Annotated in this window: 103 protein-coding genes and 1 pseudogene (2 of these 104 running past the window's edge); 65 read left to right on the top strand and 39 right to left on the bottom strand. The window is 65.2% G+C overall.

The features are described 5' to 3' along the window. The 5 genes from ACVIHF_RS25825 to ACVIHF_RS25805 all read right to left on the bottom strand — a co-directional run. Positions 1-178, bottom strand: partial view of a hypothetical protein gene (locus tag ACVIHF_RS25825; protein ID WP_092090232.1) — the 5' portion only. 23 nt of this gene lie to the left of the window's left edge; only the first 178 of its 201 coding nucleotides appear in the window; the start codon lies at positions 176-178; its stop codon lies off the left edge, out of view. Between the two features lie 385 nt (positions 179-563). Next, positions 564-2,696 carry a flagellar biosynthesis protein FlhA gene (gene flhA / locus ACVIHF_RS25820; RefSeq protein ID WP_050383751.1) on the bottom strand — a complete coding sequence of 711 codons (2,133 nt, stop codon included), beginning with the start codon at positions 2,694-2,696 and terminating at the stop codon, positions 564-566. Between the two features lie 409 nt (positions 2,697-3,105). Then, positions 3,106-3,402 carry a hypothetical protein gene (locus tag ACVIHF_RS25815; protein ID WP_028341258.1) on the bottom strand — a complete coding sequence of 99 codons (297 nt, stop codon included), beginning with the start codon at positions 3,400-3,402 and terminating at the stop codon, positions 3,106-3,108. A gap of 657 nt (positions 3,403-4,059) precedes the next feature. Continuing rightward, positions 4,060-4,833, bottom strand: coding sequence for a DUF2182 domain-containing protein (locus ACVIHF_RS25810; RefSeq protein WP_310881912.1), 774 nt, complete (start codon positions 4,831-4,833; stop codon positions 4,060-4,062). A 44-nt stretch (positions 4,834-4,877) separates the two neighbouring features. Beyond that, positions 4,878-5,507 (bottom strand): DUF1326 domain-containing protein, encoded by a 630-nt coding sequence (locus ACVIHF_RS25805; RefSeq protein WP_057015186.1) that lies wholly within the window; start codon positions 5,505-5,507, stop codon positions 4,878-4,880. Between the two features lie 266 nt (positions 5,508-5,773). On the opposite strand from ACVIHF_RS25805, the gene ACVIHF_RS25800 reads away from it, so the two are divergent. Both ACVIHF_RS25800 and ACVIHF_RS25795 read left to right on the top strand, forming a co-directional pair. Further along, the gene (locus ACVIHF_RS25800) at positions 5,774-6,241 is read left to right on the top strand and encodes a hypothetical protein (RefSeq protein ID WP_233475444.1); all 468 of its coding nucleotides are present in this window, start codon (positions 5,774-5,776) and stop codon (positions 6,239-6,241) included. Between the two features lie 212 nt (positions 6,242-6,453). Continuing rightward, complete coding sequence (locus ACVIHF_RS25795) at positions 6,454-7,611, top strand: MFS transporter (protein ID WP_375162585.1); 1,158 nt, start codon at positions 6,454-6,456, stop codon at positions 7,609-7,611. 7 nt (positions 7,612-7,618) lie between these two features. Here the strand turns inward: ACVIHF_RS25795 and ACVIHF_RS25790 are convergent, their stop codons facing one another. Beyond that, a complete protein-coding gene (locus ACVIHF_RS25790; RefSeq protein WP_225160594.1) occupies positions 7,619-8,023 on the bottom strand; it encodes a DUF4864 domain-containing protein in 405 nt (134 codons plus the stop codon). A 118-nt stretch (positions 8,024-8,141) separates the two neighbouring features. After that, positions 8,142-8,573 carry a hypothetical protein gene (locus ACVIHF_RS25785; RefSeq protein ID WP_057015184.1) on the bottom strand — a complete coding sequence of 144 codons (432 nt, stop codon included), beginning with the start codon at positions 8,571-8,573 and terminating at the stop codon, positions 8,142-8,144. A 139-nt stretch (positions 8,574-8,712) separates the two neighbouring features. Here ACVIHF_RS25785 and ACVIHF_RS25780 point away from each other — a divergent pair, with 139 nt between their 5' ends. Next, the gene (locus tag ACVIHF_RS25780) at positions 8,713-9,465 is read left to right on the top strand and encodes a Crp/Fnr family transcriptional regulator (RefSeq protein WP_057015183.1); all 753 of its coding nucleotides are present in this window, start codon (positions 8,713-8,715) and stop codon (positions 9,463-9,465) included. Between the two features lie 301 nt (positions 9,466-9,766). On the opposite strand, the gene ACVIHF_RS25775 is transcribed toward ACVIHF_RS25780, so the two are convergent. Then, positions 9,767-11,302 carry a lysozyme inhibitor LprI family protein gene (locus ACVIHF_RS25775; RefSeq protein ID WP_456792737.1) on the bottom strand — a complete coding sequence of 512 codons (1,536 nt, stop codon included), beginning with the start codon at positions 11,300-11,302 and terminating at the stop codon, positions 9,767-9,769. Positions 11,303-11,369: 67 nt separating this feature from the next. Beyond that, on the bottom strand, positions 11,370-11,918 hold the full coding sequence (locus ACVIHF_RS25770) for a cupin domain-containing protein (protein WP_018273259.1): 549 nt from the start codon (positions 11,916-11,918) through the stop codon (positions 11,370-11,372). Positions 11,919-12,078: 160 nt separating this feature from the next. Here ACVIHF_RS25770 and ACVIHF_RS25765 point away from each other — a divergent pair, with 160 nt between their 5' ends. Together ACVIHF_RS25765 and ACVIHF_RS25760 are read left to right on the top strand one after the other, a co-directional pair. Beyond that, positions 12,079-13,407: an aspartate aminotransferase family protein gene (locus ACVIHF_RS25765; RefSeq protein ID WP_035631725.1), complete on the top strand. Its 1,329-nt coding sequence runs from the start codon at positions 12,079-12,081 to the stop codon at positions 13,405-13,407. A gap of 106 nt (positions 13,408-13,513) precedes the next feature. Continuing rightward, a complete protein-coding gene (locus ACVIHF_RS25760) occupies positions 13,514-14,779 on the top strand; it encodes a D-amino acid dehydrogenase (RefSeq protein ID WP_456792736.1) in 1,266 nt (421 codons plus the stop codon). A 261-nt stretch (positions 14,780-15,040) separates the two neighbouring features. Here the strand turns inward: ACVIHF_RS25760 and ACVIHF_RS25755 are convergent. Both ACVIHF_RS25755 and ACVIHF_RS25750 read right to left on the bottom strand, forming a co-directional pair. Next, positions 15,041-18,174, bottom strand: a pseudogene (locus ACVIHF_RS25755) (multidrug efflux RND transporter permease subunit). 384 nt (positions 18,175-18,558) lie between these two features. After that, on the bottom strand, positions 18,559-18,762 hold the full coding sequence (locus ACVIHF_RS25750; protein WP_016844551.1) for a hypothetical protein: 204 nt from the start codon (positions 18,760-18,762) through the stop codon (positions 18,559-18,561). Positions 18,763-18,908: 146 nt separating this feature from the next. On the opposite strand from ACVIHF_RS25750, the gene ACVIHF_RS25745 reads away from it, so the two are divergent. The 4 genes from ACVIHF_RS25745 to ACVIHF_RS25730 all read left to right on the top strand — a co-directional run bounded on the left by ACVIHF_RS25745 (position 18,909) and on the right by ACVIHF_RS25730 (position 20,956). Next, a complete protein-coding gene (locus ACVIHF_RS25745) occupies positions 18,909-19,262 on the top strand; it encodes a hypothetical protein (protein WP_456792735.1) in 354 nt (117 codons plus the stop codon). 329 nt (positions 19,263-19,591) lie between these two features. Beyond that, positions 19,592-20,080 carry a hypothetical protein gene (locus ACVIHF_RS25740; protein WP_456792734.1) on the top strand — a complete coding sequence of 163 codons (489 nt, stop codon included), beginning with the start codon at positions 19,592-19,594 and terminating at the stop codon, positions 20,078-20,080. Positions 20,081-20,115: 35 nt separating this feature from the next. After that, entirely contained in the window at positions 20,116-20,304 is a 189-nt protein-coding gene (locus tag ACVIHF_RS25735) for a hypothetical protein (RefSeq protein WP_253607316.1), read from the top strand. Positions 20,305-20,356: 52 nt separating this feature from the next. Then, entirely contained in the window at positions 20,357-20,956 is a 600-nt protein-coding gene (locus ACVIHF_RS25730) for a hypothetical protein (RefSeq protein WP_456792733.1), read from the top strand. Between the two features lie 119 nt (positions 20,957-21,075). Here the strand turns inward: ACVIHF_RS25730 and ACVIHF_RS25725 are convergent, their stop codons facing one another. Then, positions 21,076-21,708 (bottom strand): TetR/AcrR family transcriptional regulator, encoded by a 633-nt coding sequence (locus tag ACVIHF_RS25725; RefSeq protein ID WP_253607318.1) that lies wholly within the window; start codon positions 21,706-21,708, stop codon positions 21,076-21,078. 152 nt (positions 21,709-21,860) lie between these two features. Here ACVIHF_RS25725 and ACVIHF_RS25720 point away from each other — a divergent pair, with 152 nt between their 5' ends. The 3 genes from ACVIHF_RS25720 to ACVIHF_RS25710 are packed head-to-tail and all read left to right on the top strand — an operon-like array spanning position 21,861 to position 25,672. Then, the gene (locus tag ACVIHF_RS25720) at positions 21,861-22,358 is read left to right on the top strand and encodes a (2Fe-2S)-binding protein (RefSeq protein WP_456792732.1); all 498 of its coding nucleotides are present in this window, start codon (positions 21,861-21,863) and stop codon (positions 22,356-22,358) included. Then, positions 22,355-23,401, top strand: coding sequence for an FAD binding domain-containing protein (locus ACVIHF_RS25715; protein ID WP_456792731.1), 1,047 nt, complete (start codon positions 22,355-22,357; stop codon positions 23,399-23,401). Before ACVIHF_RS25720 ends, ACVIHF_RS25715 begins: the two co-directional genes overlap by 4 nt. A 3-nt stretch (positions 23,402-23,404) precedes the next feature. After that, a complete protein-coding gene (locus ACVIHF_RS25710; RefSeq protein WP_456792730.1) occupies positions 23,405-25,672 on the top strand; it encodes a xanthine dehydrogenase family protein molybdopterin-binding subunit in 2,268 nt (755 codons plus the stop codon). A gap of 199 nt (positions 25,673-25,871) precedes the next feature. On the opposite strand, the gene ACVIHF_RS25705 is transcribed toward ACVIHF_RS25710, so the two are convergent. Next, on the bottom strand, positions 25,872-26,543 hold the full coding sequence (locus ACVIHF_RS25705) for a cupin domain-containing protein (RefSeq protein ID WP_456792729.1): 672 nt from the start codon (positions 26,541-26,543) through the stop codon (positions 25,872-25,874). A 182-nt stretch (positions 26,544-26,725) separates the two neighbouring features. On the opposite strand from ACVIHF_RS25705, the gene ACVIHF_RS25700 reads away from it, so the two are divergent. From ACVIHF_RS25700 to ACVIHF_RS25670, 7 genes are all read left to right on the top strand, one after another. After that, positions 26,726-27,493 carry an ABC transporter substrate-binding protein gene (locus tag ACVIHF_RS25700; RefSeq protein WP_456792728.1) on the top strand — a complete coding sequence of 256 codons (768 nt, stop codon included), beginning with the start codon at positions 26,726-26,728 and terminating at the stop codon, positions 27,491-27,493. A 179-nt stretch (positions 27,494-27,672) separates the two neighbouring features. Further along, a complete protein-coding gene (locus ACVIHF_RS25695) occupies positions 27,673-28,326 on the top strand; it encodes an amino acid ABC transporter permease (RefSeq protein WP_229191948.1) in 654 nt (217 codons plus the stop codon). Further along, positions 28,323-29,054 carry an amino acid ABC transporter ATP-binding protein gene (locus ACVIHF_RS25690; RefSeq protein WP_456792727.1) on the top strand — a complete coding sequence of 244 codons (732 nt, stop codon included), beginning with the start codon at positions 28,323-28,325 and terminating at the stop codon, positions 29,052-29,054. Before ACVIHF_RS25695 ends, ACVIHF_RS25690 begins: the two co-directional genes overlap by 4 nt. A gap of 14 nt (positions 29,055-29,068) precedes the next feature. Continuing rightward, positions 29,069-30,361, top strand: a complete 1,293-nt coding sequence (locus tag ACVIHF_RS25685; RefSeq protein WP_456792726.1) for an NAD(P)/FAD-dependent oxidoreductase — start codon at positions 29,069-29,071, stop codon at positions 30,359-30,361. An 80-nt stretch (positions 30,362-30,441) separates the two neighbouring features. After that, positions 30,442-33,669 carry an adenylate/guanylate cyclase domain-containing protein gene (locus tag ACVIHF_RS25680; RefSeq protein WP_456792725.1) on the top strand — a complete coding sequence of 1,076 codons (3,228 nt, stop codon included), beginning with the start codon at positions 30,442-30,444 and terminating at the stop codon, positions 33,667-33,669. Positions 33,670-33,716: 47 nt separating this feature from the next. Then, positions 33,717-34,211 carry a hypothetical protein gene (locus ACVIHF_RS25675; RefSeq protein ID WP_456792724.1) on the top strand — a complete coding sequence of 165 codons (495 nt, stop codon included), beginning with the start codon at positions 33,717-33,719 and terminating at the stop codon, positions 34,209-34,211. Between the two features lie 7 nt (positions 34,212-34,218). Beyond that, positions 34,219-34,914 (top strand): class I SAM-dependent methyltransferase, encoded by a 696-nt coding sequence (locus ACVIHF_RS25670; protein WP_456792723.1) that lies wholly within the window; start codon positions 34,219-34,221, stop codon positions 34,912-34,914. A gap of 12 nt (positions 34,915-34,926) precedes the next feature. Here the strand turns inward: ACVIHF_RS25670 and ACVIHF_RS25665 are convergent, their stop codons facing one another. Both ACVIHF_RS25665 and ACVIHF_RS25660 read right to left on the bottom strand, forming a co-directional pair. After that, complete coding sequence (locus tag ACVIHF_RS25665) at positions 34,927-35,298, bottom strand: PaaI family thioesterase (RefSeq protein WP_168856329.1); 372 nt, start codon at positions 35,296-35,298, stop codon at positions 34,927-34,929. A 157-nt stretch (positions 35,299-35,455) separates the two neighbouring features. Then, on the bottom strand, positions 35,456-37,045 hold the full coding sequence (locus ACVIHF_RS25660; protein ID WP_456792722.1) for a gamma-glutamyltransferase: 1,590 nt from the start codon (positions 37,043-37,045) through the stop codon (positions 35,456-35,458). Positions 37,046-37,149: 104 nt separating this feature from the next. On the opposite strand from ACVIHF_RS25660, the gene ACVIHF_RS25655 reads away from it, so the two are divergent. Both ACVIHF_RS25655 and ACVIHF_RS25650 read left to right on the top strand, forming a co-directional pair. Beyond that, positions 37,150-37,923 (top strand): enoyl-CoA hydratase-related protein, encoded by a 774-nt coding sequence (locus ACVIHF_RS25655; RefSeq protein WP_026193208.1) that lies wholly within the window; start codon positions 37,150-37,152, stop codon positions 37,921-37,923. Positions 37,924-38,081: 158 nt separating this feature from the next. After that, positions 38,082-39,245: an IS4 family transposase gene (locus tag ACVIHF_RS25650; protein WP_253605569.1), complete on the top strand. Its 1,164-nt coding sequence runs from the start codon at positions 38,082-38,084 to the stop codon at positions 39,243-39,245. A gap of 219 nt (positions 39,246-39,464) precedes the next feature. Here the strand turns inward: ACVIHF_RS25650 and ACVIHF_RS25645 are convergent, their stop codons facing one another. Then, positions 39,465-40,478, bottom strand: coding sequence for a zinc-dependent alcohol dehydrogenase family protein (locus tag ACVIHF_RS25645; protein WP_456792721.1), 1,014 nt, complete (start codon positions 40,476-40,478; stop codon positions 39,465-39,467). 202 nt (positions 40,479-40,680) lie between these two features. Here ACVIHF_RS25645 and ACVIHF_RS25640 point away from each other — a divergent pair, with 202 nt between their 5' ends. Then, positions 40,681-41,550, top strand: coding sequence for a DUF2066 domain-containing protein (locus ACVIHF_RS25640; protein ID WP_456792720.1), 870 nt, complete (start codon positions 40,681-40,683; stop codon positions 41,548-41,550). Positions 41,551-41,577: 27 nt separating this feature from the next. On the opposite strand, the gene ACVIHF_RS25635 is transcribed toward ACVIHF_RS25640, so the two are convergent. Beyond that, positions 41,578-42,531, bottom strand: a complete 954-nt coding sequence (locus tag ACVIHF_RS25635; RefSeq protein WP_253607332.1) for a helix-turn-helix domain-containing protein — start codon at positions 42,529-42,531, stop codon at positions 41,578-41,580. Between the two features lie 738 nt (positions 42,532-43,269). Here ACVIHF_RS25635 and ACVIHF_RS25630 point away from each other — a divergent pair. The 17 genes from ACVIHF_RS25630 (at position 43,270) to ACVIHF_RS25550 (ending at position 63,123) form a co-directional block, all read left to right on the top strand. Then, the gene (locus ACVIHF_RS25630; protein ID WP_456792719.1) at positions 43,270-43,521 is read left to right on the top strand and encodes a hypothetical protein; all 252 of its coding nucleotides are present in this window, start codon (positions 43,270-43,272) and stop codon (positions 43,519-43,521) included. Positions 43,522-43,542: 21 nt separating this feature from the next. Continuing rightward, positions 43,543-44,568 carry a formylglycine-generating enzyme family protein gene (locus tag ACVIHF_RS25625; RefSeq protein ID WP_456792718.1) on the top strand — a complete coding sequence of 342 codons (1,026 nt, stop codon included), beginning with the start codon at positions 43,543-43,545 and terminating at the stop codon, positions 44,566-44,568. Then, positions 44,565-46,208 (top strand): arylsulfatase, encoded by a 1,644-nt coding sequence (locus ACVIHF_RS25620; protein ID WP_310881890.1) that lies wholly within the window; start codon positions 44,565-44,567, stop codon positions 46,206-46,208. The genes ACVIHF_RS25625 and ACVIHF_RS25620 overlap by 4 nt, the downstream gene beginning before the upstream one ends. 296 nt (positions 46,209-46,504) lie before the next feature. After that, the gene (locus ACVIHF_RS25615; protein ID WP_456792717.1) at positions 46,505-48,811 is read left to right on the top strand and encodes a fused MFS/spermidine synthase; all 2,307 of its coding nucleotides are present in this window, start codon (positions 46,505-46,507) and stop codon (positions 48,809-48,811) included. Between the two features lie 4 nt (positions 48,812-48,815). Further along, the gene (locus ACVIHF_RS25610; protein WP_456792716.1) at positions 48,816-49,850 is read left to right on the top strand and encodes an AAA family ATPase; all 1,035 of its coding nucleotides are present in this window, start codon (positions 48,816-48,818) and stop codon (positions 49,848-49,850) included. Between the two features lie 8 nt (positions 49,851-49,858). Further along, on the top strand, positions 49,859-50,845 hold the full coding sequence (locus ACVIHF_RS25605; RefSeq protein ID WP_253607338.1) for a DUF58 domain-containing protein: 987 nt from the start codon (positions 49,859-49,861) through the stop codon (positions 50,843-50,845). Then, on the top strand, positions 50,838-51,329 hold the full coding sequence (locus tag ACVIHF_RS25600) for a DUF4381 domain-containing protein (RefSeq protein WP_456792715.1): 492 nt from the start codon (positions 50,838-50,840) through the stop codon (positions 51,327-51,329). Before ACVIHF_RS25605 ends, ACVIHF_RS25600 begins: the two co-directional genes overlap by 8 nt. Beyond that, positions 51,322-52,320, top strand: coding sequence for a vWA domain-containing protein (locus tag ACVIHF_RS25595; protein WP_456792714.1), 999 nt, complete (start codon positions 51,322-51,324; stop codon positions 52,318-52,320). The genes ACVIHF_RS25600 and ACVIHF_RS25595 overlap by 8 nt, the downstream gene beginning before the upstream one ends. Next, on the top strand, positions 52,313-53,833 hold the full coding sequence (locus ACVIHF_RS25590; protein ID WP_456792713.1) for a VWA domain-containing protein: 1,521 nt from the start codon (positions 52,313-52,315) through the stop codon (positions 53,831-53,833). The genes ACVIHF_RS25595 and ACVIHF_RS25590 overlap by 8 nt, the downstream gene beginning before the upstream one ends. Next, positions 53,830-55,224, top strand: coding sequence for a BatD family protein (locus tag ACVIHF_RS25585; protein ID WP_456792712.1), 1,395 nt, complete (start codon positions 53,830-53,832; stop codon positions 55,222-55,224). The genes ACVIHF_RS25590 and ACVIHF_RS25585 overlap by 4 nt, the downstream gene beginning before the upstream one ends. Next, entirely contained in the window at positions 55,221-56,273 is a 1,053-nt protein-coding gene (locus ACVIHF_RS25580; RefSeq protein ID WP_456792711.1) for an HAD family hydrolase, read from the top strand. The genes ACVIHF_RS25585 and ACVIHF_RS25580 overlap by 4 nt, the downstream gene beginning before the upstream one ends. Beyond that, positions 56,270-56,512, top strand: a complete 243-nt coding sequence (locus ACVIHF_RS25575; protein ID WP_456792710.1) for a DUF3302 domain-containing protein — start codon at positions 56,270-56,272, stop codon at positions 56,510-56,512. The genes ACVIHF_RS25580 and ACVIHF_RS25575 overlap by 4 nt, the downstream gene beginning before the upstream one ends. Further along, on the top strand, positions 56,512-57,453 hold the full coding sequence (locus ACVIHF_RS25570; RefSeq protein WP_456792709.1) for an HlyD family secretion protein: 942 nt from the start codon (positions 56,512-56,514) through the stop codon (positions 57,451-57,453). The genes ACVIHF_RS25575 and ACVIHF_RS25570 overlap by 1 nt, the downstream gene beginning before the upstream one ends. A 15-nt stretch (positions 57,454-57,468) precedes the next feature. Then, positions 57,469-58,905 (top strand): DUF1254 domain-containing protein, encoded by a 1,437-nt coding sequence (locus ACVIHF_RS25565; RefSeq protein ID WP_456792708.1) that lies wholly within the window; start codon positions 57,469-57,471, stop codon positions 58,903-58,905. Beyond that, positions 58,902-59,924 (top strand): DUF1254 domain-containing protein, encoded by a 1,023-nt coding sequence (locus ACVIHF_RS25560; RefSeq protein WP_456792707.1) that lies wholly within the window; start codon positions 58,902-58,904, stop codon positions 59,922-59,924. Before ACVIHF_RS25565 ends, ACVIHF_RS25560 begins: the two co-directional genes overlap by 4 nt. Positions 59,925-59,973: 49 nt before the next feature. Further along, positions 59,974-60,999 (top strand): SphA family protein, encoded by a 1,026-nt coding sequence (locus tag ACVIHF_RS25555; protein WP_375167061.1) that lies wholly within the window; start codon positions 59,974-59,976, stop codon positions 60,997-60,999. Between the two features lie 21 nt (positions 61,000-61,020). Then, positions 61,021-63,123: an adenylate/guanylate cyclase domain-containing protein gene (locus ACVIHF_RS25550; protein ID WP_456792706.1), complete on the top strand. Its 2,103-nt coding sequence runs from the start codon at positions 61,021-61,023 to the stop codon at positions 63,121-63,123. Between the two features lie 128 nt (positions 63,124-63,251). Here the strand turns inward: ACVIHF_RS25550 and ACVIHF_RS25545 are convergent, their stop codons facing one another. The 7 genes from ACVIHF_RS25545 to ACVIHF_RS25515 all read right to left on the bottom strand — a co-directional run bounded on the left by ACVIHF_RS25545 (position 63,252) and on the right by ACVIHF_RS25515 (position 68,963). Continuing rightward, positions 63,252-63,533 carry a hypothetical protein gene (locus tag ACVIHF_RS25545; RefSeq protein ID WP_057021052.1) on the bottom strand — a complete coding sequence of 94 codons (282 nt, stop codon included), beginning with the start codon at positions 63,531-63,533 and terminating at the stop codon, positions 63,252-63,254. Positions 63,534-63,627: 94 nt separating this feature from the next. After that, complete coding sequence (locus ACVIHF_RS25540) at positions 63,628-64,140, bottom strand: MarR family winged helix-turn-helix transcriptional regulator (protein WP_076823768.1); 513 nt, start codon at positions 64,138-64,140, stop codon at positions 63,628-63,630. 77 nt (positions 64,141-64,217) lie between these two features. After that, entirely contained in the window at positions 64,218-65,531 is a 1,314-nt protein-coding gene (locus ACVIHF_RS25535) for an MFS transporter (RefSeq protein ID WP_310881874.1), read from the bottom strand. A gap of 37 nt (positions 65,532-65,568) precedes the next feature. Beyond that, entirely contained in the window at positions 65,569-65,895 is a 327-nt protein-coding gene (locus tag ACVIHF_RS25530; RefSeq protein ID WP_310881873.1) for a non-heme iron oxygenase ferredoxin subunit, read from the bottom strand. A gap of 8 nt (positions 65,896-65,903) precedes the next feature. Further along, on the bottom strand, positions 65,904-66,419 hold the full coding sequence (locus ACVIHF_RS25525) for an aromatic-ring-hydroxylating dioxygenase subunit beta (protein WP_310881872.1): 516 nt from the start codon (positions 66,417-66,419) through the stop codon (positions 65,904-65,906). Beyond that, positions 66,419-67,792, bottom strand: a complete 1,374-nt coding sequence (locus tag ACVIHF_RS25520) for an aromatic ring-hydroxylating oxygenase subunit alpha (RefSeq protein WP_310881871.1) — start codon at positions 67,790-67,792, stop codon at positions 66,419-66,421. Before ACVIHF_RS25520 ends, ACVIHF_RS25525 begins: the two co-directional genes overlap by 1 nt. 274 nt (positions 67,793-68,066) lie before the next feature. Next, positions 68,067-68,963, bottom strand: a complete 897-nt coding sequence (locus tag ACVIHF_RS25515) for a LysR family transcriptional regulator (RefSeq protein WP_310881870.1) — start codon at positions 68,961-68,963, stop codon at positions 68,067-68,069. A 108-nt stretch (positions 68,964-69,071) separates the two neighbouring features. On the opposite strand from ACVIHF_RS25515, the gene ACVIHF_RS25510 reads away from it, so the two are divergent. The 5 genes from ACVIHF_RS25510 (at position 69,072) to ilvA (ending at position 76,063) form a co-directional block, all read left to right on the top strand. Continuing rightward, positions 69,072-70,691: an FAD-dependent monooxygenase gene (locus ACVIHF_RS25510; protein WP_310881869.1), complete on the top strand. Its 1,620-nt coding sequence runs from the start codon at positions 69,072-69,074 to the stop codon at positions 70,689-70,691. A gap of 11 nt (positions 70,692-70,702) precedes the next feature. After that, on the top strand, positions 70,703-71,494 hold the full coding sequence (locus ACVIHF_RS25505) for an alpha/beta fold hydrolase (protein WP_310881868.1): 792 nt from the start codon (positions 70,703-70,705) through the stop codon (positions 71,492-71,494). Between the two features lie 18 nt (positions 71,495-71,512). Further along, positions 71,513-72,931: an MFS transporter gene (locus ACVIHF_RS25500; RefSeq protein ID WP_310881867.1), complete on the top strand. Its 1,419-nt coding sequence runs from the start codon at positions 71,513-71,515 to the stop codon at positions 72,929-72,931. 18 nt (positions 72,932-72,949) lie between these two features. Then, positions 72,950-74,140: a M24 family metallopeptidase gene (locus ACVIHF_RS25495; RefSeq protein WP_456792705.1), complete on the top strand. Its 1,191-nt coding sequence runs from the start codon at positions 72,950-72,952 to the stop codon at positions 74,138-74,140. 375 nt (positions 74,141-74,515) lie between these two features. Then, positions 74,516-76,063 carry a threonine ammonia-lyase, biosynthetic gene (gene ilvA / locus ACVIHF_RS25490; RefSeq protein WP_310881865.1) on the top strand — a complete coding sequence of 516 codons (1,548 nt, stop codon included), beginning with the start codon at positions 74,516-74,518 and terminating at the stop codon, positions 76,061-76,063. A gap of 28 nt (positions 76,064-76,091) precedes the next feature. On the opposite strand, the gene ACVIHF_RS25485 is transcribed toward ilvA, so the two are convergent. From ACVIHF_RS25485 to ACVIHF_RS25475, 3 genes are read right to left on the bottom strand one after another with little or no spacing between them, the layout of a single operon-like run. Beyond that, entirely contained in the window at positions 76,092-77,120 is a 1,029-nt protein-coding gene (locus ACVIHF_RS25485; RefSeq protein ID WP_456792704.1) for a class II aldolase/adducin family protein, read from the bottom strand. Between the two features lie 11 nt (positions 77,121-77,131). Then, the gene (locus tag ACVIHF_RS25480; protein WP_456792703.1) at positions 77,132-78,001 is read right to left on the bottom strand and encodes a TIGR01459 family HAD-type hydrolase; all 870 of its coding nucleotides are present in this window, start codon (positions 77,999-78,001) and stop codon (positions 77,132-77,134) included. Beyond that, a complete protein-coding gene (locus ACVIHF_RS25475) occupies positions 77,998-79,278 on the bottom strand; it encodes an FGGY-family carbohydrate kinase (protein WP_456792702.1) in 1,281 nt (426 codons plus the stop codon). The genes ACVIHF_RS25480 and ACVIHF_RS25475 overlap by 4 nt, the downstream gene beginning before the upstream one ends. A 134-nt stretch (positions 79,279-79,412) precedes the next feature. Here ACVIHF_RS25475 and ACVIHF_RS25470 point away from each other — a divergent pair, with 134 nt between their 5' ends. The 10 genes from ACVIHF_RS25470 to ACVIHF_RS25425 all read left to right on the top strand — a co-directional run bounded on the left by ACVIHF_RS25470 (position 79,413) and on the right by ACVIHF_RS25425 (position 90,919). Then, the gene (locus tag ACVIHF_RS25470; protein WP_310881861.1) at positions 79,413-80,429 is read left to right on the top strand and encodes a sugar-binding transcriptional regulator; all 1,017 of its coding nucleotides are present in this window, start codon (positions 79,413-79,415) and stop codon (positions 80,427-80,429) included. Positions 80,430-80,457: 28 nt separating this feature from the next. Further along, positions 80,458-81,897: an extracellular solute-binding protein gene (locus ACVIHF_RS25465; RefSeq protein WP_016846935.1), complete on the top strand. Its 1,440-nt coding sequence runs from the start codon at positions 80,458-80,460 to the stop codon at positions 81,895-81,897. A gap of 117 nt (positions 81,898-82,014) precedes the next feature. Next, complete coding sequence (locus ACVIHF_RS25460; RefSeq protein ID WP_210262648.1) at positions 82,015-82,944, top strand: carbohydrate ABC transporter permease; 930 nt, start codon at positions 82,015-82,017, stop codon at positions 82,942-82,944. 14 nt (positions 82,945-82,958) lie between these two features. Next, positions 82,959-83,816: a carbohydrate ABC transporter permease gene (locus ACVIHF_RS25455; protein WP_018273209.1), complete on the top strand. Its 858-nt coding sequence runs from the start codon at positions 82,959-82,961 to the stop codon at positions 83,814-83,816. A 4-nt stretch (positions 83,817-83,820) separates the two neighbouring features. Beyond that, positions 83,821-84,924: an ABC transporter ATP-binding protein gene (locus tag ACVIHF_RS25450; protein ID WP_310881860.1), complete on the top strand. Its 1,104-nt coding sequence runs from the start codon at positions 83,821-83,823 to the stop codon at positions 84,922-84,924. Positions 84,925-84,936: 12 nt separating this feature from the next. Next, the gene (locus ACVIHF_RS25445; protein WP_375166746.1) at positions 84,937-86,052 is read left to right on the top strand and encodes an ABC transporter ATP-binding protein; all 1,116 of its coding nucleotides are present in this window, start codon (positions 84,937-84,939) and stop codon (positions 86,050-86,052) included. A 2-nt stretch (positions 86,053-86,054) separates the two neighbouring features. Continuing rightward, on the top strand, positions 86,055-87,635 hold the full coding sequence (locus ACVIHF_RS25440) for an FGGY family carbohydrate kinase (protein WP_456792701.1): 1,581 nt from the start codon (positions 86,055-86,057) through the stop codon (positions 87,633-87,635). Beyond that, on the top strand, positions 87,628-88,668 hold the full coding sequence (locus ACVIHF_RS25435) for a 2-hydroxyacid dehydrogenase (RefSeq protein WP_456792700.1): 1,041 nt from the start codon (positions 87,628-87,630) through the stop codon (positions 88,666-88,668). The genes ACVIHF_RS25440 and ACVIHF_RS25435 overlap by 8 nt, the downstream gene beginning before the upstream one ends. A gap of 17 nt (positions 88,669-88,685) precedes the next feature. Further along, positions 88,686-89,414, top strand: coding sequence for a class II aldolase/adducin family protein (locus ACVIHF_RS25430; RefSeq protein WP_172647311.1), 729 nt, complete (start codon positions 88,686-88,688; stop codon positions 89,412-89,414). Then, positions 89,411-90,919, top strand: coding sequence for a glycerol-3-phosphate dehydrogenase (locus ACVIHF_RS25425; protein ID WP_456792699.1), 1,509 nt, complete (start codon positions 89,411-89,413; stop codon positions 90,917-90,919). The genes ACVIHF_RS25430 and ACVIHF_RS25425 overlap by 4 nt, the downstream gene beginning before the upstream one ends. 23 nt (positions 90,920-90,942) lie before the next feature. Here the strand turns inward: ACVIHF_RS25425 and ACVIHF_RS25420 are convergent, their stop codons facing one another. Genes ACVIHF_RS25420 through ACVIHF_RS25410 form a run of 3 tightly spaced genes read right to left on the bottom strand, consistent with a single transcriptional unit; the run spans position 90,943 to position 93,521 of the window. Next, positions 90,943-91,938, bottom strand: a complete 996-nt coding sequence (locus ACVIHF_RS25420; protein WP_028335663.1) for an ABC transporter substrate-binding protein — start codon at positions 91,936-91,938, stop codon at positions 90,943-90,945. Positions 91,939-91,959: 21 nt separating this feature from the next. Then, entirely contained in the window at positions 91,960-92,769 is an 810-nt protein-coding gene (locus tag ACVIHF_RS25415; protein WP_456792698.1) for an ABC transporter ATP-binding protein, read from the bottom strand. After that, positions 92,766-93,521: an ABC transporter permease gene (locus ACVIHF_RS25410; protein WP_225163506.1), complete on the bottom strand. Its 756-nt coding sequence runs from the start codon at positions 93,519-93,521 to the stop codon at positions 92,766-92,768. Before ACVIHF_RS25410 ends, ACVIHF_RS25415 begins: the two co-directional genes overlap by 4 nt. Before the next feature lie 122 nt (positions 93,522-93,643). On the opposite strand from ACVIHF_RS25410, the gene ACVIHF_RS25405 reads away from it, so the two are divergent. The 3 genes from ACVIHF_RS25405 to ACVIHF_RS25395 are packed head-to-tail and all read left to right on the top strand — an operon-like array spanning position 93,644 to position 97,117. Beyond that, complete coding sequence (locus ACVIHF_RS25405) at positions 93,644-94,771, top strand: mandelate racemase/muconate lactonizing enzyme family protein (RefSeq protein ID WP_456779500.1); 1,128 nt, start codon at positions 93,644-93,646, stop codon at positions 94,769-94,771. Then, positions 94,771-96,366: a GMC family oxidoreductase gene (locus tag ACVIHF_RS25400; protein ID WP_456779501.1), complete on the top strand. Its 1,596-nt coding sequence runs from the start codon at positions 94,771-94,773 to the stop codon at positions 96,364-96,366. Before ACVIHF_RS25405 ends, ACVIHF_RS25400 begins: the two co-directional genes overlap by 1 nt. 28 nt (positions 96,367-96,394) lie before the next feature. Further along, the gene (locus ACVIHF_RS25395; RefSeq protein ID WP_028335658.1) at positions 96,395-97,117 is read left to right on the top strand and encodes a GntR family transcriptional regulator; all 723 of its coding nucleotides are present in this window, start codon (positions 96,395-96,397) and stop codon (positions 97,115-97,117) included. 10 nt (positions 97,118-97,127) lie between these two features. Here the strand turns inward: ACVIHF_RS25395 and ACVIHF_RS25390 are convergent, their stop codons facing one another. The 4 genes from ACVIHF_RS25390 to ACVIHF_RS25375 are packed head-to-tail and all read right to left on the bottom strand — an operon-like array spanning position 97,128 to position 100,961. Next, complete coding sequence (locus tag ACVIHF_RS25390; protein WP_456779502.1) at positions 97,128-98,918, bottom strand: chloride channel protein; 1,791 nt, start codon at positions 98,916-98,918, stop codon at positions 97,128-97,130. Between the two features lies 1 nt (position 98,919). Then, positions 98,920-99,180 (bottom strand): SUMF1/EgtB/PvdO family nonheme iron enzyme, encoded by a 261-nt coding sequence (locus tag ACVIHF_RS25385; protein WP_253607371.1) that lies wholly within the window; start codon positions 99,178-99,180, stop codon positions 98,920-98,922. Next, on the bottom strand, positions 99,177-99,911 hold the full coding sequence (locus ACVIHF_RS25380) for an SDR family NAD(P)-dependent oxidoreductase (RefSeq protein ID WP_456779503.1): 735 nt from the start codon (positions 99,909-99,911) through the stop codon (positions 99,177-99,179). Before ACVIHF_RS25380 ends, ACVIHF_RS25385 begins: the two co-directional genes overlap by 4 nt. Positions 99,912-99,926: 15 nt before the next feature. After that, positions 99,927-100,961 (bottom strand): LacI family DNA-binding transcriptional regulator, encoded by a 1,035-nt coding sequence (locus ACVIHF_RS25375; protein WP_456779504.1) that lies wholly within the window; start codon positions 100,959-100,961, stop codon positions 99,927-99,929. 182 nt (positions 100,962-101,143) lie between these two features. Between ACVIHF_RS25375 and ACVIHF_RS25370 the strand changes: the two genes are divergently transcribed. The 7 genes from ACVIHF_RS25370 to ACVIHF_RS25340 are packed head-to-tail and all read left to right on the top strand — an operon-like array spanning position 101,144 to position 108,305. Continuing rightward, entirely contained in the window at positions 101,144-102,445 is a 1,302-nt protein-coding gene (locus ACVIHF_RS25370; RefSeq protein ID WP_198400206.1) for an ABC transporter substrate-binding protein, read from the top strand. 58 nt (positions 102,446-102,503) lie between these two features. Continuing rightward, entirely contained in the window at positions 102,504-103,391 is an 888-nt protein-coding gene (locus ACVIHF_RS25365; protein WP_456779505.1) for a carbohydrate ABC transporter permease, read from the top strand. A 4-nt stretch (positions 103,392-103,395) separates the two neighbouring features. Next, a complete protein-coding gene (locus tag ACVIHF_RS25360) occupies positions 103,396-104,223 on the top strand; it encodes a carbohydrate ABC transporter permease (RefSeq protein WP_028335651.1) in 828 nt (275 codons plus the stop codon). A 7-nt stretch (positions 104,224-104,230) separates the two neighbouring features. Then, positions 104,231-105,235 carry a zinc-dependent alcohol dehydrogenase family protein gene (locus ACVIHF_RS25355; RefSeq protein WP_253607375.1) on the top strand — a complete coding sequence of 335 codons (1,005 nt, stop codon included), beginning with the start codon at positions 104,231-104,233 and terminating at the stop codon, positions 105,233-105,235. Positions 105,236-105,241: 6 nt separating this feature from the next. Further along, positions 105,242-106,315 (top strand): ABC transporter ATP-binding protein, encoded by a 1,074-nt coding sequence (locus tag ACVIHF_RS25350; protein WP_456779506.1) that lies wholly within the window; start codon positions 105,242-105,244, stop codon positions 106,313-106,315. Further along, positions 106,312-107,271, top strand: a complete 960-nt coding sequence (locus ACVIHF_RS25345) for a sugar kinase (RefSeq protein ID WP_456792697.1) — start codon at positions 106,312-106,314, stop codon at positions 107,269-107,271. The genes ACVIHF_RS25350 and ACVIHF_RS25345 overlap by 4 nt, the downstream gene beginning before the upstream one ends. Continuing rightward, entirely contained in the window at positions 107,268-108,305 is a 1,038-nt protein-coding gene (locus ACVIHF_RS25340) for a tagatose 1,6-diphosphate aldolase (RefSeq protein ID WP_456779507.1), read from the top strand. Before ACVIHF_RS25345 ends, ACVIHF_RS25340 begins: the two co-directional genes overlap by 4 nt. A gap of 131 nt (positions 108,306-108,436) precedes the next feature. Here ACVIHF_RS25340 and ACVIHF_RS25335 read toward each other — a convergent pair whose 3' ends face one another. The 5 genes from ACVIHF_RS25335 to ACVIHF_RS25315 form a co-directional block, all read right to left on the bottom strand. After that, positions 108,437-109,786, bottom strand: coding sequence for an IS701 family transposase (locus ACVIHF_RS25335; RefSeq protein WP_253605578.1), 1,350 nt, complete (start codon positions 109,784-109,786; stop codon positions 108,437-108,439). A 74-nt stretch (positions 109,787-109,860) separates the two neighbouring features. Beyond that, positions 109,861-110,367, bottom strand: coding sequence for a DoxX family protein (locus ACVIHF_RS25330; protein WP_456792696.1), 507 nt, complete (start codon positions 110,365-110,367; stop codon positions 109,861-109,863). Next, a complete protein-coding gene (locus ACVIHF_RS25325; protein WP_456792695.1) occupies positions 110,367-111,149 on the bottom strand; it encodes an HvfC/BufC N-terminal domain-containing protein in 783 nt (260 codons plus the stop codon). The genes ACVIHF_RS25330 and ACVIHF_RS25325 overlap by 1 nt, the downstream gene beginning before the upstream one ends. Further along, the gene (bufB, locus tag ACVIHF_RS25320) at positions 111,136-112,047 is read right to left on the bottom strand and encodes an MNIO family bufferin maturase (RefSeq protein WP_456792694.1); all 912 of its coding nucleotides are present in this window, start codon (positions 112,045-112,047) and stop codon (positions 111,136-111,138) included. Before bufB ends, ACVIHF_RS25325 begins: the two co-directional genes overlap by 14 nt. Positions 112,048-112,097: 50 nt before the next feature. After that, a complete protein-coding gene (locus tag ACVIHF_RS25315; RefSeq protein WP_038377692.1) occupies positions 112,098-112,397 on the bottom strand; it encodes a BufA1 family periplasmic bufferin-type metallophore in 300 nt (99 codons plus the stop codon). 390 nt (positions 112,398-112,787) lie between these two features. Here ACVIHF_RS25315 and ACVIHF_RS25310 point away from each other — a divergent pair, with 390 nt between their 5' ends. Further along, a protein-coding gene (locus tag ACVIHF_RS25310; RefSeq protein ID WP_456792693.1) for an adenylate/guanylate cyclase domain-containing protein crosses the window boundary here: on the top strand, positions 112,788-113,662 show its start. Its footprint extends 1,171 nt past the window's final position; the window shows 875 of its 2,046 coding nt (coding positions 1-875); it begins with the start codon at positions 112,788-112,790; its stop codon lies beyond the right edge, outside the window.

Raw genomic sequence — 113,662 nt, 5'->3', positions numbered from 1 at the left:
TGCTGGTGATCGCGACGGGCTTGCCGGCCTTCATGACCCGCGCCGTCTGCGTGTATCCCTCATCCGACGAATTATGTGCCGCGATGCCGAAGCCCGCGACCAGGATACCGGCGAACAACGCCACAACCACAATCTTCAGGTGCGTCATACGATCGGCGCTGTAGATCGAGTGGTTCATGGAAGTCTCCTGCCGCCTTCCTGCTCTCAGTAAATCTGTCGGTTCGGTCTGTTGTCCGGTTCAACGTCTCGTGCCCCGCTAACGTAGGATTTGCCGATTCCGTTCCCTAGAGGCCATCACAAGGCCGTGATGAGACGTGATCGGGCGCGATCAGAAATGACCCTTTGGTAATCCGAGACGCATTAAAGCTATTTAATATCAGTGTCTTGGGATTATGCTGGGATGCTGCATCCCAGATAGGGCCGTTCCGGCCTGTTCTGCATAAATCAGTTGCCTGTGGCGAGAAAGCACAGACGAAAACGCAAGTGATTTGCGGCCCCTAGCTCGTTTTCGCGCGAAGTGGACGCCCGGCTCGCGTGCAGAAAACGCTTCCGAACAAGTGACTCTAAACGCTGCCGACCGTCTTCAGCCGGGCCCTGGGATGGATCTCGGCTTGCGACAGGACGGTGGTCTGCGAGCGGAACCGTTCCACCAGTGAGCGAACGAACGGCCGGATCGCGGCCGACGTCACCAGGACCGGCGCCTCGCCCTCGCGCGCCGCCTGCTCGAAGGCGTTGCGCACGGCGGTCATGAACTCCGACAGTTTCGAGGGCTGCATCGCCAGGCTGCGGTCGTCGCCGGTGCCTACGATCGATTCCGCAAACGCCTGCTCCCAGCGCGCCGACAACGCGATCAGCGGCAAATAGCCGTTCGGCGAGGTGTTTTGCGCGCAGATCTGGCGGGCCAGCCGGGCACGGACGTGCTCGACCATGGTGGCCGGATTGCGCGAGAACGCCAGCGCGTCGGCGATGCCTTCGAGGATGGTCGAGAGATCGCGGATCGAGATGCGCTCGGCGAGCAGCAATTGCAGCACGCGCTGGATGCCCGACACCGTGACCTGGCCCGGCACGATGTCCTTGATCAGCTCGCCTTGCTCCTTCGGCAGGTCCTTCAAGAGCTTCTGCACCTCGCCGTAGGACAACAGGTCCGCCATGTTGGTCTTGAGCAGCTCGGTCAGATGCGTCGACAGCACGGTCGCGGCGTCGACCACGGTGTAGCCCTTCAGCGCGGCCTCTTCCTTCAGGCCGGCGTCGACCCAGGTCGCCGGCAGGCCGAAGGTAGGCTCGATGGTGTGGATGCCGGGCAGTTGCACCTGGTTGCCGGCGGGGTCCATGACCATGAACTGGCTCGGCCAGATCTTGCCGGTGCCGGCGTCGACTTCCTTGATCTTGATGACGTAGCTGTTGGCTTCGAGCTGGACGTTGTCGAGGATGCGCACCGCCGGCATCACGAAACCCATCTCTATGGCCAGCGAGCGGCGCAGCGCCTTGATCTGCTCGGTCAGGCGGTCGGTGCCGTCGGGGCCGTTGACCAGCGGCAGCAGCGCGTAGCCGAGCTCGATCTTGAGGTCGTCGATCTTCAGCGCGGCGGCGATCGGCTCCTCCGCGGCCGCAGCGGCGGCGGCCGCGGCTGCAGCAGGGGCGGCGGCTGCTGCCGTTTCGGCCGCCTTCGCAGCCCGCTTCTGCTTGCGAGCGTTCCAGGCCAGCACCGCGGCGCCGGAGCCCAGCGCCAGGAACGGCAGCGTCGGAATGCCCGGCAGCAGCGCCAGCACCAGCATCACGCCGGCCGACATGCCGAGCGCCTGCGGATAGCCGGAGAGCTGGCGCATCAGCGCCTTGTCGGCGGCGCCGGTGATGCCGGCCTTGGAGACCAGGAGGCCGGCGGCGGTCGAGACGATCAGCGCGGGCACCTGGGTGACGAGGCCGTCGCCGACCGTCAGCACGGTGTAGGTGCGGGCGGCTTCGCTGAAGGAGAGGCCCTGCTGGGCGACGCCGATGATAATGCCGCCGACGATGTTGATGCCGACGATCAAAAGACCGGCGATGGCATCGCCGCGGACGAATTTCGAGGCACCGTCCATGGCGCCGAAGAAGCCGCTCTCGTCTTCCAGCGCCTTGCGGCGCTCCTTGGCGGCCTTCTCGTCGATCAGGCCGGCGGAGAGATCGGCGTCGATCGCCATCTGCTTGCCGGGCATCGAATCCAGCTGGAAGCGTGCCGCGACTTCGGCGATGCGGCCCGAACCCTTGGTGATGACCACGAAGTTCACGATCACCAGGATCGCGAACACGATGATGCCGATCACGAAGTTGCCGCCCATCACGAAGTTGCCGAACGCCTCGATGACGTGGCCGGCGGCCGCCGTGCCCTCATGGCCGTGGCTCAGGATCAGCCGGGTCGAGGCCATGTTCAGCGACAGCCGCAGCATGGTCGAGATCAGCAGGATGGTCGGAAACGACGAGAATTCCAGCGGCGCCTGGATGAACAGCGAGGTCATCAGGATCAGGATCGAGACCGTGATCGAGACCGCCAGGAAAAGGTCGAGCACGATCGAGGGCAGCGGCAGGATCAGCACCACCAGGATGGTGAGGACGCCGATCGCCAGCGCGATATCGCCGCGCTTCAGGATGTCGCCGATCTCGCCGAGGCTCGGCAATCCGCTCTTGCCTGCCGTGCCCTGACCCGCCGTGACGTCGACCATGGTAGCCGCTCTCCCCCGCGACTGGCGGCTGCGGCCGCCAAGCGTCTGCGCGACGGCCGCAGGGCCGCCGTTCCGAAAGTGAGGCACCGCGCTGGCGTTCACGGGGATCTCCGCCCGTTAGACGCGTTCGACGACACTCGACTTCACTCGGCAATTCTTGCCGGGTGTATGGTTAGCAAAGGGTTAATAAGGGCTTTCGCGCGACCGCACGGGTCGTCGCAGGCGCCGGCAGGGGGATTCGCGGCCGGAAGCAGGGGTGAGAGGGCCTCGTGGTCAAGATGCGCCGCCCTCACCATGAGGGTCCAGACCAGGATTTTGCCCCGCAACAACGCGTCATCCTGATGAGGAGCCCGCCAAAGGCGGGCGTCTCGAAGGATGGCCACGGATGAGGCCGCAGGCCTTGCGGCCTCTATCTGAGCGCACCGAGCACGACGCCCGATGCGGCGATGATGCCGAGCGTGATGACGCTGGCGCGCCACAAGAACTGCTGCCGGGCGGCGCGCCGGTCATGAAAGGCCAGCCAGTCGTGGACAAAGCCCGCGGGGATGTCGAACACCACCGCCGACTTGTTGCGACGGTGCGTTTCATGCTCGCAGTACATCGTCCGGACTGTCGGCACGCCCAGCCGCTCGAGCTCGCAGTGCCACTCCCAGGCATGCTTGCCGTTGGTCCAGCGATTTTCAAAGGGGATCACGTGTGATTCCATGACGAGCCTCCTGGCCCACCCTTGAACCTCACGCGACAAGTCTAGCCGATTTCATGGGCTGGCGCGAGATTGACGCCGCACCGGGGCTCGTGCCCGTGCGGCGCGATGGCGGTAACTCGTCCGGGCGCCATGGAGCGTCCCCGGCGGCCCTGCGCCGGGTCCGCCCGGCGGTGCAGGGGCCCGCTTTAGGCGGGCTCAGTCCAACTGCGCCAATGCGTCGGTTGAACATGGACGTGGTCATTTGAACCAACGACCCAGTCGGCGCCGTCCTTGTGGCAGGGGACCACGAGCGCATGGACCATTCCATCATAGTCCAGGACACAGACTTCGAGATCCCGGTCTGCTGGCGCAGTTGAAACGGGTAGCCATTCTGCGGGCAAGGTATGCATGATGTACCCTCCGATGAAATGCATGCGGTTCTCTCGGCGCGACGGCCGGGGCGTGGGGCATCTGGCTTGACGCCAGCACGCGAGCGTCTGTCGCTCGTCAGTTCCGTCACAAGCAGCGCTGCCGGCCTGCGACGCACAATCCACCGTCCGAACGATCTTGGCACGGATGACGAATGGCAAGTGTGAACCAGCTCGCACTGCTTTCAATCTTCTTCGACAGGATGATCGCCGTCGCGCGATCGATATTCCTACACGTCCGGACACTTTCTCAAGTCGTATGCACGAGCACGATCAGTCCCGCCACAATCAACGCGGCGCCGGCGGCATAGCTGAGGCGGTGGCCGACCGGGAGCAGCTTCTCGCAGGCGACGTAGACCGTGATGCCGACGATCCAGAGCAGGTTCATCACGCCGCCGACGAACAGCAATGCCATCAGGAACCAGCAGCAGCCGAGGCAGTAAAGGCCGTGCCGCAGCCCCATGCGCAGCGCACCGGCCGTGCCCGGTCGCCAGTGCCGGCTCAGGAACAGCACCGGGCTCTGGCAGTAGCGCAGGCAGGCTCGCTTGAGCGGCGTGAACTGGTAGAGCCCGGCCAGCAGCAGGACGCCGCTGGCGAGCGTCGCGCTGGTAGCAGCCATCGCCATCGACAAGAGTCCGGCGAGGTCGAGTTGCCATTGCGCCAGCGTCGCGGCGAGGCTGAAGCCGGCCCAGATCACGAGATAGCCGCACAGGAAGATCCAGGCCTCAGCGAGGGGAGAGGGCGTTGCCGATTGCTTGCGCTTCAGGGCGGCGAACAGCAACACCATCGGCGCGGCGCTCGAGATCATCATGGCGACCATCATCGTCAACCACATGACGAACACCAGCACGGCATAGGAAGGCGTCCATGGCGTCGGATCCATCGGCATATCAGCCATGCTCATGTCGATGCCGGCGCCGGCCAGGAGATAGGCCCAGGCCAGCGCCATCACCGCGGCGATGCCGCCTGCAAAGATCAGGCGGTCATGCCGCAGGACGTTTTCGAGCGCCGATGTCTCGCTCATGGTGGGATCCCAGCAGCCGAACGGCCGAACCGCGCCCGGCTGTGTCAGGCCGCGACGCCGTCCGGCGTCTGCACGACGTTGGCGAGCGAGCTGTGCGAGCCCTTGGTCTCGTACTTGATCGCCCCGGTCGAGCGGATGTTGGAGGAGGCCACCTCGGCCCCCCTATGCTCGAACCCCTCCGGCATCACGACCTGGATGCGATGCGGCGTGCCGGTGACAGGATTCTTGATCGGCTCGACCTCGGTCTCCAGCACGCCCTTGGCGACGAGCTTGGCGACGCGCCCGTTCTTGTCGAAGGAGAACTCGATCGGCACGAACACCGGATCATGGATCTTGGTCACGATCAGGCTGAAGATCTGGAACAGCGTGCCTTCGGCCGAATTCTTGCCGGACAGGATGTTGAACAGCGCTTCGCGCTGTTCCGCCGTGGCGCGCTCGTCGATGATCGGCTGCATCTGCCCGTTGCCCTCGTGAAGCGCGCCGGGAAAGTCGACGGTTGCCGCGAACACCAGGCCGTCGAGCTTGGTGCTGCCGAAATGCCCCTTGGTGATCCGCATGCCGACCATGCCTTTGCAGGAACCATGCGTCGGCAGCGCATTGAAATCGCAGGGGCAGCCAAATGCACAATTGCAGTTCTTGATCCATTCGCCTTCGAGACGCCAGTCAGAAGCCATGGCAAACCTCCATATGACTGTCGGTGATCAATGCAGGCGCTTCAGAATGCCTTCCGCTTCAAAAAAAACCGGATCAGTTCAAGTAGGCCGGGATCATAGCAGCAACCGGTCCGGCGGTACAGGAAGCGCTGACGCCCGATCGTCCAAACATCGCCGCGGCGGCGCACGGAGGCGCCGATCGGGGAGGGAGGACGGACCGGGATTGAACGTCCCAGCCTCGACGTCAGACGAAATACCGAGCAAGTCGCTTCGTGTCGGGGGATTCCATGACAAGCCAAGGAGACCGTGCGGCGGCAACGACCGGCAAACCCTGGATTGGTGGTTTCGGGGCTGTCGCGGCTGTCACCCTTTCCGTCGCGACGGGTGCTGCCGCAAAGCCTCCGGGCCAGGACGCCGCCATGATGCGCATGCTGGCGTGCGACGGCGAAGGCGTCAGGATGGAGGTCTATCTACCGCTATCGGTTGCATTGGCAGGCCAAGGCCTGCGCGCCGGCCAGACGGTGATCGGCTACTACGCGCTCGACCTGACCGAGGCCAACAAGGGCAAGCCGCTTGAGCCGGTTCGCGTCACGATGAGCGCGGACAAGAAGACGGTGACCGTCGACCAGTACACAAGGGGACTGCCGCCGACACAGATTCCGGTGGGCGGGGGCACGGTCGATTTCGATCAGCGGTTTGCGAAACGCGCCAAATGCGGCCCGTTCCAGTCGCAGGACCCGAACTTCGGGAATTGATGCGACGCTAGCCGCGCGCGAATCCGCCGCGGAGCGTGCCGTTTCAAGGGGCGGCGTCCCCTTGCTGGCGCATGCCTAATCTCTCGGCAATGTGGCTTGACCCGGAGGCAAATGCCGACGAAGTTCCGCCTGCCGTGGTAATTTCTTCTGAATTTTCCCCTGAAGTCGCTACGTTCATTCCCGACTCGCGCCGGGCATGGCTGCGGCTTGTCGTGGCCGTGGTGATCGGCTCGCTCGGCAGCGTCGGCATGTGGTCGGTCGTGGTGGCGCTGCCCGTGGTGCAGACGGACTTCGGCGCGACCCGCGGAACGGCCTCGCTCGCCTTCACCATGGTGATGCTCGGCTTCGGCCTTGGCCAGGTCGTGACCGGCAAGATCAGCGACCGCTACGGCATCGTCGCGGCGATCGGCGCCGGGATCGGCATCCTCGGCCTCGGCTATGTCGGCGCCGGCTACGCGCCGTCGATCTGGGCCTTCATCCTGCTGCATTTTGCCATCGGCCTGTCGTCGGCGGCGACCTTCGGCCCGTTGATGGCGGAGGCGTCGCACTGGTTCGAGCGCTACCGCGGCCTCGCGGTCGCGATCGCCGCGAGCGGCAATTACGTCGGCGGTACGGTGTGGCCGCCGCTGGTCAATTTCGGCATGCAGAGTGTCGGCTGGCGCACCACCCATATTGCAATCGGCATCTTCACCGCGATCGCGATGTTGCTGGCACTCATGGTGCTGCGCGTGTTGATGGGCGCGGCGACCAGGCGCAGCCATGGCAACGCGGCACCACCCCGGGTCGACCTCAAGCTTTCCACCAACGCGCTGACCGCGATACTGTCGCTCGCGTCGATTTCCTGCTGCGTGGCGATGTCGATGCCGCAGGTCCATATCGTCGCCTATTGCGGCGATCTCGGCTACGGCGTGGCGCGCGGCGCCGAGATGCTGTCGCTGATGCTCGGCTTCGGCATCATCAGCCGGATCGGCTCCGGCTTCCTCGCCGACCGGATCGGCGGCATCCGCACCCTGCTGATCGGCTCGATCGCGCAAGGCGCGGCGCTGTTGTTCTATCTGTTCTTCGACAGCCTGACCTCGCTCTACATCATCTCGGCGATGTTCGGCCTGTTCCAGGGCGGCATCGTGCCGAGCTACGCGATCATCGTGCGCGAGGCGATGCCGGCGTCGGAGGCCGCGACGCGGATCGGCATCGTGATCTTCGCCTCGGTGTTCGGCATGTCCTTTGGCGGCTGGATTTCGGGCGTGATCTTCGACGCCACCGGCTCCTATGCCGCCGCCTTCGCCAACGGCCTCGCCTGGAACCTGCTCAATGTCAGCATCATCCTGCTGCTCATGATGCGCTCGCGGCAGCGGGTGGCGCTGGCGTAATTCTCGATCACACCGCCTGGCCGGCCTTGAGTAATGAGCAGCCGGTGATCTTCAGGCTGCCGTCGGCCTGCCGCTCCAGCGTGTAGAGCGCCTCCCACGCTTCGCCATTGGCGTCGACGATATGGACGCGCTGTGCGATCCGGTCGCCGTCGCTGCGCGCCTCGCCGAACTCGAAGCTCCTGTGCCGATAGACCGGCGCGTATTGGTTCTGCACCATCGACATGAAGATGTCGGCTTGCGGAAAGATCTGCCGGATCGCCGGCGCGGCATGCGAATAGGCCGCCGCGGCGTCGTCGCGGCCGAACGCCTGCTCCTGCGCGCGGATCACGGCCTGCGCGGCGCCGACGTCGTCGGCCGCTGCGGGAGCGAGCGAGCCGAGCAGAATAGCGACGAACATCAGGATGATGCGCATGCGGTGGCACCGTCGACAGTCGACCTTCCAGCCGCCGCAAGGCTACTCCCGCACGACCACGGCGGCAACGGAGCAGGCGCATTCGGCGGCTGGCTCCGAACGGCCACGCAGCGCGATGTCAGTTGACGCGCCGATGGTGCCGCAGCGCCTCGGCAGTCGGGCATCCGGCGTGCCGCGCATGACGCGTTGCGAATGGCTGCTCGATGGTGACGATCTGGCAACCGTATTGCGCCGAAACCTCGGCGATGACGTTCGACACCGCATCGTCGATCCGCGAGCCGGGCAGATGCGCGACGATCAGATCGCCGATGCTGAGCCGCTTGCGGACGCGCAGGTCGTTGTCGATGCGGTAACTGAACAGGGCATGGATCACGCCGCGGCGATCGCGAATCGCGATCAGCCCGGTCTCGGGCGAGCTGCCGCGGCAGCGCCGGCGCACGAACCGCAGCCATTGATCCGTGGTAATACTGGCATCATGCATGAACACCAGCGGATAGGCCACGATCGCATGCTGATGGTCGATCGGAAGTGCCTGGAATTGCTCGTTCATCGCCGGATTCCCCGATGATGGCGAAACTGCTGGGGAAAGCGCGGCGCAGCATTGATCTGCATCAATGCCGCCGGCGGTTGATCCAGATCAAATCGGGGTTGATAGTGTCAAGCACCCAACCAAGCGGACACCCGAAGCCATGAGCATTGCCGAGCCACTGCAGGATTCGTGTGCAGGCGCGACGCGTTCCGACTGCAGGCACGGCCGCGCCACGAATGGCTGCGAGGACTGCAAGGTCAGGCTGTTCAGCGTCTGCGCTGCGCTGGAGCCGTCCGAGCTCGAGGAGCTCGACCGGATCAGCCAGGCAAAGCAGGTTCCGGCGCGAACGACGCTGTTCGAGCAGAGTGCGCTGGCGGGCAGCGTGTTCAATGTCACCGACGGGGTCGTGCGGCTCTACAAATCATTGCCCGACGGCCGCCGCCAGATCGTGGGTTTCGCGCTGCCGGGCGACTTCCTCGGACTTGCGCTGCAGGACCGCTACGGCGTCACCGCGGAGGCGGTCAACGACGTCGCGGTTTGCCGTTTCGTGCGATCGGCGTTCCTCGCCTATGTCGACGGCAAGCCGCATCTGCTGCGCCGCCTACATGAGTTCGCGGGGCACGAGTTGAGCCTGGCGCAGGACCAGATGTTGCTGCTCGGACGGCGCAGTGCCGAGGAAAAGATCGCTGCATTCTTGCTCCACATGCAGACGCGATACGCCCGGATCGGAAGCGTGTCTGTCACCGTGCCGCTGCCGATGAGCCGGCAGGACATCGCCGACTATCTCGGTCTCACCATCGAGACGGTGAGCCGCACGCTGACCCGCCTTGCGCGCGAGAAGGTGGTGTTGATCGTGCCCGATGGCGTGCGGCTGCTCGACCTCGAACGGCTCAAGCTGAGCGGCGCGAGCTGACGCTGCGGCGTCGGCTTTTGATCCAGCACAAGGCGATGCGCGCGCAGGCGCGCTAGGTCTCTCCATCACATGCAGGAGACGACCCATGCCTCTCGACACCATCCTCGTCATGATCGCGGTCACCGCGATGTTCGCCACCATTGCCGCCGTTATTGCTTGGGGCGACCGGCAGACGCGCGATCTGTGATACTGTCGCGTGATCAGAGCCATTCCGGTCCGATTGAATCGGAACGGGTCTCTGGATTGTTGTCTTGACGCGTTTTCGTCACGCGAACCGGTATCCACTTCGCCTGAAGACGCTCTATCTGATCGAGCCCTTGAAATTGTCGATGTCCGGCGAGGGGCGGGCGGGAAACAGCCGCGCGGTCGAGGAATTGTCGAGCCGGCGCTTGCATTTCGCTTCGTCGGCGTCCTTGTTCTCGGTGGTGCCGTCCTTGTTCGAGTAGCGCTTCTTCGCGAACAGATCGTCCTGCCGGTTGACGATCAGCATGGCATGGTCGCGCTCGAGCGTGTCCGCGTTCTTGCGCTGCTCGTCGGAGCGGAACGTGCCGCCGACGATCTTGCCCGTCATCTCGTAGTCGCAGCCGGCCTTCCAGTCGCCCTGGTCCCACTTCCATCCCGTCGCCTTCACGGCGCCGCTGCTCTCGGTGGTGATCTTGATGACGGCGTTATGGGCGAGCCAGATGCCGGCAAGCCCGCTGCGCTTGTCGTCAAAGCCTTCGAGCAGCGCCAGGCGTTCGCGCTGCAATCCGTCGACGTGGTCGCGGGCATCGACGGTGAAGTGAACCTGGGAGCTCTGCTTGTTCCAGGCCGGGTGCAGGAATTCGGGATATTGCTGCGTCTGGCTCTTCACCCAGCTGCGCTGGTCGTCGATCAGCGCGCGCCGCGTCGCCTCGTCGAGGTGCGGCTGCAATGCCTTCCAGGCGCGGTTCAGCCGCCGGTCGTTGTCGGCCAGATCAGGGTCGGCGCAGATTTCCTCGTCGGTCGCCGTCTCCGGCCTGGTGCAGTCGAAGGTCGGGACGACGAAGGCGGTGTCCGCCCGGTCGGATGCCGTATCCTTGCCGGCGGCAAAATAGCTGCCGGTGACCTGCCACATCGACGAGCAGTCGGCGACGCCGTTCCATTCCTCGTCATCGATGCTGCCGACGATCCGCAAGGTCTCGCCCTGGCGGCGGAGTTTGACTGACGGCGGCCTGGCGGGAGCGGCCGCAGCGTCGGCTTTCGGCTTGTCGGCCGCTGTGTCCGTATTGATCACCACGGTGCCGGCGAGCCAGCCATTCCCCGAAGGCTTCAGGTCGACGGTGAGCTTGCAGCTTCGCTTGCGGTCGCCGCCATAGTCGCCGCGCAGATCGGCGGCGAGGCGATAGGTGCCGCCGTCGGCCGGCGTCAGCGTGATGTTGCCGAAAGCATTGACCCAGTTGCCGGCGATGCCGGGACGGCCGGATGCCATTCCCTCAAGCGCGGCGGCGCGGCGCCGCAGGGCTTGCGCAAAGCTCTCCTTCAATTCGTCCGCGTCGCTATCGGCCAGCACCTCGGCGGCGTCGATGATCATCTCGTTGAACCAGGCCTGGTCGCGCTTCAAGAGCGGCTTGACGTTCGCCGGCATCCTGCCGAGCGCCGCGTCGAACACCCTGTCGATCTGCGTCACCAGCCTGTCGGTGCCGGCCTTCCTGCAGTCCGCGGTCTTGATCGTGCTGTCGCCGCTATCGCCGCACAGCCTGATCGCGGTCGGCGCGCTGCTCGATGCCCGCAGATCGTCGTCCATCGCAACGGACGGGCCGGACGCAAGGACCGCGATGGCCGCGGCGGCGGCCGCAAGCCGTGGAGAGCAAGGCATCGACGTCACCCGCACGGCCGCGCCATGCGGCCCCTGCGGCTTGGGTCGCCCGCCGCGCGCGCCGGGTTCAAAACGTCGGCGGCGTACAGGCCGAGATCACCTCGCACGGCTTGGCGCCGATGCAGCGGAAGCGGTGCGGGCGGCGGCTTTCGAAGTAATAGGCGTCGCCGGCGTTGAGCACCCGCCGCTCGTCGTCGACCGTGACCTCGAGCCGGCCCGAGACCACGATGCCGCCTTCCTCGCCCTCATGCACCAGCGGCACCCGGCCGGTGTCGCTGCCGGGCTCGTAGCGCTCCTTCAGGATCTGCAACGCCCGGCCGAACAGACTGTCGCCGATTTGCAGGTAGGAGATCGGCTTCTTGCCGATCTCGGTCAGTTCGTCGGCGCGATAGAACGCCTTGCGCGGCCGCTCCGGCTCGATCGCGAAGAATTCGGCGAGCCCCATCGGGATCCCGTCGAGGATGCGCTTGAGGGCGCCGACCGACGGGTTCATCTGGTTGGATTCGATCAGCGAAATCGTCGAATTGGTCACGCCGGAGCGCTTGGCGAGCTCGCGCTGCGACAGCTTGTGCCGCGCGCGGATGAATCGAAGCCGACCGCCGATGTCGACGCTCATGGCAGTCCCCTTGGCAAATTCCTGTTGCAGATGTTGCGGATCGAACAAATCTTGGCAGACCGCCTCAACAAGATCAATGGCTTGCGCTGCGGCAGAAAAGGACTTGTTGAGTGCCTGGAAGAGTGGTCCGACTAGCATCAGTCAGCAATGGAGCGCCGCCGTGACCGTTCATCAGATTCCGAACACCATCAAGACCGACTCGTTCTGGATGCCGTTCACGGCCAACCGGCAGTTCAAGAAGGCACCGCGGCTGTTCTCGTCCGCCAAGGGCATGTACTACACCTCGGTCGACGGCCGGCAGGTGATCGACGGCTCAGCCGGCCTGTGGTGCGTCAACGCCGGCCACGGCCGCCCGCAGATCGCGGCCGCGGTCGAGCGGCAGCTCTCGACGCTGGACTTCGCGCCCTCGTTCAACATGGGCCACCCGCTGGCGTTCGATTTTGCCGAGCGGCTTGCCGAGATCGCTCCGAAGGGGCTGGATCGCGTCTTCTTCACCAATTCGGGCTCTGAATCGGTCGATACCGCGCTGAAGATCGCGCTCGCCTATCACCGCGCCGCCGGCCAGCCGAGCCGCACCCGTTTGATCGGCCGCGAGCGCGGCTATCACGGCGTCGGCTTCGGCGGCATGTCGGTCGGCGGCATGGTCGCCAACCGCCGCCAGTTCGCGACCCATCTGCCCGGCGTCGACCACATCCGTCATACCCACGATCTCGCCCGCAACGCCTTCGCCAAGGACCAGCCGGAGCACGGCGCCGAGCTCGCCGACGACGTCGAGCGGATGGTGGCGCTGCATGGCGCCGACACCATCGCGGCGGTGATCGTCGAGCCGGTGCCGGGCTCGACCGCAGTGCTGCCGGCGCCGAAGGGCTATCTGCAGCGCCTGCGCGAGCTCTGCACCAAGCACGGCATCCTCCTGATCTTCGACGAGGTCATCACCGGCTTCGGCCGCCTCGGCACCCCGTTCGCCGCCAACTTCTACGGCGTGACGCCCGACATGATGACGACCGCGAAGGGCATCACCAACGGCACCGTGCCGTGCGGCGCGGTGTTCACCAGCCGCCAGATCCACGACGGGCTGATGGTTGGTCCGGACAACGCCATGGAGCTGTTCCACGGCTACACCTATTCGGCGCATCCGGTGGCCTGCGCGGCGGGTCTTGCCACGCTCGACATCTACAAGGACGAAGCTCTGCTGACCCGCGGCGCCTCGCTCGCCGACTACTGGCGCGATGCCCTGCATTCGCTGAAGGGCCTGCCGAACGTGGTCGACATCCGCAACCAGGGCCTGATGGGTGCGGTCGAAGTCGCGCCGCGCGATGGTGTCGTCGGCGCGCGCGGCTACGACATCATGGTCGATTGCTTCAACCGCGGCCTCTACTTCCGCATGAGCGGCGACTCGCTGGCGTTGTCGCCGCCTTTGATCGTCGAGAAGTCGCACATCGACGACATCGTCTCGATCCTCGGCGACTCCATCAAGCGCGTGGCCTGATAATTGCTAGCTAGATATTAGCTAGCTCTACAAATTGCTGTCGCCGTTGCGAAGCAGAGTGGTTTCGCAGCGGCGATTGCGTTTTCGCTGCAGGATGTGAGGAAAAGTGAAGGTCCTTGTTCTCGGCAGTGGCGTGATCGGCGTCACCTCTGCCTATTACCTTGCGCGCGCAGGCCACGAGGTCACGGTGATCGACCGTCAGCCGAAGCCCGCGCTGGAAACCTCCTTTGCCAATGCCGGCGAGGTGTCGCCGGGCTACTCGTCGCCCTGGGCCGGCCCCGGCGTGCCGGTCAAGGCGGTGAAGTGGCTGTTGATGAAGCACGGCCCGCTGGTGATCCGCCCCAAGCTCGATCCCGTGATGTGGCTCTGGCTCTTGAAGATGCTGCGCAACTGCACCACGTCGCGCTACGCGGTGAACAAGAGCCGGATGATCCCGATCGCGGAATACAGCCGCGACTGCCTGCAGGCGCTGCGCAGCGAGATCGGCATCCGCTATGACGAGCGTGCGCGCGGCACGCTGCAGCTGTTTCGCGAGCAGGCCCAGCTCGATCACACCGGCGACGACATCGCGGTGCTGAAGCAATACGGCGTGCCGTTCGAGGTGCTGGGCCGCGAGGGCTGCATCGCCGCCGAGCCCGCGCTGGCCGGCGTGAAGGAAAAGTTCGCCGGCGGGCTGCGGCTGCCGCATGACGAGACCGGCGACTGCCACATGTTCACGCAGGCCCTGGCGCTGGAAGCCGAGAAGCTCGGCGTGCGCTTCAACTTCAATGTCGGCATCGACGGACTGAATGCGGACACGACCCGGATCACCGGCGTCGCGACCAGCGCCGGAATGATGACGGCGGATGCCTATGTGCTGGCGCTCGGCAGCTATTCGCCGATCCTGCTGCGGCCGCTCGGCATCTCGCTGCCGGTCTATCCGGTCAAGGGCTATTCGATCACCGTTCCGATCAAGGACGCGTCCGGCGCGCCTGAATCGACCGTGATGGACGAGAGCTACAAGGTCGCGATCACCCGGCTCGGCGATCGCATTCGGGTCGGCGGCACCGCCGAGATCTCGGGCTATTCGACCAAGCTTTACGCCGCGCGGCGCGCGACGCTGGATCATTCGCTGACCGACCTGTTTCCGCGCGGCGGCGACCTTGCCAGGGCCACCTTCTGGTGCGGGCTGCGCCCGATGACGCCGGACGGCCCGCCGGTGATCGGCGCCACGCGCTTTGCCAATCTGCACCTCAACACCGGTCATGGCACGCTCGGCTGGACCATGGCCTGCGGCTCGGGCCGGGTGCTGGCGGACATGCTCTCGGGGAAGAAGCCCGAGATCGACACCAAGGAGCTGTCGATCAAGCGCTACGATGTCAGGTTCGGGTAGGCCGCATCGCCGTACGCGAGCTGCTGGCGCAAGATGAGTTTATTTTGAATCGTGCAACGGGCTCCGCTTCACCTCGCCCCGCGCGCGGGGAGAGGTCGGAACGCATCGTTAGATGCGTTCCGGGTGAGGGGGAATCTCCGCAAACGCGGCGGTCGCCGAATACGCTGAGACGGCCCCTCACCCCAACCCTCTCCCCGTAAGAACGGGGAGAGGGAGCGCAGCACCGTCGCGGCTGCGATTTTGCCCCAATCTCGTCACGCACTATTCGGCGGCGTTCTTCACGGGCGGTTCGGCATCGTCGTCTTTCTTCGTTGCCGTCCAGCTCGACAGCGCATTCGAGAATCGGTCGAGATAGAGATACACGACCGGCGTTGTGAACAGCGTGAGCGCCTGGCTCACGATCAGGCCGCCGACCATCGCATAGCCGAGCGGCTGACGGATTTCCGATCCCGTTCCGGTGCCGAGCATCAGCGGGACGCCGCCGAGCAAGGCTGCCATCGTCGTCATCATGATCGGGCGGAAACGCAGGATGGCTGCTTTCCGGATCGATTCACGCGGCGACAGATGCTCCTCGCGTTCGGCGGCGATCGCGAAATCGACCATCATGATGCCGTTCTTCTTCACGATCCCGATCAAGAGGATGATGCCGATCAGCGCGATCAGGCTGAAATCGAATCCGAACGCCATCAGGATCGCCAGCGCGCCGACCCCGGCCGATGGCAGCGTGGACAGGATCGTGAGCGGATGGATGTAGCTTTCATAGAGCACGCCGAGGATCAGGTAGACCACGACCAGCGCGGCCAGGATCAGCAGCGGCACCGAGCTCAGTGATTGCTGGAAGGCCTGCGCGGTGCCCTGGAAACTCGAGCTGAGCGTGGCTGGAGCACCGAGATCGGCGACGGCGTTCTGGATCGCATCGGTGGCCTGGCCGAGCGCCACCCCTTGCGCGAGGTTGAAGCTGATCGTGGTCGCAGGAAACTGTCCCTGGTGCGCGATCGCCAGCGGGCGCACCGGAATCGTGGTCCACTTGCAGAACACGGAGAGCGGCACCTCGTCCCCCGTGGTCGGCGACTTGATGTAGAGCCTGTTGAGCGTGTCGAGCTTGCCCTGCAATTCCGGGAGGATCTCCAGGATGACGTGATAGCTGTTGAGTTGGGTGAAGTATTGGGTCACCTGGCGCTGGCCGAACGCGTCGTACAGCGTGTCGTCGATCAATTGCGGCTGGATGCCGAAGCGCGACGCGGTGTCGCGATCGATGGTCAGCGTCAGCGTCGTTCCCTCGGTCTGCTGGTCGGTGGCGACGTCGCGCAGTTCCGGCAGCGTCTTCATCCTGGCCAGAATCTTCGGCGCCCATTCGTTCAGCTCGTCGAGCTTTGCATCCTGCAGCGTGTATTCGAACTGCGTCCGCGTGGCGCGGCCGCCCAGCCGGACGTCCTGGGACGCCTGCATGTAGAGACGTGCTCCCTCGACCGCCTCGAGCTTCGGCCGCAGCCGCGCGATGATCTGCTGCGCATTCGCGTCGCGCTCCTCGCGCGGCTTCAGCGTGATGTACATGCGACCCGAATTCAGCGCGGTACCGCCGCCGCCGATGAACTCGGCCATGCTCTCCACCGCGGGATCGGCCCGAACGATCCTGCTGAGTTCTTCCTGGTGCCGCTCCATGTCGGCGAAAGAGATATCCTGGGCCATCTCCGACACCGCGTTCAGGAAGCCATTGTCCTGTTGCGGAAAGAATCCCTTCGGAATGATCACGAACAGATAGAGCGACAGTGCGACCGTGGCGAAGAAGATGCAGAGCGTGGTCCGGCTCCAGCTCAGCGCTCGATCAAGCCCTCGCTCATAGGCATGCAGCATCCTGTCGAATGCCGCCTCGCTCCATTGGTAGAGCCGGCCGTGCCTGGTTTCTCCATGCGCGCGCAGGAAGCGCGATGCCATCATCGGCGTCAGCGTCAGCGACACCACCAGGGAGACGAAGATCGCCATCGCCAGGGTCACCGCGAATTCGCGGAACAGTCGGCCGATCACGCCACCCATCAGCAGCAGCGGGATCAGCACCGCGATCAACGAGATACTGATGGACAGGATGGTAAACCCGATCTCGCCGGCGCCCTGCAATGCCGCGGCGAGCGGCCGCGCGCGCCCTGCTCGACGTATCGCGTGATGTTTTCCAGCATCACGATGGCATCGTCGACCACGAAGCCGACGGCGATCGTCAGTGCCATCAGCGAAAGGTTGTCGAGCGTGTAGCCGAACACCCACATCAGCGCGCAGGCGCCGAGCAGCGCGAGCGGCACGGTCACGGCGGGAATCACCGTCGCCCAGAAGCTGCGCAGGAACAGGAAGATCACCATGACGACCAGAACGATGGTGATGAGCAGCGTGATCTGCACGTCCTCGACCGCGGCGCGGATCGTCAATGTCCGGTCGCTGATGATCTTGATCTTGATGGCGGGCGGAATCGCGGCGACGAGCCTTGGAAGCTGCTCCTTGATCCTGTCGACCGTTCCGATGACGTTGGCGCCGGGTTGCTTGAAGATGACGAGGAACACGCCGCGTTTGCCGTCCGCCCAGGCGACCCGCTTCATGTCCTCCGACCCGGCGACGGCCTGGCCGATGTCGCGAATCCGCAACGGGCCGCCGTTGCGGTAGGCGATGATCACGTCATTCCAGTCCTTGGCATCCAGCAACTGATCGTTGGCGTAGATCGTGTAGGCACGGCTCGTGCCGTCGATGTTGCCCTTCGGACTGTCGACCGTCGTGATCGCGATCTGGCCGCGGATATCTTCCAGCGAGAGCCCCTTGGCGACCAGCTTGGCGGGATCGATCTGCACGCGGATCGAAGGCTTCTGCTGCCCGCCGATGAACACCTGGGCGACGCCCGAGATCTGACTGATCTGCTGCCCGAGCTGGGCGTCGACCGCGTCGCTCACGGTGATGAGGGGCAGGGTGTCCGAGGTCGCCGACAGCAGCAGGATCGGCGAGTCCGCCGGGTTGACCTTGCGATAGGTCGGCGGCGTCGGCAGGTTCTTGGGCAACTGGCCACCTGCGGCATTGATCGCCGCCTGGATGTCATTGGCGGCGCCGTCGATGCTGCGGTTCAGATCGAACTGAATGGTGACTGCGGTCGACCCGAGCGAACTCGTCGAGGTCATCTGGGCAATGCCCGGAATCTGCGCGAATTGCCGCTCCAGCGGCTGCGCAACCGAGGAGGCCATGGTTTCCGGGCTGGCGCCGGGCAGGCTTGCGGAGATCTGGATGGTCGGAAAGTCGACTTGCGGCAGCGGCGCGACCGGCAACAGGGGATAGGCGACCATTCCGACGAACAGAATGCCGGCCATCAGCAGCGAGGTGCCGATCGGGTAGCGGATAAACCGAGATGAGATGCTCTCGTTCATTTCTGCGATCCAAATGAACGGCAGGCGCATCTTTTCCCGAAGGTCGGGAGTCGTCCTCGAAAGCTCGAGCGCGAACGCGCGTTTTCCTCGCCATGGCCAATCGGCAGATCGCGGAGCTGCCTCCGCGTCTACCTGTTTTTTGCCAGCATAATCATTCCGGGGCATGCCGCGCGAATGGAAACGTCGGATCGCACATTCGACGTTCGTTCAATGGCCGGAATTCGCGTGCCGTTATCGCCGTTTGGGAAGCGTCAAAAATGTCGCTGGCGCAGAATATATCGTGGGACGACATATTATTGCGCGCGCGGTTGGCTCGACGCCACGAGGGGGCGTCATGATTGTTCAGGCGCCGCTTGTCCGGTGCAACTTGCTCGTGCAGTGGTCCTAGGCGATGTCGAACTCGTCCTGCATCCTGGTCACGATGTCGCGAAGTTCTTTTTCCTTCGCCTCGTCCAGCGCCGTCTCGCGGGTGCCGCCGAGATCCCAGCTCGGCGTATAGCCCTTAAGCCGGATCAGCTTCAGGCCAGTGACACCGGATCGTCTTTCCAGCTCGGCCGTGATCTCGTGCTGCATTTGAAGCGTCTTCATCGCGCATCTCCGGGAACGCTATCCCGCTCAACAGGACAGCCAGCATCATGTTCCTCGCGAGCCCGCGCCGGATGTGTGTCCCGCCGTGCGGGAACGTGCGCCGTGCGGTCCACGTTGCTTCCGGCCGAACCAGGAAAGGATATCACATGAAGAAACTGGCAACGATCGGATTGGCTGCGGCCATGATACTGTCGACATCGCTCGCCTTCGCGCAGGGTGGCGGCGGTGGTGGGGGCGGCGCCGGTGGCGGATCGGCCGGAGGCGCGAGTGCAGGCGCGGGGCCTGGAAGCTCCGGCGCAGGAACCGGCACCGGCGGCACCACCGGGATGGGAACAGGCTCGGGAATGAGCAATCCGCCCGGCAGCACGACCGGGAACATGAACAACCCAGGCACCTCGACGCCGAACTACTGGACCGACCCAAACAACAATTCGGCGACCGGGACTGGGACATCGAACCTGCCCGGCAACAACAGCGGAACGCGGACCAATCCGCGATGATCCGAAAGCCCCGCCTCAGCGCGGGGTCTTTCATTACGGGCGCGATGGGCCAATGAAAGAGCCCGGCACGATGGCCGGGCTGGATCGCGAATATGAACAGATATGTATGTACCAGGCTTGGCAATGCGACGATCTAACCGAATGCCAACCCGATCGTCTGTGCACTTTAGCACACTTGCGCGGCCACCGTGCTCAGCGACCGCCGTCATCGCATCCGGGCGCAGGCCTATGCGGCTCGTATGCCGTAGAGCCCGCAGCGCTCTCGAATTCATATCCCGCCCTGAAGATATTGAGCCCGACGCAGACGCTCTCGCGTGCAGGCCAGACTGTTGAGGTTCGGCCGCGAGCGCGGCAGCGAACCGAAAGGTGATGTCATGTCTTCGCTTCAGATTGCTATCGGCGACCGGATCATCGAGCCGATGATCGCGCTTGCCGGCTGCACGACGCAACAGCGCATCGTCGTGGCCGGCACGAGGAGCATGGAATTGATGTTCGAGCTACAGCGGCGCGGCTACGCGCGCGCGGCGGCGTCGGGCAATTGCGGCCGCCCCGCCGGTCAGTACGACGTTGCGCTGGTCGATTGGCGGCGGCGCACGCTTCTCTCGCTCGAGCCGGCGCTGGACTGGTTGACGAATGTCCTTAGCGCCCGTGCGGTGCTGGTGGTGTGGGTCGATGCCCAGAAGTCCTCGGCCAACCAAAGCCTGCGGGCGTCGCTGGAGCGGCGCGGCTTCGTCGTCGAACAGGGCATCGTGCATCAGTACGGCTGCGCGCTGTCGGCACGGAGGTCGCAAGCCCATCCGCTGCAGCTGGCGGCCTGACGCGCTGAACGCGGCTATCGCGAAGGGAAATCGCCATGTCCAAGGTGCGACGCGCCGTGATCCGCGAATGGATGTTGCTGGCGCGCGAGAAACGGCAATCCAGCGAGCAGGCGGCCGCCTTTGCAACGGCGGCGCTGCAGCGGCACGACCTGCCGCGCAGCAGCCGGCGAACACCGCATGAAATCATCATGCGGTGGCTGCGGCCACGCACCGGACGTCCTTGAGCGGTGGCCGCCGCCATCGTGGGGCGGGCGGCAATCAACAGCAGAGCGATCGATGCGTGCCCATGAGTTTGAGCTGCCCCCGCATGCGCCTCGCGGCGCGGAGGATATTGTTGCCGAAATCGCGAGGTCAACGTCCGACGCTGCGGCCCGCAGCGCCGCGGCGCTCGCGCTGGTGTATTGCGACATCATCGCGGGCGAGGGACCCACGGTGGCCGGCCGGGCGCATTTCTCGCGAACGATCGACGCCGCCGACGCCGCGCTATGTGCGCGCATCCTCTGTGCCGCCGGTCGCGCCGGACATTCGGTCAGTCGCGCCGAAGCCGACGCGCTGTTCGCGATCGATGCGGTCGGGAGCGAACGGGTCGATGACGGACGTTTCGACGACCTGCTTGCCAAGGCGGTGCTGCATCATCTGATGGGCGCCGCCGGCACAACCATTCCCGGCCGCGAGCAGGCGCTGGCCCGCGACAATCCGCTGGATGACTGGGGGGCGGCGATCGTGCTGGCTGCGGAACCGCGATCCTGGCTCGCCGGTCATCTTGACTGGATGAAGCCGTCATCCCCCGCCGCGCGCACCATCGATGCGGTGCTTCATGTCAATCCGGCAGGACCCCGGCTGCCGCTCGGCATCCTCTTCAACATGGAGGCCTGAACAAGCATAGCCCGTTGAGCCAACGGGTCGCGCGATGGCCCGCCGATGACAGGCTCCGCGACATCCGGGGCGGTCGGTCCCGCATGTCGCTGCTCTCATGCGGGCTACGATGGGTAAGGTCAGCGCGACGGCTTTGGGTTGGCTTTCTTCGCAGGCTTTGCCGTTGTGCCGACCGGCTGCACCCGCAAGCCGTCCACGAACACATCCAACAGCCTGAGCGCGGTGGTCTGCCAGCCGGGCTGGTCGTGCATGTAGCACATGCCGATCAGCGCCCGCAGCACGTCCTCGGCGCTGATGTCGCCGCGGATCGCGCCGGCCGCGACCGCGCGCGCGAGCAGGGTGCCGATCGCCCTGGTCAGGCGGTCGAACGAATAGGCGTGCAATTCGGTCGAGCCGTGCGCGACCAGCGCCAGTGCCGCGACCATGCCCTTCTTGGTGGCGACGAATTCCACATTGGCGCGCAGCCAGCGGCGCAGCGCCTCGACCGGCTCGGGGGCGCATTGCAGCTGCTCGGCCAGATCGCCGAGCTGCTCGACCTCGCGGCGATAGACCGCCTCGTAGAGCGCCTCGCGGGTCGGAAAGTGGCGATAGAGCGTGCCGATGCCGACGCCGGCATGGCGCGCCACCGCCTCGAGACTCGCCTCGCTGCCGCCGGCCGAGAACACGGCCTTGGCCGCTTCCAGCACGCGCTCGCGGTTGCGCACGGCGTCGGCGCGGGGCTTGCGTGCAATTTCTGGTGATCGACCGGCCATCGCTTTTTCTTTTCACCCTCCCTTGTAAACGGAGGATGCCTCCGTATATGGCGACCAGCACCGGACCTGACAAGGCGCGCCGATCCTGCATCGGCGGCCACGGGCTTCCGTTGCCTCGATTCAAACCGACCATACACGGATCGGAGCCCTGCATGAATCTCCCACTCAGCCTCACTATCAACGGTGTCCGCCGGGAAATTGCCCTCGACGACCCCCGCGTAACCCTGCTCGACCTGTTGCGCGAGCGGCTCGACCTCACCGGTACCAAGAAGGGATGCGACCGCGGCCAGTGCGGCGCGTGCACCGTCCTGATCGACGGCCGCCGCATCAATTCCTGCCTCGCGCTTGCCGTCAGCCATGACGGCGCCGAGATCACAACCATCGAAGGCGTCGCGCGCGGCGACCAGCTGCATCCGGTGCAGGCCGCCTTCATCGCCCATGACGGCTTCCAGTGCGGCTTCTGCACGCCGGGCCAGATCATGAGCGGCATCGGCCTGATCCAGGAAGGCCAGGCCGGCGATGATCCGGAGCGCGTGCGGGAATGCATGAGCGGCAATCTGTGCCGCTGCGGGGCCTATCAAGGAATCACCGAGGCCGTGCTCGAGGCGCAGGCCGACATTAACGCGACCAAGCAGAGGCGCTCCGCATGATGAACTTCGATTATGTCAGGCCGGCCAGCGTCGCGGACGCGGTCGCGGCGGCATCCGAGAAGGGCGCGAGCTATCTCGCCTCCGGCACCAATCTGCTCGACCTGATGAAGGGTGGCGTCAGCCGGCCGAGCCTCCTCGTCGACGTCACGCGTCTGCCGGGGCTCGACCGCATCGAGCATCTGGCCGACGGCGGCTTGCGGATCGGCGCGCTGGTGCGCAATGCCGATCTCGCGCATGACGCTGAGTTCGCGCGCAGCTATCCGGCGGTCGCCGAGGCGTTGCTGTCGGGCGCGTCCGCCCAGCTGCGCAATGCCGCGACCGTCGGCGGCAATCTGATGCAGCGGACGCGCTGTGCCTATTTCTACGACGCCGGCAGCGCCTGCAACCGGCGCTGGCCGGGCGCCGGCTGCGACGCGCTGAAGGGCGAGAACCGCCTGCACGCGGTGCTCGGCTGGAGCGAGGGCTGCATCGCCACCCATCCGTCGGATTTCTGCGTGCCGCTGGTCGCGTTCGACGCCGTCGTCGAGATCGAGGGCAAGACCGGCCGGCGCGAGCTGCCGCTGGAGGCGCTGCACCGTCTGCCGGGCGAGACGCCGGAGCGCGAGACCGCGCTGGAGCGCGGCGACCTGATCGTCGCGCTGCGGCTGCCGGCCGAAGCGCAAGGCTTCTCCGGGCATGCGCGCTACATCAAGGTGCGCGAGCGCACGTCCTATGCGTTCGCCGTGGTCTCGGCCGCGGCCGGCTTGCGCATCGAGGATGGAAAAATCTGCGAGGCGCGGCTGGCGCTCGGCGGCGTCGCGGCAAAGCCGTGGCGGGCGCGCGAGGCCGAGCAGGTGCTCGTGGGCGCCGCACCGGACGCGGCGACCTACCGCGAGGCGGCGCGCGCCGCGCTCGCCGATGCAAGGCCGTCTGGCGACAACGCCTTCAAGATCGAGCTCGCGCAGCGCATCGTCGTGCGCGCGCTCACCCTTGCTGCCGCAGGCACGCCGGACCGGATTCCCGCGCTGCCGGGCTCTCCCTTCTCATCCGTTGCAGGAGCGTAACGCATGACGGCTGAACTCAATCTGACCCGCGACCCCGCCCATCTCAGGCACGGCTCGAATATCGGCCAGCCGCTGACCCGCACCGACGGCCCGCTGAAGGTGACCGGCAAGGCCCGCTATGCCGCCGACAATCATCCGCCCGGCATGGTCTATGCCGTGATCGCGACCAGCTGCATCGCGCGCGGCCGCGTCACCGCGCTCGACGTCGCTGCCGCCAAGCGCCACCCCGGCGTCATCGACGTGATGACGCCGGCGCACAAGCCGGAGCTCGCGGAGGACCCGGATGCCAAGGGCAATCCGTTCGCCTTCCGCATGGAGCTCTTGCAGAGCGACGAGGTGCGCTACGCCAACCAGGCGATCGCGGTCGTGATCGCCGAGACGCTGGAGGCCGCCACCGAAGGCGCCGCGCTGCTGTCGCCGCGCTATCAGGTCGAGATCGCGCGTGTCGGTCTCGACGCCGGCGAAGCCTACACGCCGCCGGTGGTCGGCATCGGTAATCCCGCCGAAGTCCGGCACGGCGATATCGATGCCGGCCTTGCCGCTGCGTCGAAGCGGATCGACGCAACTTACGAGACGCCCGCGCAGTACCACAACGCGATGGAGCCGCACGCGATCGTCGCGGTGTGGGACGGCGATCGCCTGTTCCTCGACACGCCGAGCCAAGGCATGGCGATGGCGCAGATGCGGATCGGCGGCCTGTTCGGCATTCCGCCCGGCAACATCCACATCAACAGCCCGTTCCTCGGCGGCGGCTTCGGCTCCAAGGGCCTGGTCTCCGGGCCGCAGGTGCTCGGCGTCATGGCGGCGAAACTGGTCGGACGTCCGGTCAAGCTGGTGCTGCGGCGGAGCCAGATGTACGGCCCGGTCGGCCATCGTCCGCAGACCCGCCAGCGCATCCGGATCGGCACTGGTGACAACGGCCTGCTGACCGCACTTGATCACGAGGCGCGCGTCACGACGTCGAGCTTCGACGATTTCTACGAGCCTGCGGCGGACGCCTCGCACACGCTCTATGCCAGCCCGGCGATCCGCACCGCGCATGAGGCGGTGCGCGTCGACACCGGCACGCCGCTGTTCATGCGCGCGCCGGGCGAGGCCACCGGATCGATCGCGCTGGAAAGCGCGGTCGACGAGGCGGCGTTCGCCTGCGGCATCGATCCCCTGGAATTCCGGCTGAAGAACTATGCCGAGGTCGAGCCGACCACCGGCAAGCCGTTTTCCTCCAAAGCGCTGCGGCAGTGCTACGCCAAGGCCGCCGAACGTTTCGGCTGGGCGGGGCGTCCGCTGCAGCCAAGGCAGATGCGTGACGAGAACGGCTTTCTGGTCGGATGGGGCATGGGCACCGCGACATTCCCGGCGCTGATGTTCCAGGGCAATGCCCGGGCCGTGATCCGCGCCGACGGACGTGGCGTGATGGAGAGCGGCGCGCATGACATGGGGCAGGGCGCCTGGACCGCGCTCACGCAAATCTCGGCCGATGCGCTGGCGCTTGATCTCGAGCAGATCTCGTTCCTGTCGGGCACGTCGGACCTGCCGGATGCCGGCATCGCCGGCGGCTCCGCGCACACCGCAACGGTCGGTGCCGCGATCCACAATGCCGGTGCGGCGGTGATCGTAAAACTCGCCGAGCTTGCGACCTCCGATGAGCGCTCGCCGCTGTTCGGCGCCGGCAATGCCGGCGTGGTGGCGCGGGCCGGGCGGCTCCATCGCCGCGACGATGATGCGCGCAGCGAAAGCTACGCCGAGATCCTGGCGCGCGCCGGCGTTGCCGAGGTCGAGGCCTCCGGCACGGGTGCGGCCGATCCGGCGGCGCAATCGCAATATGCGATGCACGCGCATGGCGCTGTCTTTGCCGAGGTGAAGGTTGATCCGGAGCTCGGCCAGATCCGCGCCACGCGGCTGGTCGGCGCGTTCGCCGCAGGGCGCATCATCAATCCGTTGATGGTGCAGAGCCAGCTGCGCGGCGGCATGATCTGGGGCCTTTCCTTCGCGCTGCACGAGGAGGCGGTGATGGACAAGCGGTCCGGCCGCATCCTGAATGCCAACCTTGCCGAGTATCATGTGCCCGTGAATGCCGACGTGCCGCCGATGGAGGTGATCACGGTCGACGAGCACGATCCCCATGTGAACCCGCTCGGCATCAAGGGCGTCGGCGAGATCGGCATCACCGGCAGCGCCGGCGCCGTTGCCAACGCCGTCTTCCACGCCACCGGCATCCGCGTGCGGAATTTCCCGATCAAGATCGAGGAAGTGGTGACGGGGTTGAGGTGATGCGGCTCGACGTGAGGGCTCCGTAATAACAGGTGTCGTCCCGGCGAAAGCCGGGACCCATAACCACGAATGTGAGTTATGGCAGGACGCTGGGGCCGCTTCCCCTTCGACAATCAAGATTGGTGGTAATGGGTCCCGGCCTTCGCCGGGACGACGCTGGATGGTTTTCGCCGGGACGACGGCGGAGGGAGATGGGCCGTCACCCCGCCGCCGTCACGCAATTCACCCACAGCACCACGGCCTTCGCATCGCGCGCGGGATTGGAGAACCGGTGCGGCCTCCGGCTCGCGAATCTGAAGCTGTCGCCTTGCTTCAGAGTCCAGGTCTCCGTGTCCACCGTCAGCGTCATCTCGCCCTGGAGCACGAGGCCGGCCTCTTCGCCGTCATGGGTATAGAACTCGTCGCCGGTGTTGCCGCCGGGCTCGAGATGCACCAGGAACAGGTTGAGCCGGCTCTCGCTGCCGGCCGGGCTCAGCAGCTGCTTTGAAATTCCCGTGCGCCACAGCTTCAGCTCGGCGCGCTGCACCTCGCGGGTCACGATGCCGCCGGCGCCGTCATCCCTGGGCGTCGCGCCGAACAGCGCGGCGATGCCGACGCCGAGTACGTCGGCCAATGTCGCCAGCACGCGCAGCGAGGGCGACGACAGGCCGCGCTCGATCTGGCTGATGAAGCCGATCGACAAATCGGTGCGCGCGGCGACCACCTCCAGCGACATTTCCTTGCTGCGGCGCAGGTCGCGGATGCGGCGTCCGACCGCGAGATCCATCGCCGGCTCCGCCGGCTTGCCGGCCGGTTTCTTCACCGGTTTCCTGGCCGGTTTCTTGGCCGCGCGGCGTGCCGTTGCGGGCTTCGCTGCCGCGCCTTTACGCATTCTCTTGCCGCCGCTCACGTCAGTCCGCTTCCTTCATGTGCATGAAAACCGCTTGCATTGGCCGCGGTTTCGTGACCACAATTTCATATTGGTGAAAATAGGCCGGAACGGCGTCGACCGCAACCAAAAGCCCGAAACGCGCGGGCGATGCGGCGCCAAGGCCAGCTTCGGGAGGTGTTGCGATGTCGTTTCAGCGTCTCGTCCAGGCCGCGGTGGCGGCGCTTGCCCTTGCCTTGAGCGCGCCGTCAGGGGCGCAGCAGGTGCTGAAGGTCGGCTCGACCCCGACCGGCATTCCCTTCACCTTCCTCGACACCAAGACCAATTCGATCCAGGGTATCATGGTCGATCTCGCCACCGAGATCGGCAAGGATGCCGGCTTTACCGTGCAGATCGAGCCGATGCAGTTCTCGGCGCTGATCCCTTCGCTGACCGCGAACAAGATCGACATCATTGCCGCCGCGATGTTCGCCACCGCCGCGCGCAAGGAGGTGATCGACTTCTCCGAGCCGGTCTACACCTATGGTGAAGGTTTGGTGGTGCCGAAGGCCGACACCAAGGCCTATGCCTCGCAGGAGGATCTGAAGGGCACCGTGGTCGGCGCCCAGGTCGGCACGGCGTTCGTCGATGCGCTGAAGAAAACCGGGCTGTTCAGCGAGGTCAAGGTCTACGATACCATTCCCGACATCCTGCGCGACGTGAATGCCGGCCGCCTCAAGGCCGGCTTCGCCGACTATCCGATCCTCGCCTACAATCTGCAGCAGGGCAATTTCGCCGACGTGCGGCTGGTCGACGGCTACAAGCCAGTCACCGTCGGCACGGTCGCGATCGGCGTCCGCAAGAGCGACACGGAGCTGCTCGCGAAGATCAACGCCTCGCTGGCCAAGCTGAAGGCCAACGGCACGATCGCAAAGATCCTGGAAAAGTGGGGCCAGAAGGCCGGCGGGTCGTGAAAGCCATTGCGTCGAGGGGCCTTTAGGTGACCCGTCATCCTGAGGAGCGGCGTCTTCGCCGCGTCTCGAAGGATGCACGGCCCGGCTGGTGGCCGTCGACCCTTCGAGACGCGCTACGCGCTCCTCAGGGTGACGGGAACAATATTCGAGCGTGTGTCGGGACGGGATAAATTTAGCCGATGCAAAAATTCTTCCATGACGCCGTCGAGTTCGTGCCGATCCTGCTGCAGGGTGTCTGGCTGACCATCGTCGTCACCGTCGGCTCACTGTTGCTGTCGACGGTGCTTGGGCTGGTGTGGGCCTTGATGCGGGTGTCCGGGATCGGCTTCCTGGTCGGCCTCAGCGCCTCGTTGATCAACGTGATCCGCGGCATCCCGATCATCGTGCTGCTGTTCTACATCTATTTCGTGATGCCCGATTTCGGCATCGCGCTGTCGGCGCTGCAGGCCGCGATCATCGGGCTCGGCATCGCCTATTCGGCCTATCAGGCGGAAAATTTCCGCGCCGGCATCGAGGCGATCGACAAGGGGCAGATCGAGGCGGCGCAGACCATCGGGATGGGCTGGTGGCTCACCATGCGCCGCGTGGTGCTGCCGCAGGCGGTCAGGATCATCCTGCCGCCCTACGGCAACATCATGATCATGATGCTGAAGGATTCCTCGCAGGCGTCCACCATCACGGTCGCCGAACTGGCGCTGCAGGGCAAGCTGATCGCATCCTCGACCTTCAAGAACACCAGCGTGTTCACGCTGGTGGCGCTGATGTACCTCACCATGAGCATCCCGCTCATCCTGCTGGTTCGGCACTTCGAGAACAAGGCGAACCGCAAATGATCGAGCTCCGCGACGTCCACAAGAGTTTCGGCAAGGTCGAGGTGCTGAAGGGCATCACCGCCTCCGTCGCCAGGAGCGAGGTGGTCTGCATCATCGGCCCGTCCGGCTCTGGCAAGTCGACCATCCTGCGCTGCATCAACGGGCTCGAGAGCTACGATCGCGGCGAGATCAGCGTCGAGGGTGCGCGCGTCGACAGCAATGACCGCTCGATCGTGGCGATCCGCACCCAGGTCTCGATGGTGTTCCAGCGCTTCAACCTGTTCCCGCATCGCACCGCGCTCGAGAACGTCATCGAGGGGCCGCTTTATGTGAAGAAGGAGCCGCGCGAGCAGGCGATCGCCCGCGGCCGCGCGCTGCTCGCGCAGGTCGGGCTCGCCGACAAGGCGGAGGTGCATCCGCCAAAACTCTCCGGCGGCCAGCAGCAGCGCGTCGCGATCGCGCGGGCGCTGGCGATGCAGCCGAAGGCGATCCTGTTCGACGAGCCGACCTCCGCGCTCGATCCGGAGCTGGTCGGCGAGGTGCTGTCGGTGATGCGCAAGCTCGCCGACGACGGCATGACCATGGTCGTCGTCACCCACGAAGTGGGCTTTGCCCGCGACGTCGCCGACCGCGTGCTGTTCATCGACGGCGGTGTCATCGTCGAGCAGGGCGCCGCCAAATCCGTCCTCAATCAACCCCAGCACCCGCGCACCCAGGATTTCCTCCGCCGCGTGCTGCATCCGCTGTGATCAGGTCACCTGCAATGAACGCGCCTATTCGCCTGAAGCTGCCACCGAGCCTCTATGCCGACACCGCGGTGCAGGCGACGCCGACGCCTCAGCTCACAGCGGACAAGAGCGTACCGGTCGCGATCATCGGCGGCGGCTTCACCGGCCTGTCGACCGCGCTGCACCTCGCCGAGCAGGGCGTGCTGGCGACCGTGCTCGAAGCGCAGGAGCCGGGCTGGGGCGCCTCGGGCAACAATGGCGGGCAGACCAATCCGGGACTGAAACACGACCCGGATCAGATCGAGCAGGATTTCGGCGCCGATCTCGGCCGCCGCATGATCGAATTCTCCTACGGCACCACCAACTTCACGCATGACTTGATCCGCCGCTACCAGATTCCCTGCGAGGCCAGGCAGAACGGCACGCTGCGCGCCGCCTACAACGAAGCCAGCGCAGCGGCGATCGAGACCACGGCAAAGCAATGCATCCGGCGCGGCATGCCGGTAAAGCTGCTCGACGCCGCCGAGATGCGCCAGATGACCGGCAGCGACCGTTACCTCTGCGCCATGCTGGATGCGCGCGGCGGCGACCTGCATCCGCTGAGCTATGCCCGCGGGCTTGCGCGCGCCGCGATCGGGGCCGGCGTCGCCGTCCATGGCGAGACCCCGGCGCTGCGGCTGCGCCGCGACGGCGGCCGCTGGCGGATCGAGACGCCGCGCGCGGTCGTGCTCGCCGACAAGGTGCTGCTCGCGACCAACGGCTTTACCGACGATCTCTGGCCGGCGCTTCGCCGCAGCATCGTGCCGGTGTTCTCGTCGATCGCGGCGACCGCGCCGCTGTCCGAGGCGATCGCCCGCGCGATCATGCCGACCCGGCCGGTGCTCTACGAAAGCGGCCACATCACGGTCTATTACCGCATCGACCAGCACAACCGGCTCTTGATGGGCGGCCGCGGCCCGATGCGCTGGATCAGCAAGCCGGCCGACGTCGCCTATCTGATCCGCTACGCCGAGCGGCTATGGCCGCAGCTCAAGGGCGTCAGCTGGACCCACGGCTGGAACAGCCGTCTTGCCATCACCGCCGATCACTACCCGCATGTCCATGAGCCCGCGGAGAATTTGCTGATCTCGCTCGGCTGCAACGGCCGCGGCGTCGCGCTCTCGACCGCGATGGGCGCACAGCTGGCGCGCCGGCTGATCGGCGGCCCCAAGGCCGAGATCGACATGCCCGTGACCGGTATCAAACCGATCCCGATGCACGCCTTCTGGCGGGTCGGCGTCACCACGGCCGTGCTGACCGGCCGGGTGCGGGACTACCTCGGTGTGTGAGGCATTTAACACAATTACAGAATGTGCTGGGCTAATCTCGCGCGTCGGATATATTCGCAGTCTTTACTGGAAGGCTGTTCATGCAGTGCGAGCGATGCGGCCGCGCAAACCGGGCTGGCAACGATTATTGTGAAGATTGCGGTGCGCCATTAGGCCTCAAATGTGACTCCTGTCAGCATGTGAATGGGCCCTCCAGCCGCTTCTGCGGCCGCTGCGGGACCGCGCTCGCCGCGGGCAGCGTCCGTCCCGACGCGCCATCGCAGCGGCTGCTCCGTTCGCTCAGCACCAAGGGCGGCGAACGCAAGAACCTCACTCTGCTGTTTGCCGATATCCGCAACTCGACCAATCTGATCGACAGCCTCGGCGATCCCGAACTCGGGATGCGGCGCCTCGAGCCGGTGCTCGACCTGATGAAGGAAGCCGTCCACCGCTACGACGGCATCGTCAACAAGATCCAGGGCGACGGCGTCATGGCGCTGTTCGGCGCGCCGCCGCGCCCGCATGAAGATCATGCGGTCCGCGGCTGTCTCGCCGCGCTCGCCATGCAGGATTCGGTGGCCAGGCTCGCCGATCCCGGCATGCAGATCCGGGTCGGGCTGCACACCGGCGAAGTCGTCGTTCAAACGGTGGAAAACACAATCTATCAGACCTACGACGCCGCCGGCGCCAACGTCCATATCGCCAACCGGATGGAGCAGATGGCGGATGAGGGCGCCATCCTCATCACGCGGGACACCTATCTCGGCGCCAGGCAATTCGTCGAGGTCACGCCGCTCGGCATGCAGACCATTCGCGGCATCTCCTCGCCGGTGGAGGTCTTCAGGCTGACCGGGCTGCTCAGCGCGCCCGCCAGCGACGTTTTCCGCAGCGGCCGCCGCCTGACCTCGATGGTCAACCGGACCGAGCAGATGGCGGCGTTGGAGCATGAGCTGTCGCGTGCAGTTGGCGGCGACGGCCGGGTCGTCGGCATGGTCGGCGACGCCGGCATCGGCAAGAGCCGGCTCTGCTTCGAGTTCGCCGAAAACTGCCGCCGCAAGGGCATTCGCGTCTATGAGGCCCGCGTGCTGGCGCATGGCCGCGCAACACCGTTCCAGCCCGTGCTCGAGCTGTTGCGCGACATCTTCGGCATCCGCGCCAAGGAGCCGATCGAGACATCCCGGCGCCGCGTCATCGACCGTTTTGCCGAGATGGCCGCGTCGGAGCAGGAATTGCTGGTGCTGCTCGAATTCCTCGGCCTTGCCGATCCGGAGCATCCGGCCCCGAAGCTCGATCCGCGTGCGCTGCGGCTGCAACTGCTCGATCTCGTTCGAACGCTGGTGCATGCGCGCCCCGGCGACACGCCGGCGGTCGTCATGATCGAGGACCTGCACTGGATCGACGCCGCGAGCGAGGAGTTCGTCGAGACGCTGGTCGATGCCATCGTCGGCACCGCGACGTTGCTGGTGGTCAATTTCAGGCCGGGCTTCACGGCACCTTTCATGCAGCGTTCGCACTACCGTCAGATCGCAATACCGCCGCTGCCGTGGTCCGATTCGAACGAGCTGCTGCGCGAGCATTTCGGCAGGCATCCCTCGCTGGCCTCGCTGAGCAGCAACGTCATCGAACGCGCGCAGGGCAATCCGTTCTTCATCGAGGAGCTTGCCAACACCGTCGTGGAGCGCGGCAATGTCGAGGGCGAACGCGGCAACTACCGGCTCAAGCATGGCGTCGATGCGGTGCCGCTGCCCGCGACGGTGCAGGCCGTCGTGGCCGCCCGCATCGATCACCTCGAGGATATCGCCAAGCAGGTGCTCGAGACGGCGGCGGTGATCGGCCGGCTGGTCGCGATGTCGGTGCTGCGTCCGGTCGCGGCGTTGCCGAACGACGATTTGCAGAACGCCATCGCGCAGCTGCGCCAGGCCGAGCTGCTGTACGACCTGCCGCCCTACGACAAGGGACTGCTGGCGTTTCGCCATCCATTGATCCAGGAGGTCGCCTACGCAACGCAGTTGCGGTCGCGGCTGACCACGCTGCATGCGACCGTCGCCAAGGCGATCGAGGGCTTCGACTGGGGCAAGCTCGACGAGTTTGCCGGGCTGCTCGCCTATCACTACGAGGCCGCGGGCCAGCCGCTGGAGGCGGTCACCCATTTGCAGCGTGCGGCGCGCTGGATCGGCAAGACCAACTCCGCCGAGGCAATGAAGAGCTGGAAAAAGGTTCGCGCCCTGCTGCAGGACCAGCCCCCGTCCGAATATGTCGACCGGCTGCGGGCGATGTCGAGCGGCCAGATCCTCAACTTCGGCTGGCGTGAGGGCATGTCCGCCGAAGAGGTCAAGCCCTACGCCGAAGAGGCGATCAAATACGCACGCGCGGCGGACCCGGTGCACGAGCCGATCCTGCTCGGCGCCTACGGCAGGATCCTGGCCGCTACCGCGGCCGCCGACGACTATGTCAATCTCGTGCAGGACGCCTTGAAGCTCACTTCCGGCACCGGGGACGTCGGACGGTTTGCGACGGTCAATGCGATGCTGAGCCAGGCGTTCTTCCTGTCGGGCCGTCTTGCCGAGGCGCTCGACGCCGGGCAGGTGGCGGTTGCCGCGATTGCCGAGCAGGGCGGTTTTCACAACAACGTCACACTCGGCCTCAACCCGAACCAGATTCTCGGCTTCGACGTCGAGCACTGGATCAGGTGTCTCGGCACCAGAATTCTGGTGCGGCTCGGCCGGTTCGACGAAGCCGAACGGCGGATCGCCGAGGTGCTGCGGGCCGAGCCGGAGCGCTTCGCCGCCGTCGTGCAGTTCATTCCGCATTTTGCGATGGTGGAGATGGGCTGGAGCCGCGGCCGGCCGGAACTGGCCAAGCCGCATGCGGCGAGGATCGCCGAACTGGCCGAGCAGTCCGGCACGCCCTATCTGCGGGTCGCGGCGCTCGCCAGCGCCGGCCTCGCCAGCGGCGCCGCGGGCGATTTCAAGGTTGCCGCCGCCCAGCTTCAGGAAGCGATCGACTTTGCGCGCTCTGCGCGAGCCGGCCTCGAATTCGAGGCGCGCATGCTGGCGGATCTGGCCGAGGCGCTCTATCGCGCCGCCGACCACCATGCGGCCCTGCAAGCGGTGGACGAGGCGCTGATGGTCGCGCGGCGAAGGACCGATCGCGTCGCCGAACTGCACGCGACCGTGCTGCGCGGCCTGATCATCTGCGCCTTGGGCAGCACGTCACATGAGGAGCTTGACGAGATTGTCGGCGGCGCTCAGAATCTGCTCGATGTCTCGGGGGCAGTCTATTTCACGCCACAACTCGATCAGCTTCGATTGCATCTTGAGCGACGCTAGACGCGACGATTTTTCATTTCTGGAAACAAGGTACTGAGGGGGTTTTAATGGGACGGATGATTCAAGACGATACGACGCGCGATGTCCTTGATCTGCTGAACAAGCGGTTTGGTCCCGGCGGGATCATGGAGATGGTGGAGCTGCAAAAGGAGTTCGACATCTTCTCTCCCAATCATCCCCTCGAACAGTCGTTCCGGCTGATCGGGATCGAGCCGGCCGACCGGGTCGAGCGGAAGCGCTGGTATACTTTCCTCGGCACGCTGAAGGACTATCCTTCCGATCAGCCCAATGTGAGCGGATACAAGCGGGTGGTCCAGGCGTTCCGGCAGGCGCTCACGCAGGGTCCGTATCTGCCGGTGCTCGTTAGCGTTCACGCCATGAAGGAAAATCCGAAGGTGACGTTTGCAGCCGATGGCCATACGCCGCTGATCTATTCGACCCAGTCGTATCGGATTCTGTCGATCCCGACCAAGCCAAGCCAGGTCGCCCGCAAGGAGCTTGCTGCGATGGCGAAGCAGCGGCGGGCCAAAGCCAAGAAATGAGCAAGACGTGAGCATCGCAGCGGAGACCGCAGGTGTCGGCGCCGAAGGCGACCGGGCGCGGTTCTCCGACCTCTATGCCGATGTCGAATCCTACTACAGCGCGCGGGTCGCCAAATACGGCGCCACCCCGCGCGGAGTGGACTGGTCCTGCCGGGCCACCCAGGACCTTCGCTTCGTCCAGTTGCTGAAGCTCTGCGACTTCTCCGCACCGTTCAGCCTGAACGACATCGGCTGCGGATACGGCGCGCTGTGCGCCTATCTCGCAAGGCGCCATCCGCAAGCGGAGATCGACTATCTCGGGATCGATCTGTCGCTCGCCATGATCAGCCGCGCGCGCCGCCGTTTCTCGGCGCCGGGGCGCCGCTTCAAGGTCGGCAAGGGCAGCCTGCGTCGCGCGACCTATTCGGTCGCGAGCGGCATCATGAATGTCGATGTCGGCGGCTGCCGCCGATCCTGGGAGGCATTTGTCGCCGGGATGCTGGCCGACCTGCGCCGCGCCAGCCTGCGCGGCTTCAGCGTCAACTTCGTCACCGGCGGGACGGACGGCACGGCGGCCGCCGATGCGTCGCCGGTGCAGCTCTATTGCACCAGCCCCGAGCCGTGGATCGATTATTGCGAACGCGAGCTTGGCTGCACCGTCGAGACGATCGACGGCTACGGACTGAACGAAGTCACCCTGCTGGCGCGATGTAGGGATCGCTGATCGGGCTGCGGACTATCGCTTGTCCAGAATCCGCAACTCGGCGGTGGCGCTGGCGACCGTCACATCGCTGGCGTCGATCAGATCGGCTTCGACGATCATGTCGCGGTCGGTCTGCGAGATGACCTTCGCCTTGGCCGTGATCGGGCCGACGCGCGCCGGTTTGAGAAACCGCGTGGTGAGGGTCCTGGTCACGACGGTCCGCGTTGCGGGCAGCGCGGCGAGCGCGCCGAGGCCGGTAGCTGAATCCAGCATCGCGGCAAGGAAACCGCCCTGGATCGTTCCATGGCGGTTGGTGAACAAGGGTTGCGCCTCGAAACGGACTGTGGCGATTTCACCGTCGAAGCCCAGCCACTCGCGTCCAAGAAGTCGCGCGCCGGGCGGCACGTCTGCGCTTGCTTCACTCAAGCCGGTCACCGCAATTGTTGTCGGTCCAAATGTATCAGCCCGTTCGGGTCATGCAATAAACTCAGTGTCGTCCCTGCCTAGTGCGCAATTGCGCACGGGAGCAGGGACGACGACCTCAATGAGCCGCGACTTGCCGTCACCCCTCCGCGACCGCGTCGCCCCAGGGCTGGAACGGCTCGGTGACGCCGCTGTTGGTGGCGCCGTCGCGCAGCACGACGCTCGGGCAGGCGAACTTCATCGGCAGGGTCTGGATGCGGGCCTCCTCGAAGTCGAAGCGGCCGCGCAGCGCCTCGCGCACGCTGGCGGGCAGGCGCTTGTCGCCGATCACCACGGCGCCTTCGCTGGCGTCGATGCGGGGCTGGTGGATCGCGGCGTCGAGATCCATGCCGAAATCCATCACGAAGGAGAGCAGTTGCGACACGGCCGGCAGGATGCGGCGGCCGCCCGATGCGCCCGCGGCGAGCGTGCGGCCGTCGGCGGCCTGCGCCACGACTGGCGTGTAGTTGGTCAGGCAGCGCTTGCCGGGAGCGAGCGAGTTCGGATTGCCTTGCGTCGGGTCGAACCACATGATGCCGTTGTTCATGGTCAGCCCGGTGTTCGGCGTCACGAATTTGGAGCCGAAGGTCGACAGCAGCGTCTGCGTCACCGCGGCCATGTTGCCGTCGCGGTCGACCGCGGAGAAATGCGTGGTGCAGCTTGGCGCGATTGCTTCGGCGCCGAGCGCGCGGCGGCCGTCGACGTCGCCCATGTCCTTCAGCCGCTCGCGATAGGCGGCTTGCAGCGCCTCGGCATAGGCTGCGTAGGCCGCCGCATCCGGACCGCCCTGCGCGGGCGCCAGCGCCTTTTGCAAAAGGCCGAGCGTGCGCGCCATCGTGGGACCCGCGGTCAGCTCCGGCGTCGCATAGACCGTGCCGCCGCGATAGGGAATTTTCAACGGCTCGCGCAGATGGGCACGGAAGGCGGCGAGGTCGCGTACCGACAGCGCGCCGCCGGCGGCCCGGATGTCGTCGGCGATGCTGCGCGCCAGATCGCCCTCGTAGAAATCGCGCGGGCCGGCCGCGGCGAGCTGCGCCATCGTGGATTTCAGCCTGTCCTGCGGCATGCGGACCACCGACCTGATGCCCCATTGCGCATTCGGCGGCAGGCCATCTTGCAGATACGCCGCCGCGCTGGCGGGATAGCGCCGCAGATCGGCCGCGGAGCTTGCGATCATCGCGGTGGCCCACCAATCGACCAAAAGGCCCTCGCCGGCGAGCTTGACGCTCGGCGCCAGCAGATCCTTCCACGCCATTTTGGCGTGGCGGCGATGCGCTTCCTCCATGCCGGCAACGACTCCGGGCACAGCGATTGAGCCGGGGCCGTGCAAATTGCGGTCGTCCTTGACCCGCGCCCAGGGGAACAGGTCGGAGGCCGCGCCGCCGGTCAGCGGATAATCCTCGATGCGCAGGCCGTCGGGCGCGCGCATGCCGTAGTCGATCACCTCGACGCGGTTCTCCTTGGCGCGATAGAGCACCATCGCGCCGCCGCCGCCGGCGCCGCTCATCCAGGGCTCCACGACGCCAAGCGCGAAGGTGGTTGCGATCACGGCGTCGACACAATCGCCACCATCAGCCAATACCTCCGCGCCGACCTCGGCCGCCCGGCGCGACTGTGCGGCGACGATGCCGCCCTTGGCGCTGACGGCCGGCTTGCGGATCACTTGCGAGTTGGAGAACTGGTCGGACATGGCGTTGCTTTCGCTGTTCTTGTTGCGGGTGGGACACGTTGGCGTAGCATGCCAAGCATGGCACTGTCAGTGCAAGAACAAGAACCAATTTCAGGGAGCGGAAAATGACTGGTGTGAAGCGTGAACGGGACGGCAAGGTCGGCATCCTGACGCTCAACGATCCCGCGAGCCTGAACGCCATGACGCCGGAACTGCTCGGCGATCTCGCGCGCGCCGTCGGCGAGATGAGCCTCGACCCGGACATCCGCGCGCTGGTCCTGACCGGGGAGGGACGCGGCTTCTGCTCCGGGCAGAACCTCAAGGCGTTCCAGTCGCTCGGCGACAATATCTACACCGGCGTGATGAGGCATTATTGGCCGGCGATGCAGGCGTTGCGCGAATGCCGCGTGCCTGTCGTGGTCGCGGTCAACGGCGTCGCGGCCGGCGGCGGCTTCAGCCTCGCGATGTCCGGCGACATCATCCTGGCGGCGCGCTCGGCGAGCTTCATCCAGGTGTTCAGCCGGATCGGCCTGGTGCCCGATCTCGGCTCGACCTGGCTGTTGCCGCGCCTGATCGGCCGCCAGCGCGCGCTCGACCTGATGCTGCTGAACGAGCCGCTGCCGGCCGAGCGGGCCAAGGAGTGGGGGTTGGTGCGCGACGTGGTCGACGATGCAAAACTGCTCGACGAGGCAAAGGCGCTCGCCGGCCGTCTCGCCGACGGACCGACGCGCGCGCTGGTCGCGACCCGGCAACTGCTCGAGGAGAGCGAGCACGCCAGCTACGCCGATCAGTTCCGCCGCGAGATCGAGCTGCAGCAGGTGATCCGCGAGAGCGCCGACGCGAAGGAAGGCCGCCAGGCCTTCGTCGAGAAGCGCAAGGCCCAGTTCACGGGACGCTAGAGCGGGATGAGCTTACCTAAATCGAGCGGCGGGCTCCGCTTCACCTCGCCCCGCGTGCGCAGGGGTGTCCGGGGAATGATTCACTGTGTCGCGGTGCATGCTCGGCAGGACCGAGGCAAATCGGTCTTTTCTGGTTGTCGAGACACAGAGGGCCGAGCATGCGATATCGCGGTAGCATTTTTGGAAGGCTGCTTGAACCGATCAATCGACGGCAGTTTCAGACGGTTGTGGATCGTCTGGACGGGGATGCCTACGACAAGTCGTTCAGGAGCTGGGATCATCTGGTGGCGCTGATCTATGCCCAGCTTAGCGGCAACAGCAGTCTGCGCGGGGTGGTGACTGGCTTCAACGCCAATTCGCAGCATCACTATCACTTGGGAACCGGCAAGCTGTCGCGCTCGACGTTGTCCGATGCCAATGCCCGCCGTCCGATCGGCATTTTCGCGCAAACCTTTGCGGCGCTGTCGGCGATGGCGCGTCGCCAGCTGCGGAGTGAAGGCATGGAGATGGTGCGTCTGATCGACGCCAGTCCGATCCCGCTCGGCAAGGTCTGCAGTTGGGCGACGTGGAACGGCCGCATCCGCGGCATGAAGCTGCATGTCGTCTACGACCCAAGGAGCGATGTCCCGACCTGCGTCGAGATGACGGCCGCGAACGTCAATGACATCGAGATCGGCCGACAGACCCCAATCCAGCCCGCCACCACCTATGTGTTTGACAAGGGCTATTGCCGTTTCGACTGGTGGCAGAAGATCAATGATAGCAAGGCTTTCTTCGTTACCCGGGCGAAGACGAGCATCCGTCTTCGCTCGCTCAGGCATCGCGCCATCCGCAAGCGTAACGGGGATGGCTTCGAAATCCTTGCCGATGACGAGGTGAAGCTCACCAGCAAGGGCGATTCGCGCCTTCCAATCCCGCTCCGCCGCATCAAGATCAGACGCGAGAAAGGCGGCAAGATCACACTCCTGACCAACGACCTTGTCCGTAGCGCCGTCGAGATCGCCGCCCTCTACAAGAGCCGATGGCAAATCGAGCTGCTGTTCCGCTGGATCAAGCAGCATCTCGATATTCGCAAGTTCCTCGGCGCCAACGACAACGCGATCCGCCTTCAGGTGCTCGCTGCGATGATTGCCTACCTGCTGCTGCGCATCGCCGCTCACACCAACTGCATCAAAATGCTCCCGCTCAGGTTCGCCGAACTCGTCGGCCAGCTCCTGCTCACGCGTCGATCCCTCGCTGCCATCGACAAACCTCCGCCCATCAACCCCAGCCGTCGGAAATCAACCATCTCACCTGACCAGATGGAGCTCCGCTATGCCTGAATTTCCCCGGACACCCCTGCCGCGTGCGGGGAGAGGTCGGAACGCATCGTTCGATGCGTTCCGGGTGAGGGGGAGTCTCCGCGAATACAGCTATCACCAGACATATGCGGAGGCAGCCCCTCACCCCAACCCTCTCCCCGTAAGAACGGGGCGAGGGAGCGCAGCGCCGTCGCTGTTCGGCGCAATCTCAGGATGCTCCAGGCCTTGATCGTGCGCGTGCTAGCCGATCGCAATCGCGATCTTGCCGAAATGCGCGCCGCTCGCCATGTGGGCGAACGCCGCCTTGACCTGGTCGAACGCGAACACCTTGTCGATCACGGGCTTGACGCCGTGCAGGCTGATGCCGTCGCACAGCGCCTGCAGGTCCTCGATCGAGCCGACGGTGACGCCTTGCAGCCGCTGCTGCTGCATCACCATCAGCGGCAGCCGCGTGTCGGACGCGGCGGGACCTGCGAGCACGCCGATGAAGGCGATGGTGCCGCCGATCCTGGTGGCGCGGATCGACTCGTTCAGCGTGCCGACGCCGCCGACCTCGACGACGAGATCGACACCGCGCCCGGTCAGCTCGCGCGCCTTCTTGCCCCAATCGGGCGTGGACCTGTAGTTGAGCGTGACATCGGCGCCGAGCTGCTTCAGCCGCGCGATCTTGGCGTCGCTGGAGGATGTCGCGATGACGCGGGCGCCGCACATCTTGGCGAATTGCAGCGCGAACAGCGAGACGCCGCCGGTGCCCTGGGTCAGCACCGTCTGCCCCGGCTTGATGTCGCCGAGCTTGACCACCGCGCTCCACGCCGTCAGGCCGGCGCATGGCAGTGCCGCGGCCTCGATGTCGTTCAGATGATCCGGCGTGCGCACCAGCGCATGCGCGGGGAAGACCCGGTACTCGGTCAGCACACCGTCGACGCTGCCGCCGAGCGCCGCGCGCATCCGCGCCTCGCTCGGCTCGCCCCCGAGCCAGCTTTCGAAGAAGCTGCCGATCACGCGATCGCCGGGTGCGAAGCTCCTGACGCCGGCGCCGACCGCCTCGACCACGCCGGCGCCGTCGGAGACCGGCACCAGCGGAAATTTCTGGCGCGAGCCGTAACCGCCCTTGACCGTGAGCAGGTCGCGATAATTCAGCGTCGCCGCCTTCAGCCGCACCAGGACCTCGCCCGGGCCGGCTTGCGGAACCGGCTTGTCGACCAGCGCCAGCGCGTCGACGCCGCCGGGGCCTTGCAACTCATAGCATTTCACGGAACGTCTCCTGCTCGGTGCTCTTGTGTTGGGCAGCGCTTGCGGCGCCGCCACGCATGCGCCGAGCATATGTCAGGCCTGCCGCGCGTGGCCAGAGCGCGAAGTGACGCCGCTGGAATGGCGCCCATGTCTGAACGCGTTGGCGCAGCCCGAAAATACAGCCAATCTGCGCCGTCAATGAAGCGACCGAGCGGAGGTGACCATGGCTGCCTTGCTTGAGACGAAGCGCGATCTGATCGCAACGCTCGCACGCGGCGCGGTCCGCGTGCTGCTTGCCGCTGCATGGATCGCTTGCGGTGGTGCGATGGCCGCAGCAGACGACAGCCTCTACCGCGCGCAAACCGTCGTCACCGGCCAGGGCGAGCCGAACCGCATCGTAGGCTTCGGGGCGTGTCTGGAGGACGTCCTGATCAAGGTTTCCGGTCAGCCAATGCTGGCAGGCGACCACCGGCTTGCCGCGTACAAATCGAAGGCCAAGGCGTTCGTCAGCAGTTTCGACTATCACGATCAATATGCCGGCAAGCCGCATCATGACGAGCAGGGCACCCGCGACCGGCCCTACGACCTGACGGTGAATTTCGACGAGAAGAAGATCGACGGCATTCTCGCCAGGATCGGTCTCAAGCCGTGGCGGTCACAGCGGCCGGTGCTCGGCGTCTTCGCCGAGATGCAGCACGGTCCAAAGGATTACATTGTCACATCCGACGGGACGCAGTCCGACCTGCAACGCGATGCGCTTGCGGCTGCGGCCGGCAAGCGCGGCATGCGCTTCGTGCTGCCTGATACAACCGCGTTGACGAGCGCCAACATCTCCGCCGCCGAACTGCTGAAGACGCCGCCGGCGAAGCTGAGTTCGATCGTCGCGCCGCAAGGCGGCGAGGCCACCCTGCTCGGTCGGCTGGTCTGGGACGACAAGGATCTCGGCTGGGCCACGCAATGGCGGATGGCCTGGCACGGCAAGGATTACAAATGGCAGTTCCGCGGCGTCACCTTCGATGAAGCCTTCCGCCGCGGCATCGGCGGCGCCGCGCAGGTGCTGTCGGGCAATGGCGATCCGGGGCGACCAAAATAAGCTTGCGCGCGCAGCGGCTGGATCGCGCTAGCCGGCGTAGCCGAGCGTTTGCGACGGATATTCCCCGAACATCGTGCGGTAATATTGCGAGAAGCGCCCGAGCTCGATGAAGCCCTGTTCGATCGCAACCTTGGAGACGGTTGTCTGGTCGGGCGTGCTTTCGCGCAGGATCGAACGGATCGCGCAGAGCCGCTTGTAGCGCAGGAACGTTACCGGGCCGACCCCGAACACCTCGTGGAAGGCGCGGTGCAGGCTGCGTCGCGACAGCCGAAGCTCGCTGCAGATTTCCGAGACATGGACCGGGCGAGTGCCCGCGGCGTGCAGATAGTCCTCGACGTGGCGCACCAGGCGCATCGCCGACGGTAGATAGCTCGTCCCGTCGGGAGGCAACGATGTCACAACCGTCGCGGTCACGCAGTCGACGATCGCGCGCTTCCAGAAGCCGGCCGACGCGTCCGTCAAGGCGTCCGGATAGCGCGCGAGGTGCGCGACGATCCGCGGCAGTTTGTCCGCCGCGCCCATGCCGATCGTGGGATCGGCGCGAAAGTGGTTCTTCGCCTGCCAGGTCTCGGCGTCGGCGAGCCGCGGCTCGCCGCCGAATATGTCGGGCAGATCGGCGAGGTCGAAGCGGATGGCCGCGTAGGACGAAGCGCTGTGAAAGACCCCGTCATGCTCGACCGACGGCGGAATCACCAGCACATCGGCCGGCTGCATGTCGAACGCCCAATGCGTGACGCGGTCGGTCGCGTTGAGCAGCATTCCGATGATCAGCTTGGGATCGGTCGAGACGCGCTGGGTGCGGACGCCGACATTGAACGCGCCGATGCTGAGCGAAAAATCACCGATCCCGACGTGAGACAATGTGCCGCGCAGCTTGCCGCGCTCAAGCTGCATGACATCGACATGCGAGCCTTTGACGGCATCGTGGAGACCCTCGAAGCCGTCAAGCTCGCCGGTGCTGACCGTCAGGTGTTGGCCCATATCCACGTTCACAACTGCAGCGCGATTAATCTACTAAAACCAAATGCTTGAAGTCGGTACAAAAAATGTGCCCCGCGACAATGTGCTTAGATTGGTTCGATTCGCATGGCGAGATCGTGATGCGGATTTGCAAACGCGCGGATTTTCGCTTGTTTTTCCGAGAAAGCAATAAGGCCGACCGGATCGGATTGATCGAATTGGAGCATCTTTCGTTAAGCCTGCACGCCTCGGGGTTGAGATTGGCACAAAGTGCACATCCCTTGTATAGTGCGTTCCGCTATCGTTTGAACTGACAGCAGAATTCGCTCGTGACAACGTCCAGTGGAACGAGTCACGATGGAGAATCCTGTGCACGCAAATGTGCACATGGATTGGCAACGGAGGAGAAAAGGGAAGAAGGCCTGACGGATCAACGCTGCCGAAAAGTGCAGCACAGAAGAATGGAAGGGCGCGACAATGCACTCAGGCACGACGCAATCATGCACGACGTTCGGTCACCGAGATCATAAGGCTCCGATCTTCAACAGGATTTTCCGTCTGGCGCTCGTTGGAGCAGCCGCGATTGTCGCGCAAGCAGGCCCGGCGTCGGCGGTCAGCATCGGCTCTTCCGCTTCACTGCCGATCATCACACAGCAGGAAGGCAGCGGTAACGTTGTGCAGGTGCGCGCTGTCGCGCGCCGGGGCGGCGTTGCCGTCGGACCGCGCGGCGGTGCGGTAGCTTACCGGAGCCGGACGGTGGTGGGGCCGGGCGTTCGCCCCGGCTGGCACGGCGGCGGCACGCGCTGGGTCGGACCGCGGCCGGGAGGTTGGGCGCGGCCCGGCTGGTACGGCTGGCCGGTCGGGGGCGCGGTCGCGGCTGGTGCAGCGATCGGTTTCGTCAGCGCGGCGAGCGCAGCGGCCTGGGCGGGACCGCCGCCGGCAGCGGGCATGTGCTGGTACTACACCGACCCGTCTCGAACACAGGGCTTCTGGGACTACTGCTCGCGGTAATGCCCAAAGAGGTGCATCGCCATGTCCCGGGTAGAGATCGCCTCCGCTGAGCGAGCGCGTGACGACCGCGTCCAGACCGACGACATGGTCTGGATTCCCGGCGGCACGTTCCGCATGGGCTCCGACCATCACTATCCCGAGGAGGCGCCGGCGCATCGGGCGTCGGTCGACGGCTTCTGGATCGACCGCACGCCGGTGACCAACGCTCAATTCCGCGAATTCGTGCGGGAGACCGGGCACATCACGGTCGCCGAGCGACCGCCCGATCCTGCGCAATATCCGGGGGCGCTGCCGCATATGCTCTACGCCGGCTCGCTGGTGTTTCAGCCGCCGCGCCGCGTCACCACCCTGCGCGACTGGAGCCAATGGTGGACCTTGATGAAGGGCGCGAACTGGCGCCGCCCCTACGGCCCGCGCAGCAACATCAACGTGCTCGGCAGCCATCCGGTGGTCCACGTCGCCTATGCGGATGCGCTCGCCTACGCCAAATGGGCCGGCAAGGAACTTCCGACCGAAGCGGAGTGGGAGTTCGCGGCGCGCGGCGGGCTCGAGGCCGAGGAGTTCGCCTGGGGCAACGCCTTGACGCCCGGCGGCAAGCACATGGCCAACACATGGCAGGGCAATTTCCCGATTCAGAACCTCTGCGAGGACGGCTTCGACCGGACCTCGCCGGTGACCGCGTTTCCGCCCAATGGCTACGGCGTCCACGACATGATCGGCAATGTCTGGGAGTGGACCGCCGACTGGTGGTCCGCCCGTCATGAGGCCGACGCCGCGAAGCCCTGCTGCATCCCGCAGAATCCGCGCGGCGGTCGCGAGGAGGCGAGCTACGACCCCGCCCAGCCCGCCATCAAGATCCCGCGCAAGGTCCTCAAGGGCGGCTCGCATCTGTGCGCCCCGAATTACTGCCGCCGGTATCGCCCTGCCGCCCGCCATGCCGAACCGGTCGACACCTCGACCAGCCATGTCGGATTTCGCTGCGTGGTGCGCCGACCCGATTCTCAATCGTCACAAAAACCGTTCGACAAGCAAGGAGCGTCAGAATGAGCGATGAGAGCAATATCGTGGCCAGGCAGTCCGGTAGTCGCGGAGGGCTGCTTCGTGGCTTGTTCGCGGCGGCGTTGGTCGCGACAAGCCTGGCGCCATTTGCCGGGTCTCCCGCGTCAGCGCAGCAGCCGAACGCGGCCAAGCCGAACATTCTCGTGATCTTCGGCGACGATGTCGGCCAGTCCAACATCAGCGCCTATACGCGCGGTGTGGTGGGCTACAAGACGCCGAACATCGACCGCATCGCCAATGAAGGCATGATCTTCACGGACTACTATGCCGAGAACAGCTGCACGGCGGGACGCTCGACCTTCATCACCGGGCAGGCCTGTCTGCGTACCGGGCTCTGCAAGGTCGGCATACCCGGCGCACCGGTTGGACTCCAGAAGGGCGACATGACGATAGCCCAAGCGCTCAAGCCGCTTGGCTATTCTACCGGACAGTTCGGCAAGAACCATCTCGGCGACCGGGACGAGTATCTTCCGACGGCGCACGGCTTCGACGAATTCTTCGGAAATCTTTATCACCTCAATGCCGAGGAAGAGCCGGAGCGCCCCTATTTCCCGAAGGACGATCCGGCCTTCGTCAAAGCCTATTCGCCGCGCGGCGTAATCAAGTCGTCCGCCGACGGCAAGATCGAAGACACCGGGCCGCTCACGCGCAAGCGTATGGAAACTGTCGACGACGAGACGACGGGCGCCGCGATCGATTTCATGCAGCGGCAGGCGCGGGCCAACAAACCCTTCTTCACCTGGATGAACTTCACTCGCATGCACATCTTCACGCATGTTCGGCCGGAATATCGCGGCAAGAGCGGCATGCCCGGCAACGAATATGCCGACGGTATGTGGGAGATGGACCAGAATGTAGGCAAGCTGCTGAAGATGCTCGACGATCTTAAGATCGCCGACAACACGATTGTCATCTTCACGACCGATAACGGTCCGAACGCCTTCACCTGGCCGGATGCGGCGACCACGCCGTTCCGTTCGGAGAAGGACACCAACTGGGAAGGCGCGTTCCGCGTTCCGGCGATGATTCGTTGGCCGGGCCGCGTGAAGGCCGGCGAGACAGCCAACGGCATCGTTTCGGGTCTCGACTGGTTCCCGACCCTGCTTGCCGCGGCCGGCGATACATCCGTCAAGGAACGCCTCTTGAATGGCTGGCAGCCCCAGGGCAACCCGACCACCTTCCGAGATCACCTCGATGGGTTCAATCAACTCGACTACATCACGGGCAAGACGGACAAGAGTGCACGCAGCGAGTTCTTCTACTTCAATGACGACGGCGATCTCGTTGCCACGCGTTTTGACAACTGGAAATTCGTCTACGAGAAGCAGGAGCAGCCCGGACAAATGGATGTCTGGGCCAATCCCTTCAAGCCGCTGCGCGTTCCGAAGATGTTCAACCTGCGCATGGACCCATACGAGCATGCTGAGATCTCGGGCAGCGGTTACGACCAGTGGCGTGTGGAAAATGCCTATCTCGTTGCTCAAGGGGTTATGAGGTCGGCGGCCTTCCTTCAGACGTTTGCCGACTATCCGCCGAGTCAACGTCCGGCGAGCTTCAGCATCGATCAGGTTCGCAGGCAGGTCGACAAGAAGGTTGACGAGTCGTTCAAGAAGCGCGGTCTCGAATAGTCGCGAGGCCCTGCGAGACAGGCCAGTGGTATCGGCCTGTCTCGCACTGTATCCAAGGGGACAAGCGGATGGATGCTCGATCGAGCATAGGGTCTGCATCGACCGCGACCCGAGCACACCGAAAGAATCTGGATGCCGGTGCGAGCCGGAGGCTTGTCGCAGCGGCGCTGGCATTCGTCTCGGGTGCCGCCGGCCTGATCTACCAGGTGATCTGGATCAAGCAGCTCTCGCTCGTCGTCGGCGCTGATGTCTACGCCATCACGACCGCCGTGAGTGCCTTCTTTACCGGCCTGGCGTTGGGCGGCCTGATCTTTGGTGGAAGGGCCGATCGTGCCGGCCAGCCGGCGAAACTCTACATCGCGATCGAGATCGGCATCGGCATAACCGGCGTCGCCACCACATTGATCCTGGCGAATATTGCGCCGGTCTTCGTGGCGATCGAGAGCGCGAGCGGCTTGCTCGCATGGGCCATGGTGTTCGTTCTGGTCGGCATCGCCCCGCTTCTGATGGGTGGGACGCTACCGGTCCTTGTGCGTGCGGTGCTGCGGAATTCCGGCGATGCCGGCCGCGTCGGTGGCCGGCTGTACGCCGCCAACACGGCCGGCGCGATTCTTGGCGCTGTGCTGCCGATGTTTGTCCTCATTCCGCTGTTCGGGGTGCAGGGGACCTCGATCGCGGCGGCGACACTCAATGTCCTCGCGGCGGCGGGGGCAACGGTGCTCGGCCGGATTCCCCTGGCGTCGGCGAGGATCAAGCCTGCCGGCCGCGCGGCGGCGCATCAACCGCGCCGGGTCGGATTGGCCGTTGCCCTCTATGCCGCCGCCGGCGCAATTGCCCTCGGCTATGAGGTCGTCTGGTCCCAGTCCATCGTTCAGTTCATGAGTACGCGCAGTTTCGCGTTTTCCGTGGTGCTTGCCACGTACCTCGCGGGACTTGCGGCGGGCGCCGCGATCGTTGCGCGGGTCATCGACCGGATCCGCGATCCCTGGAGCGTCTTTGGCCTTCTGATCGCCGCCGCCGGCTTCCTGGCCTTGATCGAGATCGCGGCACTTGGCCATTGGCTCGTGGTCGCGCAGACAGCGACCGAGGCGTTCGTGCTCCGCCTTACCGAAAACCAGTTCGCCGGCATGTGCGCCCGCTTCGCGGTGGCAGCGTTCTGCATCGTATTCCTGCCGACCTTGCTGCTCGGGGCGGCCTTTCCGGTGGCGCTGCGTCTGGTGGTGCGGGATGCGCATATCGGGCAGGACGTTGGTGCCGTCGTGGCGGTCAATACGCTGGGCGGTGTGGGGGGCGCGCTTCTCACCGGCTTCGTGCTTCTGCCCTGGCTCGGACTTGTCCACACACTTGCATTGCTCGCAATCGGCGCCGGCCTTCTGGGCGTCTTGGCTTGCTGGGGCGGTCGCTCGAGCCGCACCGGTCTTGGCCTGGCAGTCGCGGTCGGCGCAGCCTGCATCGTCGCTGCGGTCGCCACGCCGTCCGACCGATTTGCCCAATTGTTGCCGGCAGCGCGGTCGGGAAAAATCATGTTCTATGAGGAGAGCCCGGGTGGGACGGTCGCGGTGGTCAACACCGGCCGCTTCCGCCGGCTCTATATCCAGGGCGTATCCAATTCTGGTGACGCGATGCCGTCGCTGCGCTACATGCGGCTGCAAGCGCTCCTGCCTCTCATCATTCACAATGGCGAGCCGAAATCAGCCCTGGTGATCGGCTACGGCACGGGCATCACGGCCGGGGCTCTCTCGCAATTCCCTGCTCTCGACAGGAGGGTGGTGGGTGAGCTGCTCCCGGCGGTCCTTCGTGCGGCTCCGATATTCGACGGCACCTTCAACGCCGCGACCGACCCGGGATTGGAGAAGCGCCTGGGCGATGGCCGTCGTCTCCTGCAGCGCGAGAGCCAGACCTACGACCTGATCACGCTGGAGCCGCCGCCGCCATCGGCGGTGGGCGTCGTCAATCTCTATTCTCGCGATTTTTATCGCCTGGCATCGTCGCGACTGAACGACGACGGGATCGTCGCGCAGTGGTTGCCGCTGCCGACGCAGAACGATGAGGACACGCGCGCACTGGTTCGCAGCTTCATCGATGTGTTTCCGTACGCGTCTCTGTGGACATCGGAGCTGCATGAGATGTTGCTTGTCGGGTCGCGTCGTCCGATTCAGTTGGATGCGGAGCGCATCAGCGCGAGATTCAACCAGCCCGAGACGTCTGCGGCGCTTTCCGCGGTCGGCGTCAACTCGGTCGCGGCGCTGATCGCAACCTGGATTACCGACCGCGACGGGCTCGAGCGCTACGCGGCGGACGCGCCGGCAGTGACGGACGACAGGCCGCGGATCGAATACGCGACGTGGGTTCGTCCGGACGAGTTCAGCCGGACGATTTCGCACATCTGGCAGTACCGTAGCGAGCCGCCGCTCAAGGGAGCGGGCGAGCAATTCACCACTTCGCTGCTGGGCGAAAGGCGAGATCTTGATGCGTTCTATCGTGCCGGCCTCAGCGCCTATGCGGGCAACCGGCAGGCCTACGCGCGCGAGATGGCGAGCCTCAGCCAAGCGGCGAGACGAAACCCCTATTACAGGTGGTTTACGGGGTCCAAGGAGCCGTAGTGCAATGTCAGATCATGCCGCAACACAGTTAGCGGCCGCCCCGGCGCGGCAAACTGCCAAGGACTCCGCGGCCCGCGACGCCGTGCTCGATCTCAAGGCGCGCATCGGCAAGTCGGTGCTCGGGCAGGATCATCTGGTCGAGAGCATGCTGATCGGCTTGCTGGCCAACGGCAACCTTCTGATCGAAAGCCTGCCGGGACTAGCCAAGACACGCGCGGTGAAGACGCTGGCGAAGAATCTTGCCGCGGACCTGTCGCGCGTGCAGTTCACGCCGGACCTGCTGCCGTCGGACGTGACCGGCGCGGAAATCTACCTGCAGACCGAGAAGGGCGGCCAGTTTCAGTTCCAGAAGGGGCCGATCTTCGCCAACCTCGTGCTGGCGGACGAGATCAACCGCGCGCCGGCCAAGGTGCAGTCGGCGCTGCTGGAAGCGATGGAGGAACGTCAGGTCACCGTTGCCGGCAAGACCTACAAGATGCCTGACCTGTTCATGGTGCTCGCGACCGAGAATCCGATCGAGCAGGAGGGCACCTATCCGCTTCCCGAGGCCCAGCTCGACCGTTTCCTCATGCATGTCGTGATCACCTATCCCGACGAGGCGACGGAAGGCGAGATCATCAAGCTCAACCGCGCCGAGAATGCGCGGAAGCCGGAAGCCGGAGCTGCCGAGCCGCCGCCGGTGCCGCAGCAGGCGATCCTCGATGCGCGCGGCGAGCTCGATGGCATTTTCGTCTCCGACCTCGCACAGAAATATATCGTCGACCTGATCCATGCGACGCGGTTTCCCGGCCGCTACGGCGAACCCCTGAGCAAATGGATCCAGATCGGCGCCAGCCCGCGCGGCAGCCTTGCCATCGACCGCTGCGCGCGGGCGCGGGCATGGCTCGACGGGCAGGACTTCGTCACGCCCGACCACATCCGCGCCGTCATCCATGACTGCCTGCGGCACCGGCTGATCCTGAGCTACGAGGCCGTATCGCAGGGCATCAGCCCCGACCAGGTGATCGACAAGATCACCGAGCTTGTCGCTGCAGCGTGAGGGTCGTGATGACGGAGACATCAGCCAGAACGCCCGGTGTCTACGTCAGTCTCGACGATCTGATCGCGCTCGAATTCCGGGATCGCAGGGTTTCGTTCCTGCCGCGCCAGCCGGTGCATAGTCTGCTGTCGGGCCGGTTCGCCTCGCGCATGCGCGGCCGCGGGCTGAACTTCGAGGAGATCAGGGACTATCGCCCGGGTGACGATGTCCGCGAGATCGACTGGAAGGTCACGGCGCGGCTGCAGAAGCCGCATGTGCGCGTCTTCAACGAGGAGCGCGACCGTCAGGCCCTGCTCGTGGTCGATCAGCGGCTGTCGATGTTCTTCGGCAGCCGGCGCGCCATGAAGTCGGTCACCGCGGCCGAGACCGCCGCGATCGGTGCCTGGCGTGTGCTCGGCGTCGGCGACCGGGTCGGCGCGATCGTCTTCAATGACAGCGATGTCGTCGAGCTGGCGGCGCGGCGCAGTCGCGCGACGGTGTTGCAGATATTGTCCACCATCGTCGCGCAGAACCAGGCGCTCGGCGTCGGCCGCGGCATCGTTCCGGCGTCAGGCATGCTCAACCGGGCGCTCGAACATGCCGAGCGGCGGACGATGCATGACGCAACCGTGATCCTGATCAGCGATTTCGATGGCGCCGATAGCGCGACGCGCCGGATGATCGGGGCGATCGCCCGGCATAACAACGTGGTCGCGGTGCTGGTCCACGATCCCTTGCAAAGCGATTTGCCGGCCTCGAGCCGGATGACCGTCACCGATGGCGAGCTGCAGATTCAGCTCGAAGTCGGCCGCGAGAGCGTCCGCAAGAGTATCGCGCAGGCGTCGCAGGAGCGGCTGCGCGGCGTATTCGCGTGGACGCGCGAGCTTGGCATTCCGGTGCTGCCGCTGAGCACAGCCGAGGAAACGGCGCCGCAAATCCGGCGTCTCCTGGGCGGGCTGCCGGCCCGGCACGGACGCGGTGGCGGTCACGCCCGAGCGGAGGCGGCTCTTGGCTGATCCCCAACCCGTCATTGTGGATCCCGTCGCGGGCCTGATCGACATCCCGCTGCCACCGTCGGTGAGCCTGCTTCCGGCGACATGGGCGTCGCGGATCGTGATCGTGCTGGCTGCCGCAGGGGTCGCCGTCGCGGCGTGGCGCCTGCTGCGACATTTCCGCGCCAACCGCTATCGGCGCGCGGCGCTCGCGGAGCTTGACCGGCTGCTGCAGACACAAGGCGGCGTCCCGGAGGGAATGGCCGCGAGCCTCGCGCTGCTGGTGCGGCAGACCGCGCTCGATGCCTTTCCGCGCGAAACCATCGCGCCACTTGCCGGCGCGGGTTGGCTTGCGTTCCTCGACCGCAGCTATGGCGGGGACGAATTCTCGCAAGGCGCGGGACGGCTGCTCGCGACCGCGCCTTACGGGCGGACGACGGCGGATGCCGGCGATCTAACGGCGCTGCAGGATCTGGTGCGGCGCTGGATCAGGGGGCACCATGTTTGAGTTCACATGGCCCTGGATGCTCGCGCTCCTGCCGCTGCCGATCCTCGTGTGGTGGCTGTTGCCGCCGTATCGCGCGCGGCAGGCCTCGGTGATGGTGCCGTTCTTCGACCGCCTTGCGGCGGCAACCGGGCAGACCCCGCAGCGCGGCGCCGTCGTGCTGCAGCGGCGGCGCATCCAGATGGTGACGGCCGCATTGATCTGGGCGCTCGTCGTCGCGGCGCTGGCGCGGCCGCAATGGGTCGGTGATCCCGTCACACGCGAGGTTTCGGCGCGCGATCTCATGCTCGCGATCGATATCTCCGGCTCGATGGACCAGCGCGATTTCCGCGGCAGCGACGGCGCGGTGCTGACGCGGCTCGACGGCGTCAAGCGTGTGGTCGCGGATTTCATCGCGCGGCGGCACGGCGACCGCGTCGCGCTGGTGCTGTTCGGCACCAGGGCCTATGTGCAGGTGCCGTTCACGCAGGATCTGCAGACCGCGACCGCGCTGCTGGCGCAGACCGAGGTCGGCATGGCCGGACAGCAGACCGCGATCGGCGACACCATTGGGCTTGCGATCAAGACCTTCGAGGCAAGCAAGGCGCGACAAAAGCTTCTCGTCCTGCTCACCGATGGCAACGATACGGCGAGCCGCGTCCCTCCGGAGCATGCCGCCGACATCGCGCACCAGAACGGCCTCGTGATCGACACGATCGGCGTCGGCGATCCGGCCGCGACGGGCGAGAACCGCGTCGATCTCGGCGTCCTGCGGTCGGTCGCCGCCACGACGGGCGGCCATTTCTACCGTGCCGAGGACGGTGCGCAGTTGCAGGCGATCTACGCGGACATCGACCGTCTCGCGCCGGCCAAGCTCGATACGCTGTCATGGCGGCCGAAGCAGCCGCTGTTCCAGTGGCCGCTCGGCGCCGCCGTGGTGCTGTCGCTGCTGCTGTGGCTCGGCCTTTCGCTGGAAAGCGGGCTGGGACGAAGGGGAGCGCCCGGCCATGCATGACGCGGCCGCGATTCCCTTCCATCTGCTGCGGCCGCTGTGGCTGCTCGCGCTGATTCCCGTTGCTGCCGTCTTCGCATGGGTGCGGTGGCGGCAGAGCCCGCAGGCGCAATGGGGCGGGGTGATCGCGCCGCATCTGCTCAACCATCTCATCGTGCAACCGGGCGCGGGACGCGGCGTCAGCCCGCTTTATCTGGTCGCCGCCGCGCTGTCGCTCGGCGTCGTCGCGTTGTCGGGCCCGACCTGGCGGCGCGAGCTGCCGCCCTTCGTCGAGGACAAGGCGCCGCTGATGATCGCGCTGTCGCTCGATGCAACGATGGGACAGAGCGACGTCGCGCCGACGCGGCTCGAACGCGCCAAGCAGAAGATCAGGGATCTGCTTGCGGCGCGCGCCGGCGCGCGCACCGGACTGATCGCCTATGCGGGCACCGCGCATCTGGTGATGCCGCTGACCGACGATCGCGCCGTCATCGAACCCTTCCTCGCCGCGCTTGCCCCAGGCCTGATGCCCTCGCCCGGGAAGAACGCCGTCGCGGCGGTGGCGCTCGCAGCGGAGGCGCTCGCGACCGAAACGGTGCCCGGCACGATCCTGCTTGTCGCCGACGACGGCGGTGACGAAGAGGGAGCGGTTCGTCAGTCCGCCGGACGGAACGGCCTGGTCAAGCTGAGCGTCACGCCGAACAAGGGCGAAAGGTTCGCGCTCGGATCGGACGTCGTCGAGGTCAGCATCGACGGCGCCGACATCGCGGCGCTCGAGCGCCGGATCGAAACCCGCTATCAGGCCGCGCAGGGTGACGCGTTCGGTACGCAATGGCGCGATGAGGGCTTTTGGCTGCTGCTGCCGATTGCACTGCTCAGCCTGCTCTGGTTCCGGCGCGGCACCACGGTGGCCTGGGTTGTCGCCTTCGTCTGTCTGTCGCACGTGTCGTCCGCGAGGGCGGAGGAGCCGCGCCGTTTTGCCGACCTGTGGCTGACACCCGATCAGCAAGGACGCATCGCCTTCGATCGCGGCGACTACGCCACCGCGGCCAAGCGCTTCTCCGATCCGATGTGGCGCGGCATCGCCGCCTATCGTGCGTTCGACTTCCTGACGGCCGCGCAGGAATTTTCGCATGTCGATACGCTCGAGGGACGCTTCGCGCTGGGCAACGCCCAGGCGCAGAACCACGCCTATGAGAAGGCGATCGCCGCCTATGATGAGGTTCTGAAGATCGCGCCCGGCCATGTCGCCGCGAAGACCAACCGTGCCATCGTGGTAGCGGCGCTGAAGGCGAAAGAGGAGAAGCGGAAGAAGCAGGAGCAGGACGACAGCGCGCCGCCGGACGAGAAGGCCGACGAGATGCGGGTCGACCCGACCCAGAAGGGCGGCAAGCGGATCGAGGTGAAGCCGACGGATCTCACCACGGCCGGCGCCGCCGAAGCCTGGATGCGCCAGGTCCAGACCACGCCGGCTGACTTCCTCAAGCTGAAATTCGCGATCCAGGACGCGGCGCGGCCGGCGGGGGCGAAGCCATGAGGCTCCCGCGCGCCGCCGTAGCCCTGATGCTCGGACTGCTCATACCCTGCGCGGCGCTCGCCCAGCAAGCCGCGCCGGAGCCGATCCTGCGGGTGACGATCGATCCGTCACGCGTCGTGGTGGGGCAGGCGGCCACGCTGCGGATCGACGTGCTGGCGCCGAATTACATGACGGCGCCGCCCGAGCTGCCCGACTTCCAGGTCCGCAATGCCGTGACCCGTCAGTTGCGGAGCATCAACGAGAACGAGCAGCGGGACGGCGTCACCTATGCCGGCGTCCGGTTCGAATTCGCCATCCATCCACAGGAGCCGGGCAGCTACGCGATCGCCGGCCAGGCGATCACCATCAAATACGCCGCCGAGCCGCCGGCGACGCGCGAGGCCACGCTCGCGCTGCCGCCGATCGCATTTGAGGCCTTCATCCCGGACGCGGCCTCCGCCCTGCAGCCGTTCCTGGCCGCACGCAATCTGTCGATCGAGCAGACCGTCAACCGCTCGTCGGATCAGCTCAAGACCGGGGATGCCGTGACGCGGACCGTCACCATCAAGGCCGAGGGCATTCCGGCGATGCTGCTGCCGCCGGTGAAGTTCGGCGCGTTCGACGGGCTCAAGCTCTACCCTGCGCAGCCGTCGCTCCAGGACAAGACCGATGGGCGCACCGATGTGCTGTCCTCGGCGCGCACCGACAGCGGCGTCTACATGCTCGAGAAGGCCGGCGACTATGTGCTGCCGCCGATCGACCTGCGCTGGTGGAACACCAGCGCGCAAAGCATCGATGTGGCGCATCTCGACCCGGTGACGCTGCACGTGGAGGCGAACCCCGCGGCCGGCGGTGCGTCCTCCGTCGGCACCTCCGGCCCGCGCCGGTCATGGGGCGCGCTGCGCGATGTCGTCGCCGACCACTGGCTGTCGATCGCGCTCGTGCTCCTGGCGCTTGCCGGGCTCGGCTGGCTGATGCCGCGGATGGTGCGGGCGATCGCGGCGCGTCTTCGCCGGCGTCGCGAGGCCTATCTCCGCTCGGAAGCGTTCGCCTTCAGCGAACTGCGGCGCGCCGCGCGCCGTGGCGATGCCAAGGCGGTCTACTTCGCGCTGCTCGACTGGCTGCAGCGGTTCGAGCCGGTCGCGCCGCAGCATACGGTCGAGGCGTTCAGGGCCGTCGCCCATGATGCCGCGCTCGATGACGAGATCGGCGCGGTCGAGCGCGAGCTGTTCGCGCCGTCTGCCGGCGCAGCGCGCTGGTCACCGCACCGGCTGCTACGCCACATCGGCGGTGCCCGGCGCAGCATACGACACGAGACGGCGCGCGCCGCAAGGCACAGGGCGCCGGGACAACTCAATCCGGTTGACGATCGTGTGCTGTCGCTCAACCGGCAGAGGAGGCCTGCGAGATGAGCCGCGATGTTGGTGCCTTTGCCGTCTCGAAGAGATTGCTGCTGATCGCGTTGATCGCCCTGCCGCTCAGCGCGCTGGCGCCGGCGCGCGCGCTGAGCCAGGTCGATCCCTTACCGTCCTGGAAAGACGGCGCGGCGAAATCGGCGATCGTCGATTTCGTCGCGCGCGTCACGACACAGGGCGGGCGAGACTTCGTGCCGCCGGCCGAGCGGATCGCGACGTTCGACAATGACGGCACGCTGTGGACCGAGCAGCCGTTCTACTTCCAGCTCGCCTTCGCGTTCGACCGCGTCAAGGCGATGGCGCCGGAGCATCCGGACTGGAAGACGCGGCAACCCTTCAAGGCGCTTATCGAGAAGGACACCAAGGCGCTGGCCGCGAGCGGCGAGAAGGGCCTCTTGCAGATCGTGATGGCGACGCATGCCGGCATGACCACCGATGCGTTCGCAAATCTGGTGCGCGTCTGGCTCGCGACCGCCAGGCATCCGCGCTTCAACCGGCCGTATGACAGCCTGGTCTACCAGCCGATGCTGGAGCTACTCGCCTATCTCAGGGTCAACGGCTTCAAGACCTTTGTCGTCTCCGGCGGCGGGGTCGAATTCATGCGGCCATGGATGGAGAAGGTGTACGGCATCCCGCCGGAGCAGGTGGTCGGCTCGTCCGGCGTGGTGAAATTCCAGATCGGCGCCGACGGCAAGCCCGTCCTGATGAAAGAAGCCAAGGTCGAGTTCATCGATGACGGCCCGGGCAAGCCGGTCGGCATCAACCGGTTCATCGGCCGCCGTCCGATCTTCGCGTTCGGCAACTCCGATGGCGATCTGCAGATGCTGCAATGGACCATGGCGGGATCGGGCACGCGCTTCGCCGGCATCGTGCATCATACCGACGAGGTTCGCGAATACGCCTACGACCGGCAATCGAACGTCGGCAAGCTCGACAAGGCGCTCGACGCAGCTGCCGCGGGCGGCTGGACCGTGGTCGACATGAAGCAGGACTGGAAGGAGATCTTTCCGCCTCTAACCGGCGCCGCGACGGAGGCGAAGCCATGAGCGGCTACGACATCTTCGCCTGGATCGTGCTCGTCATCCTGGTCGCGAGCGCGATCGGCGTGTTCTGCATCGCCGGCTGGCTGCCCGGGCACATCGCGAAATCGCGCAACCACCCCTATGCGCAGGCCGTGATGGTCGCCGGCTGGATCACCCTGATCTGCGGCTTTGCGCTGTGGCCGCTCGCGTTCATCTGGGCCTATGTCGATGTGCCGGCGCCCCGCCGGACGGGAGATGCGTGATGGGTGTCGCGATCTTCAACGTCTATCTGGCGTTGCTGTTCCTCTTGGTGCATTTCAAGATCGTGCGCTTCAACCTGTTCTGGAAGGCGTCTCCCTTCATCGTGCTGGTGCTGCTCATGTTCGGCCTGCTGGTGCCGATGGGCTGGGGCGCGCCGCAGGGCTCGGCGCTGGTCGTGCGCAACGCGGTGTCGATCGTGCCCGACGTCGCCGGCGAGGTGACCGAGGTGCCCGTCGTCGCCAACGCGCCGCTGAAGGCCGGCGATGTTCTCTTCAAGATCGATCCGACGCCCTATGACGCGCAGGTCAAGGCGATCACGGCGCAGCTCAAGCTTTCGAAGACGCGGCTTGCGCAGATGACGACGCTTTACGAACGCGATGCGGGCCGCGGCTTCGACGTCGAGCAGCGGCAGTCCGAGGTCGACCAGCTCAGCGGCCAGCTCGAGGCCGCGCAGTGGAACAGCGACAAGACGGTGGTGCGGGCGCCGGCCGACGGCTACGTCACCAACCTCGCGCTGCGCAAGGGCGCGCGGGTGGCGAACCTGCCGCTGTCGCCGGTGATGGCGTTCATCGATACCTCGAACACCATCATCGGTGTCGAGATCAACCAGATCGACGCGCGCTACGTTTTGCCCGGGCAGGAGGTCGAGGTGACCTTCAAGTTCGCGCCCGGGCAGATCTACTCAGGGAAGGTCGAAAGCGTGCTGCAGGCGGTCGCGACCGGCCAGGTCACGACCTCGGGCACGGCCGTTGCGCCGAAGGCGATCGAGGCGGTGCCCTTCGTCGTGCGGGTCAGGCTCGACGATGCCGCGTTCGCCAACCGCCTGCCGGCCGGCTCGACCGGAACGGCGGCGATCTACACCGACCATCTGAAGCCGACCCACGTCGTGCGCCGCGTGATCCTGCGGCAGCTCGCGATCGTCAATTATGTGAATCCGTTTTGAGTGATGGAGATTGTCATGAAGCCATTGATCGCCGGAGGACTTGCGCTGATGATGGCGACCGCATCAACGTATGCCCAAACGCTGTCCAGCGACGATCTCAACCGCCGCATGATCGAGCGCCGCGCTGTCGAGGCCGTGATCTGGGGCATTCCCGCGGTCAATACCGATCTGATGCGGCAGGAGATGCTGACCAGGACGCCGGGCAAGGTGGGGCAGGTGATCTATTGGGGGCGTCCGCTTGATTGGCATAACCAGACGCTGACGCCGAATCCGGACGCGCTGTACTTCATGACGTTCTTCGACACGAGGAATGGTCCGATCGTGCTCGATCTTCCGCCTGGCGATGCGAACGGATCGTTCAACGGTAATATCGTCACGGTTTGGCAGATGCCGCTCGAGGATGCCGGCCTGCTCGGCGTCGACAAGGGTGCCGGCGGCAAGTTCCTGATTCTGCCGCCGGGCTACAACGGTCCGAAGCCCGACGGCTACATCGCGCTGCAGTCCGACACGTTCGGCGGCTACATGCTTTTGCGCTCCAACCTCAAGAGCCACGGCGACGCCGACGTCCAGGCCGCGATCGCCTACGGCCGGCGCATGAAGGTCTATCCCCTGGCGCAGGCGGCCCGCCCGCCGGCGACGGTGTTCAGCGACGTGAAGGACATCGATTTCGATTCCACCATTCGCTACGACGCGGCTTTCTTCGAGCATCTGAATCGCATCATACAAGACGAGCCGTGGATCGACCGGGATCGGGTGATGATCGATAGCCTGAAGTCGATCGGCATCGAGAAGGGAAAGCCGTTCGCGCCGTCCGAGGCGATGAAGACGGTGCTTGCTTCGGCGGCGAAGGAGGCGGGCGCCTGGCTGGCGGCGAAATACGACGCCGGCCTGCCGCCGTTCTTCTCCGAGACCAGCCGCTGGACACTTCCGGCGCCGCCGGACGTCGTCAAGGCCTACGCCGATGGGTTCGCAGATCCGAACGCATACCCGACCGATAGTCGCGCGCTCGGTTACAGCTACGCCTATATCGGCATCAAGCGCCTGGGCGCCGGTCAGTTCTATGCGATCTCGATCCGCGACAAGGCGGGCGATGCCTTCGACGGCAGCAAGACATACCGCCTCAACGTCCCGGCCAATGTTCCGGTCGAACAATACTGGTCGGTGACCGCCTACGATCGCGAGACCCATGCCCTGATCAAGAACGTCGCTCGGGCCAGCCGGTCCTCGCAAATCCCCGACCTGAAGAAGAACCCAGATGGCTCAGTCGACATCTATGTCGGGCCGGCGGCTCCGGCCGGGCAGGAGACGAACTGGCTGCCGACCGACCCCGCGCGCAAGTTCGAGCTGATGGCGCGCTTCTACGCGCCAAAGAAGGAGTTTTTCGACAAGGTGTGGAAGCTACCCGACGTGGAAAAGATCAATGCCACGGTTGGAAATGGAGTGAAGCAGTGAAATTCAGATATCTGTTGGCCGGTGTCCTTTGCCTCGCGGGCCAGAGCACATCGCTCGCGCAATCGCCAGTGCCTGTCACGGTGGACAATTTTGCCCGTGCCGAGTCCGATCTCTATTTCGGCAACAACGTCAAGGATTCGGGCGGGACCGGCAAGCTCTTCCATCGCCGCGAGCCGATGTCGATCGACAAGCAGGCGGTGATCCGGGCGAATCGAGATACGCTTTACTCGTCGGGTGTGTTCGACCTCGATGCCGGCCCGGTGACCATTACGCTGCCGGATGCAGGTAAACGCTTCCGCTCGCTGATGACGATCAACGAGGATCACTATGTGGTCGGCAAGATCGAATATCGCGCGGGTAGCTTCACCTACAACAAGGCGAAGGCCGGAACGCGTTACATGCTGCTCGCTTTGCGCACGCTGGTCGATCCCAACGATCCAAAGGACGTGGCCCAGGTTCATGCGCTGCAGGACGCGGTCAAGGTCAGCCAGAAGGCACAAGGCAAGTTCGAGGTGCCGAACTGGGACCAGACCAGCCAGAAGAGCATCCGCGAAGCGCTTTTGGTGTTGAATGACCATACCGGCGGCTTCGCCCGCGCGTTCGGAGCCAAGGGGCAGGTCGACCCGGTGAGGCACTTGATCGGCACCGCCGCCGGCTGGGGCGGCAATCCCGACAAGGACGCCACCTATCTGAGCGTCACGCCCGCCAAAAACGACGGCACGACGGTCTACAAGCTGACCGTCCGCGACGTTCCCGTCGACGCGTTCTGGTCGATCAGCGTTTACAATGCCAAGGGATATTTCGAGAAGAATCCCTATGACGCCTACACGCTGAACAACATCACGGCAAAGAAGTCCGCTGATGGCTCGATCGCGGTCCAGTTCGGCGGCTGCGACGGCAAGCTCCCGAATTGCCTACCGACCATGAAGGGCTGGAACTATACGGTCCGGCTCTACCGGCCGCGTGCGGAAATCCTGAACCGCAAATGGAAGTTCCCGGAGGCGCAGGCGGTCAACTGAAGCGCGAGCGAATCCGCTATGATGGCCTGAGCGAAGTGGGGAGATCAGGATGAGGATGGTCAGAAATCACAGGTGCGCCGCACTGGGCATAGCTGGCGCACTCGCACTGTCGGCAGCGCCGCGCACGGCGTCGGCCGACGCCGGCGGATTGAGCTTCTGGCTGCCCGGCGCGTTCGCGAGCCTGACCGCGGCGCCGGCGATGCCCGGCTGGGCCTATGAGACGATCTACATTCACCTCGACACAAGCGCCAACGCGGGCAAGAATTTCGTCATCGGCAACCGTGTGCCCGGATCGGTCGTCGCTGGTCTCAACGCGCATGCCGACGTTCTCGTGGAAGGATTTACCTACACCTGGGCTCAGTCGGTGCTTGGGGGCCAGGCCGCCGTAACCTTCCTTGCCGCGCCGGGAAATGTCGGCGTCGGCGTCGACGCGACGTTGACGGGGCCGCGGGGCAATACGGTCTCGGGCGTCGCAACCGACAACCGCAACACGGTCTCCGATGTCTTCTACCAGGGCACGCTGAAATGGAATCAGGGTGTCAACAACGAGATGGTCTACATCTTCGGCAACATCCCGAGCGGGACCTATGACAGCAGCCGCCTCGCCAATCTCAGCTTCGGATTCACTGCGATCGATGTCGGCGGCGCCTACACCTATCTCAATCCGGAAACCGGCCAGGAGTTCTCGGTGCTGGCGGGCGTCACCTACAACGGAATGAACAAGGATCTGCAGTACCAGAACGGCATCGACTTCCACGTCGACTGGGGACTTTCGAAGTTCGTCGCCAAGAATGTGCATGTCGGTGTCGCCGGCTACTATTTCCAGCAGCTCACCGGAGACAGCGGTGCCGGCGCGAAGCTCGGTGATTTCAAGGGACGCGTCGCCGGCATCGGCCCGCAGGTCGGATTCATCTTTCCGGTGGCCGACGGCTATCAGGGCTATCTGAACCTTCGTGGCTACAAGGATTTTGCCGCCGAGAATCGGCCCGAAGGGTGGACGGCCTGGGTGACGTTCCAGCTCTCGCCGGCCGCGCCGGCTACGACACCGACGAAGCCGATCGTGCGCAAATATTAGCGGAGGCGAACGACGAGCTCGATGAGTGATGCGCGCGAGACCGGCCGGGGGCCGGTTCGTATCGGCTTCCGTACATCGATCATCACGGTGGTCATTGCCGCGGTGCTGGTGGTCGGACTGACGCTGGTCTATCTCAGTTTCAGGCGGGTCTCGTCGATCACGCAGATGGCTGCGAGCACCTTCATCGACAAGGTGGGGCAAATCGGCGCCGATCGCATCGACGCGCAGTTCAAGAATGTGCGCGACAGCCTCGAGATCCTGGCGGGAATTCCGGCCATCCAGGAGGCCGACGTCGCCGATAATGTCAGGCTCTACGCGCTGCTCGCCTCGATGTTGCGCAACAATCCGCAGATCTTCAACCTCTATGTCGGCTATGAAGACGGCTCCTTCCTTGAGATGGACGTCATCGATCGCGCCAAGCCGCAATTCCGCACGGCGCTGAATGTCGCCGCCGACGCCGTCTACCGCGTCGTCGTCATTGCCCGCTCCGGGGCGGCCGCCGCGGCACCGGTGACGCTGTTCCTGTCGGAAAACCTGACCCAGGTCGCGAAGGTGACGGGGCCGCACAGCTACGACCCGCGGCAGCGTCCCTGGTATGTCGATGCCTTAAAGGATCGCAAGACGCTGCTCACCGGGCCTTATGTGTTCTACGCGACCGGGGAGCCCGGCTACACGCTGCGCACGCCGCTCAGGGAGGGCCGCCGCGGGGTGGTGGCCGCCGACCTGCTGCTCAATCGCCTCGAGGAGATGCTGAGCCGGCAAAAGCTCGGAAAATCCGGGCTGGCCTTCCTGTTCAACGACGCCGACCGTATCGTCGGGCATCCCGAGATGCGCGAGCTGATGACGGAACGCAGCGACGCATTGCCCCGGATCGACGTCCTCAAGCTTCCCGGCCTGTCCGCGGCGATCCAGGCCTGGCGCAGCGACGGGCTCGCCCAGCAGTTCTTCACCGACGCTGACGGACGGACCCTCGTCGCGGCCTTTCACCGCATCGAGACGGCCGGTGCGGCTAACATCCACCTCGCGGTGGTCGCCCCGCTCGACGAGTTCTTCGCCAAGATCATCTCGGAGCGGCGCGCGCTGTTCGCCGTCGCGCTCGGCTTTGTGATCGCGATGTTGCCGTTCGCGTTCTGGCTCGGCTCGCTGCTCGCCCGATCGCTGCGCGAGCTGGCGCGGCAGACCGACGAGATCCAGCGCTTTCAGCTCGCCGACCGGCCGCGGATGCAATCGGCCATCGACGAGATCGATGAACTGGGCCGCTCGGTGTTTACGATGCGCACCGTCGTACGCAACTTCTCAAGCTTCATTCCGCAGCCGATCGTCCGTCAGCTGATGCAGTCCGGAGCCTCGCTGCAGCTCGGCGGCATCAGGCGCGAGGTCACGGTTCTCTTCACCGACGTCGCCGACTTCACCGCGAAGACCGAGAAGGCGGACCCCTCCCAGGTCATGATCTTCACCTCGCGTTATTTCGCCGCGATGTCGGAGGCGATCATGAAACACCATGGCACCATCGACAAGTTCATCGGCGATGCCGTGATGGCGCTGTGGAACGCGCCGGACGAGGATCCCGACCACGTCGTTCATGCCTGCGAGGCCGTGCTGGACTGCGTTCAGCGCAATGCCGAACTCAACCGGGCCTTCCGCAGCGAAGGCTGGCCGGCCTATGGCACGCGGTTCGGCCTGCATCTCGGCGATGCCGTGGTCGGCAATGTCGGCTCCGCGGCCCGCATGAGCTACACCGCGCTCGGCGCCACCATCAATCTGGCCTCGCGTCTCGAAGGCCTCAACAAGAACTACGGCACGCAGGTCCTGGTGAGTGCAGCCGTGAAGGCGCGTGCCGAACACAGATTCGCGTTCCGCAGCGTCGACCAGATCCGGCCGAAGGGCTTTGCCGACGCGATCACGGTCTACGAGCTGTGCGGCGAGCGCGGCGATTCGGAGCTGACGTTCTGCGCGCGCTGGGAAGCCGTCTACAGTTCGATCCGGTACGCGGAGCCCGCCGCGGCGACGCTGCGCATTGCCGATTTCCTGGTCGAGTACCCCTGGGATTGCGTCGCGCAATACCATGCTGAACGGCTGCGCAACGCGGTTCAGCAACCGTTGCTTGATCTACCGGTGCCCTGAGATGCAGGGTGAGGAATTTTGATCCGACCCTCGATCGTCCAGGGCCGCTTCGGTCGTCGATCGGGTCGCGCGATCGCCGATGCGATCGTTTCGGCCGCCCCCGCAACAGGGGCGCGTAACGCCGGTGGCTAGGCGGCCATCAGTTGCTGAAGCGCAACAGCCTGCTCACGGGTCTGGAATGCGATGGCGGTGTGGGTAAAGCCCGACGAGGCCTGGGTCTGCGCGATATGATTGAGGACCTCGTTGCCCTTGACCACGTGAAGATCCATTCCCTGGCCGGCCGGGAAAATCCCCAGAACGACGTCGTAGGCCTCGATGATGGCCTTCAAGGCGCCACCCTTGTCTTCCGACGCGTCGATAAAGATACGAACATCCGCGGCGATACTACGAAGTTCGTCAAAGTCGATCACTGGAAGTCTCCCATACGCAACTCACTGATCGATCCTAGCTACAACTTGCTTACTGAAACATAAATTACGCGGGTTCCTCACCGGACAAGTGTCGCTAGGCGCCGGTCGGCGGCCTCCGCTTCGCAATGCGTTTGACCGGCGCATGGGCCGGCACGGCGTTCGAGGTCTGGTCGGCCATGTGGGGAATGCGGTGCTCGATATGCGCCACGACCCGGAAGAAACTCTCCAGCGCCTTGGCGTCGAGACCGGCCGTGAGGTTGCTGTGCCGGCGCAGGATTTCATCCAGACTGCGGTCGAGCAGCGCCACGCCCTGCGATGTCAGCCGGATCTCGGTCCGGTTCCGGGCGCTGCCTCGCACCGGCGTCAGCTCGATCAGGCCCTTTTTCTTCAGCGAGGCCGTCTCGCGGCTGACGACGGCCTTGTCCAGTTGCGCATTGGTCCAGATGTCGTAGGCGCTTGCCGGCTCATGCTCCCTGAGAAAAGACAGCACCCGCCATTCCGCGAGCGATACGCCGTAGGCTTGCGGGAAGAAGGCATTGGCATTGGCGCGCAACTTCGCGACCAGGCTGGACAGCACCGTGGGCACGTAACGTTCGAAATCGATCACCAGCTCCGAGCCCGTGTTCCCTTGCGCGGCGCGGCGCGGGTCAGGGGCTCTGTTGCGGTTTGCGCCAGTCCGGCTCTTCATTCTTTCACGAGTTGAGTGCGCGCGATCAGGACCAACGCCGCCGCGACCAGGAGAACGCCTGTTACCACGAGGAATCCGGTGGTGAAACTGCCCGAGGCGTCCTTGGCGCGTCCGATCACGATCGGGATGGTGGCGCCTCCGATGCTGCCGATGGTGCTGACCAGGCCGATCGCGCCCGGCGCGCTCTGCCGCGACATGTAGGACTGGGGAATAGTCCAGAACACGGCCTGCGTACCATAGACACCGACATTGGCAACCATGAATCCGATGATGATCCAAACCGGCGATGTTGAAAAGGCCGCCATCGCGAAGCCGGCCGCTGCGATCACGAAGGTCATGGCCGCATAATAGAAGCGCTCACCGACATGGTCGGAGTGCCGCGACAACGCGATCATGCCGATCAGGCCGGCGACGGGCGGGATCGCGGTCACGAAACCGACCTGTGAATTCGGCAGCCCGAACGACTTGATGATTTGCGGCAGCCAGGGAAACAGCGATGCCAGGCCGCAGAACAGGCCGAAATTGCACAGGCCGAACAGCAGCACCATCGGCTTGGTGATGGTCCTGAGCACGCCTTCGGCATGCACCACCCCGGTCGCCTTGGCGTCGCGCTCCAGCGCGCTGGTCAGCCAGTTGCGCTGCGCCGTCGACAGCCAGCTCGCCTGCTGCGGGCGGTCGGTCAGATAGAAAATGCCGACGATCCCGAGAATGACGGGCGGCAGGCCTTCGAGGATGAACAGCCATTTCCAGCCCGAGATGCCGAACACCCCGTTCAGCTCGAGGATCGCGCCGGAGATCAGCGAGGCGAAGATATAGGAGATCGGCACCGCATAGTTGAACATCGCGTTGTAGCGGGCGCGGTAGCTGAACGGAAACCAGAGGCTCAGCAGCAGCATCACGCCGGGAAACAGGCCGGACTCGGCAAATCCGAGGAAGCCGCGGAATGCATAGAGGCTGAGCGGGCCCTGCGTGAATGCCATCAGCATCGTGGCGATGCCCCACAGGATCGCGATCCGCGTCAGCGTGATGCGCGCGCCGTATTTGCTGAGGATAAGATTGCTCGGGATCTCGAAGATGGAATAGGTGAAGTACATGATGCCGACCGCGATGCCGAACTTCTCGGCATTGAGCCCGAGCTCCTTGTTCATCTGCAGTGCGGCAAAGGAGATGTTTCCGCGGTCGAGAATGGCGAGGAAATACATCGCCATGACGAACCACATCAGGCGTAGCGCGACCTTGCGGATTGTGGTGCGTTCGATCTGCGGATCGGCGGTCGTTATTGCCGCCTTGTCCATCACGACTTCGGTCATCCCTGTTTCCCCCGGTTCTCGATTTTTGATGGTTCTCTTATGCGGGCAGGCAGACTTCGAGCCTGTCGCCTGTCACACGTACCGGATACGTCCGGATGTCGATCTCGACGGGGCTGGTCAACGCCTCGCCGGTCCGGATATCGAAGCGGCCCATATGCAGCGGGCATTCGATCTCGCAGCCGTCCAGAATGCCGTCGGACAGCAGCGCCTCCGCATGCGTGCAGATGTTGTTCGTGGCGTAGTACTCATTGCCGACGCGATAGAGCGCGATGTGGTGGCGGCCGATTTCGATGCCGTACGGCTCGCCTTCGTTCAGCGCGCTGAGTGCGGCCGCTTCGTGCCAGGTTCCCTGATCGTCCGTCATGTGCCCTCTCAAATGCTGTAGAAATCGAGCACGGTCGGGACGCGGTCGTTGACCAGCGTGATGACCTTGCGCGCGATCTTCCAGGTCTCGCCGTCACGCCGCAGCGTGTGCTCGTAGCGCCCGTGCCGCAGATGTTCCTTGGCCATGCGCGGGTCGTAGACGTGGACCGAGAACACCGAATGGCAGGTGATCTGATCGGCGCCGGCTTCCGACGCTTCCAGGTTCGAGATCTGGTGCACGGTGCGCGGCAGCGGCAGCGCGGTGATCGATTTGCGCGACTCGATGCGCGCGATCCGCTCTTCCAGTCCGCGCCGCGCATCGTGGTAGAGCAACGAGACCTGCGTGTCGGGATCATTGGTGGTGGTGTACTCGTCGAGCCATGCCGGCACCCAATAGACGGCATCCTCGCTGTACATCGCGACCCAGTCGGACCATTCGCCGGCGTCGAGCAGGCGGGCCTCGCGAAAGATGACCGCGGCTGCGACCGCGTGGGTATCGGTTTCCCTGATTGCGTCGGCCACCATCACGCGGTCTCCCCGGCGGCGTGCTGCAACAGCCTGCGCCACTCGCGATACCCGGGATGGAAATTCGTCTCGCCGCCGAAGCTGGCGGGGCCGAACGACCATTCGGAAGGGGTGATGCCGAGCTCGTGCGTGTGCGCGCTCTCGCCGTGGCCGACCTCCGCGACGCCGCGCAGATAACCTTGCGTCGGCGCGGCGGTCGTCGCGTTGTAGCCGGTCTGGCAGAACTCATACATGACGTTGTCGTCCGAGCTTGCCAGCCCGGAGGCATTGAAGAAATCTTCGTAGTTGCGGATACGAAGCGTGCGCGCCGCGGCGCTTTCGCCGACCGGAGCAAGGCAATGCGACACCATCTCGGTCTTGTCGGGCGCCAGCGGCCGCCAGGTTCGCACCTGCGCCGACAGGATGTCGATGACCTGCAGGTTCGGAAAAATCGTGAGGTTGCGCTGGCGCAGCATCCATTTGGCGCGGGTGCTGCCGACGCGCTGCCGCACCGCATCGAGACGCGCCGGATCCATGCCGAGCGGCCGGCCATAGAGCTGCGTGCGCTTGATCGACCAGTTGACGGCGTGACCGTAATCGAAGCTGAAGCTGCCTTGCCCTTCCTGCTCGCCTTCCGGCTCCGCAGTGAATCCGGCATCCGGTCCGGCGCTTGCATTGCGCTTCTTCAGGATATCGACGTAGGAGCTGTGCGTGGTCGCGAAGTGATAGTAGTCGAGACCGTTCTCAAACTGCAGCTTCCAGTTTCCATCGAACGTGTAGGTGCTGGCGCCCGGCACGAATTCGACCTCACCGCTGTCGCTCTGATCGATGATGAGGTCGAGGAACGCGCGGGTGTCGCCGAGAAATTCCTCCAGCGCCGGAACGTCGGCCGAGAGGCTCGCGAACAGGAATCCGCGATACGAGCCCAGCCGCGCGACCGGAAGAAGGTCGTGATTGCTGCTCGAGAACGACGGCGGATACTGCCCGCTCGCTTCCTCCGTCACGGAGATGTTGCGCCCGCCCGAGTCGTAGGCCCAGCCGTGATAGCGGCAGACGTGAAACTTCTGCCGGCCCTGCTTGAACGGACAGACGATCGTTCCGCGATGCCGGCAGGTGTTGAGGAACGCGCCGACTTTGCCCTCAGTGCTCCGCATCACCAGAATGGGATGTCGGCCGATATGGGTGGTGACGAAATCGTTGGGCCGGGCGATCTGGGATTCCAGGCCGATGAAATTCCACGTGGCCTCGAAGATATATCGCAGTTCGGCGTCGAACACGTCCGGATCGGTGAATATCCGGCGATCGACTTCAAAGATGCGTTCGCCGGGGCGGTCGTCGATGAGCCGGGAAATCTCGCTCAGCCTTGCCGCATGGGTCTGCGAAGCAGCGTTCATAACGTCCTCCCTTCGACTAACCGCCGGCCACGAAAAGTCGCCCGCAGAGCCGCTCACGGCTCGCGTCTTTTCACGGCGGGAACAGCCGGCTTGATCGCCAATCTTGGAATGACTCTATAGTTGTCATGACAACTATGGTCAAGACGGATTGGCGGGCTGGGAAGTCGGAGCCGGACGCGGTGGACGGGCCGACCGTCTGGAACGGGCGGCCGGATGCAGCGAATGAGGCCCGCGCGTACAGCGCGGAATCAGCCGATCGTTTGGAGTGGCGTACTCAGGTCTTGCGCGCCGGTGCAGTCAGGATAATTCCCTCATCGATCAGGGCGCGACAGATCTTCTTCAAGGCGGCAATCGCTTCACGCGTGGCCCGGCTCACGGGCCGTCCGCGCGGCAGCGCCAGCACGCGCTCGGCGCGCATCCACGGCAACAGCGCCGCCGACAGCACGCCGGCAGCCACCTCCTGGTGAATGCCGGAGAATGGTAGCAGCGCGTAGCCGAGGCCCGATGCCACCATGCGTTTCATCGGTGTGCTGTTGTCGACCCGCACCGCGCAGAGCATGGTTGACGGGAATGGGTTGCGGCTGAGCGGGGCCACCGCGGATGGCAGGGCGTCGAATTCCTTGCGGGTCAGCCGGCCGCGCTTCAGCAGCGGGTCGCGCGACGGTCCGATCAGGAACACCTGTTCGACGACCAGCGTCTCATAGTCGAGATGGTCGTTGGGGGATGGCGTCGTCACGATCGCCAGATCGAGTTCACCGCGCAGCAGGCGGTCGGACGCGTTCTCAGTCAGGCCCTCGCTCAGTTCGAGCCTCACGCGTGGAAACTGCCTTACGAAGGTCTGGGCCAGCGGCGGGTAGAGGATATCGCCGAGGCTCGGCGGCGCGCCGATCCGCACCGTACCGCTCGGCTCGCGGTTTTCCGTGCGCACCTCGGCCTTGATGTCGTCGATTGTGCCGAGCAGCCAGCGCCCGCGCGCGAGCAGCACCTTGCCGGATTCCGTGACCGAGACACCGCGCGCGCCGCGTTCGAGCAAGGCGCCGCCCAATTCGTCCTCGAGTTCCTTGACGTGGCGGCTGAGTGCCGACTGGGCGACGTTCAGCGTGCTCGCGGCGGCGGCAAAGCCGCCACGCTCGGCGACGGCGACGAAATAGCGGATCTGCCGCAGGTCCATGACGGGCCTCCATCTCAAATCGAGATGGTTACCATATCAAACATATTCTTGTGAGATACCAAAAAAGGCGCAGTCTCCTCGCAACGATCAAACGGAGGAGAGACGAGGATGGGCATCGCCACCGATGAGGCACGCCAGACGTCCGTATTTATTGCCGGCGGCGGGCCGGTCGGCCTTGCGATGTCGCTGCTGCTCGATCGCTTCGGCATCGACTGCGTGGTGGTCGAGAAGAGCCCGACGACGACGGATCATCCCAAGTCGCGCGGCTGCTGGGTCCGCACCATGGAGATCTTCCGGCAGTGGGGGATCGAGCAGGCGATCCGCGACCGCGGCCTGCAGGACAATTCCGACATGTTCGTGTTCCTCGACAGCATCGCGGGCCACGAGTTCGGCCGCACCCGTCCCGAACCGAATGTCGGGCATACCCCCGCCTGGAAGAGCCTGGTCGCCCAGGACGCCGTCGAGGAGGAAATTCTGCGGGTGGTCGAAAAGTCCAAACACGCCACGGTCCTGTTCAACACGGCCTGTGAATCGTTCGAGGAGACCAACAGCGGGGTCAACGTCGCGACACGTTGCGAAAAGACCGGCGAAGTGACGCAGTGGACGGCGACATATTTGATCGCAGCCGATGGCGCCGGGAGCCAGACGCGGCGCAGCGCCGGGATCGAGATGGTCGGGCCCTCGACGCTGGCGGTGATGTCGAACGAGTATTGGCGTGCCGATCTGTCGCGGCTGTCGATCGCGCGCGAGGCCGCCGGTTTCATCATCGTCCCGGACAAGCCCGACCTGCCGCGCGCCGGCATCCTGAACACCAATGGTCGGGATCGCTGGCTGACCGTGACGCAAATCGGCCTGAGCAAGGACGATCGCGAACGGCCTTGGACCGACCAGGAGTTCATCGAGATCGCGCGCGGCCATGTCGGCATTCCCGATCTCGATGTCACGCTTTTGAACCGCTCGATCTGGCGGGTCAGCATGCAGGTGGCCGAGACCTTTCGAAAGGGCCGGGTGTTTCTGGTCGGCGACTGCGCGCATCGCTTTCCGCCCACCGGCGGCTTCGGCCTGAACTCCGGCGTTCAGGACGCGCATAACCTCGCCTGGAAGCTGGCCTTCGTGCTGAAGGGCCTTGCGGACGAAAAGCTGCTCGACAGCTATTCCAGCGAGCGACGTCCGATCGCGCAATCCAATGCCAATTTCAGCTACGGCAACAGATTGCGATTTGGGCTGACCGACGATGCCGTGCGATCGCGCAATCCGGACCGGATCAGGTTCTGGATCAACGACATGGACAATCATTTGCATAGCATCGGGCAGAACCTCGGCCACAATTACGAGGAGGGCGCGGTGATCCCCGATGGCACCGTCGCGAAGGCGTTGAACTCCCGCTACTACACGCCGACGGATCGTCCCGGCGCGCGATTTCCGCACATTTGGCTCGAGCCTTCGCGCAAGAAATCGACGCTCGACTGGTTCGACAAAGAGTTCACCATCGTCACGGGGCCGCTCGGCAGCGAGTGGCTGGAGGCGGGGAAGCAGGTGTCGGAGAAGACAGCCTTGCCGCTGTCGCTGAAGCAGTTGCCGTCGGCCGATCCGGCGGACGGATTCCAACTGGGCATGCGCGGCGCTGTGCTGGTGCGCCCCGATGGACATGTGGCCTGGCGAATGCCGTGGCTGCCGTCGGATCCGGCGAAGGAATTGGCCGGCGCGCTTTCAACGCTGCTGCATTAGCGGGGACCCCGATGCAATCGTTCGAGTCCAACGGCGTCGTCACGGCGTTTGAGAAAACCGGGCGCGGCGAGCCGATCGTGCTGCTGCATGGCGGCGAGGCCGATCATGCGATGTTCGACGGCCTTGCGCCTGTCCTTGCGGCGAACTTCACGGTGATCGCCTATGATCAGCGCGACTCCGGTGCCACCCGAAACCCTCCGTCGTCCTATTCGCTGGCCGATTTGGCCGACGACGCCGCGGCCTTGGTCGGAGGGCTCGGTTACGATCGTGCCCATGTCTTCGGAACCTCGCTGGGTGGGCAGATCGCGCAGGTGCTGGCGGCCCGTCATCCCGATCGCATCGACCGCCTGATCCTGAGCAGCACCTGGAAGGTCAACAGAAGTCCACTCGACGTCAATGCGGATGTGTTCCGCAAGCTCGCTTCCTGGCGCGCGGATACCATCGCCAATGCGTCGAAGATTTCCGAATTCTTCTTTCCGCCGGCATACCTGCGCACGCGGCCTGAGCTGATCGAGATCTTCCGTGGCTCGAGCCGCGACGAGGGACAGAAGGCGCGCCGCGGCGCCTTGCTTGCGCAGCCTGTCGCCGCCGATCTGACCGGCTTCGATCGCCCGACGCTCTTGCTGGCGGGCAGTGATGACCGGCTGATCCCGAATGTCGAAACATTTGCGCTCGCCCGCGATCTTGCGCGCGTCGAGACGAGGACCATCGCAGGCGTCGGCCATGTCGCGTCGATCCAGGCCCCCGAGCGGGTGGCGGAGGCGGTGACGGCATTTCTGAATTCAAACAAGAAGGCGGCTTGACAACAACAGGGGGAGACCATGGCGGAGCAAACGAGTGCGGTGCCGTTCGACGAAGCGCCGGTAACGACGCGCTATTGGCTATCGATCATCATCTTCGCCGTCACCGGCGTGGTCGATTTCTTCGATTTCTTTGTGGTCGGATTTCTGGTCTCGGTGCTGGCGCCGAAATGGCACCTGACGTTCGGGCAGACCTCGATCATGCTGATGAGCGCCGGCATCGGGGCGATGCTGGGCGCCTTCGTCGCGGGCATCCTCGCGGATCGCTTCGGACGCAAGCCGCTGGCGATATCAGGCGTTATGATTTGCGGCCTGACCTCGGGCGCGATCGCGTTCATTCCGGAAGACGGCTGGGTTGCGTTTGCGATCCTGCGCTTCTTCGTCGGCTTCGGCCTTGCCGCTGGAGCTGCGGCGGCGGTTCCTGCTATCGTCGAATTCGCACCGACCCGCCATCGCACGCTGGTCACGAGTCTCGTGGTCGTCCCGGTCGCCTTTGGCGTGCTGTCGGCGTCGGTGACGGCGAGCTTCCTGCTGCCGCTGGTCGGCTGGCGCGGATTGGCGGCGGTCGGCTTCTTGCCGATCCTCCTCGGAATTCTGACCATGATCGTCATGCCGGAATCGCCGCGCTGGTTGATCAGCAAGGGCCGCGTGCGCGAGGCGCAGGCGAGCATCCGGAAACTCTACCGGGTCGGTGCCGAGTCCTTCGTGCTGCCTACGCTGCCGCCGGCGAGCCCGGCGACATTTGCCGATCTCTTTGCCGAGCAGCGGCGCTTCTGGCTGACAGTCCTGATCTGGTTCGGCGCCAGCACGGCAAATTACGGCGTGTTCCTGTGGGGGCCGACGATCGCGGCGCTGCTGCTCGGCGTCGCGCCCCAGGATGCGGCAAAGATGTTCATCTATGTCAGCCTCGCCGGCGTGCTCGGCCGGACCGGCTTCGCCTTCCTCGCCCATCGGATCGGCCGCAAGCCCTGTGGCCAGTTGATGGGCTATGGCACCGCGGTGTCGCTGGCTCTCGCCGCCTATTTTCACAACGACTTTGCCGGCTCGGTGCCGCTGTTCCTGGTCTTCCTGATCGTCGGCGCCGTGTTCTTCGATGGCGGATTTTCGAACATCGGACCCTATCCGGCGGAAATCTTCCCGGTTCAGCTCTCGGGACGCGCAGTCGGCCTTGCCCAGCTCTCGAATGGGATCGGCAAGATCGTAGGTCCCCTGTGTCTCGCATTGATCGCCGGTGCTGACAATCTCGTGCATCCAAGTGCGACCGCTGCGGCGGTGTTGCCGGCGTTCTGCTTTCTTGCCGGCGCGGGCCTCCTGATCGGCCTTGCCTTTACGTTCCTCGGCGTCGAGCCGCACGGGCGCCCGGTGGTTCTGTTTGGCGAGAACGCGGGCGCGAGCGCCGCACCGAAATCGCTGGCCGCAAAACCGGCAGCGGGACAGTGAAAGACGAAAGGTCATACCATGGACAACGCTTTCGACACGATCGCAGCGGCGGCGCCGTTCGATACTGCAAAGCTCGATCGGCTGATGGATGAAGCGGGGCTCGATGTCCTGATCGTCACCTCGCGTCACAATGTGCAGTATCTGCTCGGTGGATATCGTTTCTTCTTCTTCGACGTCATGGAGGCGATTGGCACGAGCCGCTATCTGCCGGTGTTCGTCTATCAGAAAGCACACCCGGAAAATTCCGCCTACATCGGCAACCGCATGGAAAAGTTCGAGCACGCGCTCGGACGGATATGGACGCCGGTTGTCAAGGCGGAGGCGTGGGGAACGATCGATGCGATCGGCCTCGCGATTGATCATGTGAAGAAGCTCGCGGGCTCGGCCAGGCGCGTCGGCATCGAGGCTGGCTTCCTGCCGGCCGACGCCAGGGATCATCTGTATGCCGGCCTTGGCGACGTCGAATTCCGCGAGGCCCATTTCTCGCTGGAACGTCTGCGTGCCGTAAAGTCTCCCGCCGAACTGGACCTCATCAGAGAGGCTTCCGAACGGGTCGTTGATGCGATGATGGCCACCTTCAGTGGCTGCGCGCCGGGCATGACCAAGAACGACGTCGTCGCCCGTCTGCGCCGCGAGGAGCAGGAGCGCGATCTGGTCTTCGAATATTGCCTGATTGCCGCGGGCAAGAGCCATAACCGCGCGCCTTCCAGCCAGCGTCTCGTGCAAGGCGACGTGATCTCGATCGATTCCGGCGGAAACTACCGGGGCTACATCGGTGACCTCAGCCGCATGGGCATCCTGGGTGAACCCGACAGCGAGCTGCGCGAGTTGCTACAGGAAATCGAGAACGTCCAGCAGTTGGCCCGGCGCGCGATCCGGCCGGGCGCCATGGGTGGCGACATCATCGCGGCGGGCGAGGCGGCCGTCAAAGCCTCGCCGCATCGCGCCGTGCTCGACTTCACCGCACACGGCATTGGGCTCGTCAGTCACGAAGCGCCGCGCCTGACCGCGAACGGCCCGGTTCCTTACGCGCCGTACGACGCCGACCGGCCGCTCGAACGCGGAATGGTGATCTCGATCGAGACCGCACTGCTGCATCCAACGCGTGGCTACATCAAGCTCGAGGACACCCTGATCGTCTCCGAATCGGACTGGGAAGCGCCCGGTGACCATGGCAGGGAATGGAATTCATCGCGTCTCATGGCGTGAAGCGGTCAACGCCACGGCGGCATTTTTGGCTGGGGCACCGATTCAGCTGCGGGGGTCAAGTTCGGAATATTAGAAATATATCCCTGAGTTGCCCGACGTGTCAAGTTTGTCCGGTCGACGCCGGCCGCCGCCGGCTCCTTTGCATGGGGTTGTTTTCGATATTTTGGCAACGCCCGCCTGCGACGGCCCAGATGACTTCATATGCGTTCTGCCAGGCGATTGATCCGGCGGTCTTGGCTTCACGCGAGCCTTCGGCCATGCGATGCTTCGATCTGGATGTAGCGGCGGCTCCGTGTCGTCTGCTCGCCAGGTCGGCGCCGACGATGGGCAGGTGCAACCGATATGGATTGCCTCCCCATCGACAGAAGCGACCTGATGACCGCTGCCGCCAACGCGCTCCGCGACTACGCCCAAAGCATCCTGACCGCCCGGGTCTACGACGTGGCGGTCGAGACGCCGCTCGACCCGATGCCGCGGCTCTCCGAACGATTGTCGCGCACGGTGTTGCTGAAGCGGGAAGACTTCCAGCCGATCTTCTCGTTCAAGCTTCGCGGTGCCTACAACAAGATCGTCAGGCTGCCGGACGCGCAGCGCAGGCTGGGCGTGATCTGCGCGTCGGCGGGCAATCATGCCCAGGGCGTCGCGCTGTCGGCGCGCAAGCTCGGCATTCCGGCGACGATCGTGATGCCGAGGACGACGCCCGCTATCAAGGTCGAGGCCGTCCGGCGTTTGGGCGGTGATGTTGTCCTGCATGGCGATACGTTCGACGACGCGCAAACCAAGGCCAGGGAGATCGAGGCTGCGCGTGGCTTGACCTTTGTGCATCCGTTCGACGATCCCGATGTGATCGCCGGCCAGGGCACGGTCGGGATGGAGATCCTGCGCCAGCATCCCGATCCGATCGAGGCGATCTTCGTGCCGATCGGCGGCGGCGGGCTGGCGGCCGGCGTGGCCGCTTTCGTGAAATTCCTCAGCCCGTCGATCAAGGTCGTCGGCGTCGAGCCGGCGGACGCCGCGTCGATGGCGGCCGCGCTCGCCAAGGGCAACGTCGTCGCGCTGGATCAGGTCGGACTGTTCGCCGACGGCGTCGCGGTCCGCAAGGTGGGAACCGAGACCTTCCGGCTCTGCCGCGACCTGCTCGACGAGGTCGTCACGGTGGACACCGATGCCATGTGTGCCGCCATCAAGGACATCTTCGACGACGTGCGATCGGTTGCCGAACCGTCCGGTGCATTGGCGCTCGCCGGCCTCAAGGCCTACGCCGAGCGCGGCGCGCTCAGCGACGGAAGCCTGATTGCCGTCAACAGCGGGGCCAATCTGAATTTCGACCGGCTGCGCACCATTGCCGACCGCGCCGAGGTCGGCGAACATCGCGAGGCGCTGCTTGCCGTGACCGTGCCGGAGAAGCCGGGCAGCTATCGGCACTTCATCCGCATCCTCGGCTCGCGCGCGATCACGGAGTTCAACTACCGCTTTGCCGAGACCACCGCGCCGGCGCAACTGTTCGTCGGCATCGCGCTGAGCCGCGGCGAGGTCGAGAAGCGGGAAGTCATGGAGCTGCTTCGGCGCGAAGGCTATCCGATCCTCGATCTGAGCGAGAACGAGATGGCCAAGGACCATGTGCGCTACATGGTGGGCGGTCGCGCTCCGCTGCTCAAGGACGAGGTCATCTACCGCTTCGAATTTCCGGAGCGTCCCGGCGCGTTGCTGAAATTCCTCGAGAGCCTGGCGCCCGACTGGAATATTTCGCTGTTCCACTATCGCAATCACGGCGCCGACTACGGACGCATCCTGGCGGGGATCGAGGTCAAGCCTCACGAGCGCGCCCGGTTCGTTCAGGCGCTGGATGCGCTCGGCTATCCCTACTGGAACGAGAGCGAAAATCCGGCCTATCGCCTGTTTCTCTCCGCCGAGAAGGGATGAAGTGCCTAGCGCTTCCCTCGACCAACGGTCAGCGATCGGCCGTCAGTTGCTGGCGATAGCGCTCGGCGTCCCAATTCAGCAGCGCATGCTCGTTCTCTGCGGTCAGATAATTGACCCGTGCGGTCAGGGGCAGGCGGCAGGTGACCAATGCGAGACAGCTCAGCATGGCTTCCGCGCCGTCGCTCGCATCCTCGCGGATAAGGCTGCCGAGGTCGGGGACGAGGAGGGCAACCGGCGGCGGCAGTCCGTTCGCGGTGGTCTGCGCGATCATGGCGCTCAGCTTCTCGCGATGGTCCAGGACCGGCAGGCCCGGGCCAAGGAAGACGACGTGATCAGGATACAACGAGCCGCTGGTCGCGATCGCGCGGCTGTAGCGGTCGGTGGCAATGTCGTGGCCGCGAGGATCACGCGGCAGGCGATAGTTGGTGCCGGCGCAGATCGTGCGGAGCGCGTCATGATCTGCCGCCGGTGCGCTGCGCTGCTCGAGGGCGAGACGTTGCTCGACCTCGGCGACCAAAGCTTCGGCGGCGTCGCAGCTGGCCGCACCGACCACCAGGCCGTGATTGCCGAGGATCAGGACGTCGACAGCATCATCGGCGATCGCGTCGCTGACGGCGCGCGCGAGCGGCAATCCCGGGTGATGATAGTCGAGGTAACGCCACGCCAGTCCGTCCAGGCGCCGGGCAAATTCGTCGCGGGCGTCGGTGCGCACCGCCCATGCGATGGTGTTGACGGAATGGACGTGCAGCACGATCCGCTGCGGCATCAGCGCATGCAGCGAGGTCTCGATCGAGGCGCGCAGCGTCGTCCCGGCGTTCGGCGCCAGCGGCACGCGTTCGTCGCCATGCATCAGCGCCGCGCGCGCGGCCGACAACGCGACCGGCACGAAAATCTCCTTGTCCTCGGCATCGGCGAGCCAGGTCCCCGACGCCTTCACCCACAGCACGTCGCCATCCTTGACCGACGAATTGCCGCCGGCGCCTTGCACCAGCAGGATATTCCTGCCGACCCGTGCCGACATGCGGCGCAGTTCATCCAGCATTTGAGGCGGTCGCATCGGGGCTGTTCTCACCAGGTCAGATGGTCCATCGTCCAGTGCGGCATCCGCGCCGCGGTGCCGGCCACGGTCTTGATCGCCCGCGGCAGATCGCTCGCCTGCGCAAGCGTCGCGCGGTGGGCGCCGGAGCCGATCAGCAGGGTCAACATGCCGGCGATGCGTCCACCGGCGATATCGTGATCGAGGGAGTCGCCGATGACGAGGATCCGTTCCGGCGGCGGATGCCCCAATTGATCGAGCGCGGCGGCAAACATCGGCGGATGCGGTTTGCCGACGAACAGCACGGTGCCGCCGAGCGAATGATAGAATGCGGCGAGCGCGCCCGGCGCGGGGATCAGCCCCGCGACCCCGAACATCACGAGATCGGGATTGGCGCACAGCATCGGCAGTTGGCGTGCGGCAGCGGTTGCCAGCGGCTCACGCCATCGCTCGGGCTCGGCCGCGTCATCGTCGAGACCGCCGAGCAGGATGAAATCGGCCTCGCGCATGTTGGAGACCACCACTAGGTCGGTGCCGTCGACGATCGAGCGGTCACCGTCGCGCGAGATCAGGAAGCAGGCGCGTCCGAGCTCGGCAAAGGGAGCCTGCTCGCGCGCATGCAGGCCGCGCCAGGTGACCTCGCCCGAGGACAGCACGCCGTCATAGGCGTCGGGCGGCAGGCCGAGCGTCGCGAGCCGCCGCTGGTTGCTGCCGGCGCGCTTGCCGGAATTCGACAGGATCAGGATCCGCTTGCCGGCTTCGCGCAGCCGCGTCACGCACTCCAGCGCCGCGGGGAACACCGCCAGCCCCTCATGCAGCGTGCCCCACTGGTCGAGCAGCACATGATCGAAGCGGTCGGCAATGGCGTGAAGGCCGGCGATCGCGGTCGCATCGGCCTTCATGGCGGGCCTCCGTTCAGCGCGAGCAGCGCGGCGCCGTAGCTTGCTTCGGTCTGCTCGGCGACCGAGACGGGAACGCCGAGAACGCGATGCCGGATGCTGGTCCATGCGTCGTTCTTCGCGCCGCCGCCGATGCCGATGACGCGGCGCAGGCGCGGCGCACCGAGCCGCGCCAGCTGACGGTAGGCGAGGGCTTCCACCGAGGCGATGCCCTCGAGCAGCCCCTGGAAGAAGCGGCAATCCTCCGCCGGACGCGGCGTGACCCGCGCGGCGAGCGCCGGATCGGCGATCGGAAAGCGTTCGCCGGGCTTTGGCAGCGGATAGTAGTCGAGCCCGGTCGGCTGGTGCGGCGTCAGCTGCGGTGTCAGCAGCTCCATCTCGGCGGCGGTGAAATGCACCAGCAGCGCGGCGCCGCCGGAGTTCGAGGCGCCGCCGGCAAGCCAGCGTTCGCCGAGCCGGTGCGAATAGACGCCCTGATCGGCCGCGAAGATCGGCTGGGTCGTAAGCTGCTTCACCACCAGCGTGGTGCCGAGCGAGGTGACGGCATCGCCAGGCTGGTCGGCGCGCGTTGCGATGAAGGCCGCAACGCCATCGGTGGTGCCGGCGGCGACCTGCGCCGTGGGCGGCAGTCCCAGCGACCGCGCGATCTGCGGATCGATCTCGGCGAATGGCGTGCCCGGCACCAGCACTTCGGGCAGCAGATCGTCTCGCACGCCGAGCTGGTCGAGCCAGGACGGCCAGGCGCGCGCGACCGGGTCGTAGCCGAGCTTCAGCGTGTTGTTCTCGTCGCTGATGCCGTGATGGCTCGCGAGCCGGCCGGCGATCCAGTCCGCCTGGTGAACGGCGTGGCGCGCATCGCCGATATAGTCATGGCTCAGCAGGTAGAGCAGCTTGGCGAGCGCGCTGCTCGCGCCATGCGCGCCGCTCTCGCGCGGAGCGACCGCCGCGACGCGCGTCGCCTCACGCGTGGCGCGTGCATCATTGTACATCAGCCCGGGCGAGCAGGGGCGGCCGGCGGCGTCGACCAGCAGCAGCGTGCCCGATGTGCCGTCGACGACGATGCGCGTGACGTCGCCGAGAGCGACGCTCCCGCCGAGCTTGCGGATGGCCGCCGTCGCGGCCTGCCACCACAGCTCCGGTGTCTGGTCGATGGCGTTGCCGTCGACGCGCGGTGCGGGCAGCGCGACGGACGCGAAGCCGCGGATGCCGGCCTGCGGGTCGATGGCACAGGCGCGCACGCCGCCGGTTCCGACATCAATGCCGAGATACAAACCTCCCATGCGACCTCAACGCTCTTTGGTGCGCGCGCGTCGACATTGGTTGCGCTGCAGCACGTTTGGGGGATTGACGCCCCGTTCGGCCTCTGCAATTTTTTGCAGGACGTGAAGAAATTTGCAAGCGGACTTTTCCTGATATGGCACCCCCGCCCGACAGGCTGCCGGTGATCGACGGCGAGGCGTCGCTCGCGACGCGCGCAGCGTGGCTGTATTTCGCGGCGGGGCTCACCCAGTCGGAGGTCGCCGACCGCCTCAACATCCAGAGCACCAAGGCGCATCGCCTGATCGCACGCGCCAGCCGCGAGGGCATGATCCGCGTGTTCGTCGAGGGGCCGGTCGCCGAATGCGTCGCGCTCGAGAACGATCTCGCGCAGCGCTTCGGCCTCTCGTTCTGCCGCGTCGCGCCTGATCTCGGCGAGGGCGATCTGCCGCTGAAGGCGCTGGCGCTGGAAGGCGCGAGTTTCCTGCGCCAGACACTCGAGCGCGGCCAGGACAAGGTGATCGGCTTCGGCCATGGCCGCACGCTCGCGGCGGTCGTGGAGCAGATGCCGCAGACGCCGGCGCGCGACGCGCAGTTCGTGTCGCTGCTCGGCGGACTGACGCGGAAATTTGCCGCCAATCCGTTCGACGTGATTCACAAGCTCGCCGAGCGCACCGGCGCGGAAGCCTATCTGCTGCCGGTGCCGGTGTTCGCCAATTCGGTCGCCGACCGCGCCGTGCTGATGCAGCAATTCGGCATCGCCGACGTTTTCGCGCTGGCGCGCAAGGCCTCGCTGCTGTTCGTCGGCATCGGCCAGGTCAGCCGTGACGGCTTCCTGGTGTCGAGCGGCATGATCAAGCCCGACGAGGTCGTCGAACTGAAGCGTGTCGGCGCCTGCGCCGACCTGCTCGGGCATTTCTTCAGCGCCGACGGAACGGTGCTGGACACCGATCTGTCGGCCCGCGCTACCTCCATGAGCATGCCCGACCTCAGGAAGCACCGGATCGTCGCCATCGCCGGCGGGCCGGCCAAGGTGACCGCGCTGCGCGGCGTGCTGCGCAGCGGCGTTCTGCACGGCCTCATCATCGACGAAGCGACCGCAAAGGCGCTCGCCACCGACAAGCCGGAGACCACATCCGGCAAGACAAGAAGCAAGACCCGGAAGGACACATAAAACAAGCGTCAACAAGGAGAGGAAATACATGTTCGATCGCGAGAAGAATCTGTTCGACTCCTACGCTGCCAAACGCATCAGCCGCCGCGATCTCCTCGACGGCGCCGCCAAGCTCGGCATCGCGGGCATCGCCGCCAACGCCGCCTTCGCCTCCTCGATGTCGAAGGCGATGGCCGCCGACTTCAACTGGAAGGCCCAGAGCGGCAAGAGCGTCAAGCTGCTGCTCAACAAGCACCCCTATGTCGACGCGATGATCGGCGACATCGAGGCGTTCAAGTCGCTCACCGGCATGAACGTCACCTACGACATCTTCCCGGAGGACGTCTATTTCGACAAGGTGACGGCGGCGCTGTCGTCGAAGTCGGATCAGTACGATGCCTTCATGACCGGCGCCTACATGACCTGGACCTATGGTCCGGCAGGCTGGATCGAGGACCTCAACACCTACATCAAGGATCCCGCCAAGACCAATCCGGCCTTTGCCTGGGACGACGTGCTGCCGGGCCTGCGCGCCTCGACCGCGTGGGACGGCGTCGCCGGCTCCGAGCTTGGCTCGGGCAAGGCCAAGCAGTGGTGCATCCCCTGGGGCTATGAGCTCAACAACATCACCTACAACCGCAACGTCTTCGACAAGGTCGGCGTCAAACCGCCGAAGAACCTCGACGAGATGCTGGAGGTCGCGGCCAAGATCACCAAGGACGCCGGCGGTCCCTACGGCGTCGGCGTGCGCGGCTCGCGCTCCTGGGCGACCATCCATCCCGGCTTCCTGTCGGCCTATTCGAACTTCGGCCAGAAGGATTTCGTGATGGAGGGCGGCAAGCTGAAGGCCGCGATGAACACCAAGGCCTCGAAGGATTTCCACGACAAATGGGTCAAGATGATCCAGACCTCGGGCCCGAAGAACTGGTCAACCTACACCTGGTATCAGGTCGGCACCGATCTCGGCGCCGGCGCCTCGGGCATGATCTTCGACGCCGACATCCTCGGCTATTTCATGAACGGCGGCGACAACAAGGAGAAGGGGCATCTCGGCTACGCGCCGTTCGCGGCCAATCCGGCCGCCAAGGCGCCGACCCCGAACGTCTGGATCTGGTCGCTCGCGATGTCGAGCTTCTCCAAGCAGAAGGAGGCAGCCTGGCTGTTCATGCAGTGGGCGGCATCCGTCGAGCACGACCTGTTCGGGGCGCGCAAGATGGACTTCGTCAATCCGGTTCGCGCGTCGGTGTGGAAGGACAGCGAATTCCGCGACCGCATCGCGAAATCCTATCCCGGCTATCTCGAGCAGCACGACATGTCGTCGCCCGGCGCCAAGATCTACTTCACGGCGCAGCCGCTGTTCTTCGACCTGACGACGGAATGGGCCGCCTCGCTGCAGAAGATGGTGGCCAAGGAGGTCAGCGTCGACGAGGGGCTCGACAAGCTCGCCGACAGCATCAACCGCCAGCTCAAGCAGGCCGGTCTCGGCTGACGGATCAACTGTGCGGTGCCTGATCCCCCGCACCGCACCCATCCGCCGGCTCGGACCCTTGTCCCATCCGAGCCGGCGGCGTTTGCCAGCCGAACGCGATCTCTTATCATCATGAGCATGGTCCAACTCCTCCAGACGAACGCGCAGGCGGCGCCGGCCAAACCAAGGCCGCGCGTGCGCCTCTTGCCCTATCTGCTTAGCCTGCCGGCGCTGCTCGTCTGCGTGGCGATCCTGGTTCCGTTCGTGACCGCGGCGGTCTACTCGCTGCAGCGCTACCGGCTGAACCTGCCTCATCTGCGCGGCTTCATCGGCGCCGGAAACTACATCGACTTCCTGTCCGACCCGGCGTTCTGGAATACTTTCCGCGTCTCGATCACCTATACTGTGGTCACGGTCGTGCTCGAGCTGCTGCTCGGTCTTGGCATCGCGCTGCTGCTGCGCCGGCCGACCCGCTTCCACAACGCAGTGTCGATCATGCTGCTGCTGCCGCTGATGACGGCGCCGGCGATCGCCGCGCTGATGTGGAAGCTGATGACCAATCCGAGCTTCGGCATCCTGTCCTATCTGGTCGGCCTGTTCGGCGTCACCGATTTCAAATGGGCCTCCGATCCATCGAGTGCGCTGTTCACGGTCGTGCTGGTCGATGTCTGGGTCTACACGCCGTTCATCATGATCCTGCTGCTGGCGGGGCTGCGCTCGCTGCCGCGGCAGCCGTTCGAAGCCGCGGCACTCGACGGCGTGCCGGCGAGCTTCGTGTTCTTCCGCATCACGCTGCCGATGCTGGCGCCCTACATCATCACGGCGTCGCTGTTCCGGCTGCTCGATTCGATCCAGCAGTTCGACATCATCTATGCGATGACGCAGGGCGGGCCGGGTGACCGGCTGATGGTATTCCAGGTGCAGGCCTATCTGGAATTCTTCCAGTACACCAATGTCGGCAGATCGGCGGCGCTGTTGATGATCCTCTGGCTCATCACCAACATCCTGTCGAACATCTTCATCAAGAACTGGCTGCGGCTGCGCGCGCGTGCGCACGGCCACGCGTGACGGGGAGGGGCGCGATGGAACATTCCAGCCTTGCTGGTCGCATCTTCCGCGGTGTGGCGCTCACGCTGATCCTGATTTTCTTCATGTTTCCGATCGTCTGGATCTTCCTGATGTCGTTCCAGACCAACGAGCAGATCCTGCGGATCCCGCCGCGGATCCTGTTTGAGCCGACGCTTGCGAATTACGAGGCGTTGATCTCCGGCCAGCTGCGCACCGCGGCGGGCAATCTGCAGATCTCCTTCATGCGCAACCTCTTCAACAGCGTCGTGCTGTCGAGCGCGGCGGTGCTGCTGGCGCTGCTGCTCGGCGTCCCGGCGGCCTATGCCTTTGCGCGCTTCAAATTCCGCCTCGGCGAGAGCATCGCCTTCACGCTGCTGTCGTTCCGCTTTGCGCCGCCGCTGCTCGTGCTGCTGCCGCTGTCGCTGTACTATCAGGAGCTCGGACTGAACGACACCTACTTCGGGATCGTCTGGGTCTATCAGTTGATCGCGCTGCCGCTGATCCTGTGGATCGTGCGCGGCTATTTCGAGGATATCAGCCCTGATATCGAGCATGCCTACCGACTGGCCGGGCATTCCTGGCGCGAGGCCTTCACGAGAATCGCGGTGCCGCTGGCAGGACCAGGGATCGCCGCGGCGGGACTGCTGTCGTTCATCTTCTGCTGGAACAATTTCGTCTTCGCGCTGATCCTGGCCTCCGCGGACAAGCAGCCGGTGACGGTCGGCGCGCTCGCCTTCGTCACCGCGTCCGGTATCCAGTACGGCCAGATCGCGGCGGCGATCGTGCTGTCGGTGACGCCGACCCTGTTGCTTGCGCTCTATGCCCAGCGCTATCTGGTCGAGGGTCTCTCGCTCGGCGCGGTGAAAGGCTGATCCGATGGCGCGTCTCGAGATCAATTCGGTGAGCAAGGCATTCGGTGCGGCACGGCCCGCCGACGGATTGTCGCTGGCGGTCGAGCCAGGCGAGATCGTGGCGGTGTTCGGACCGTCCGGCAGCGGCAAGACCGTGCTGCTGCGCATGATCGCGGGCATGTTCGAGCCCGACGACGGCGACATCCTGGTCGGCGGCCGCTCGGTGGTCGGTGCTCCGCCCGAGCGGCGCGGGATCGGCATGGCATTCCAGAACTTTGCCTTGTTCCCGCACATGACCGCCCGCGACAATATCGCAAGCGGCCTGCGCGCCAAGGGCGGCGGCGGCGATGTCGCCGGCCGCGTTGCCGCGATCAGCAGGCTGCTCAAGATCGAGCACGTGCTCGGTCACGCGCCGCGCGAATTGTCGAACGGACAGAAGCAGCGCACGGCGCTGGCGCGGGCGCTGATCGGCAATCCGGATGTTCTGCTGCTGGATGATCCGCTGCGCAATGTCGACGCCAAGCTGCGCTACGAGATGCGGCTCGAGCTGCCGAACCTGCTGCGCCGCGGCACTGCCGCCGTGCTCTACGTCACCCAGGACTATCGCGAGGCGATGGCGATCGCCGACCGCATCGCGGTCTTGATCGACGGCCGGCTCGCGCAGGTCGCAACGCCGACCGATATCTATGCCCAACCCGCATCGGTCGCGGTCGCGCGCCTGTTCGGCGATCCGACCATCAACCTCGCGGAGGTCTTGCCAGTAGCGGAGCACGGCATGTTGTCGGCTGACGTCGCCGGCGCCAGGATGCGGCTCGGCGCGGCCGATGGCGCAGCACCCGCCGGTGCATGTTGGCTAGGCGTCCGGCCCGAGGATCTCGCGGTCTCGTCCGCATCCACCGACGACGCCGTCCCGGCGCGCATTCTCGCGATCACGCCGATGCACGAGAAGGCGGTGCTGCTGCTCCGGCTTGCCGACGGAACGGAATGGCTGGCGGCGCTGCCGCCGGATGCACCGCAAGGCGCGGCTGACGATGCCGTTTTCGTTCGCTTCGCGCTTGACGCCGCGATGCTGTTCGATCGCGCGACCGGGCTGCGGATCGGGGCGTCGCACCGGCTCAAGGCGGCATAGGAGCGGATGGTCATGGACATGCTCGAGCTTCGAGGCATCGACAAGGTCTATCGCAGCCGCGGCAAGGAGCCGGTGCATGCGGTGCGCGCGCTCGACATGGCGGTCGAGAAGGGCGAAATCGTCGCGCTGCTGGGATCGTCCGGCTGCGGCAAGACCTCGACGTTGCGTATGATCGCAGGGTTCGAGGACGTCTCTGCCGGGTCGATCGCGCTCGGCGGGCGGCGGATCCACGAGCTGCCGCCGGCGCGGCGCAAGGTCGCGATGGCGTTCGAGGGCTACTCGCTCTATCCGCCGCTCACGGTCCGCGAGAACATCGCCTTCGCGCTGAAATCCGCCCAGTTGCCGCGAACCGAGGTGGCGCGTCGCGTCGACGAGATCGCCCGCCTGGTCGAGATCGAGGACATTCTCGACAGCTATCCGCGCGCGATCTCAGGCGGCCAGCAGCAGCGCGTGTCGCTGGCGCGGGCGCTGGTGCGCGACGCCGATCTCTATCTGCTCGATGAGCCGATGGGGCAGCTCGAACCGCAGCTGCGCGCGGTGCTGCGCGGCCGGATCAAGAGCCTGCTTGCCGAGCGCGGCATGACCGCGATCTTCGTCACCCACGACCAGACCGAAGCGAGCGCGCTGGCCGACCGCATCGCTGTCATGGAAGGCGGCGTGCTGCAGCAGTTCGCCAGCGAGAAGGAGCTGAAGGGCCGGCCCGCCAATCTGTTCGTTGCAAGCTTCATCGGCGAGCCGCCGATGAACCTGCTCGAGGCGGAGGTGACGCGGTCGGATGGCGGCTTCCGCCTGTCGGTCGGAACCGACATGCGTTTCGATATCGCCGGCGCCGGACTCGACGTTGAGGCGGCGAAGACGCTCGCGGCCACGCCGCAGGTGCGGATCGGCATTCGTCCGCAGAAGATCGTGGTCGGGACCGGTGACGTCAGGGTCAAGGTCGTCTCCAATCAGTGGCTCGGCGATCAATCGCATGTCGCCGGCGATTGCGGCGGCCGCATGCTGATCGCGGTGACGCCGGGCCTCGTCGCCGCGCGGCCGGGAGAGATCATCTCGTTCACGCTGGAGTCGCGTCACCTGCACATCTTCGGCGGGGACGGGACCTGCATTCGTCATGCGGAGGGAGCGTGACGATGACCGCTTCCGCCAGCCGCGACGTGATCATCGGCATTGACGCCGGCACCTCCCTGATCAAGGCGGTGGCGTTCACGTTGAATGGCGAGCAACTAGCCGATGTCTCGCGGCCGAACGCCTACGTTAGCCCGGCCAGCGGCCATGTCGAGCAGGACATGGCGCGGACCTGGAGCGATACGGTCGCGGTCATTCGTGCGCTGGCGAAGTCCGTGCCTGACCTGTCGGCGCGGATCGCGGCCGTCGCGGTGACCGGGCAGGGCGACGGCACCTGGCTGATCGATGACGACGGCCGGCCGGTCGCGCCGGCGCTGCTGTGGCTCGACTCGCGCGCCGGGCGGCTGGTCGAGGCGATTCGCGGCAGCGAGCACAACGCGATCCTTTACCGTCGAACCGGCTCCGGGCTCAATGCCTGCCAGCAAGGGCCGCAACTGGCCTGGCTGCAGGCCCACATGCCCGACACGATCGCCAGCGCGACCACGGCCTTCCACTGCAAGGACTGGCTTTATTTCCTGCTCACCGGTGAACGCGCAACCGATCCGTCGGAAGCCACGTTCTCCTGCGGCGATTTCCGCAAGCGAGCATTCGACGCAGAGACCGCGCGGTTGATCGGTATCGCCGACCTGACGCGCCTGTTCCCGCCGGTCGTTGACGGCGCGGTCATGACGCATCCGCTGACCGCGGCCGCCGCCATCGAGATCGGCCTGCCGGAAGGTGTGCCGGTCTGCCTCGGCTATGTGGACGTGATCTGCAATGCGCTCGGCGCCGGGCTCTACGATCCGTCACCCGATGTCGGCTGCACCATCATCGGCTCGACCGGCATGCATATGCGGCTGGTACCGAGCGCCGACGCGGTGACACTGAATCGGGAGGCAACCGGCTACACCATGCCGTTCCCCGTGCCCGGTCATTATGCCCAAATGCAGTCCAACATGGCGGCGACGCTGAACATTGACTGGATGCTCGATCTCGCCTGCGACATGCTGGCGGCGGAAGGCGTGACGCGCACACGCGCCGAGCTGATCCGCCGGCTCGACGATCAGGTGCTCCGGGCCAGGCCCGGCGAGGTGCTGTTCCACCCGTTCATTTCCGATGCCGGCGAGCGCGGTCCGTTCGTCGCGCATGAGGCCAGCGCGCAATTCTTCGGCCTGCGCTCGCGCCACCGCTATGGCGACTTGATGCGCGGCGTGATGGAGGGCCTGGCCTTCGCCGCACGGGATTGTTACGCGGCGATGGGGTCGCTGCCGCGCGACGTCAGGATCACGGGCGGCGCGGCGAAGAGCCGTGCGCTTGCCGCCATCCTGGGGGCCGCACTGGATTGCGACGTCCGCATCTGCAGCCGCGCCGAGGCCGGCGCCGCAGGCGCTGCGATGATCGCGGCGGTCGCGATCGATGCCTATCCCGACATGCGCGCCTGTGCCGAGCAGTGGGTCGCGCCGCATCTAAGTGCGCCGCAATCGCCGGACGCTGCGCTGGCGAAGCGCTATGCCAGCATCTTCCCGACCTATCTCGAGGCAAGGCTGGCGTCGCGGCCGGTCTGGAAGCAACTCGCCGCGCTGCGCGCCGGAGGCGATCATGTCTAAGTCCATCGCCATCGTCGGCGACCGCTTCATGCTGCCCTCGGTGTTCGCCGAGCACATCCGATCGGCCTGCGGCGATGGGGTCGATATCCGCACCTTGGAGCAGCCCTGGCCGGACGAGCCGATGGAGCACGGTTACGCCGGCTCGAAGCTCGACGGTCTGAAGGAATTCATGGGGCAGCCCGACGAGATCATCGGCTTCATCAGCGATGCCGAACTGCTCGTCACCCATCTGGCGCCGATCTCGCGGTCGATGCTGGAGCGGCTGCCGAAGCTGAAGTTCATCGCGGTGTCGCGCGGCGGCCCGGTCAACATCGACATGCAGGCGGCGCGCGACCACAACGTGCTGGTGGTCAATACGCCCGGCCGCAATGCGGGTGCGGTCGCGGAGTTCACCATCGGCGCGATCCTCGCCGAGACGCGCCTGATCCGCAGCGGTCACGAGGCGCTGCGTGGCGGGGAATGGCGCGGCGATCTCTATCGCGCCGACCGTACCGGGCGCGAGCTCGGCGAGATGACGGTCGGCATCGTCGGCTACGGCGCGATCGGCAGCCGGGTGGTCAAGCTGCTGAAGGCCTTCGGCTGCAAGATCCTGGTCGCCGACCCCTATGTCCAGCTCAGCGCGCAGGACCGCAATGACGGCGTCGAGCACGTCGCGCTCGGCGAATTGCTCGGCCGCGCCGAAGTCGTCACGCTGCACGCCCGGGTGACGCCGGAGACCACCCGTTTCATCGGGCGCGAGGCGCTGGCGCGGATCAAGCCGGGCGCGTTCCTGATCAACACCGCGCGCGGTCCGCTGGTCGACTACGACGCGCTGCATGATGCGCTGGCATCGGGGCATCTCGGCGGCGCCATGCTCGACACCTTCGCGGTCGAGCCGGTTCCGGCGGACTGGCCGCTCTTGCGACTTCCCAACGTCACGCTGACGCCGCACATCGCGGGCGCCTCCGTGCGTACCGTCACCGTGGCCGCCGTGCAGGCGGCCGAAGAGGTTCGCCGCTTCCTGGCCGGCGAGCCGCCACGCAATCCGTGCTGAAGAGAAAGGCAGTTCGTATGACCCGTGAGGAACGACAGTTGCGCGAGGCGATCATCGCCAAGTGCCGGTGGATGAATGCGTCGGGTCTCAACCAGGGGACATCGGGCAACATCTCCGCCCGCTACAAGGACCGGATGCTGATCACGCCGTCGGCGACGCCCTATGATTCGATGAAGCCGGAGATGATCGCCTCGATGCCGCTCGAGGGCGACTATGGCGCGTGGGAGGGGCCGCTGCAGCCGTCCACCGAATGGCGCTTCCATCTCGACATCACGCGCGCCCGGCCCGATGTCGGCGCCATCGTCCATACCCACTCGACCTACGCGACCGTGCTCGCGATCGCCCGCAAGCCGATCCCGGCCTGCCATTACATGATGGCGGCGTTCGGCGGCACCGAGATTCGCTGCGCCGGCTATGCGCGCTACGGCACCAAGGAATTGTCCGATCATGCGATCGCCGCGCTCGAAGGCCGCAATGGTTGCCTGCTCGCCAATCACGGCATGATCGCGCTCGGCGCCAATCTCGACAAGGCGATGTGGCTCGCGGTCGAGCTCGAGACCATCGCGCGTCAGTACTACCTCTCGCTGGCGCTCGATTCGCGCGTCATCCTGACCGACGAGGAGATTGCCGACACCGCGAAGGGATTCTCCACTTACGGTCTGCAGGCGCCGAAGCCGAACAAGGCGCGCGCAACGGCAAAGGCAGCGCCGCGCCGCGCCGAGAAACGGCGCAGCAGCAAGCGATGACGGGCACTGCGCCGGTCTCAGGTACGGATCACGGGCTGGTCGATATCGCGATCATCGGTGGCGGCATCAACGGTGCCGGCATCGCCCGCGACGCCGCCGGCCGCGGCCTGAAGGTGCTGCTGTGCGAGAAGGATGATTTCGCCGAGGGCACTTCGTCGCGCTCGGGCAAGCTGATCCATGGCGGGCTGCGCTATCTCGAATATTACGAGTTCCGCCTGGTGCGCGAGGCGCTGATCGAGCGCGAGGTGCTCCTCGCGTCGGCGCCACACATCATCTGGCCGATGCGCTTCGTGCTGCCGCATTCGCCGGAGCAGCGGCCGGCGTGGCTGGTCCGCACCGGGCTGTTGCTCTACGACCATCTCGGTGGTCGCAAGCAGCTGCCGGCGAGCCGCAGCCTGGATCTGTCCCGCGCTCCGGAGGGCGCGCCGCTGCGTCAGGAGTTCCGGCGAGGCTTCGAATATTCGGACTGCTGGGTCGATGACAGCAGGCTGGTGATCCTCAATCTGATCGATGCCGCGCAGAACGGCGCCTGCATCCTGCCGCGCACGCGGGCGGTGCGCGCGCGCCGCGACGGCGAGACCTGGCTGCTCGACATGCGCGGCGACGACGGCACAACGCAGGTCGTGCGGTCGCGCGCGCTGGTCAACGCCGCCGGGCCGTGGGTTCAGGATGTCATCCAGGGCGTGGCGGGCCTGAACTCGGCCCAGAGCGTCCGGCTGGTCAAGGGCAGCCATATCGTGGTGCCGAAATTCTGGAGCGGGCCGCAGGCCTATCTGCTGCAGAACAGCGATCGCCGGGTGATCTTCGTCAACCCCTATGAGGGCGATCTCGCATTGATCGGCACCACAGACATTCCCTATCACGGCCGCGCCGAGGACGTCGCGATCGGCGAGGACGAGACCGATTACCTGTTGCAGGTCTTGCGCCGCTATTTCCGAACGCCGCCGCAGGCCGGCGAGATCGTGCATGCGTTCTCCGGGGTCCGGCCGCTCTACGACGACAACGCCGACAATCCGTCGGCCGTGACGCGCGACTATGTGTTCGAGGTTCATGGCGCGCAGGGCGTGCCGCCGCTGCTGTCGATCTTCGGCGGCAAGATCACGACCTACCGCCGGCTGGCGGAGCAGGCGCTGCAGCGCCTCGCGCCGTGGTTTCCGAAGCTGTCGTCGGCCTGGACCGCGGATCGGCCGCTGCCGGGCGGCGACATCGGCGGCAGTTTCGATGAATTCGCGAATCGGCTGGCACGCGACTATCCCGATTTGCCGCGAACGCTCATTCATCACTATGCCCGTCTTTATGGGACGCGCGCGCGCCAGCTGCTGGGTCCGGTCCGCAGCGCCGCAGACCTGGGCCGTCATTTCGGCGGCGAGTTCTATGAATGCGAAGCGGTGTATCTCCGCGAGAATGAGTGGGCAAGGCAGCCTGCCGACTTCCTGGACCGGCGCACCAAGCACGGCTTGCACTTGACGCCCGCGCAGCGGGTCGCGTTCGAGAGCTACCTCTAGGACGCGATTTGCGTCCAGGTGCGTCACGCAATCGTTTTCAAATACAGGCTCGGATCGAAATATTTGCTTGCCGGGGTAAAGTCCTTGATGCCGGCATTGGCCATGAAGAAGTCGGTCGATTGCTGCAGCCAGTTGGTGACCGTGCCGTCGGAATACATCCGCTTCCAGTCCCGCGACGAGAACATCTTCTGCGCCTTGAACGATTCGTCGATGTCGGCCATCGGCGTCTGGCTGTAATGGCCCTTCTGCAGCTTTTCCATCGCTTCGGTGCTGTTCGCGATGATGTAGTCATTGGCATCGGCCCAGCCACGGATCAGCTTCGCCAGCGTTTCCTTGTTGGGCTCGTAATAGTCGTTGGCCGCGGCCCAGCCGCCGATGATCGCGGCCTTTGGATAATAGGCTGAGGCGTCGGCGAGCTTGACCGCGCCCGGCACCTTGTCGCGAACCGTCACGTTGAAAGGCACCCAGAGCGCGACGGCAGGCACCGCGCCTGAAATGAAGGCGGTTACGGCGGCCGGCATGGTCTGGTTGACGAGTTCGACCTGTTTGGGATCGACCTTGTTCGCGCGCAGCGCGGTGTCCAGGAACACATGCGCGGTGGTGCCGGTCGCAGTTGCGATCCGCTTGCCCTTCAGGTCCTCGAATGACTTGATGCCCTGATCGCCGCGCACCCAGAGCTGTGCGGTCGCGACCTCGATGTCGTTGATGAGGAAGACCTTGCCCTGGCCGCGGGCGGGGAAGTTCGAGAGCACGGCGCCCGTCGCCAGCACGTCGAGGCTGCCGCCGATCAGCGCCTGGAAGATTTCGAGGCCGGTATTGAACTGCCGCAGCTCGAGATCCAGTCCCTGCTTTTCGAAGGAACCGCGGTCCATGCCGGTCCAGATCTGGCCGTCGACGGCAACGGTGTGCAGATAGCCGACACGAACTTTTGTTTTTGCCTGAGCAATCGCAGGGGCTGCGGCGGTGAAGGACCCCAGGGCAAGCCCGGCCGTCGTGGTCAGAAATTGTCGCCGATCCATAGGTCGTCCTCCGCTGTGTTGTTATTCCGAGAATGAGACCGGACGCATCTGCGCCTGCTGGGCGCGATACTCGTCCATTACGAGATGCTTGATATAGCTTCGCAGCTCGCCGAATTCGGGCCGTTCCTGGATCGATTCATCGCGCGGATAGGCGAACGGCACGTCGATGATCTGCCTGATCCGCGCCGGCCGCGCGGTCACCACCACGATACGGGACGCGAGATAGATCGCCTCCTCCACGGAGTGGGTGATCAGCATGACCGTCTTGCCTTCGGTCTGGAGCACCTTGAGCAGCAGGTTCTGCATGTTGGAACGGGTCTGGGCGTCGAGCGCACCGAACGGCTCGTCCATCAGCAGGAACTGCGGCTTGACGGCATAAGCCCGCGCGATCGCGAGCCGCTGCCGCATGCCGCCGGACAAATGCTTCGGATAGGAGTTGGCGAAGTCGGACAGCCCCATCAGGCCGAGATAGTGATCGCAGATCGAATCGCGCTCGTCGGCCGCGACGTGATTGGCTCGCAGCGTCAGGCCGAAAGCGATGTTCTGTTTCACCGTCAGCCACGGGAAGACGCCATATTCCTGGAAGATGACGCCGCGCTCGGGACCAGGACCCGTGACGGGCCGCCCGTCGAACAGCACGCTTCCGGTTGTCGGCTTCTGGAAGCCCGCGAGCATGCTCATCATCGTGGTTTTGCCGCAGCCTGAAGGGCCGATCACCGCGATGAAATCGCCATCGTTGATATCGTAGCTGACATCCTCGACGACGTTGAGGCGTCCCTTCGGGGTCTCGAAGGCAAGCGAAACCTTGTCGAACTGTGCACGCGTGGTCATGCGATGGCCCGATCCTGCCAGACCAGCAACCGGGCCGTGATCTTGCGCAGGATCATGTCCATGATCAGCGCGATCAGGCCGATGCAGATGATGCCGACATAGATGACGTCGAGCAGGAAGTAGGTCGATGCATTCTGGATCATGGCGCCAAGCCCACGCTGGGCCGCGATCAGTTCGGATGCCACCAGCGTCGCCCAGGCGACCCCAAGCGCGACCCGCAGCGCGGTGAGGATGTGCGGAACGGTGAGGGGAATGATCACCTTGCGGAAGATTTCCGCCTGATTGGCGCCAAGCGTCTGCGCCACGCGGATATAGAGCGGCGTGATCTGCGAGACTCCCTCATACATGACGATCACGCCGGAGAAGAACGAGGCGTAGAACAGGATGACGAGCTTTGCGAGTTCGTCGACGCCGAAATAGACGATGACAAGCGGGATCAGCGCGATCGGCGGCAGCGCGCGGAAGAAATTGATCATGGGGTCGGCGAAAGTGCGGGCCGGGCGATACCATCCGAGCAGAAAGCCGACCGGCACCGCGACCAGAATTCCAAGCGAGACGCCGAAAAAGACGCGCCTGGTCGAGGCGAAGATGTCGATCAGGAGGCCTTCCTTGGTGAGAAGCTCGACGAATTTCGCGGCGACCTGGTGCGGGGCGGGGATCAGCGATGCGTTGACGAAGCCGCTCCAGCGCACGGCATACCAGAGCAGGATCGCACCGACCCACGGTATCAACCCGAGACCAAAGCGTCTCACGCCAGCTCCGTCCATTCGACGCGTCCACCCAGATTGCAGTTGATGTTTGCCCAAGTCATATTATAAATAGGATGACCATACAAGCGCCGCTTTGGTCGCAGGCGCCGCAGGCTTTTCCGCGCATGACATCGCCGCCTTTCAACATCCGGAGCGTCCAGGCCTTTGGCTTTCGCTATCCTCTGACGACACCGGTCATCACCTCGTTCGGGCGGATGGGGGACCGGCCTGCCGTGTTCGTTCGGGTCGAGGACACGGACGGTTACGTGGGCTGGGGCGAGGTCTGGTGCAACTTTCCCGCGCCGGGCGCCGAGCATCGTGTTCGGCTGGTCAATGAGGTCCTGGCACCGGCGCTTGTCGGATTCAGGGCAAGCGAACCTGGTGCCGCATTCGAGCGGCTGACGCAGGGAACTTCGGTGCTCGCGTTGCAATCCGGCGAAGCGGGCCCATTCGCGCAGTCGATCGCCGGCATCGATCTCGCCGTCTGGGATCTCCATGCGCGCCGCCGGAACGTAGCGTTGTGGAAACTGCTCGGCGGATCGCGGAGCCGGATCAAGGTCTATGCCAGCGGCATCAATCCGGTCGGATCGGAGCGGGCGGCGGAAGCAGCGCTCGGCCGCGGCTATCGCGCGTTGAAGCTGAAGATCGGCTTCGATCCGGCAGGCGACCGGGCCAATCTCGCCGCGCTGCGCCGCCTCGTCGGCGATGGCATGCTTGCGGCCGATGTCAACCAGGGCTGGACCATCGCGCAGGCGATCGAGCGTGCGCCGCAGCTCGAGCCGTTCGGCCTTGCCTGGCTCGAGGAGCCGATCCGCGCGGACCGTCCGCGGCAGGAATGGAAGCAGCTGCACGAGACGATCCGTTTTCGGCTCGCGGCCGGTGAGAACATCGCGAGCCACGCTGGCTTTGCCGAGGTGCTGAGCGAGCCGGTTCTCGGTGTCGTCCAGCCCGACATCGCCAAGTGGGGCGGGCTTTCGGCTTGCGCCGGCATCGCCCGCGACATCCTGACGTCAGGCAAGATGTTCTGTCCGCACTATCTCGGCGCCGGCATCGGCCTGTTGGCGTCGGCGCATCTTCTGGCGGGCGTCGGCGGCGAGGGACTGCTGGAGGTGGACAGCAATGAGAACCCGCTGCGGGATCAATTCTGCGGCCCCGTGCTTCACGTCAGCGATGGAATGATCGAGCTCGGCGACGAGGCGGGTCTCGGCATTGCGCCCGATCTTGCCTCGATCGAACAATACCGGACCGCCTGATGTCGGGGCTTGGCTACGACTACATCATCGTCGGTGCGGGGTCGGCCGGCTGTGTGGTCGCAAACAGATTGTCGGCCGATCCTGCCTGCCGCGTGCTGCTGCTGGAAGCCGGCGGATCGGACCGGAATTTCTGGCTCAAGCTGCCGGTCGGGTATTACCGGACCATCTACGACGAGCGCTTCTCGCGCCTGTTCAAGACCGAGCCGTCGGAAGGAAGCGGCGGCCGCGCCATCGTCTGGCCACGCGGCCGCGTGCTTGGCGGATCGTCGTCGATCAACGGCCTGATCTTCATCCGCGGCCAGCACGAGGATTTTGACGACTGGGAACGTCTCGGCGCCGACGGCTGGAGCTATCGCGACGTTCTGCCCTATTTCCGGCGCTACGAACGCTACCGCGGCGGCGAGAGCCAGTTTCACGGCGGCCTCGGTGAGTTCGAGGTCTCCGACCTCCGGAACGACAACCCGGCGTCGAGGGCCTGGGTAGAGGCGGGCGTGCAGTTCGGCCTGCCGCGCAATCCCGACTTCAACGGCGCGACGACGCTTGGCGTCGGTGCCTATCAGCTTGGCATCGGGCGGCATTGGCGGACCAGCTCGGCATCCGCCTTTCTTCGACCGATTGCCGACCGGCGCAACCTGACCATCATCACGCATGCGCAGGTGAGCAAAGTCACTTTCAACGACCGCGTCGCGACCGGCGTCGAGTGGATCAGCAAAGGGCAGGTTCATCGCGCGACAGCCAATCGCGAGGTCATCCTGTCGGGCGGCGCGCTGCAATCGCCGCAAATCCTCCAGCTTTCCGGGATTGGTCCGGCCGACCTGCTTCGCAAGCACGGTATTGCCGTCGTCACCGATTCGCCCGAAGTCGGCTCCAATCTGCAGGACCACTATCAGGCACGGCTGATCGTGCGCCTGAAGGAGCGGATCTCGCTCAATGACCAGGTCCGCCATCCTGTCGAACTCGCGAAGATGGGGTTGCAATGGATGCTGGCCGGACGGGGACCGTTGACGGTGGGGGCGGGACAGGTGGGCGGAGCGGCCTGTACCGAATATGCGGTCGGTGGCCGTCCCGACGTGCAGTTCAACGTGATGCCGCTCTCCGTCGACAAGCCCGGCGAACCCCTCCACAGCTATTCCGGCTTCACGGCCTCGGTCTGGCAATGCCACGGCCGGTCGCGCGGACAGCTCGCGATCCGCTCGGCCGATCCGTTCGAGCAGCCGCTGATCGCGCCCAATTATTTCGCCGAGGAGATCGACCGCAAGACCATTGTTGCCGGCCTGAAGATCTTGCGCGAGATCTATCAGCAAAAGGCGTTCCGCCCGCTCTGGGACGTCGAAATGGTGCCGGGCCAGGCCGCAAGTAACGATGCCGGGCTGTGGGAGTTTGCGCGCAACACCGGCGGCACGGTGTTTCACTGCGTGGGCACCTGCCGCATGGGCAGCGACGAGCGGGCAGTACTCGATCCGCAGCTGCGGGTGCGCGGCGTCGAGCGGCTGCGCGTCATCGACGCCTCGGTGATGCCGCAGATCACCTCGGCCAATACCAATGCGGCGAGCCTGATGATCGGGGAACGCGGTGCAGCCCTTGTCATGCCGTGATTGGGCCGCTTGATTTCCGGAGGGCGAGATGGAATTGAGTTCCGACAGTCACGTCCCCAAATACGCGCAGATTGCCGATATCTTTCGCCAGCGGATTGCGCGCGGCGTCTGGAGTCAAGGTTTTCGCCTGCCGGCCAACGAGGATCTGGCGGCCGAGTTCGGCGTCTCGCGCGTCACCATCAGGCAGGCCGTCGAACTGCTCGCCCGCGACGGTGTCATCGAGGCGCAGCAGGGCCGCGGCACCTTCGTCACCGGGACTGTGCGACAGGACCGCTGGCTCAAGGTCGAGACCACACTGTCCGATCTCGCGGACATGTACCGCGACACCTCGCCGGAGATCATCAACATCTCGGAAAGCCGGAGCGATGCGCCGTTGCTTCCCGAAGACGGCAAGCCGGCCGAGAAATATGTCTTCATGCGCCGTCTGCACTCGCGCCAGAAGCAGCCTTATTGCGTCATTTCCATCTATCTCGATGAGAAGATCTTTCGCAGGTCTCCCAAGCGCTTTCGCAACGAGACGGTGATCCCGATCCTCAACGATCTCAGGGATCCGGCGATCGCCAGCGCCCGCCAGACATTGACCATCGGAACCGCGGACATCGAGGCGGCGCGGCTGCTGCGCGTGCCTTTGAATTCGCCGGTCGCCGAAGTCCGCCGTGTCTTCACGGCGAGCGATCGCACCGTGATCTATCTCGGTGAAGTCACCTATCGCGGCGACTTTGTGCGGATCGATATGGATCTAAGGCCATAGCGCGCAAGCATCACCGCGAAAACAGCTCCTGGTTCCGGCGTTCGAGCTCTTCCCCATAGGTGCGCAGCACATGGGATTCGCTTAAGGTGCCAATCGTGACGCGATGGTCGGCACGGTCGATGACCGCGAGGACGTCGGCTTCGCTCCGTTCAAAGGCCTTCAGGATCTCGCGAACCGACGTGGTCGGAAGCAGGTATTCATCCTGCTGCTGGGCCAGCGACCCGAGCGGATCGTCGTCCCGATTGGTGACGGAATGCAGCGTCGCCGCCGCGACGATGCCGGCATAGCTGCCGTTCGGATCGCGCAGCACGACCTGTCGGACCTGCGCCGGCGAGAACAGCTTCTGCGCCTCGCCGATCGGCATGGTCGTCAGCGCATTCTCGAAGTCGGCGCGCATCAGGGACGCTGCGCTCATCTGACGGACCCAGCCGATGTCCTGCGGACCGCGGATCACCTCGCCGCGCAGGTGGAAGCGCCATGTCGCAAAGCTGTAGCCGAACAACTCGCGGACGATCAGCGCGCAGACCGATGATGCGACCACGGCCCCGACGGTCACGGAGAAATCGCCGGTGATCTCGAGCGCGAGACAAACCATGCTGAACGGTGCGCCGAGCACACCGGTTCCGAGTGCGGCGAGAGCCGCGATGGCGGCGGTCCCGGGCTGAAGCGCGAGCGTGGGGAAGGGGCCGGTCAGCACGACGCTGTAGAGCTGCCCGATCAGCGCGCCGAGCAGCAGCGAGGCGAAGAACAGGCCGCCGCGAAAGCCGGAGCCGAGCGAGACGGCCGATGCCAGGATCTTGAGCACGATGGTCGTCGTGAGCAGGAGCCAGCTCGGATTGCTGACCAGCAGGATCTGCATTGCGCCATGTCCTGCGCCGAGCACGGTCGGCGTCAGCAGGGCGAGGCCGCCGAGCAGCAGGCCGCCGAGGATCGGGCGCACGAAGCCGCTGAAGAGCGTGACGCGCTGAAAGCAACGTTCGGAGAATGCGACCGCGAGCATGACGAGGATGCTGACGAATGCGCAAATGATGCCGATCAGCACGGTCTGTCCGATCATCTCGACGGACACGGGCGATGGGAAGCCGGGCACCATCAGAAAGGACTGGTGCGTCAACCCCCGCGCCACCAGCCAGGCCGTGACGGCGCTGGCGATGACGGGCACCAGAGCGGCCGAGGTGTAGGCTCCCAGCACGACCTCGAAGGCATAGAAGGCGCCGGCCAGCGGAGCCGAAAACGCTGCGCTGATCGCCCCCGCCGCGCCGCAGGCCACCAACAGCCGCATGTCGTTGCGGCGGGCGGCGAGGCGCTGGCCGACATGGGAGCCAAACATCGAGCAGATCTGCGTGTATCCCGCTTCGAGTCCGACCGATCCACCGAATCCGTTGGACAGCAGAGTCTGGATCGAGATCAGCAGGCTGCCGCGGAAGGACACCCGGCCGCCATAGAGTGCGTTGGCTTCGATGGCGTCGGCGAGCTGCTGTCCCTTGACGCGCCGCGCGAAGTACAGCCCGATCAGCGCCAGGACCAGGCCGCCAACTGCCGGGATCAGCAGCGTGCGCTGCCAGGAAATCACGCCGGTGGCGCTCAGATGTGCGTCGAGGGGAATGTCGAACAGCAGCGCGTGCGAAGCCTGGCTGAGGCCCGAGATCGCGGCAACGAGGACGCCGCTCAGCAACCCGACGACAATGCCGACCAGCACGAGGCCGGTCTCGCGATTGCGCACGAAATTGCGCAAGAACAGCGGCAACAGACGGGTGCCGGGAGCAGGGGCCGGCTTCGCGGCATTTGTCGCCAGCGTCATCCTATGCCGGATCCCGCAGCTGCCCGGTGCGCACGACACGGAAGCCGGTCGTGCCCGACGAGCCGACCGGCGCGTTCGGGTTTCGCGCTGCGAAGCGGTGGCGGCTGCCGTGGGACTCGAGGCAGGATTCACCGCGCGTCGAGCGGTTCGGTGCAGGCTCGCGATTCAAGGGGACTCCCGACGGTGCGAGGCGGTCCTCGTACCATTCCCAAACATTTCCGGCGACATTATGCAGGCCGTATCCGTTGGTTTCCTGGCTCATCCGGCAAGAAACCCGCCATCCACCGCGACGACGGTGCCGGTCGCATATTGTGATGCCGGCATGCAGAGGAATGCGACGGCTCCCGCAATGTCCTCCGGCTGACCCCAGCGCTTGAACGCGGTGCGGTCGGCGATGCGCTGATAGTGCGCGCGATCGGTGCGGCCGGCCGCATTGATCGCCGTTTCGATATAGCCGGGCGCAACCGCATTGACCCGGATGCCTTGCTCGGCCCATGCCAAGGCGAGCGCCTTGGTCAGCATCACGACACCGCCCTTGCTGGCGCAATAAGCCGGGATTCGCGGCAGCGCCAATGTCGCATTCATCGAGGCAAGATTGACGATCGCGCCCTTGCTCTCGGCGAGAAGCGGGCGGAACGCCATGCAGGTTCGAAAAGTGCCCGTGAGATTGACGTCGAGCACCTTCATGAAGGTCTCGATCTCGTATTCCTTGTCGCGGGCGAGGATTCCCGCGCAGTTGACCAGCGCATCGACGCGCTTTTGTTGTTGGGCAAAGGACGCAACAGCGGCGTCGTTCGTGACGTCGAGCGTCGCCAGTGCGAGTCCGGGGCGCGATTTCAGCAGGGTGCGCGCCAGATCGGTCTCGTTGGCCGCCGTTGCGGTCACCGTCGCGCCGAGATCGCAAAACTGATTGCTGATCGCGGCGCCAATGTCGCCGGCGCCGCCGATCACCACGGCATGGAAGCCGGACGCAAGAGAGAAATTTGAGCGCATTGCAGGGGTCTCGCTTCAGGATTTGAGAGGGGGAGCCGTCGATTCACGGACCACCAGGGAGAAGTCGATCTCGCGATGCATGATGGTCTGCTCGCCGGCGAGGCTGCGCACCAGATATTCCCCGGCGCGCTGCCAGGTTTCTCCGGTCGGTACGTGGATCGTGGTCAGGCTCGGCCGCAAATGGCGGCTCCAGTCGAGATCGTCGAAGCCGACCACCGACAGGTCGCGCGGCACCGAAAATCCATCGCGCTCCGCCTCGAGCAAGACGCCGTAGGCGATGACATCGTTGCCGCAGACGACGGCGGTCGGACGATCCTTCAGGTTGAGGAGATAGCGAGCCGCTTCTCGCGCGTCATCCAGCGTGTAGGGCACCTCGACATGCCATTGCGGCGGAAGCTCCAGGCCGTTCTCGGTGAGCGCGCGGCGAAAGCCGGCGACGCGAGCGCTGGCGCGGTCGTTGTTGCGCTGGAGCGCCGAGACGATCCCGATGCGGCGGTGGCCAAGCTCGATGACATGCGCAGCGGCGCGATGGGCGGCCGCTTCGTTGTTGGTTCCGACGCACGGGTGGGGTCGATCAGGCTGGTAGATGCCGACATTGATGAAGGGAACCGCGTTGTCCGCAAGCAACTTGCGCAGTCCCTCGTGATGGCAATCACCGCGCAGCACAAGTCCATCGACGCCGCGGCTGATCAAATTGCGCGCTTGCTGCAATTCGACGTCGAGATCGTAGCCGCTCGTGGTGAGAAACAGCATGTATCCGACCGAGGAGAGATACTGCTGTAGCGAGGCGATGCCGCGCGCGAACATCGTGTTGTCGATTGTCGGAACGATCGCGCCAAGAGTGCGCGAGCGCCGTGACGACAGGATGCGCGCCGGCGCATGCGGGATGTAGCCGAGCGCGTCGATGGCCTGTTCGATGCGCACCCGCAGGGAAGGGCTTACCGCATCGGGATTGTTGAGCGCGCGCGACACCGAGGCCGTTGAGACGCCGGCACGGGCTGCGACGGCGCGGATGCCCTGTTTCACGGATTTGGCGTTGGTCAATCGCATCAATGTAACGTTACATTCGATGGGGCAAACCGCGTGGCAGCGGTAATCTCGTAAATTTGCCGCAGAATATCCGGTTTGTCCATTGCTTGACACAACCGATGTGAGGTCTAAATTGTAACCGTTTTCAAGCCGCGTTCAAAATGGCCCGCCAGCTTAAGGCGGCCAGCCGGGAGGAGAGTTCGATGAAGGTCAGGATGCTCGCGACGCACGTCGCGTTGCCCGTTCTCGCGATTGTCGCCGTCAGCGCGCAGGCTCATGCGGCCGATTTCGACTGGATGAAATTCAAGGGCAGGACCGTCACCTTTCTCGCCAATAACAATCCCGTCGCGCAGGCGCTGCTGACCTACAAGGCCGATTTCGAGAAGCTGACCGGCATGACCCTGAAGGTCGACGGCTATCAGGAACAACAGATGCGCCAGCGCCTGGTCACCGTCATGAATGCGAACAGCGACGAGGTCGACGTGTTCATGACGCTGCCTTCGCGCGAGGGCGAGCAGTTCGCCGCGGCCGGCTGGTACGGCGATCTCACTGCGATGGCCAAGAACGAGGTGGCCAAGGAATACGACCCGGCCGGCTTGAGCCAGGCCCTGCTCAAGGCTGCGACCTTCGGGGGCAAGCTGACCAGCATGCCGATGAACATCGAAGGTCCGATCTTCTATTACCGCACCGACATCTTCAAGAAGTGCGGCATCGAGGCGCCAAAGACCATCAAGGATGTCGAGGCGGCGGCCGAGAAGATCAAAACCTGCGACAGCGCTGTCACGCCCTTTGTCTCGCGTGGCCTCAAGCCCGCGGTCGCCTACACCTTCAGCAACATGCTGCACAACATCGGAGGCAGCTACATCGCAGGCGGCAAGTCGAACCTCTGCTCGGCCAAGGGCAAGGAAGCACTCGACACCTATAGCCGGCTGCTGCGCGACTTCGGTCCGCCGGGTGTGGTCAACTACAGCTTCCAGCAGATTTCGGCGCTCTACCGCAGCGGCCGCGCCGCGATGGCATTCGAATCCTCGAACGAGTTGCGCACGGTGATGGAGGGCGGCGCGCGCCTGAAGGACACCGGCCTGTTGCCGTTCCCGGCAGGCGAGGCCGGCCAGGTGCCGACCACGATCGGCTGGGGCATGGCGGTGTCTTCGCACAGCAAGCAGCCGGACGCGGCCTGGTACTTCGTGCAGTGGGCAACCAGCCCCGAGGTGCAGAAGAAAATGGCGCTCCAGGGCATTGCCCCGCCGCGGCCGTCGGTTGCCAAGGATCCTGAGTACCGTAAATGGATCGACGAAGAACCCGTCCGCAAGGAATGGCAGGCTGCGCTCGACGTGCTGGCCACGAAGGGCTCCTCCGAGGTCGGCTATCCCATCATCGCCAACCCGGAATCACGCGAATTCATCGGCCAGGCCGTGCAGGACCTGATCTTGAAGCAGAAGCCCATCGACCAGGCCTGTGCTGATGCCGACAAGGCGCTCGATGCGCTGATCGCCCAGAAGTAACCGCCTGATGCTGGCAGGCTTATGCCTGCCGGCGCCTCACTCTCAAGGAAACGGACGCATGTCGGACGCGGCTGCGACACTCACGCAGGACCGGCAGAAGCTGGAAATGGCGACGCTCTCGGCGCCGGCCGTGATCTTCACGGTCGCGATGATCGCGTTTCCGGTCGTCTATACGATCTGGCTCGGCTTCCAGACATTCTCCTCGACCGGCAAGCAATCCTTTGCGGGCCTCGCCAATTACTCAAAGCTGATCTTCGACTACGAGTTTTGGCACGGGCTCTGGATCACCATAGCGCTCTATGTGCTGTCGTTGGTGCTCCAACTCGTCTTTGGCGTGTGGCTGGCTCTGGTGTTGTTTCACGCCAGGCGCTTGCCGGGAATCGTGCGCTCGCTGTTCATCTCCCCGTTCATGATGCCGCCAGTGGTGGCGGGCATGATGTGGCTGGTGATCCTCGATCCTTCGCTGGGCGCGGCCAATTACATCCTCCAGTCGTTCGGCCTGCCGCCGTCGGACTGGCTGGCGTCGCCGACCTGGGTTATCCCTACCGTCGCTCTGATCGACAGCTGGCAGTGGACGCCTTACGTCGCCTTGATCGTGTTGGGCGGCCTGCAATCCCTGCCGCCGAGCGTCTACGAGGCCGCGCAGATCGACGGGGCATCGCCGTTCAAGACCTTCCAGCGCATCACTTTGCCGCTGCTCTTGCCGACCATCGTCACCGCGGCCATCCTGCGCAGCGTCGATCTCCTGCGTTTCTTCGACATCATCTACATCACGACCCAGGGCGGCCCCGGCAACGCCTCGAACACGCTCAACATCTACGGCTTCCGGGTCGGCTTCGAATTCTTCAACATCGGTTACGCCAGCGCCCTGATGCTGACGCTGACGGCGATCGTGTTCGGCGCCGTGCTCGCCTTCAACCGCCTGCGCGGCGCTGTGGCGTGGTGATGTCATGACGGATGCCGCCAACACCGACCGCTGGATCCGCTGGCTCAACACCGTGCAGCTCGTGCTGGCCGGCGTGCTCATCATGGCGCCGACGGTCTGGATGGTGTTGTCCTCGTTCAAGCCGTCGTTCGAGGTCACCGCCTATCCGCCGACGCTGATCTTCACGCCGACGCTTGACAATTATGTCGAGCTGACCAAGACCACGCCGTTCCTCAGCTATGCGCTCAACAGCCTCATCGTCACCGTCGGCTCGACGGCGCTCGGCTTACTGTTCGGCATCCCCGCCGCTTTCGCCGTCTCCTGGACACGGATCTCATGGCCGGCGATCCTGACGCTCGCAGCGCGCATGGCGCCGGGCACGCTGTTCCTGCTGCCGTGGTACGTCATGTTCCGGCAGGTCGGGATGATCGGCTCCTACACCGCGCTGATCCTGAGCCACGCGGTCATCACGCTGCCGATCGTGATCTGGGTGTTGCTGCCATCCTTCGACGGCATCCCGCGCAGCGTCTTCGAGGCGGCGCAGGTCGACGGATGCAGCGTCACGCGCATCCTCTGGCGCATCGCGCTGCCGCTGGTGGCGTCCGGCGTCGCCGTCTCGGCGATCCTCGCCTTCGTCTTCTCATGGAACTACTTCCTGTTTGCGCTGGTGCTCTCCAACGGCGACACCAAGACGCTGATCGCGGCGGCCTTCAACTTCATCGGCGAAGGCTCGACGCAATGGGGCGCTCTCATGGCCGCGGCGACGCTGATCGCACTGCCGCCGCTGGTGCTGGCTGCCCTGGTTCAGCGCTGGCTGGTGTCCGGACTGACGCTCGGTGCGGTGAAAGGCTAGGCATCTGATGAACGTGTCACCCCGTCCGAATTCGATCATGCAGGCCGCGGTCTTCCACGGCGGCGACCGCATCACCATCGAGCGCGTGGCAATGCCTGACGTCGGCACAGGTGAAGTGCTCGTGCGCGTTTCGCGCACCGCGCTGTGCGGTTCTGACTTCAAGCTCTGGCACAAGGGCGCAGAGTTCACCGCCGGCCATGAGATTTTCGGCGTGGTTGAGCAGCCCGGTCACCGGCTACATGGTCGCCGCTGTGCCGTCTATATTCCACTCCACTGCGACCATTGCGCGGCCTGCAAGCGCGGCGATACCCAGATGTGCCTGGAGGTCTCCAGCCTGATCGGCTGGAACCGGCCGGGCGGCTACGCCGAATACGTGCCGGTGCCGGAAAATTGCCTGCTGCCGGTGCCCGATGACATCGAGGACAGCCTTGCGCCGCTCTTGCTCGACACCATCGGCACGTCGGGCCACGCCGTGCGTTTCGTCAGCCGCGTGGTGCCGCCCGGTGAGGCCGGACCTGTTCTTGTCATGGGCGCCGGGCCGGTCGGCCTCGGCGTCGTGCTGGCGCTCCGTGCGCTCGGCTACAACGACATCTACGTTGCCGACCCCAATGCGACGCGGTTGAAGATCGCGCAATCCTTCGGCGCGAAGGCGCATCCCGTGGGCGACACCTCGAAGCGCTTTGCTCTCATCATGGAATGCTCCGGCGCGCATGCGGCGCGCAACCTCGGCATCGAGCTTGTCCTGCCGCGCGGCGCGCTGGTGCTGGTCGGCGAGAACGCCGCGCCCTGGACCATCGAGGAGGGCAAGGTGTTCCGCCGCAAGGACTTCTACATGATCCGGACCTTCTACTTTCCGGTCTCGGATTTCGAGCCGAACATCGAGCTGCTGCGCAAGTTCAAGGACGAATACCGCGTCCTCGTCGACGGCGAGTTCGGCCTGTCGGCGCTGCCTGAGAATTTCGCCCGCTTTGCCAGGGGCGAACTGATCAAGCCGGTACTGGCGCTGGGTTAGGCGATCATGGCCTCGATCTCGATCCGCAACCTCGTCAAGCGCTACGGCAGTTTCACCGTGATCCCCGATCTCAATCTGGAGATCGCGGACCATGAATTCGTCGTCTTCGTCGGGCCGTCCGGCTGTGGCAAGTCGACCCTGCTGCGAATCATTGCGGGTCTCGAGCCGATCACGTCGGGTGACCTCTACATCGGCGACAAGCGCGTCAACGGCGTGCAAGCTGCACAGCGCGATATTGCGATGGTGTTCCAGGACTACGCGCTCTATCCGCACATGCGCGTCTACGACAATATGTCGTTCGCATTGGAGCTGCGGGGAACGCCAAAGGCGGAGATCGATGCGCGCGTGAAGCGTGCCGCCGCACTCCTGCACATCGAGCCCTATCTCGATCGCAAGCCGAAGCAGCTCTCCGGCGGACAGCGCCAGCGCGTCGCCATGGGCCGTGCGATTGTGCGCAATCCCAAGGCGTTCCTGTTCGACGAGCCGTTGTCCAACCTCGACGCAAAACTGCGCGGACAGGTGCGGGCCGAGATCAAGGCGCTATCGCAGGAGCTCAAGACCACCATGGTTTTCGTGACCCATGACCAGATCGAGGCCATGACGATGGCTGACCGGATCGTGGTGCTCCAGAACGGGACGATCCAGCAATACGACACGCCGGAGACGGTCTACGAGCGGCCGGCCAACCAGTTCGTCGCCGGCTTCATCGGCTCGCCGGCCATGAACTTCTTCCCGGTCGAATGGCGTGAGGAGCGCGCGATCCTCTCGCAAGGCGCAACGGCGGTGCCGCTGGACGGCGAGGCCGCAAGCCGCCTGCGGCAGGCCGGAAACGCCGTGCTCGGCATTCGTCCTGAACATTTTGCCGTCGCGACCGATGCGGCCGACGGCATCGCCATCAAAGTCAAGCTGGTCGAGCCGCTCGGCTCGGATACGCTGATCCATTTCGATCTCGCGGGCGTCTCCGCGATCGCAAGGGTCGATCCGTCGTTGCGACCAAAGCTCGGCGACCGCCTCAGCTTGCGGCCGCAGCCGGGCAAGACGCATTTGTTCGATGCAGCGAACGGGCAGGTTTTGCGGTGAGCGCATCGGCGAACATAGCAGCTCTTTCGGCGCTCGCGGATGTGGCGTCGGGAGCCAGGGGCGTCCAGGTGATCTGCCTTGGGCTATCCGCGCTCGATCAGGTCTGGCGCGTCGATCGGCTCTTTGCGGGCAACAGCGAGAAGATAAAGGCCATCGACTACGGTACCCTTGGCGGCGGAATGGCCGCCAATGCCGCGGTCGCGGTCGCGCGGCTCGGTGCCTCCGTCGCGTTCTGGGGGCGGGCAGGGGACGATGCCGCCGGGCACGAGATGCGGTCGGCTTTTGCGGCCGAAGGTGTCGACGTCGAGAATTTCCGGCTGTTTCCCGATGGCTGCTCATCGGTCTCGGGGATCATTGTCGACAGTTCGGGCGAGCGGCAGATCGTGAACTTCCGTGGTCTGTTTCCGGAAGCGGCCGATTGGCTTCCGCTTGAAGCCGTCGCTCGCGCATCCTCGGTGCTGGCCGATCCGCGCTGGGTGGAGGGCGCCGCGACGCTGTTTCGCGAGGCGCGTGCGCGCGGCATTCCGACGGTGCTCGACGGCGACATGGCTGATGCCGAGGTATTCGAGCGACTGCTGCCCCTGACCGACCACGCGATCTTTTCCGAGCCCGCGCTCGCTTCTTTCGCCGGATCTGCCAAAGACGAATCGCTCGCAGCACTGGCGCGCTTCGGCTGCCGCGTCATCGCCACTACGCGCGGCGAGGGTGGCGTCAGTTGGTACGAGAATGGCCAGCTGCACCGGCGCGCCGCCTATGCCGTCGATGTCGTCGATACCACCGGTGCTGGCGATGTCTTCCACGGCGCTTATGCCCTTGCGATCGGCGTCGGCCTCGATGTGGGCCACGCCATGGCGTTTTCCGCAGCCACGGCCGCGATGAAATGTCGCCACGCCGGTGGCCGCAACGGAATCCCCACCATCAACGACTGTCTTGCATTCATGAGGACGAAGCCATGAGAACGATTGGAAAGAACCGCGGGCTGGGACGGCTTGCTGACGCGGAAGGCCACTTTCGCATGGTGGCGTTGGATCAGCGGCCGCCGCTGTTCGATGCCATTGCGAAGGCGAAGGGAATCACGCGGGATCAGGTCGAATATTCCGACGTCACGGCGGCCAAGCGGCTCCTCGTGGAGAACCTCGCACCGCATTGCAGCTCGATGTTGTTCGACCCGAATTTTGCCGTGCCCGCAGCGATCGATCTGTTGCCGCCGCGCTGCGGCCTGATCATGACGCTGGAGGAGCATCGCGTCGAGGAGACCGCGGGCGGTCGCAAGTCGCGCGCGATCGCCAACTGGAGTGTGGAGAAAATTCGCGCCATGGGCGGCGACGCCGTCAAGGTGCTGGCCTGGTATCGGCCGGATGCGGACGCCGCGGTCAACGAGCATCAGAAGCGCTTCGTGCGCGAGATTGGCGAGGAGTGCGCCCGCCACGACGTTCCCTATGTTCTTGAACTGCTGGTCTATCCGTTCCTTGGCAGCGCCAATCACACCGCCGATTACGTGGAATCGCCCGGCAAGCTGCCGGGCCTCGTCATCGATAGCGTGCGCGAGTTTGCCAGGCCCGAATACGGCGTCGATCTCCTGAAGCTTGAGAGCCCTCTCGCGGCCAACAGTCTGCCGGCCCGTGACGGCAGCGCGGAAGCCAAGGCCGCGCAGAAGGAATTCGATGCGATCGGCGATATCTGCCGCGAGCGGAGCATTCCCTGGGTCTTGCTGTCGGGCGGCGCCGCGCCGGAAAAATTCGAGCGCGTCCTCGACTTCGCCTATGCCGCGGGCGCGGGCGGTTTCCTGGCCGGCCGCACCATCTGGCTCGATGCCGTCCTGAAGAATTTCCCGGACCTTGCGGCGGTTTCGGCGAGCCTGCGCAAGGACGGCCTCGGCGTGCTTGAGCGGCTCAACAAGCTGACGACGGCCAAGGGCACGCCGTGGAAGGCGCGCTTTCCTGTATTCACTGACATCAAGCAGGAGGGCGACTTCGCCCGCGCCTATTGAAATGGTAACGGCGCAACGTGTCTTGGTGGGTCCGGCAGGACTCGAACCTGCAACCAGACCGTCATGAGCGGCCGGAAAAGGGATGCGGACGCTAGCACTACTTTGGCAGATTGTGTTTTCGCCGCTGTTTTTCACGGATCTGCTTTCGGCAATATGGGCACTGCTGAGACGGCGGCCGAAGGATGAGATCGACGATGGCGTGACGTACGGCTGGCATGGTTGGCTGAGGCGGAGGCCCGTTGATTCTTTTTTTTCCGCCCCGCGTATGCGAGGCGACGATGTTGCAGGAAGGCGTAGGCAATCATTGTCATCAAGGCGTGGCGATGAAGACCTTGCCATGATCGCCCTTCGAAGTGATCAAGTCCAAGTTCCTCCTTCAACTGCTGATGCGCCTGCTCACAAATCCACCGTGCCTTGATGGTGGCGGCCAGCGTGCGCAGATCCGTCGCCGCCGGAAGGTTGGCCAGATAGTATTTCTTCTCCCCGGACGCACGTTGCTCGCCAATGAGCCAGGCTTCGTCGCCTGGGAGATGCTGCTGACCTTTATCCCATATCCGCTGCGGAGGGCCGTCGGCGGTCCGGACACGGAGAGCAGCAAATTGGGCTTTAAGCCGACCTTTCGTCCCGCTACGCCAACTCACGGTTTTCCATTTGGCGCTGGCGAGCATTTGTTCTGCGGCAATCGATAAGATATCGGGCACGTGGTGCTTTCGTGGTTTTCCGCGGACTTTGGTAATCGGCCAAATGAGCTTCACATCGACCGGATACACTTTCTGGTGCCGAGGGATGCCGACAGCCCAGGTCAGCCCGCGCTCTGTTAGCCCTTGTCGAAACGGTGCGCTGAGGCCGTATCCTGCATCCGCCAGCACACATCCAAAGCGCACGTTGGCTGCCATCGCGCGGTCAATCTCGGCTAGAGCAATCTCGGGCTTGGACCGTGCCGTTCGATGTTCGACTGGCACGCGAGCGCGCTTCAAACGAGATATGTCGCTTGTCCAACTGTCAGGCAGAAAGAGACGTAACGCGACCATCACGGGCACTTCGCCGCGAGCAAGCGTCAAAGACACCAGCGTTTGGCAATTTGCCGTTTTACCGAGAGCCGACGCGTATTGAGCCGCAACACCGACCGAGCGCTCACCCTTCTTGGGAAGTGAGGTGTCATCAATAACCAGCACCGCATCCCTGCCGCCGACAAGTCGGTCCGCCTGGTTGAGCAGCTCTGTCTCCAGCGGCGTCGCGTCCCAGACACCGTCCGCAATGAAATGGTGCAACTGGTCGTAGTTGCTCGTGGCAAGACGTTCCGCCATCGGCTGAACGCTCTTGCGATCGCCCGGACCGATCAATCCCGCAACATACAGAGGACACATCCGCTGCCGGGTCTTATGACCCAGCCGGTCCAAGAACGGCATCAGCCAGCGTTCGAGTTCGTCTTCCCATCCGGGCATGGTCAGCCCTCCCAGAGCCGACCACCCATGAATCATTGAAAAATTGATTCGGGAATCCTATAAAACGCGGCAAAATCAACAATCTGCCAAAGTAGTGCTAGCTTGAGTACTCAGTTCGCTTGCCGAAGGAATCCGTGTATCAGATGATCCGCCGAGATGCGTCCCGGTCCCCAAGCCATGATCCCGAGCGCCATCGCCGCCCAAGTGAGGTGGATCGGCCAGCCGTCGGGCACGGTGAGTTCGACAATCATGGTCATGAACAACAGCCCGAGTGCGGCAAAGCGGGTGCCAAGGCCGAGCACCAGCAGCACCGGAAAGGTAATCTCGCCGCATCCGGACAGGAATGCCATCACCGCAGGTAGCGGATAGTGATAGGGCCCGCCTGGCAGGTGCAGCATGAACTCGTCGGTGAACAGCGTCACCGCGGTGTCGCTAAGCTTGAGGAATCCGGTCCATTTCAGGATGCCGGATTTCCAGAACGGCACCGCCAGCGCCACGCGCATCACGAATTGAACCAGCGACGGCGGGGCCACTGTCTGGATCAGGTGCTCGGCCTTGTCAGCGAGGTGGCTCAGCCGGTAGCGTTCACTGGCGCCAAAATGCTGATCGATGACCATCATGCTTCTCCGAAACTGATTGATGTGAAAGCGCCCGCCTCGATCATGCCCGCGATGTTCGCCGCAATGTCGAAGCCGGGCGAGGACTGAAGTGCCGACGCTGCGGCGTCGCCAAGCGGCCGTCCCGACATCAGGTTTGTCAGAAACACCGCGCCGCCCTCGGGCAGATGGCGCACGGCGACGTCCATCTCGGGCCGGGTGATCAGAGCATCTTCCGGCGTTCCCGCGTCGATCGGACCCGGCATCTCTCCGCCGCGATTGGTGGCGAAGATCGTCACTGCCGCGAAAGGGGAGCGGACGAGTCCTGCTGCAGGATGTGCGGTGAACACCACATCCGCCAGCCGCTCCAGCGGAACCAGAGCGAGCACATCCCGTGACAATGGCGCGGCATCGGCGGCATGATAGGCGTCGAGCCAGGCCCGCTCGATCCGCGCGACATCCGCTAGCCAGGGCATGGCACAGGCATATTCGTAGGTTTCGATGAACGCGGGAAAGTCGCGGCCATAGTCGAGCAAGAGCGGCGATGTTGGCGGCGAGGCCCGGACATGGAAACGCGCCATGGCACGGAAGAACTCGACGCCTGTGATGCGCTGGACCGCAGGGTAGACCGCGGCAAGCGCATCGATCAGGCTGACCGTGACGTTGTTGCGATAGACATTGTAGCGCCGGACCGCCGCCTTTCCGTTCGGCCCGGTGACGAGCGAGGGTGTCTCGCGCCCGGGGTCGATCAGCGCAGCCGCGAAGCGCGCCGCGTAGGACGACTCCTCCTCAAGCGGCAGCATAGTGCATCTCCCGCTGGTGGTGGTCGAGGATTGCTTGCGCCGCGGCCGCTTCGGCCTTCAGCACGGGCCAGTCCGGAATTTTGCTGTCCCATTCGACCAGCGTCGGGACGGGACCACAGCGCGAGACGACGATCTCGAACAGCTTCCACACCGCGTCCGTGACCGGTCCGTCATGGCTATCGATCAGGAGCAGGTCGCCTTCATCGTCGAGCTGCTCGGCATGACCGGCGAGATGGATTTCGCCGACGCGTGGCAACGGAAAGTCGGAGAGATAGTCGAGCGCGGAGAAGCCGTGATTGTTTGCCGAGACAAACACATTGTTGATGTCGAGCAGCAGTCCGCATCCGGTGCGCTCCGCGACGCGGCGGATGAACTCGGTCTCGCTCATCGTCGATTCGGTGAATGCGAGATAGGTCGACGGATTTTCCAGCAGCAGCGGCCGCCAGATGGCGTCTTGCACTTGATCGATATGATCGCAGACCCGTGCGAGCGTCGCTTCGGTATAGGGCAGTGGCAACAGGTCGTTGAAGCAGGTGGTGTCGTGGGTCGACCAGGCGAGATGTTCCGATACTAGCGCGGGCTCGTAGCGCTCGACGAGATCGCGGAAGCGCTTCAGATGCGCCTTGTCGAGCGGCCGTTCGCCGCCGATCGACATGCACACACCATGCAATGATACCGGATGATCGCGGCGCACGGCTTCCAGCGCGCGATGCGGCGGCCCGCCCGCGCCCATGTAATTCTCTGCGTGCACCTCGAAGAAGCCACGCTGCCGTCCCGCACCAAGGATCGCAGCAAGGTGCCCGGGCTTGAAGCTGGTGCCGGCCAGGCCATGTATGGCAAGCGCGGGAAAGCGGGGAGGCTCGGCCGCGAGCAACCGGGACGAGATCGCAGCGTTCATGTCGTCTCTCCGCTTTCTCTATGATCGTGAACGTCTGCCGTGCGGTGCGACTAGACCGGCTTGAGCGATCCGGTCTTCCCGTTCGGAAGCTGGATGCTGGTGCAGGTGCCGCCCTGCACGAACTTCCACGCATTGCCCTGAAAGTCGACCGTCGAGGTGCCTTGGCAAGTCGTGCCGGGGCCGGCCGCACAATCGTTCTGGCCCTTCAGCGCGACGCCGAAGCACTTCTCCTTGTGGGCCGCGGTCGCTGCATCCGCCTCGGCCTTGGTGAGGGGAGCGGCGGTGGCAAGGGTTGCAAGCGCGGTCGAAACGGCGCCGGCAAGGACAAGCGAGCTGATGACATTCTTCATAGATCTCTCCACATCGTTATTTTGCGTCGCCTCCTGAGGCGTCGGGGGCGCATCGAAAGGTTCGTTCCGTTCGCTGCCACCGTTACGGTGTTGGCAGCTCACGAATCCGTGACTTCGCTGCAGGTGTCACGCAAATGGCTCTTGTGCCGTCTGCGTGCCGATCAAATACGCTGACATCGACCGGAGCCTCCAATGCCTTGTCGCTATGGAAACCGGGCGGGTCGAGCATTGGCGATGGCGACGCTCCGCCTGTCATAATTCCGAGACGTAACAATCTGCCGGACGCAAGCGTATCGCCATCAAGCCCTCCGACCGCCGGCGAAGGCCAACATGAACGCCTTTGAACGCTCAAGCGCCCTCGAACGACCGCGGTCACCGTCTTCGGCGAGGATGCTGACGATCAGCATTCGTCTTGCCGTCTCGGCGCTGGTCCTTACGGCGATCCTGCTCACCGCAGCAGCCTCGAGCCTGCTCTGGTGGCGCACGGCGGAATCGATCAGCCGGCAGCTCGCCTCGATGATCAACGAACAGATCGTTGCTGCCGTTCGCAAAGAGGTGTCCGCGATCGTCAATGAAGCGCGCGCCGCCCACACCGCCGTGCGCACGCTGTTCCTGCAGAACGTGCTCGATACCCGCGAGGCCGACAAGCGCGAGTTCGTATTCCTATCACAATTGCAGTCGCAAGCGACGATCTCCTGGGTCGCCTTCGGGTGGCCCGACGGTTCCTTCTTCGCCGCGCATAAGCTCGGTGACGGCCATCTCGAGATGATGGAGATCTCGAAGATCGACCATGTCGGCCAGCGCCGCATCGACGAATATCAAGTTATCCCCGGCGACATCGAATTTGAATCCCGCCGTTTCGAACCCACAGACTTTAGCGTCACAATGCAGGACTGGTTCAAGATCGGCATGGAGGCCAAGGGCCCGCAGTGGTTCGGGGTCGTCGACCATCCGATCGGCCCGCGCCCATCGATCGCCTTCGCGGGGCCGATCGATGTCTATCAGGAACGTCAGGGCGTTCTTGCGATCATCATCGAGTACACCAGGCTCTCCCGTTTCCTCGCCCAGCTCGAGGTCGGCCGCACCGGAACGGCTTTCATCCTTGGTGCCGGCGACGAATTGATCGCGGCTCCCGACAAGAACGCCGACGAACTGCATCCCGCGCACAGCCGGATCGATCTGTTGCCGTTGGCGCGCATGGCTCTGACGCTGGCCGGCGAGGACGGTCGCAAGGAAGCCTGGCGGCGGCGGCTTACCCTCGATGG

This window comes from Bradyrhizobium sp. USDA 4506 (assembly GCF_054058795.1).
This window is presented reverse-complemented; position numbering and strand designations above follow the sequence as displayed.

Bases quoted from the DNA above. Each gene is read 5' to 3' on its own strand.
- ACVIHF_RS25720 (WP_456792732.1), top strand. From the start codon at position 21,861: ATGAATCTCCCACTCAGCCTCACTATCAACGGTGTCCGCCGGGAAATT.
- ACVIHF_RS25475 (WP_456792702.1), bottom strand. From the start codon at position 79,278: ATGGGAGGTTTGTATCTCGGCATTGATGTCGGAACCGGCGGCGTGCGC.
- ACVIHF_RS25480 (WP_456792703.1), bottom strand. From the start codon at position 78,001: ATGAAGGCCGATGCGACCGCGATCGCCGGCCTTCACGCCATTGCCGAC.
- ACVIHF_RS25400 (WP_456779501.1), top strand. From the start codon at position 94,771: ATGTCGGGGCTTGGCTACGACTACATCATCGTCGGTGCGGGGTCGGCC.
- ACVIHF_RS25555 (WP_375167061.1), top strand. From the start codon at position 59,974: ATGAGGATGGTCAGAAATCACAGGTGCGCCGCACTGGGCATAGCTGGC.
- ACVIHF_RS25700 (WP_456792728.1), top strand. From the start codon at position 26,726: ATGTCGTTTCAGCGTCTCGTCCAGGCCGCGGTGGCGGCGCTTGCCCTT.
- ACVIHF_RS25675 (WP_456792724.1), top strand. From the start codon at position 33,717: ATGGGACGGATGATTCAAGACGATACGACGCGCGATGTCCTTGATCTG.
- ACVIHF_RS25445 (WP_375166746.1), top strand. From the start codon at position 84,937: ATGGACATGCTCGAGCTTCGAGGCATCGACAAGGTCTATCGCAGCCGC.
- ACVIHF_RS25685 (WP_456792726.1), top strand. From the start codon at position 29,069: ATGAACGCGCCTATTCGCCTGAAGCTGCCACCGAGCCTCTATGCCGAC.
- ACVIHF_RS25510 (WP_310881869.1), top strand. From the start codon at position 69,072: ATGGGCATCGCCACCGATGAGGCACGCCAGACGTCCGTATTTATTGCC.
- ACVIHF_RS25365 (WP_456779505.1), top strand. From the start codon at position 102,504: ATGTCGGACGCGGCTGCGACACTCACGCAGGACCGGCAGAAGCTGGAA.
- ACVIHF_RS25330 (WP_456792696.1), bottom strand. From the start codon at position 110,367: ATGGTCATCGATCAGCATTTTGGCGCCAGTGAACGCTACCGGCTGAGC.
- ACVIHF_RS25465 (WP_016846935.1), top strand. From the start codon at position 80,458: ATGTTCGATCGCGAGAAGAATCTGTTCGACTCCTACGCTGCCAAACGC.
- ACVIHF_RS25715 (WP_456792731.1), top strand. From the start codon at position 22,355: ATGATGAACTTCGATTATGTCAGGCCGGCCAGCGTCGCGGACGCGGTC.
- ACVIHF_RS25730 (WP_456792733.1), top strand. From the start codon at position 20,357: ATGCGTGCCCATGAGTTTGAGCTGCCCCCGCATGCGCCTCGCGGCGCG.
- ACVIHF_RS25420 (WP_028335663.1), bottom strand. From the start codon at position 91,938: ATGGATCGGCGACAATTTCTGACCACGACGGCCGGGCTTGCCCTGGGG.
- ACVIHF_RS25390 (WP_456779502.1), bottom strand. From the start codon at position 98,918: ATGACGCTGGCGACAAATGCCGCGAAGCCGGCCCCTGCTCCCGGCACC.
- ACVIHF_RS25780 (WP_057015183.1), top strand. From the start codon at position 8,713: ATGAGCATTGCCGAGCCACTGCAGGATTCGTGTGCAGGCGCGACGCGT.
- ACVIHF_RS25660 (WP_456792722.1), bottom strand. From the start codon at position 37,045: ATGTCCGACCAGTTCTCCAACTCGCAAGTGATCCGCAAGCCGGCCGTC.
- ACVIHF_RS25625 (WP_456792718.1), top strand. From the start codon at position 43,543: ATGTCCCGGGTAGAGATCGCCTCCGCTGAGCGAGCGCGTGACGACCGC.
- ACVIHF_RS25395 (WP_028335658.1), top strand. From the start codon at position 96,395: ATGGAATTGAGTTCCGACAGTCACGTCCCCAAATACGCGCAGATTGCC.
- bufB (WP_456792694.1), bottom strand. From the start codon at position 112,047: ATGAACGCTGCGATCTCGTCCCGGTTGCTCGCGGCCGAGCCTCCCCGC.
- ACVIHF_RS25470 (WP_310881861.1), top strand. From the start codon at position 79,413: ATGGCACCCCCGCCCGACAGGCTGCCGGTGATCGACGGCGAGGCGTCG.
- ACVIHF_RS25550 (WP_456792706.1), top strand. From the start codon at position 61,021: ATGAGTGATGCGCGCGAGACCGGCCGGGGGCCGGTTCGTATCGGCTTC.
- ACVIHF_RS25815 (WP_028341258.1), bottom strand. From the start codon at position 3,402: ATGGAATCACACGTGATCCCCTTTGAAAATCGCTGGACCAACGGCAAG.
- ACVIHF_RS25515 (WP_310881870.1), bottom strand. From the start codon at position 68,963: ATGGACCTGCGGCAGATCCGCTATTTCGTCGCCGTCGCCGAGCGTGGC.
- ACVIHF_RS25325 (WP_456792695.1), bottom strand. From the start codon at position 111,149: ATGCTGCCGCTTGAGGAGGAGTCGTCCTACGCGGCGCGCTTCGCGGCT.
- ACVIHF_RS25430 (WP_172647311.1), top strand. From the start codon at position 88,686: ATGACCCGTGAGGAACGACAGTTGCGCGAGGCGATCATCGCCAAGTGC.
- ACVIHF_RS25635 (WP_253607332.1), bottom strand. From the start codon at position 42,531: ATGGGCCAACACCTGACGGTCAGCACCGGCGAGCTTGACGGCTTCGAG.
- ACVIHF_RS25790 (WP_225160594.1), bottom strand. From the start codon at position 8,023: ATGCGCATCATCCTGATGTTCGTCGCTATTCTGCTCGGCTCGCTCGCT.
- ACVIHF_RS25580 (WP_456792711.1), top strand. From the start codon at position 55,221: ATGAGCCGCGATGTTGGTGCCTTTGCCGTCTCGAAGAGATTGCTGCTG.
- ACVIHF_RS25800 (WP_233475444.1), top strand. From the start codon at position 5,774: ATGACAAGCCAAGGAGACCGTGCGGCGGCAACGACCGGCAAACCCTGG.
- ACVIHF_RS25385 (WP_253607371.1), bottom strand. From the start codon at position 99,180: ATGAGCCAGGAAACCAACGGATACGGCCTGCATAATGTCGCCGGAAAT.
- ACVIHF_RS25530 (WP_310881873.1), bottom strand. From the start codon at position 65,895: ATGACGGACGATCAGGGAACCTGGCACGAAGCGGCCGCACTCAGCGCG.
- ACVIHF_RS25710 (WP_456792730.1), top strand. From the start codon at position 23,405: ATGACGGCTGAACTCAATCTGACCCGCGACCCCGCCCATCTCAGGCAC.
- ACVIHF_RS25810 (WP_310881912.1), bottom strand. From the start codon at position 4,833: ATGAGCGAGACATCGGCGCTCGAAAACGTCCTGCGGCATGACCGCCTG.
- ACVIHF_RS25375 (WP_456779504.1), bottom strand. From the start codon at position 100,961: ATGCGATTGACCAACGCCAAATCCGTGAAACAGGGCATCCGCGCCGTC.
- ACVIHF_RS25415 (WP_456792698.1), bottom strand. From the start codon at position 92,769: ATGACCACGCGTGCACAGTTCGACAAGGTTTCGCTTGCCTTCGAGACC.
- ACVIHF_RS25360 (WP_028335651.1), top strand. From the start codon at position 103,396: ATGACGGATGCCGCCAACACCGACCGCTGGATCCGCTGGCTCAACACC.
- ACVIHF_RS25335 (WP_253605578.1), bottom strand. From the start codon at position 109,786: ATGATTCATGGGTGGTCGGCTCTGGGAGGGCTGACCATGCCCGGATGG.
- ACVIHF_RS25500 (WP_310881867.1), top strand. From the start codon at position 71,513: ATGGCGGAGCAAACGAGTGCGGTGCCGTTCGACGAAGCGCCGGTAACG.
- ACVIHF_RS25605 (WP_253607338.1), top strand. From the start codon at position 49,859: ATGACGGAGACATCAGCCAGAACGCCCGGTGTCTACGTCAGTCTCGAC.
- ACVIHF_RS25805 (WP_057015186.1), bottom strand. From the start codon at position 5,507: ATGGCTTCTGACTGGCGTCTCGAAGGCGAATGGATCAAGAACTGCAAT.
- ACVIHF_RS25425 (WP_456792699.1), top strand. From the start codon at position 89,411: ATGACGGGCACTGCGCCGGTCTCAGGTACGGATCACGGGCTGGTCGAT.
- ACVIHF_RS25440 (WP_456792701.1), top strand. From the start codon at position 86,055: ATGACCGCTTCCGCCAGCCGCGACGTGATCATCGGCATTGACGCCGGC.
- ACVIHF_RS25355 (WP_253607375.1), top strand. From the start codon at position 104,231: ATGAACGTGTCACCCCGTCCGAATTCGATCATGCAGGCCGCGGTCTTC.
- ACVIHF_RS25620 (WP_310881890.1), top strand. From the start codon at position 44,565: ATGAGCGATGAGAGCAATATCGTGGCCAGGCAGTCCGGTAGTCGCGGA.
- ACVIHF_RS25460 (WP_210262648.1), top strand. From the start codon at position 82,015: ATGGTCCAACTCCTCCAGACGAACGCGCAGGCGGCGCCGGCCAAACCA.
- flhA (WP_050383751.1), bottom strand. From the start codon at position 2,696: ATGGTCGACGTCACGGCGGGTCAGGGCACGGCAGGCAAGAGCGGATTG.
- ACVIHF_RS25370 (WP_198400206.1), top strand. From the start codon at position 101,144: ATGAAGGTCAGGATGCTCGCGACGCACGTCGCGTTGCCCGTTCTCGCG.
- ACVIHF_RS25380 (WP_456779503.1), bottom strand. From the start codon at position 99,911: ATGCGCTCAAATTTCTCTCTTGCGTCCGGCTTCCATGCCGTGGTGATC.
- ACVIHF_RS25785 (WP_057015184.1), bottom strand. From the start codon at position 8,573: ATGAACGAGCAATTCCAGGCACTTCCGATCGACCATCAGCATGCGATC.
- ACVIHF_RS25340 (WP_456779507.1), top strand. From the start codon at position 107,268: ATGAGAACGATTGGAAAGAACCGCGGGCTGGGACGGCTTGCTGACGCG.
- ACVIHF_RS25750 (WP_016844551.1), bottom strand. From the start codon at position 18,762: ATGAAGACGCTTCAAATGCAGCACGAGATCACGGCCGAGCTGGAAAGA.
- ACVIHF_RS25565 (WP_456792708.1), top strand. From the start codon at position 57,469: ATGAAGCCATTGATCGCCGGAGGACTTGCGCTGATGATGGCGACCGCA.
- ACVIHF_RS25690 (WP_456792727.1), top strand. From the start codon at position 28,323: ATGATCGAGCTCCGCGACGTCCACAAGAGTTTCGGCAAGGTCGAGGTG.
- ACVIHF_RS25405 (WP_456779500.1), top strand. From the start codon at position 93,644: ATGACATCGCCGCCTTTCAACATCCGGAGCGTCCAGGCCTTTGGCTTT.
- ACVIHF_RS25455 (WP_018273209.1), top strand. From the start codon at position 82,959: ATGGAACATTCCAGCCTTGCTGGTCGCATCTTCCGCGGTGTGGCGCTC.
- ACVIHF_RS25585 (WP_456792712.1), top strand. From the start codon at position 53,830: ATGAGGCTCCCGCGCGCCGCCGTAGCCCTGATGCTCGGACTGCTCATA.
- ACVIHF_RS25485 (WP_456792704.1), bottom strand. From the start codon at position 77,120: ATGCGACCGCCTCAAATGCTGGATGAACTGCGCCGCATGTCGGCACGG.
- ACVIHF_RS25520 (WP_310881871.1), bottom strand. From the start codon at position 67,792: ATGAACGCTGCTTCGCAGACCCATGCGGCAAGGCTGAGCGAGATTTCC.
- ACVIHF_RS25575 (WP_456792710.1), top strand. From the start codon at position 56,270: ATGAGCGGCTACGACATCTTCGCCTGGATCGTGCTCGTCATCCTGGTC.
- ACVIHF_RS25725 (WP_253607318.1), bottom strand. From the start codon at position 21,708: ATGGCCGGTCGATCACCAGAAATTGCACGCAAGCCCCGCGCCGACGCC.
- ACVIHF_RS25450 (WP_310881860.1), top strand. From the start codon at position 83,821: ATGGCGCGTCTCGAGATCAATTCGGTGAGCAAGGCATTCGGTGCGGCA.
- ACVIHF_RS25650 (WP_253605569.1), top strand. From the start codon at position 38,082: ATGCGATATCGCGGTAGCATTTTTGGAAGGCTGCTTGAACCGATCAAT.
- ACVIHF_RS25735 (WP_253607316.1), top strand. From the start codon at position 20,116: ATGTCCAAGGTGCGACGCGCCGTGATCCGCGAATGGATGTTGCTGGCG.
- ACVIHF_RS25640 (WP_456792720.1), top strand. From the start codon at position 40,681: ATGGCTGCCTTGCTTGAGACGAAGCGCGATCTGATCGCAACGCTCGCA.
- ilvA (WP_310881865.1), top strand. From the start codon at position 74,516: ATGACCGCTGCCGCCAACGCGCTCCGCGACTACGCCCAAAGCATCCTG.
- ACVIHF_RS25595 (WP_456792714.1), top strand. From the start codon at position 51,322: ATGTTTGAGTTCACATGGCCCTGGATGCTCGCGCTCCTGCCGCTGCCG.
- ACVIHF_RS25610 (WP_456792716.1), top strand. From the start codon at position 48,816: ATGTCAGATCATGCCGCAACACAGTTAGCGGCCGCCCCGGCGCGGCAA.
- ACVIHF_RS25315 (WP_038377692.1), bottom strand. From the start codon at position 112,397: ATGAAGAATGTCATCAGCTCGCTTGTCCTTGCCGGCGCCGTTTCGACC.
- ACVIHF_RS25350 (WP_456779506.1), top strand. From the start codon at position 105,242: ATGGCCTCGATCTCGATCCGCAACCTCGTCAAGCGCTACGGCAGTTTC.
- ACVIHF_RS25495 (WP_456792705.1), top strand. From the start codon at position 72,950: ATGGACAACGCTTTCGACACGATCGCAGCGGCGGCGCCGTTCGATACT.
- ACVIHF_RS25535 (WP_310881874.1), bottom strand. From the start codon at position 65,531: ATGACCGAAGTCGTGATGGACAAGGCGGCAATAACGACCGCCGATCCG.
- ACVIHF_RS25590 (WP_456792713.1), top strand. From the start codon at position 52,313: ATGCATGACGCGGCCGCGATTCCCTTCCATCTGCTGCGGCCGCTGTGG.
- ACVIHF_RS25775 (WP_456792737.1), bottom strand. From the start codon at position 11,302: ATGCCTTGCTCTCCACGGCTTGCGGCCGCCGCCGCGGCCATCGCGGTC.
- ACVIHF_RS25570 (WP_456792709.1), top strand. From the start codon at position 56,512: ATGGGTGTCGCGATCTTCAACGTCTATCTGGCGTTGCTGTTCCTCTTG.
- ACVIHF_RS25745 (WP_456792735.1), top strand. From the start codon at position 18,909: ATGAAGAAACTGGCAACGATCGGATTGGCTGCGGCCATGATACTGTCG.
- ACVIHF_RS25435 (WP_456792700.1), top strand. From the start codon at position 87,628: ATGTCTAAGTCCATCGCCATCGTCGGCGACCGCTTCATGCTGCCCTCG.
- ACVIHF_RS25770 (WP_018273259.1), bottom strand. From the start codon at position 11,918: ATGAGCGTCGACATCGGCGGTCGGCTTCGATTCATCCGCGCGCGGCAC.
- ACVIHF_RS25505 (WP_310881868.1), top strand. From the start codon at position 70,703: ATGCAATCGTTCGAGTCCAACGGCGTCGTCACGGCGTTTGAGAAAACC.
- ACVIHF_RS25680 (WP_456792725.1), top strand. From the start codon at position 30,442: ATGCAGTGCGAGCGATGCGGCCGCGCAAACCGGGCTGGCAACGATTAT.
- ACVIHF_RS25705 (WP_456792729.1), bottom strand. From the start codon at position 26,543: ATGCGTAAAGGCGCGGCAGCGAAGCCCGCAACGGCACGCCGCGCGGCC.
- ACVIHF_RS25655 (WP_026193208.1), top strand. From the start codon at position 37,150: ATGACTGGTGTGAAGCGTGAACGGGACGGCAAGGTCGGCATCCTGACG.
- ACVIHF_RS25695 (WP_229191948.1), top strand. From the start codon at position 27,673: ATGCAAAAATTCTTCCATGACGCCGTCGAGTTCGTGCCGATCCTGCTG.
- ACVIHF_RS25525 (WP_310881872.1), bottom strand. From the start codon at position 66,419: ATGGTGGCCGACGCAATCAGGGAAACCGATACCCACGCGGTCGCAGCC.